General features: G+C 66.5%; 104 protein-coding genes, 2 tRNA genes and 3 pseudogenes (2 of these 109 only partly in view). 69 read left to right on the forward strand and 40 right to left on the reverse strand.

The window, feature by feature from the left end; genetic code table 11:
- The 5 genes from ACNTAO_RS05575 to ndk form a co-directional block, all read left to right on the forward strand.
- Window positions 1-607, forward strand: partial view of an aminotransferase family protein gene (locus ACNTAO_RS05575; RefSeq protein ID WP_435160985.1) — the final stretch only. The gene continues 734 nt to the left of window position 1, outside the view; the window shows 607 of its 1,341 coding nt (coding positions 735-1,341); its start codon lies beyond the left edge, outside the window; the stop codon is at window positions 605-607.
- A gap of 339 nt (window positions 608-946) precedes the next feature.
- Entirely contained in the window at window positions 947-1,309 is a 363-nt protein-coding gene (gene rpl7ae / locus ACNTAO_RS05580; protein ID WP_435160986.1) for a 50S ribosomal protein L7Ae, read from the forward strand.
- A 6-nt stretch (window positions 1,310-1,315) separates the two neighbouring features.
- Window positions 1,316-1,540 carry a 30S ribosomal protein S28e gene (locus tag ACNTAO_RS05585; RefSeq protein ID WP_435160987.1) on the forward strand — a complete coding sequence of 75 codons (225 nt, stop codon included), beginning with the start codon at window positions 1,316-1,318 and terminating at the stop codon, window positions 1,538-1,540.
- A gap of 1 nt (window position 1,541) precedes the next feature.
- Window positions 1,542-1,733 carry a 50S ribosomal protein L24e gene (locus ACNTAO_RS05590; protein ID WP_435160988.1) on the forward strand — a complete coding sequence of 64 codons (192 nt, stop codon included), beginning with the start codon at window positions 1,542-1,544 and terminating at the stop codon, window positions 1,731-1,733.
- The gene (gene ndk / locus ACNTAO_RS05595; RefSeq protein WP_435160989.1) at window positions 1,730-2,209 is read left to right on the forward strand and encodes a nucleoside-diphosphate kinase; all 480 of its coding nucleotides are present in this window, start codon (window positions 1,730-1,732) and stop codon (window positions 2,207-2,209) included. The genes ACNTAO_RS05590 and ndk overlap by 4 nt, the downstream gene beginning before the upstream one ends.
- An 83-nt stretch (window positions 2,210-2,292) precedes the next feature.
- On the opposite strand, the gene ACNTAO_RS05600 is transcribed toward ndk, so the two are convergent.
- Window positions 2,293-3,540 (reverse strand): outer membrane protein assembly factor BamB family protein, encoded by a 1,248-nt coding sequence (locus ACNTAO_RS05600; protein WP_435160990.1) that lies wholly within the window; start codon window positions 3,538-3,540, stop codon window positions 2,293-2,295.
- A 63-nt stretch (window positions 3,541-3,603) separates the two neighbouring features.
- A complete protein-coding gene (locus tag ACNTAO_RS05605; protein ID WP_435160991.1) occupies window positions 3,604-3,729 on the reverse strand; it encodes a hypothetical protein in 126 nt (41 codons plus the stop codon).
- Window positions 3,730-3,813: 84 nt separating this feature from the next.
- Here ACNTAO_RS05605 and ACNTAO_RS05610 point away from each other — a divergent pair, with 84 nt between their 5' ends.
- From ACNTAO_RS05610 to ACNTAO_RS05640, 7 genes are all read left to right on the forward strand, one after another.
- Window positions 3,814-4,320 carry a P-loop nucleotide/nucleoside kinase family protein gene (locus tag ACNTAO_RS05610; protein ID WP_435160992.1) on the forward strand — a complete coding sequence of 169 codons (507 nt, stop codon included), beginning with the start codon at window positions 3,814-3,816 and terminating at the stop codon, window positions 4,318-4,320.
- A gap of 95 nt (window positions 4,321-4,415) precedes the next feature.
- On the forward strand, window positions 4,416-4,700 hold the full coding sequence (eif1A, locus tag ACNTAO_RS05615; RefSeq protein WP_435160993.1) for a translation initiation factor eIF-1A: 285 nt from the start codon (window positions 4,416-4,418) through the stop codon (window positions 4,698-4,700).
- Window positions 4,701-4,782: 82 nt separating this feature from the next.
- Complete coding sequence (locus tag ACNTAO_RS05620; RefSeq protein WP_435160994.1) at window positions 4,783-5,238, forward strand: DUF5814 domain-containing protein; 456 nt, start codon at window positions 4,783-4,785, stop codon at window positions 5,236-5,238.
- Window positions 5,239-5,397: 159 nt separating this feature from the next.
- Entirely contained in the window at window positions 5,398-6,237 is an 840-nt protein-coding gene (locus ACNTAO_RS05625; RefSeq protein ID WP_435161360.1) for a COX15/CtaA family protein, read from the forward strand.
- 116 nt (window positions 6,238-6,353) lie between these two features.
- On the forward strand, window positions 6,354-7,259 hold the full coding sequence (locus tag ACNTAO_RS05630; RefSeq protein WP_435160995.1) for a basic amino acid ABC transporter substrate-binding protein: 906 nt from the start codon (window positions 6,354-6,356) through the stop codon (window positions 7,257-7,259).
- Window positions 7,260-7,331: 72 nt separating this feature from the next.
- The gene (locus ACNTAO_RS05635) at window positions 7,332-8,168 is read left to right on the forward strand and encodes an amino acid ABC transporter permease (protein ID WP_435161361.1); all 837 of its coding nucleotides are present in this window, start codon (window positions 7,332-7,334) and stop codon (window positions 8,166-8,168) included.
- Window positions 8,165-8,893, forward strand: a complete 729-nt coding sequence (locus tag ACNTAO_RS05640) for an amino acid ABC transporter ATP-binding protein (protein ID WP_435160996.1) — start codon at window positions 8,165-8,167, stop codon at window positions 8,891-8,893. The genes ACNTAO_RS05635 and ACNTAO_RS05640 overlap by 4 nt, the downstream gene beginning before the upstream one ends.
- Window positions 8,894-8,929: 36 nt before the next feature.
- Here the strand turns inward: ACNTAO_RS05640 and ACNTAO_RS05645 are convergent, their stop codons facing one another.
- Window positions 8,930-9,994, reverse strand: coding sequence for an alcohol dehydrogenase catalytic domain-containing protein (locus tag ACNTAO_RS05645; RefSeq protein WP_435160997.1), 1,065 nt, complete (start codon window positions 9,992-9,994; stop codon window positions 8,930-8,932).
- A gap of 485 nt (window positions 9,995-10,479) precedes the next feature.
- Here ACNTAO_RS05645 and ACNTAO_RS05650 point away from each other — a divergent pair, with 485 nt between their 5' ends.
- The 5 genes from ACNTAO_RS05650 to ACNTAO_RS05670 are packed head-to-tail and all read left to right on the forward strand — an operon-like array spanning window position 10,480 to window position 16,308.
- Complete coding sequence (locus ACNTAO_RS05650; RefSeq protein ID WP_435160998.1) at window positions 10,480-12,189, forward strand: ABC transporter substrate-binding protein; 1,710 nt, start codon at window positions 10,480-10,482, stop codon at window positions 12,187-12,189.
- Window positions 12,190-12,195: 6 nt separating this feature from the next.
- On the forward strand, window positions 12,196-13,155 hold the full coding sequence (locus ACNTAO_RS05655; RefSeq protein ID WP_435160999.1) for an ABC transporter permease: 960 nt from the start codon (window positions 12,196-12,198) through the stop codon (window positions 13,153-13,155).
- Complete coding sequence (locus ACNTAO_RS05660; RefSeq protein ID WP_435161000.1) at window positions 13,155-14,054, forward strand: ABC transporter permease; 900 nt, start codon at window positions 13,155-13,157, stop codon at window positions 14,052-14,054. The genes ACNTAO_RS05655 and ACNTAO_RS05660 overlap by 1 nt, the downstream gene beginning before the upstream one ends.
- Window positions 14,051-15,193, forward strand: coding sequence for an ABC transporter ATP-binding protein (locus tag ACNTAO_RS05665; protein WP_435161001.1), 1,143 nt, complete (start codon window positions 14,051-14,053; stop codon window positions 15,191-15,193). Before ACNTAO_RS05660 ends, ACNTAO_RS05665 begins: the two co-directional genes overlap by 4 nt.
- Entirely contained in the window at window positions 15,190-16,308 is a 1,119-nt protein-coding gene (locus ACNTAO_RS05670) for an ABC transporter ATP-binding protein (protein WP_435161002.1), read from the forward strand. The genes ACNTAO_RS05665 and ACNTAO_RS05670 overlap by 4 nt, the downstream gene beginning before the upstream one ends.
- A gap of 64 nt (window positions 16,309-16,372) precedes the next feature.
- On the opposite strand, the gene ACNTAO_RS05675 is transcribed toward ACNTAO_RS05670, so the two are convergent.
- Window positions 16,373-17,854: a replication factor C large subunit gene (locus ACNTAO_RS05675; RefSeq protein ID WP_435161003.1), complete on the reverse strand. Its 1,482-nt coding sequence runs from the start codon at window positions 17,852-17,854 to the stop codon at window positions 16,373-16,375.
- A gap of 44 nt (window positions 17,855-17,898) precedes the next feature.
- Complete coding sequence (gene prs, locus ACNTAO_RS05680) at window positions 17,899-18,774, reverse strand: ribose-phosphate diphosphokinase (protein WP_435161004.1); 876 nt, start codon at window positions 18,772-18,774, stop codon at window positions 17,899-17,901.
- A 147-nt stretch (window positions 18,775-18,921) separates the two neighbouring features.
- On the opposite strand from prs, the gene ACNTAO_RS05685 reads away from it, so the two are divergent.
- Window positions 18,922-19,572 carry an HVO_0476 family zinc finger protein gene (locus tag ACNTAO_RS05685; RefSeq protein ID WP_435161005.1) on the forward strand — a complete coding sequence of 217 codons (651 nt, stop codon included), beginning with the start codon at window positions 18,922-18,924 and terminating at the stop codon, window positions 19,570-19,572.
- Between the two features lie 74 nt (window positions 19,573-19,646).
- Here ACNTAO_RS05685 and fer read toward each other — a convergent pair whose 3' ends face one another.
- Entirely contained in the window at window positions 19,647-20,036 is a 390-nt protein-coding gene (gene fer / locus ACNTAO_RS05690; protein WP_435161006.1) for a ferredoxin Fer, read from the reverse strand.
- Between the two features lie 186 nt (window positions 20,037-20,222).
- On the opposite strand from fer, the gene ACNTAO_RS05695 reads away from it, so the two are divergent.
- Together ACNTAO_RS05695 and ACNTAO_RS05700 are read left to right on the forward strand one after the other, a co-directional pair.
- On the forward strand, window positions 20,223-21,092 hold the full coding sequence (locus ACNTAO_RS05695) for a CheF family chemotaxis protein (RefSeq protein WP_435161007.1): 870 nt from the start codon (window positions 20,223-20,225) through the stop codon (window positions 21,090-21,092).
- A gap of 48 nt (window positions 21,093-21,140) precedes the next feature.
- Complete coding sequence (locus tag ACNTAO_RS05700) at window positions 21,141-21,686, forward strand: HIT family protein (RefSeq protein ID WP_435161008.1); 546 nt, start codon at window positions 21,141-21,143, stop codon at window positions 21,684-21,686.
- Between the two features lie 71 nt (window positions 21,687-21,757).
- Here the strand turns inward: ACNTAO_RS05700 and serS are convergent, their stop codons facing one another.
- Complete coding sequence (gene serS, locus ACNTAO_RS05705; protein WP_435161009.1) at window positions 21,758-23,128, reverse strand: serine--tRNA ligase; 1,371 nt, start codon at window positions 23,126-23,128, stop codon at window positions 21,758-21,760.
- A 99-nt stretch (window positions 23,129-23,227) separates the two neighbouring features.
- Here serS and ACNTAO_RS05710 point away from each other — a divergent pair, with 99 nt between their 5' ends.
- The 5 genes from ACNTAO_RS05710 to yciH all read left to right on the forward strand — a co-directional run bounded on the left by ACNTAO_RS05710 (window position 23,228) and on the right by yciH (window position 29,561).
- Entirely contained in the window at window positions 23,228-24,556 is a 1,329-nt protein-coding gene (locus tag ACNTAO_RS05710) for a dihydroorotase (RefSeq protein WP_435161010.1), read from the forward strand.
- A gap of 162 nt (window positions 24,557-24,718) precedes the next feature.
- The gene (locus ACNTAO_RS05715) at window positions 24,719-25,702 is read left to right on the forward strand and encodes an AAA family ATPase (protein WP_435161011.1); all 984 of its coding nucleotides are present in this window, start codon (window positions 24,719-24,721) and stop codon (window positions 25,700-25,702) included.
- A 4-nt stretch (window positions 25,703-25,706) separates the two neighbouring features.
- Window positions 25,707-26,822 carry a DUF58 domain-containing protein gene (locus ACNTAO_RS05720; protein WP_435161012.1) on the forward strand — a complete coding sequence of 372 codons (1,116 nt, stop codon included), beginning with the start codon at window positions 25,707-25,709 and terminating at the stop codon, window positions 26,820-26,822.
- Window positions 26,819-29,125, forward strand: coding sequence for a transglutaminase TgpA family protein (locus tag ACNTAO_RS05725; protein WP_435161013.1), 2,307 nt, complete (start codon window positions 26,819-26,821; stop codon window positions 29,123-29,125). Before ACNTAO_RS05720 ends, ACNTAO_RS05725 begins: the two co-directional genes overlap by 4 nt.
- 142 nt (window positions 29,126-29,267) lie before the next feature.
- Complete coding sequence (gene yciH / locus ACNTAO_RS05730) at window positions 29,268-29,561, forward strand: stress response translation initiation inhibitor YciH (RefSeq protein WP_435161014.1); 294 nt, start codon at window positions 29,268-29,270, stop codon at window positions 29,559-29,561.
- 90 nt (window positions 29,562-29,651) lie between these two features.
- Here the strand turns inward: yciH and ACNTAO_RS05735 are convergent, their stop codons facing one another.
- On the reverse strand, window positions 29,652-30,485 hold the full coding sequence (locus ACNTAO_RS05735) for a geranylgeranylglycerol-phosphate geranylgeranyltransferase (RefSeq protein ID WP_435161015.1): 834 nt from the start codon (window positions 30,483-30,485) through the stop codon (window positions 29,652-29,654).
- A 120-nt stretch (window positions 30,486-30,605) separates the two neighbouring features.
- Between ACNTAO_RS05735 and ACNTAO_RS05740 the strand changes: the two genes are divergently transcribed.
- Complete coding sequence (locus ACNTAO_RS05740) at window positions 30,606-31,640, forward strand: disk-shape morphogenesis protein volactin (RefSeq protein ID WP_435161016.1); 1,035 nt, start codon at window positions 30,606-30,608, stop codon at window positions 31,638-31,640.
- A gap of 74 nt (window positions 31,641-31,714) precedes the next feature.
- Here the strand turns inward: ACNTAO_RS05740 and ACNTAO_RS05745 are convergent, their stop codons facing one another.
- From ACNTAO_RS05745 to ACNTAO_RS05755, 3 genes are all read right to left on the reverse strand, one after another.
- A complete protein-coding gene (locus tag ACNTAO_RS05745; protein ID WP_435161017.1) occupies window positions 31,715-32,938 on the reverse strand; it encodes a TIGR04347 family pseudo-SAM/SPASM protein in 1,224 nt (407 codons plus the stop codon).
- Window positions 32,935-33,264 (reverse strand): Htur_1727 family rSAM-partnered candidate RiPP, encoded by a 330-nt coding sequence (locus tag ACNTAO_RS05750; RefSeq protein WP_435161018.1) that lies wholly within the window; start codon window positions 33,262-33,264, stop codon window positions 32,935-32,937. Before ACNTAO_RS05750 ends, ACNTAO_RS05745 begins: the two co-directional genes overlap by 4 nt.
- 559 nt (window positions 33,265-33,823) lie before the next feature.
- A complete protein-coding gene (locus ACNTAO_RS05755; RefSeq protein WP_435161019.1) occupies window positions 33,824-35,020 on the reverse strand; it encodes a M20 family metallopeptidase in 1,197 nt (398 codons plus the stop codon).
- 176 nt (window positions 35,021-35,196) lie between these two features.
- On the opposite strand from ACNTAO_RS05755, the gene ACNTAO_RS05760 reads away from it, so the two are divergent.
- Window positions 35,197-35,269, forward strand: a tRNA-His gene (locus ACNTAO_RS05760).
- Window positions 35,270-35,428: 159 nt separating this feature from the next.
- On the opposite strand, the gene ACNTAO_RS05765 is transcribed toward ACNTAO_RS05760, so the two are convergent.
- Window positions 35,429-36,052, reverse strand: a complete 624-nt coding sequence (locus ACNTAO_RS05765) for a peptide-methionine (S)-S-oxide reductase MsrA (protein WP_435161020.1) — start codon at window positions 36,050-36,052, stop codon at window positions 35,429-35,431.
- 381 nt (window positions 36,053-36,433) lie between these two features.
- On the opposite strand from ACNTAO_RS05765, the gene ACNTAO_RS05770 reads away from it, so the two are divergent.
- From ACNTAO_RS05770 to uvsE, 3 genes are all read left to right on the forward strand, one after another.
- Window positions 36,434-36,556: a hypothetical protein gene (locus ACNTAO_RS05770; protein WP_435161021.1), complete on the forward strand. Its 123-nt coding sequence runs from the start codon at window positions 36,434-36,436 to the stop codon at window positions 36,554-36,556.
- Between the two features lie 37 nt (window positions 36,557-36,593).
- The gene (locus ACNTAO_RS05775; RefSeq protein ID WP_435161022.1) at window positions 36,594-36,833 is read left to right on the forward strand and encodes a hypothetical protein; all 240 of its coding nucleotides are present in this window, start codon (window positions 36,594-36,596) and stop codon (window positions 36,831-36,833) included.
- Between the two features lie 166 nt (window positions 36,834-36,999).
- Window positions 37,000-37,899: a UV DNA damage repair endonuclease UvsE gene (gene uvsE / locus ACNTAO_RS05780; protein ID WP_435161023.1), complete on the forward strand. Its 900-nt coding sequence runs from the start codon at window positions 37,000-37,002 to the stop codon at window positions 37,897-37,899.
- A 189-nt stretch (window positions 37,900-38,088) separates the two neighbouring features.
- On the opposite strand, the gene ACNTAO_RS05785 is transcribed toward uvsE, so the two are convergent.
- Entirely contained in the window at window positions 38,089-39,585 is a 1,497-nt protein-coding gene (locus tag ACNTAO_RS05785) for a DUF4864 domain-containing protein (RefSeq protein ID WP_435161024.1), read from the reverse strand.
- A gap of 626 nt (window positions 39,586-40,211) precedes the next feature.
- Between ACNTAO_RS05785 and ACNTAO_RS05790 the strand changes: the two genes are divergently transcribed.
- Window positions 40,212-40,796: a peptidylprolyl isomerase gene (locus ACNTAO_RS05790; protein ID WP_435161362.1), complete on the forward strand. Its 585-nt coding sequence runs from the start codon at window positions 40,212-40,214 to the stop codon at window positions 40,794-40,796.
- Between the two features lie 22 nt (window positions 40,797-40,818).
- Here ACNTAO_RS05790 and ACNTAO_RS05795 read toward each other — a convergent pair whose 3' ends face one another.
- The 9 genes from ACNTAO_RS05795 to ACNTAO_RS05835 all read right to left on the reverse strand — a co-directional run bounded on the left by ACNTAO_RS05795 (window position 40,819) and on the right by ACNTAO_RS05835 (window position 49,728).
- Window positions 40,819-41,517 (reverse strand): deoxyribodipyrimidine photo-lyase, encoded by a 699-nt coding sequence (locus tag ACNTAO_RS05795; RefSeq protein WP_435161025.1) that lies wholly within the window; start codon window positions 41,515-41,517, stop codon window positions 40,819-40,821.
- A 649-nt stretch (window positions 41,518-42,166) separates the two neighbouring features.
- Window positions 42,167-42,871, reverse strand: a complete 705-nt coding sequence (locus ACNTAO_RS05800) for a type 1 glutamine amidotransferase (protein ID WP_435161026.1) — start codon at window positions 42,869-42,871, stop codon at window positions 42,167-42,169.
- 120 nt (window positions 42,872-42,991) lie between these two features.
- Window positions 42,992-43,192, reverse strand: a complete 201-nt coding sequence (locus tag ACNTAO_RS05805; protein ID WP_435161027.1) for a hypothetical protein — start codon at window positions 43,190-43,192, stop codon at window positions 42,992-42,994.
- A gap of 267 nt (window positions 43,193-43,459) precedes the next feature.
- Window positions 43,460-43,532 (reverse strand) — tRNA-Pro (locus tag ACNTAO_RS05810).
- Window positions 43,533-43,586: 54 nt separating this feature from the next.
- Window positions 43,587-44,186 carry a tRNA (pseudouridine(54)-N(1))-methyltransferase TrmY gene (gene trmY / locus ACNTAO_RS05815; protein WP_435161028.1) on the reverse strand — a complete coding sequence of 200 codons (600 nt, stop codon included), beginning with the start codon at window positions 44,184-44,186 and terminating at the stop codon, window positions 43,587-43,589.
- Between the two features lie 235 nt (window positions 44,187-44,421).
- On the reverse strand, window positions 44,422-45,252 hold the full coding sequence (pyrF, locus tag ACNTAO_RS05820; RefSeq protein WP_435161029.1) for an orotidine-5'-phosphate decarboxylase: 831 nt from the start codon (window positions 45,250-45,252) through the stop codon (window positions 44,422-44,424).
- A gap of 247 nt (window positions 45,253-45,499) precedes the next feature.
- The gene (carB, locus tag ACNTAO_RS05825) at window positions 45,500-48,745 is read right to left on the reverse strand and encodes a carbamoyl-phosphate synthase large subunit (protein ID WP_435161030.1); all 3,246 of its coding nucleotides are present in this window, start codon (window positions 48,743-48,745) and stop codon (window positions 45,500-45,502) included.
- A 150-nt stretch (window positions 48,746-48,895) separates the two neighbouring features.
- On the reverse strand, window positions 48,896-49,102 hold the full coding sequence (locus ACNTAO_RS05830; RefSeq protein WP_435161031.1) for a hypothetical protein: 207 nt from the start codon (window positions 49,100-49,102) through the stop codon (window positions 48,896-48,898).
- A 92-nt stretch (window positions 49,103-49,194) separates the two neighbouring features.
- On the reverse strand, window positions 49,195-49,728 hold the full coding sequence (locus tag ACNTAO_RS05835; protein ID WP_435161032.1) for a DUF5815 family protein: 534 nt from the start codon (window positions 49,726-49,728) through the stop codon (window positions 49,195-49,197).
- 631 nt (window positions 49,729-50,359) lie between these two features.
- On the opposite strand from ACNTAO_RS05835, the gene ACNTAO_RS05840 reads away from it, so the two are divergent.
- The gene (locus ACNTAO_RS05840; protein ID WP_435161033.1) at window positions 50,360-51,931 is read left to right on the forward strand and encodes an HPP family protein; all 1,572 of its coding nucleotides are present in this window, start codon (window positions 50,360-50,362) and stop codon (window positions 51,929-51,931) included.
- A 54-nt stretch (window positions 51,932-51,985) separates the two neighbouring features.
- On the opposite strand, the gene ACNTAO_RS05845 is transcribed toward ACNTAO_RS05840, so the two are convergent.
- Entirely contained in the window at window positions 51,986-54,208 is a 2,223-nt protein-coding gene (locus ACNTAO_RS05845) for a CDC48 family AAA ATPase (RefSeq protein ID WP_435161034.1), read from the reverse strand.
- A gap of 208 nt (window positions 54,209-54,416) precedes the next feature.
- Window positions 54,417-56,405 carry an alpha-amylase MalA gene (gene malA / locus ACNTAO_RS05850; RefSeq protein WP_435161035.1) on the reverse strand — a complete coding sequence of 663 codons (1,989 nt, stop codon included), beginning with the start codon at window positions 56,403-56,405 and terminating at the stop codon, window positions 54,417-54,419.
- A gap of 145 nt (window positions 56,406-56,550) precedes the next feature.
- Here malA and larC point away from each other — a divergent pair, with 145 nt between their 5' ends.
- Window positions 56,551-58,089, forward strand: a complete 1,539-nt coding sequence (larC, locus tag ACNTAO_RS05855; RefSeq protein ID WP_435161036.1) for a nickel pincer cofactor biosynthesis protein LarC — start codon at window positions 56,551-56,553, stop codon at window positions 58,087-58,089.
- A 127-nt stretch (window positions 58,090-58,216) separates the two neighbouring features.
- On the forward strand, window positions 58,217-59,521 hold the full coding sequence (gene aspS / locus ACNTAO_RS05860; RefSeq protein ID WP_435161037.1) for an aspartate--tRNA(Asn) ligase: 1,305 nt from the start codon (window positions 58,217-58,219) through the stop codon (window positions 59,519-59,521).
- 11 nt (window positions 59,522-59,532) lie between these two features.
- Here aspS and ACNTAO_RS05865 read toward each other — a convergent pair whose 3' ends face one another.
- Window positions 59,533-60,375, reverse strand: a complete 843-nt coding sequence (locus ACNTAO_RS05865) for an NAD(+)/NADH kinase (protein WP_435161038.1) — start codon at window positions 60,373-60,375, stop codon at window positions 59,533-59,535.
- Between the two features lie 798 nt (window positions 60,376-61,173).
- Here ACNTAO_RS05865 and thsB point away from each other — a divergent pair.
- From thsB to ACNTAO_RS05885, 4 genes are all read left to right on the forward strand, one after another.
- The gene (gene thsB, locus ACNTAO_RS05870) at window positions 61,174-62,805 is read left to right on the forward strand and encodes a thermosome subunit beta (protein ID WP_435161363.1); all 1,632 of its coding nucleotides are present in this window, start codon (window positions 61,174-61,176) and stop codon (window positions 62,803-62,805) included.
- Window positions 62,806-62,946: 141 nt separating this feature from the next.
- Window positions 62,947-63,948 carry an ornithine cyclodeaminase family protein gene (locus tag ACNTAO_RS05875; RefSeq protein WP_435161039.1) on the forward strand — a complete coding sequence of 334 codons (1,002 nt, stop codon included), beginning with the start codon at window positions 62,947-62,949 and terminating at the stop codon, window positions 63,946-63,948.
- Window positions 63,949-63,998: 50 nt separating this feature from the next.
- Window positions 63,999-64,499 (forward strand): dihydrofolate reductase, encoded by a 501-nt coding sequence (locus tag ACNTAO_RS05880; RefSeq protein ID WP_435161040.1) that lies wholly within the window; start codon window positions 63,999-64,001, stop codon window positions 64,497-64,499.
- A gap of 85 nt (window positions 64,500-64,584) precedes the next feature.
- A complete protein-coding gene (locus tag ACNTAO_RS05885; RefSeq protein WP_435161041.1) occupies window positions 64,585-66,336 on the forward strand; it encodes a histidine kinase N-terminal 7TM domain-containing protein in 1,752 nt (583 codons plus the stop codon).
- Window positions 66,337-66,384: 48 nt separating this feature from the next.
- Here the strand turns inward: ACNTAO_RS05885 and ACNTAO_RS05890 are convergent, their stop codons facing one another.
- The gene (locus ACNTAO_RS05890) at window positions 66,385-67,167 is read right to left on the reverse strand and encodes an RlmE family RNA methyltransferase (RefSeq protein ID WP_435161042.1); all 783 of its coding nucleotides are present in this window, start codon (window positions 67,165-67,167) and stop codon (window positions 66,385-66,387) included.
- A 161-nt stretch (window positions 67,168-67,328) separates the two neighbouring features.
- On the opposite strand from ACNTAO_RS05890, the gene ACNTAO_RS05895 reads away from it, so the two are divergent.
- The 6 genes from ACNTAO_RS05895 (at window position 67,329) to ACNTAO_RS05920 (ending at window position 73,804) form a co-directional block, all read left to right on the forward strand.
- On the forward strand, window positions 67,329-67,748 hold the full coding sequence (locus tag ACNTAO_RS05895) for a cobalamin B12-binding domain-containing protein (protein WP_435161043.1): 420 nt from the start codon (window positions 67,329-67,331) through the stop codon (window positions 67,746-67,748).
- On the forward strand, window positions 67,749-68,975 hold the full coding sequence (gene meaB / locus ACNTAO_RS05900) for a methylmalonyl Co-A mutase-associated GTPase MeaB (protein WP_435161044.1): 1,227 nt from the start codon (window positions 67,749-67,751) through the stop codon (window positions 68,973-68,975).
- Between the two features lie 24 nt (window positions 68,976-68,999).
- Entirely contained in the window at window positions 69,000-69,743 is a 744-nt protein-coding gene (locus tag ACNTAO_RS05905; protein ID WP_435161045.1) for an SDR family NAD(P)-dependent oxidoreductase, read from the forward strand.
- Window positions 69,744-69,844: 101 nt separating this feature from the next.
- On the forward strand, window positions 69,845-70,807 hold the full coding sequence (locus ACNTAO_RS05910; protein ID WP_435161046.1) for an alpha/beta fold hydrolase: 963 nt from the start codon (window positions 69,845-69,847) through the stop codon (window positions 70,805-70,807).
- Window positions 70,808-70,852: 45 nt separating this feature from the next.
- The gene (gene ncsA, locus ACNTAO_RS05915; RefSeq protein ID WP_435161047.1) at window positions 70,853-71,893 is read left to right on the forward strand and encodes a tRNA 2-thiolation protein NcsA; all 1,041 of its coding nucleotides are present in this window, start codon (window positions 70,853-70,855) and stop codon (window positions 71,891-71,893) included.
- A 78-nt stretch (window positions 71,894-71,971) separates the two neighbouring features.
- Window positions 71,972-73,804: a site-2 protease family protein gene (locus tag ACNTAO_RS05920; RefSeq protein WP_435161048.1), complete on the forward strand. Its 1,833-nt coding sequence runs from the start codon at window positions 71,972-71,974 to the stop codon at window positions 73,802-73,804.
- A gap of 132 nt (window positions 73,805-73,936) precedes the next feature.
- On the opposite strand, the gene ACNTAO_RS05925 is transcribed toward ACNTAO_RS05920, so the two are convergent.
- The gene (locus ACNTAO_RS05925; RefSeq protein ID WP_435161049.1) at window positions 73,937-75,184 is read right to left on the reverse strand and encodes an RNA-guided endonuclease InsQ/TnpB family protein; all 1,248 of its coding nucleotides are present in this window, start codon (window positions 75,182-75,184) and stop codon (window positions 73,937-73,939) included.
- Window positions 75,185-75,477: 293 nt separating this feature from the next.
- Between ACNTAO_RS05925 and ACNTAO_RS05930 the strand changes: the two genes are divergently transcribed.
- The 4 genes from ACNTAO_RS05930 (at window position 75,478) to ACNTAO_RS05945 (ending at window position 78,895) form a co-directional block, all read left to right on the forward strand.
- Window positions 75,478-75,975, forward strand: coding sequence for a GNAT family N-acetyltransferase (locus ACNTAO_RS05930; protein WP_435161050.1), 498 nt, complete (start codon window positions 75,478-75,480; stop codon window positions 75,973-75,975).
- 162 nt (window positions 75,976-76,137) lie between these two features.
- Window positions 76,138-77,820 (forward strand): sensor histidine kinase, encoded by a 1,683-nt coding sequence (locus ACNTAO_RS05935; RefSeq protein ID WP_435161051.1) that lies wholly within the window; start codon window positions 76,138-76,140, stop codon window positions 77,818-77,820.
- Window positions 77,821-78,043: 223 nt separating this feature from the next.
- Window positions 78,044-78,487 carry a universal stress protein gene (locus ACNTAO_RS05940; protein ID WP_435161052.1) on the forward strand — a complete coding sequence of 148 codons (444 nt, stop codon included), beginning with the start codon at window positions 78,044-78,046 and terminating at the stop codon, window positions 78,485-78,487.
- Window positions 78,488-78,661: 174 nt separating this feature from the next.
- The gene (locus ACNTAO_RS05945; RefSeq protein WP_435161053.1) at window positions 78,662-78,895 is read left to right on the forward strand and encodes a YgaP family membrane protein; all 234 of its coding nucleotides are present in this window, start codon (window positions 78,662-78,664) and stop codon (window positions 78,893-78,895) included.
- Between the two features lie 37 nt (window positions 78,896-78,932).
- Here ACNTAO_RS05945 and ACNTAO_RS05950 read toward each other — a convergent pair whose 3' ends face one another.
- Window positions 78,933-79,724 carry an aldo/keto reductase gene (locus ACNTAO_RS05950; RefSeq protein WP_435161364.1) on the reverse strand — a complete coding sequence of 264 codons (792 nt, stop codon included), beginning with the start codon at window positions 79,722-79,724 and terminating at the stop codon, window positions 78,933-78,935.
- Between the two features lie 143 nt (window positions 79,725-79,867).
- Here ACNTAO_RS05950 and ACNTAO_RS05955 point away from each other — a divergent pair, with 143 nt between their 5' ends.
- The 3 genes from ACNTAO_RS05955 (at window position 79,868) to ACNTAO_RS05965 (ending at window position 82,811) form a co-directional block, all read left to right on the forward strand.
- The gene (locus ACNTAO_RS05955) at window positions 79,868-80,836 is read left to right on the forward strand and encodes a phosphoadenosine phosphosulfate reductase family protein (RefSeq protein WP_435161054.1); all 969 of its coding nucleotides are present in this window, start codon (window positions 79,868-79,870) and stop codon (window positions 80,834-80,836) included.
- 103 nt (window positions 80,837-80,939) lie between these two features.
- A complete protein-coding gene (locus tag ACNTAO_RS05960; RefSeq protein WP_435161055.1) occupies window positions 80,940-82,286 on the forward strand; it encodes an alkaline phosphatase family protein in 1,347 nt (448 codons plus the stop codon).
- A gap of 129 nt (window positions 82,287-82,415) precedes the next feature.
- Entirely contained in the window at window positions 82,416-82,811 is a 396-nt protein-coding gene (locus ACNTAO_RS05965) for a DoxX family protein (RefSeq protein ID WP_435161056.1), read from the forward strand.
- 50 nt (window positions 82,812-82,861) lie between these two features.
- Here ACNTAO_RS05965 and tmcA read toward each other — a convergent pair whose 3' ends face one another.
- A complete protein-coding gene (gene tmcA, locus ACNTAO_RS05970; protein ID WP_435161057.1) occupies window positions 82,862-85,213 on the reverse strand; it encodes a tRNA(Met) cytidine acetyltransferase TmcA in 2,352 nt (783 codons plus the stop codon).
- Window positions 85,214-85,299: 86 nt separating this feature from the next.
- Between tmcA and ACNTAO_RS05975 the strand changes: the two genes are divergently transcribed.
- Window positions 85,300-85,749: a UPF0179 family protein gene (locus ACNTAO_RS05975; protein WP_435161058.1), complete on the forward strand. Its 450-nt coding sequence runs from the start codon at window positions 85,300-85,302 to the stop codon at window positions 85,747-85,749.
- Between the two features lie 21 nt (window positions 85,750-85,770).
- On the opposite strand, the gene ACNTAO_RS05980 is transcribed toward ACNTAO_RS05975, so the two are convergent.
- The 4 genes and pseudogenes from ACNTAO_RS05980 to ACNTAO_RS05990 all read right to left on the reverse strand — a co-directional run bounded on the left by ACNTAO_RS05980 (window position 85,771) and on the right by ACNTAO_RS05990 (window position 88,102).
- Complete coding sequence (locus ACNTAO_RS05980) at window positions 85,771-86,496, reverse strand: guanosine phosphorylase (RefSeq protein WP_435161059.1); 726 nt, start codon at window positions 86,494-86,496, stop codon at window positions 85,771-85,773.
- Between the two features lie 304 nt (window positions 86,497-86,800).
- Window positions 86,801-87,145, reverse strand: a complete 345-nt coding sequence (locus ACNTAO_RS05985; RefSeq protein ID WP_435161060.1) for a DUF3784 domain-containing protein — start codon at window positions 87,143-87,145, stop codon at window positions 86,801-86,803.
- Window positions 87,146-87,215: 70 nt separating this feature from the next.
- Window positions 87,216-87,320 (reverse strand): annotated as a pseudogene (locus tag ACNTAO_RS12485) (DUF7983 family protein); the annotation flags it as partial.
- Window positions 87,321-87,682: 362 nt separating this feature from the next.
- Window positions 87,683-88,102 carry a TRAM domain-containing protein gene (locus tag ACNTAO_RS05990; RefSeq protein WP_435161061.1) on the reverse strand — a complete coding sequence of 140 codons (420 nt, stop codon included), beginning with the start codon at window positions 88,100-88,102 and terminating at the stop codon, window positions 87,683-87,685.
- Between the two features lie 825 nt (window positions 88,103-88,927).
- On the opposite strand from ACNTAO_RS05990, the gene ACNTAO_RS05995 reads away from it, so the two are divergent.
- From ACNTAO_RS05995 to ACNTAO_RS06035, 9 genes are all read left to right on the forward strand, one after another.
- On the forward strand, window positions 88,928-89,887 hold the full coding sequence (locus ACNTAO_RS05995) for an ABC transporter substrate-binding protein (protein WP_435161062.1): 960 nt from the start codon (window positions 88,928-88,930) through the stop codon (window positions 89,885-89,887).
- Window positions 89,884-90,606 carry an ABC transporter permease gene (locus ACNTAO_RS06000; protein WP_435161063.1) on the forward strand — a complete coding sequence of 241 codons (723 nt, stop codon included), beginning with the start codon at window positions 89,884-89,886 and terminating at the stop codon, window positions 90,604-90,606. The genes ACNTAO_RS05995 and ACNTAO_RS06000 overlap by 4 nt, the downstream gene beginning before the upstream one ends.
- Window positions 90,606-91,370 (forward strand): ATP-binding cassette domain-containing protein, encoded by a 765-nt coding sequence (locus ACNTAO_RS06005; RefSeq protein ID WP_435161064.1) that lies wholly within the window; start codon window positions 90,606-90,608, stop codon window positions 91,368-91,370. The genes ACNTAO_RS06000 and ACNTAO_RS06005 overlap by 1 nt, the downstream gene beginning before the upstream one ends.
- Window positions 91,371-91,486: 116 nt before the next feature.
- Window positions 91,487-94,099: an extracellular solute-binding protein gene (locus ACNTAO_RS06010; RefSeq protein WP_435161065.1), complete on the forward strand. Its 2,613-nt coding sequence runs from the start codon at window positions 91,487-91,489 to the stop codon at window positions 94,097-94,099.
- A 179-nt stretch (window positions 94,100-94,278) separates the two neighbouring features.
- Window positions 94,279-95,622 (forward strand): hydroxymethylglutaryl-CoA synthase, encoded by a 1,344-nt coding sequence (gene hmgB / locus ACNTAO_RS06015; RefSeq protein WP_435161066.1) that lies wholly within the window; start codon window positions 94,279-94,281, stop codon window positions 95,620-95,622.
- 92 nt (window positions 95,623-95,714) lie between these two features.
- Window positions 95,715-96,170: a 30S ribosomal protein S19e gene (locus tag ACNTAO_RS06020; protein WP_435161067.1), complete on the forward strand. Its 456-nt coding sequence runs from the start codon at window positions 95,715-95,717 to the stop codon at window positions 96,168-96,170.
- A gap of 102 nt (window positions 96,171-96,272) precedes the next feature.
- Window positions 96,273-96,509: a FeoA family protein gene (locus ACNTAO_RS06025; protein ID WP_435161068.1), complete on the forward strand. Its 237-nt coding sequence runs from the start codon at window positions 96,273-96,275 to the stop codon at window positions 96,507-96,509.
- A gap of 2 nt (window positions 96,510-96,511) precedes the next feature.
- Window positions 96,512-98,431: a ferrous iron transport protein B gene (gene feoB, locus ACNTAO_RS06030; RefSeq protein WP_435161069.1), complete on the forward strand. Its 1,920-nt coding sequence runs from the start codon at window positions 96,512-96,514 to the stop codon at window positions 98,429-98,431.
- Complete coding sequence (locus ACNTAO_RS06035) at window positions 98,428-98,595, forward strand: hypothetical protein (protein WP_435161070.1); 168 nt, start codon at window positions 98,428-98,430, stop codon at window positions 98,593-98,595. Before feoB ends, ACNTAO_RS06035 begins: the two co-directional genes overlap by 4 nt.
- 456 nt (window positions 98,596-99,051) lie before the next feature.
- Here ACNTAO_RS06035 and ACNTAO_RS06040 read toward each other — a convergent pair whose 3' ends face one another.
- Window positions 99,052-100,224 (reverse strand): Fic family protein, encoded by a 1,173-nt coding sequence (locus tag ACNTAO_RS06040; protein ID WP_435161071.1) that lies wholly within the window; start codon window positions 100,222-100,224, stop codon window positions 99,052-99,054.
- A gap of 105 nt (window positions 100,225-100,329) precedes the next feature.
- On the opposite strand from ACNTAO_RS06040, the pseudogene ACNTAO_RS06045 reads away from it, so the two are divergent.
- The 3 genes and pseudogenes from ACNTAO_RS06045 to ACNTAO_RS06055 all read left to right on the forward strand — a co-directional run.
- A pseudogene (locus ACNTAO_RS06045) lies at window positions 100,330-100,527 on the forward strand (hypothetical protein); the annotation flags it as partial.
- A 299-nt stretch (window positions 100,528-100,826) separates the two neighbouring features.
- Window positions 100,827-101,390 (forward strand): helix-turn-helix domain-containing protein, encoded by a 564-nt coding sequence (locus ACNTAO_RS06050; protein ID WP_435161072.1) that lies wholly within the window; start codon window positions 100,827-100,829, stop codon window positions 101,388-101,390.
- A 103-nt stretch (window positions 101,391-101,493) separates the two neighbouring features.
- Complete coding sequence (locus ACNTAO_RS06055) at window positions 101,494-101,847, forward strand: DsrE family protein (protein WP_435161073.1); 354 nt, start codon at window positions 101,494-101,496, stop codon at window positions 101,845-101,847.
- A 21-nt stretch (window positions 101,848-101,868) separates the two neighbouring features.
- Here ACNTAO_RS06055 and ppc read toward each other — a convergent pair whose 3' ends face one another.
- A complete protein-coding gene (gene ppc / locus ACNTAO_RS06060) occupies window positions 101,869-104,571 on the reverse strand; it encodes a phosphoenolpyruvate carboxylase (protein WP_435161074.1) in 2,703 nt (900 codons plus the stop codon).
- 155 nt (window positions 104,572-104,726) lie between these two features.
- Between ppc and ACNTAO_RS06065 the strand changes: the two genes are divergently transcribed.
- A complete protein-coding gene (locus tag ACNTAO_RS06065; protein ID WP_435161075.1) occupies window positions 104,727-105,563 on the forward strand; it encodes a Rieske (2Fe-2S) protein in 837 nt (278 codons plus the stop codon).
- A gap of 48 nt (window positions 105,564-105,611) precedes the next feature.
- Window positions 105,612-105,977, forward strand: a complete 366-nt coding sequence (locus tag ACNTAO_RS06070) for a DUF8113 family protein (RefSeq protein WP_435161076.1) — start codon at window positions 105,612-105,614, stop codon at window positions 105,975-105,977.
- 21 nt (window positions 105,978-105,998) lie between these two features.
- On the opposite strand, the gene ACNTAO_RS06075 is transcribed toward ACNTAO_RS06070, so the two are convergent.
- The 4 genes from ACNTAO_RS06075 to ACNTAO_RS06090 form a co-directional block, all read right to left on the reverse strand.
- Window positions 105,999-106,367, reverse strand: a complete 369-nt coding sequence (locus ACNTAO_RS06075; protein WP_435161077.1) for a DUF8060 family membrane protein — start codon at window positions 106,365-106,367, stop codon at window positions 105,999-106,001.
- Window positions 106,364-107,371 carry a DUF7490 domain-containing protein gene (locus tag ACNTAO_RS06080; RefSeq protein WP_435161078.1) on the reverse strand — a complete coding sequence of 336 codons (1,008 nt, stop codon included), beginning with the start codon at window positions 107,369-107,371 and terminating at the stop codon, window positions 106,364-106,366. Before ACNTAO_RS06080 ends, ACNTAO_RS06075 begins: the two co-directional genes overlap by 4 nt.
- 81 nt (window positions 107,372-107,452) lie before the next feature.
- Complete coding sequence (locus ACNTAO_RS06085) at window positions 107,453-107,986, reverse strand: DUF5817 domain-containing protein (RefSeq protein ID WP_435161079.1); 534 nt, start codon at window positions 107,984-107,986, stop codon at window positions 107,453-107,455.
- 38 nt (window positions 107,987-108,024) lie between these two features.
- Complete coding sequence (locus ACNTAO_RS06090; RefSeq protein ID WP_435161080.1) at window positions 108,025-109,266, reverse strand: helix-turn-helix transcriptional regulator; 1,242 nt, start codon at window positions 109,264-109,266, stop codon at window positions 108,025-108,027.
- 118 nt (window positions 109,267-109,384) lie between these two features.
- On the opposite strand from ACNTAO_RS06090, the pseudogene ACNTAO_RS06095 reads away from it, so the two are divergent.
- Window positions 109,385-110,644 (forward strand): annotated as a pseudogene (locus tag ACNTAO_RS06095) (DUF7094 domain-containing protein); the annotation flags it as partial.
- Between the two features lie 388 nt (window positions 110,645-111,032).
- Window positions 111,033-111,482, forward strand: coding sequence for a type IV pilin domain-containing protein (locus ACNTAO_RS06100; protein WP_435161365.1), 450 nt, complete (start codon window positions 111,033-111,035; stop codon window positions 111,480-111,482).
- Window positions 111,483-111,527: 45 nt separating this feature from the next.
- Here ACNTAO_RS06100 and ACNTAO_RS06105 read toward each other — a convergent pair whose 3' ends face one another.
- Window positions 111,528-112,151, reverse strand: a complete 624-nt coding sequence (locus ACNTAO_RS06105; protein ID WP_435161081.1) for a methyltransferase domain-containing protein — start codon at window positions 112,149-112,151, stop codon at window positions 111,528-111,530.
- A gap of 84 nt (window positions 112,152-112,235) precedes the next feature.
- On the opposite strand from ACNTAO_RS06105, the gene ACNTAO_RS06110 reads away from it, so the two are divergent.
- A protein-coding gene (locus tag ACNTAO_RS06110) for a DUF6663 family protein (RefSeq protein ID WP_435161082.1) crosses the window boundary here: on the forward strand, window positions 112,236-112,497 show its 5' portion. The gene runs 500 nt beyond the window's last position; the window shows 262 of its 762 coding nt (coding positions 1-262); it begins with the start codon at window positions 112,236-112,238; its stop codon lies beyond the right edge, outside the window.

The following is a 112,497-nucleotide window of genomic DNA, read 5'->3' on the forward strand; positions in this document are numbered from 1 at the left end:
CGAGGTGATGACCGGATTTGGGCGTACCGGTGAGTGGTTCGCCTCGGAGTTGTACGGCGCCGAACCCGACATTATCACGATGGCGAAGGGCCTGACGGGCTCGTATCAGCCGCTGGCGGCGACGACCGTCTCAGCGGAGATCGCAGCGTACTTCGAAGATACGCTGCTCAACCAGGGCCACACGTTCTCGGGGCATCCGACGGCCTGTGCTGCAGGTGTCGCGGCGATCGAGACCTACGAAGCGGAGGGGCTCGTCGAGAACGCCCGCTCGATCGGTGAGTACCTGACTACCGAACTCGATTCGCTCGCCGCACGCCACCCGAGTGTCGGCGAGCGTCGCGGTATCGGGCTTCACCAAGGGTTAGAGCTCACGAAGAGCACGGAGTCTCGCGAACCGTTCGAAGAGCGAAGCGACAAGGTGTCGGGACGGACGACCGTCCTCGACGAGGTCGGCGCACACGCGCTCGAAAACGAGGTGTACTTCTACACCTCGGTTAACACTATCGTGGTTACACCCCCACTAACGATCTCCGAGGCAGAGGTCGACGAGGCGATCGAGGCACTCGACGAGGCGCTCGCGATCTCCGACGCTGCGATGGACGAGTGAGGTGTGGCACCTCGGGGTCAAGACCCGAGGCACGCGCCTTGATTTCCTGTACCCTGAGTGTATAGTCCGACGCAGACGTATCGTCGAAGTCGATAGCGTCGATCTGTGAGTCGGCACGGTCGGTCCCACTTCGAACACCACGAAGCGGCGCAGTACGCCCCACGAGAGCACGCCCCTGCGGAGCCGTCACACACCCGTGGGGCGGTTTGAAAGCGCTTTTATGCTGCCCAGCAGTACCACGGTGTACACCCTCTGTGGGGTCGATGATGTGCCGTTCCGACAGGGACCGGCCACGGGACGGACACGCGAGCTCACACGGAGGACACAGGTGACACACGCATGCCAGTTTACGTAGACTACGACACCCCAGCCGACCTCGCCGAGCGATCGCTCGAGGCGTTCGAGGTCGCCCGAGACACCGGCACCGTCAAGAAAGGAACCAACGAGACCACGAAGGCCATCGAGCGCGGCAACGCGAAGCTCGTCCTCGTCGCCGAGGACGTCTCGCCCGAAGAGATCGTGATGCACCTCCCCGAACTCGCCGAGGAGAAAGGCATCCCGGTCGTCTTCGTCGACACCCAAGACGAGGTCGGCCACGCCGCGGGCCTCGAGGTCGGCTCCGCCGCCGCCGCGGTCGTCGACGCCGGTGACGCCGTCGACGATGTCGACGACATCGGCGAGAAGGTCGCGGAGCTCCGATAACCACCCATGAGCGCAGAAGAGGGCGCCAGCGACTCGACCACCGCCGAGGTGATCGAGGTTGTCGGCAAGACCGGGATGCACGGCGAGGCCATGCAGGTCAAATGCCGCATTCAGGAGGGATCGAACCAGGGACGGATCATCACGCGAAACGTCTTGGGTCCGGTGCGGCTGGGCGACGTGCTCCAGCTGCGTGAGACCCAGCGCGACGCCGACGCCATCGGCGGGAGATAACATGGTCGAGACACGCACCTGCGACTACACCGGCGAGGAAATCGAGCCCGGAACGGGCACGATGTACGTGAAGACGAACGGTCAGATCCTCCACTTCGTCGACTCGAAGGCGGAGAAGAACTACTTCCTCGGCCGTGAGGCACGCGACCTCGAGTGGACCGAGGAGGGGCGCGCCGAAGGAGGCGAGCAGTGAGCCACCACGACGAGCGCACGTTCGTCATGGTCAAACCCGACGGCGTCCAGCGCGGGCTCATCGGCGAGGTCGTCTCGCGGTTCGAAGCGCGCGGGCTGAAGCTCGTCGCCGGCAAGCTCACACAGATAGACGAGGAGCTGGCACACGAACACTACGGTGAACACGCCGACAAGCCGTTCTTCGACGGCCTCGTCGAGTTCATCACCAGCGGCCCCGTCTTCGCGATGGTGTGGGAGGGCGCGGACGCGACCCGCCAGGTTCGGTCGATGGTTGGTGAGACCGACCCCGCCGAGTCCGCACCCGGGACGATCCGCGGCGACTTCGGGCTCGACCTCGGCCACAACGTGATCCACGCCTCGGACCACGAAGACGAGGGCGCGAACGAGCGCGAGATCGACCTCTTTTTTGAGGCGGCCGAGCTCGTCGACTACGACCTCGACACCGCGACGTGGGTGTACGAGGACGAGTCGCATTAACGGCTCAACGATTTTAATTGTCGGATGAAGGCTGTCTAGCAACGCTGCAGTTCACACACCGCGTTTCCGGTGAAACACCGCGCTCACGACGAGAGGACACGAGCCCGACCCGTCTCGTCGACCACGACCACTTCGTCGGTGCCGTCCCCGTCGGTGTCAGCAACTAACGGCCCGGCGTAGACGACTGGCGTTCCGTCTGTCCCATCGAGGCCACCGCGGAGCACCGGCTCGCCGTTTCGGTTGAGCCCGAGCAACGCTCCCTGGCGGTTTACGGCGACGACCTCGGGCGTCCCGTCATTCGCGACGTCGCCGACTCCCGGCGCGTTCACACGGGTCTCTCCACCGTACTGTTGTTTCCACACCACCTCGCCGTCGAGGAGGTCGACGGCCCAGACGCTGCCGACGCCGCCGACGAGCACGCGCCCGGCGTCGAGCCCACCGACCGCGACCGGGCGGTCTTGCAGCCCGACCTCGTAGCGCGTCGACCCGTCGGCGACTTCGACCGCCTCGAGGTTGCCGTTTGCTCCTCCAAGCGCGATCACGGGGCCGCGCCGAGTCGACGCGGCGGTCCAGCTCACCGGCGTCACCGCGGGTGTCCGCTCCCACAGTGGCGTCCCCGTCGCATCGAACAGGGTGACCACACCGCGCTCACCTCGGGCGGTCGAGACCGCAATGCCTCCGGCGATACCCGTTTCGCGGCCGTCGGGGTCCGGGTTTGGCCCGACGACGAGCGGCCGTCGCTCGACGCTGCCGTCGACGGTCGCTTCGAACCGTCGGCTACCGTCTGCGTCGACGACGACGACCCGGCCGTCGGTCGTCGCGGCGGCGACGACGTTCGTGCCGTCACCAGTTGGATCACCGATCGCTGGCGTGACACCGCTCGATCCGCCCAACTCGACGGAGAATCGCTCGCGGCCGTCGGCGGCGTCAAGGACGACGAGCTGACCGTCTTCGGTGGTCGTCGCGACGACCGGGTCGCCGTCGAGCCGACCGGTCGTGACGCCGAGGCCAGACGATCGACTGGTGCCGCTCGTCTCGGGAGGCGTCTGTGCGGCGACCGTAGTCGTCCACCGCGTCCCGGCACCTGGTGCCACGGCACGAACGCTGCGGGTGTCGTTCACGACCGCTGGCTGCACGAGCAGCGTCGAGCCGTCGACGGTGACGCTCGCCGTCTCGGTGCCATCGTCGCCAGAGACGGCGTCTGACTCCCAAACGACCGCCGCCTCCGCGGTCGCGCCGTCGACCCCGACGAACGCGAAGACGGCGACGCCGACGCCGGTTGCGCCGCCGGCGAACAGTACGAGCGCCGCGAGCAACACGCGCCGGTCCATGCTGGTAGGTGTGGTGGGATAGTCATACCGCTGTCGGATGCGGGGTCGGTCGAAGCCGGTGGCTCAGATCACGAAGCCGATCGCCTGGATCACGAACCCGAGCACGAAGACGGCGATCAGTGCGATGGTCGCGATGACGACGATCGGCGAGAGGTGCTCCGGCTCCTGCTCGAACGAGAGCGAGTCCATACGTGGGCCACGTCGGGTCGACGGTTGAACGCTTCGCTCTCGGGTAGCAAGCTTGATGTGTGTCTCGGGCCACTCGCGTCACGAATGCGTGTGACCGACGCGGGCACTCTCGTCGTCGTCTGTGGGCTCCCCGGTGTGGGAAAGAGCACCGTTGCCAGACAGGTCGCCGACCGCATCGACGCCGCGGTGCTGCGGAGCGACGCGGTTCGAAAGGCCCTGCACCCGGACCCGACGTACTCGGCCGAGGAGACGGCGGCGGTGTACGACGCGCTCCTCTCGCGCGCCGAAGAGCGGCTCGACCGTGGGGAGTCCGTCGTGCTCGACGCGACATTCGCCGACGCACAGTTTCGGACGGCCGCGGTCGAGTTGGGTGCCGAGGCTGCGGCGGAGCACACCCTCGTGTGCGTCGAGTGCGACCGAGTGGTCGCAGAGCGTCGAATCCGAGAGCGCGATGGGATAAGCGACGCCGACGTTGACGTCTACCGGCAGTTCGCCGACGCGTTCGATCCGGTCGAGATGGAGGCGCTCGTCGTCGACAACTCCGGCGACGAGCGCGAGACGGCTGCCCAGGTCGACGCACACTTCGCCTGAGCACGGGCGTAGTGCGTCACCCACGGGCACCGCAATGGCACCCGGCCGCTCGGCGTCTCCAATCACTTATACCTGCGTGCCCTGTATCGTTCTGTGTGAGCGAAAACTCTGGGCGTCGGAACCTCCGAATGCCCTCCGACGACGAAGTGTTCGCCGTGGTGACAGAGCACCTGGGCGGGAACCACGTCCGCCTCCGCTGTGTCGACGGCGAAGAGCGACTGGGCCGGATTCCCGGTCGGATGAAGTACCGTACGTGGATAAACGAGGGAGACATCGTCATCGCGGAGCCGTGGGACTGGCAAGACGAGAAGGCGAACGTCGAGTGGCGATACACCGACGACCAGGCCGACCAGCTCCGCCGCGAAGGACACATCGAGTAGCGACCGTCACGAGCCGCCGCGTCGACGCCAGTGAGTAGTACCGCGTTCCTTTTGAGCGGTGCGACCGTACCGTCTCTCAGTCGTGGCGTTCACCGACAAGATATACGTGAAGAACCACCGCCAGCTCGCCGCACAGCTGGAGACGAGTCTCCCGAAGGGGGCGTTCGCCGGGGCGACGCTCGACCTGCTGTTCACCGGCGACGAGCTCGCGGGGCTCGATGCCGCCACGCGCGACCGAGTGTTAGACTTCGCTGAGGACTTTCTCGACTGTGACTGTCAGTCGAATCCGTACTGTGGCTGTCCAGAAGAAAAGTTCATCGGCTACGTACTCGAGTTGCGAGCGGAGGGTCTCGGCCCGCAGGCCATCGTCGACGTGATGACCGACGAGTACATGGTGTACGCCTACACCGGCGACGTACGGTCGTTCCTTGACGACGCCGTCCGCCAGTTGGAGGCCGTCGAGACGCTCGCAGCCGTCGAGGACCGGACGGAGATGGCGGAACGAGCACGCCGGGCACGCCGTGAGTTGACCGGGTGACCACAACCGATCCGGTGGGCCTACCGGCGTGCGTGCCGAGCGTGGTCCGTCGCTGCTGGCGCGTTCGAACGGTCTAAGTACGCGCGTACCGTGCTCCCGACAATGAGTCTTCGACCCTCGTGGCTGACGTTCCGTCGGTACGCGGCGGCGACGACGGGGATGACGCTGTCGCTGTTCGCACTCGGCGTGTACACCGCGGCGACGGGCTCCGGTCTCGCGTGTCAGGCCCAGTGGCCGCTGTGTTCCGACCAGCTCATCCCGACGCTCGCGATCAACCCCGATTTCATCGAGTGGTTCCACCGCGTTTGGGCGATGGTTACCGGCTTCCTGATCCTCGGTGTCGGCGCCTGGAGCTGGCTCGGGTCGTTCGACCGTCGAACCCGACTGGCCGCAACGCTCGCAGTTGCAATCCTCCCGATACAGATCACCGTCGGTGCCATCACCGTCACGGTCGGCGGGCTCGTCCCTGGCGGGTACACCGTGTCGACACACGCCGCACACCTGACCGTCGCGCTCTGCATCTTCACGCTCCTCGGACTCGCGACGATGTGGGGCGGTCGGCGTGGCGGCTCCGCTCGGCTGCTCCGTGCGGCGTTCGGCGTCGCACTCGCCGGCATCCTCGTGAGTACGCTCTTCTCGCGGGCAGTTCCGCTTCTCACGTACGCACCAGGCGCACAGGCGGCGTTTTACCTCGCTGGCTTGAGCGCACACCTCGGATTCGTCGCCGCGCTCGTTTCTACCACCGAGGGGATGAACGGGACCGCGGTCGGGATCCACGCGTCGACGGCGCGGGCCGTCCGGCGGCTCACCGCCGGTGCGACCGGCGCGTTCGTCGTGACGCTGTTGCTCGGACGCGACTGGGTGTTGTACACCGCGACGTGGCAGTGGGTGAACCTTCTCGCACTCGGCGTCGCCTTCGTGCTCGCTGCGACCGCGGCGTGGCTCGTCTGGGGGGCCGATACGGCCCGACGGCATCCGACGGCCACACAGAGCGACTGAGTCGCGTCCGTGCTCGTCCCGCGACCGCGCCTGTTTTCACCACGAGTACGCCGTTCTCACGCCGTGGTCGGCCGCTGCTTGATAAAACTTAAACCGCAATCGCTCCACCTGTGGGTATGCCTACCGATCGACGCGTGAATCGGCGACAGTACCTGAGTACGCTCGGTGCGGGCGGCGCCGTCGCGCTCGCCGGCTGTTCCGGCGGCGGCTCCGACGGCGGTGAGAGCAGCGCCGAGAGTGGCGACGAAGGCGGGTCGGCCGAAGAGGAGTCGGCGTCCGCCGAGGCGGAGTCGACGACGGCCCCAGAGACGGTGACCATCGGCTCGGACATCCCGTACGCTCCGTTCGAGTACCGCAACGAGGCGGGCGAGCTCGTCGGCTTCGACGTCGACATCGCGGAGGCGGTCTTCGCTGGCGAACTCGGCGTCGAGTACGAGTTCCAAGAGACGGCTTTCGACGGCATCATCGCCTCGCTGAACAACGCCAACTTCCGGATCATTATGAGCGCGATGACGATCAACGAGACCCGGGCCGAGGAGGTCGACTTCTCGGATCCGTACTTCACCGCGTACCAGACGGTGCTGGTTCTCGATAACGGCGAGATAACCGAGCGCGCGGACCTGCGCGGGGTCGACGTCGGCGTCCAGCGCGGCACGACCGGTGAGGCGGCGGCCGAGGACCTCCAGGCCGAGTTCGACGGCGAACTCGGCATCGAGAGCTACGACCAGATCACGGGCGCGTTCGACGCGCTGTTAAACAACCAGGTGTCGGCCGTCATCAACGACAACACGGTGAGCGCGGCGTTCGCCGCCGAGAACGACGGCGTGGTGTTCCTCGAGGGCGACGGTGTCGCCGCCGACCGCGAGAACGCCCCCGACTACCTCACACTCACGATCGAAGAGTACGGTATCGCCTTCCGGCAGGACGACGACGCGTTCCGCGAGGAAGTAAACGGTGCGCTCGCGGCGATCCGCGAGGACGGCACCTACGACGAGATATACGGCGAGTACTTCGAGGGCTGACCGCCCCACCCAGCCGTCGTACCATCCATGGCGACACAGACCGACTCCGAGACGCAATCCGGCGGCGTCCTGATGCGTGACCGGCTCGTCAGGCGCGTCGGCGAGTTCGCAGCCGGCGGCTTCGTCCTCGCTATCGGCGGCCTGCTCGTCTGGATCCTCACCACGCAGGTGAACGGCCGGCTGCTCGCCTCACCGCTCATCGCCGGGCGGTTCTTCGAGGCGTTCCTCCTCGTGGTGCGAATCGTCGTGATCTCGAGCGTGCTCTCGGTGACGGCCGGGGTGTTCGTCGGCCTGGGCCGCATCTCGACGTCACCGATCACCGGCCGCATCGCGACGGGGTACATCGAGTTCTTCCGTGGCACCCCGCTCTTGTTCCAGCTGTTCGTGATCTACTTCGGCGTCCCGCGACTGTGGGCGACCGGGGAGTTCCCGTTTCAAGACTGGGCGGTGCCGGCGGCGATCATCGGCCTGACGCTGAACCACGCCGCGTACGTCGGCGAGGCGATCCGCGGCGGCATCGACGCCGTCCCAGACGGACAGATGGAGGCCGCACGATCCCTCGGAATGTCTCGGGTGATGGCGCTGCGGACGGTCGTGATGCCGCAGGCGTGGCGAAACGCCTTAGCCGCCATCGGCAACGACCAGATCATCCTCGTGAAAGACACCTCGCTGCTCACCGTCATCGCGGTCCCAGAGATCATGAGCGTCTTCCGGAACATCAACAGCAATCAGCTCGACCCGTGGACCCCGCTCGTGTGGGTGTGTGTGTTGTACCTCGCGATCACGATGTCAATGAGTCAGGTCGTCGACGGCCTCGAACGACGGTCAGACTGGGGCTCGGACGGCGGCATGTTCGGCCGGCTCTCGCGCTTCTCGCCGGGGAGCACCGACGACGGAGGCGAGTCGTGAGCGATCCGCTCGTCGCGTTCGACGGCGTCGACAAGTACTTCGGCGAGACCCAGGTGCTCCGTGACGTCGATCTCGCGGTCGACGAACGAGAGGTCGTCGTCGTCATCGGACCCTCGGGGTCGGGAAAGTCGACGCTGCTCCGGTGTGTAAACCGGCTCGAGACGATCCAGGCGGGCGACATTCGGCTCGACGGCCGGTCGGTGCTCGACACCGACGTGAACGAGGTTCGCCAGCGCGTCGGCATGGTGTTTCAGTCGTTCAACCTCTTCCCGCACAAGACGGCCCTAGAGAACGTCGCACTCGCGCCAACGCGGGTGAAAGGACTCCCTGCAGAGACGGCCGAGGAACGAGCACGCGATCTGCTCGATCGCGTCGGGCTCGCCGACCAGACCAGCTCGTACCCGGGGGCGCTCTCCGGTGGCCAACAACAGCGGGTCGCGATCGCGCGGGCCCTCGCCATGGAGCCGACCGTGATGTTGTTCGACGAGGTGACGAGCGCACTCGACCCCGAGTTGGTCGGTGAGGTCCTCGACGTCATCGAGGGGCTCGCCACCGAAGGGATGACGATGCTGCTCGTGACCCACGAGATGGGATTCGCCCGTGAGGTCGGCGACCGCATCGTTCTCATGGCAGACGGCCGCATCGTCGAGCGCACGCCGACGGCCGACTTCTTCGAGGGGCCCGACACCGAGCGCGGCCGGGCGTTCCTCTCACGGCTGTTGTGAACGGGTGCGGGCGGCCACGGCCGGCCGCTCCTCGGCTCACGTCGTCGTGACGACTTCGACGCCTCGGACGGCGTACTCGTCCATGGCGGCGAGCCGCGCGGAGACGTCTTCGAGGGCGAGCTCACGCGTCACGAGCGAGCCGGGGTCGACGTCGGTCGACTCGAGAAACGCGAAGAGGTCGTCGTAACTCGTCGGTGGCATTCCGCGCGCGCCGAGAAACGACACCTCCCACCGGGTCATCCAGTCGGTCGGCAGCTCGACGGCCCCTCGCTCTGCAGCCGTCGTCAGTCCGATTTGGACGTGTGTCCCGCGCGACCGTACCGACCGAACCGAGTTCCGACACGTCTCGGCGCGCCCGAGCGCGTCGAGCGAGACGTCCGCCCCGCCGTCGGTCAACGAACGGACGCGTTCTGGGACCGGTCGCTGGTCCGTATCACCGCGAACGGTCGCGGTTGCACCCAGTGTGCGCGCTCGATCGAGCGCCTCGTCGTCGATGTCTACGGCGACGACGCGGGCCCCCGCGGCCGCGGCGAGTTGCGTCACGGAGAGGCCGACACCGCCACAGCCGTGGACGGCGACCCAGTCGCCGGCGTCGACGCCGGCTCGCTCGAACAGCGCGTGGTAAGCGGTCATGTATCGACAGCCCAGTGCGGCGGCGTCGCGAGCGGGGAGCCACGACGGCCGCGTGACGAGGTTGTAGTCGGCGTCGGGGACCGCGACGCGCTCGGCGAACGCACCGGGTGCGTCCGGCTCGAAGCCGAGGGCGCGACCGTCCGCACAGACGTTACCGTGGCCGCGCCGGCAGTGACGACACGTCCCGTCGCCGAGTGAGAACGGGACGACGACGTCGTCGCCGGGCGCGAATCGAGCCACGTCCTCGCCGACCGCGACGACCGTCCCGGCCGGTTCGTGGCCGAGCACCTGCCCACGCGGGACGCGGTCGGCTGCCCACTCGCCGTGGCCCTTCCACGCGTGCCAGTCGCTCCGACAGACGCCGCAGGCATCGACGCGCACCACAGCGCCGGTAGACGCCGGCTCCGGCGTCGGAAGCTCACGAACCGCCAGCGGCTCGCCGTACGATCGCAGTATCGCTGCGCGCATACGGGGAGAGCTGCAGGGAGTGTAATATGTCTTCGCGTGTACAATAAATAACAAATGAGATACATATATGGCGACAGCGAAGTGCATCCAGACATGAGGAGAGCTAGGTGAAAAGTATAAACATATGACACGATGCGGCAGCCATATGCTGATATGAGTAGAATTGTGCCTGATCGACCCGGTACTTTCGCTCTAGTGTACCAATCGGAGTGTAATATAGTAATATATGTGGAGTATTTCAGCTGATCTTCAACATACAGACCGTGCGTCTGTATATATGCTACTGTAGTGTGTGTAGTGTTAATTCAACATCTTACACTATACTTGTTAAGTAAGAAAGTCTTATAATAGAATATCGTCCAATGTTGAGCTGGAGAAATGACGAAGCAAGAAGACAGTGCGGATTCGATTGCTACCCACCAGAACGCGACAGTGGGAACGACTGTATCAACCTGTAACTGCCGTCTTATCGTCGGAACATACTAATGAAGTGGACTACTGAAGAGCTCGAGGGGCCGCGAATCGACCGCCGAACAGCTGGAAAACTGTTTGCTGCTGCAGGCATCAGCTCGCTCGCAGGATGTGCGGGGGGGTCTGGCGGCGAAGAGACAGAGGCCGCCACGTCAGAGGTGGAATCCGAGGGCGAGTCGAGCGGAAGCGAAGCGGTCATTGGATTCAACATCGACGAGATCGAATTCCTAGATCCACACTACGTCGACAAAGGACAAGAGATAACGCTTCATTCGAACATTTACAGTGGACTGACGAAGATTGGGCCGGACGGCTCGATCGTCGGCGACCTCGCGGTGGATTGGTCGATACCCGACAGCACGACGTACGAGTTTGACCTCGTCGAGGGGGCGACGTTCCACAACGGTGACCCAGTCGACGCCGATGCGATAAAAGCATCAATCGACCGATTGCGAAATCTCGACGACTCGCCTCACCTTGGAAAAGTGGAGTCGATCGACAGCGTCGAAGCCGTCGACGCGACGACGTTACGGATCAACCTCGCTTCGACAGTCGGTCCGTTCATCTCGTTTATGACTCGTGGACCAGGCCGTGCAGGAACGATCGTCCACGCTGAGGCGGCCGAAGAAGACCCAGATGGATACAATCGGATGCCTGTTGGGAGCGGACCGTTCGAACTCGTCGAGCGCGAACCAGGAGAGTACCTCCAATTCGAAGCACACGATGACTATCACGAGACCGACGCCGACGGAAATGCACTCCCGTACCTCGATTCGCTGCGCGTTGACCTCATTCCAGAGCCGTCTACGATGTGGACCGCGATGCAGGGTGGAGAAATAGACTATTCGAATCAGGTACCAGCACAGAATGCGGCTCAAGCGGAGTCGATGGATTCGTTGAACATCGTTGGAGCGAACCCGGGTGCGTGGTTCTGCATCGCCCCGCTCTGTAACGATCCTGCCGAGGTGGAGTGGCAACAGTACGCAAGTGGGAACGAACAGGCTACCGACAAGTGGGCCGACCAAGACCTTCCGACCAGCAATCCAGCGGTCAGGGAGGCCATCGCCAAGGCTATCGACCGAGAGGCACTCATCGAGCGTGCACACTTCGGGTACGCCGAGCCAGCACATTCACTGTGGAATCCGTCGATACCGAGTCTCCACGAAGAAGAGCCAGACCCTGGCCAGTACTACGCGCCCGACGAGGCACGATCGTTGCTCGACGAAGCTGGGTACACCGGGGAGCCACGGATGACGCTTTCGTTGCTTGGCGGGCCGACCGACGAGCGCCGGATGACTGTCGTTCAACAGATGCTCGCCGAGGTAGGGATCGAGGTCGAACTGAATATCCAACAGTCATCGTCGTTTTGGGACACACTGTACCGGTACGAGAACGAACTCGTGATGTACGACGGCTACGTGGACATTGATCCGTGGATGTCCGTTTGGAAACAGCTCAAGACGCCCGCAGAGGGATCTGCTGGTGACTGGCAGGCAAACCTGTACAACAACCCCGAGTTCAACAGTCTGCTAGAAGAGGACTACCAAACAGCAGACCCGGAGACCCGGGCGCAGGTGATGAAGGAAGCCGAAGAGATCTTCGTTGAGGATACAGCGTGGGTGATGACGACGTTCCCACTGATTCCGAAAGGCAGCGCAGCAAACTTCAATGGTATCGGTAATCAGGCGGGGCTGAGTAACTTCCACGCGGCACGCTTCGAGTAAGGACGAATGGGTGTCGCAGAGTATACTATTAAGCGGACGATCCAAGCGGTAGCTGTTGTGTACGTCGTCGCGACGGTCGTATTTATAGCCATTCGGTCGGTTCCAGGCGACCCAGCACGATTGATTCTCGGCGGTGATGCGGACGCAGACGCAATCGCAGCGATGCGACGAGAACTCGGCCTCGATCAGCCGATGTACGTCCAATACTTTAGATGGATGAGTGACCTACTTCGTGGGGACCTTGGTGAGTCCATCTACACGGGAGAACCGGTGATTGGGCGAATCGTCGGTGCAGCCGAGCCAAGCGTGAGCATCGCCGTTGTCGGCATCTGCATTGCCATGGCTGTTGCCATCCCAGCTGGGATTTTAAGCGCGACTCGACAGAACGGATGGGAGGATTACGTGGCGACGCTCGTGTCATTCCTCAGCATCAGTATGCCGGCGTTCTGGATCGGCATCGTGTTGATACTCGTCGTCGCGACACGGGTCGATGCCATTCCGTCGTACGGCTACACGCCGATCAGTGAGGGAATCAGGCCGTGGTTGCTCAATATTTTGCTACCATCGCTCGCCGTCGGCCTTCCGTACGCTGGCATCATCTCGCGAATGACTCGCTCGTCGATGCTCGACGTTCTCAGCCAGGACTACATGCAAACTGCCCGAGCGAAAGGCATCCCCCCACGAGCTGCGTTATTAAAACACGGGCTACAGAACGCACTGATGCCCGTCGTCACGGTTGCTGGGATCCTCTTTGCGTTGTTGCTGGGCGGCATCGTCGCCGTCGAGATCGTCTTTGGCATTCAGGGATTCGGTCGGCTGCTTATTCGATCGATAGAGCGCCAAGACTTTCCTATCGTTCAAGGATCGGTTATCATCGTCTCTATTATATTCGTATTCATGAATTTAGTAGTGGACCTTCTATACATGTCAATTAACCCTAAAGTACGATACGGAGGAGAGAGCTGATGGCGACCGACCACCGACCACGGGACGGATGGTTACACACCAGCATCAGCCGGCTAGCACAGTTGAAACAGGCGGTGAGTGGCGATCCGAAGGCCATCTTCGGACTCGGTGTCGTGACCGTCTTCCTCCTCGCAGCAATCCTTGCGCCAGAACTCGCTCCACACGACCCAATGGCGCAGGAATTCGGGATCATGGACCCGCCTCGTATTGTGGGCATCGACGCCCACCCACTTGGCACAGATTCGTACGGTCGTGACCTGCTCTCGCGGATCATGTTTGGTGCACGCATAAGTCTGGGAGTGAGCCTTGGAGCCGTCTCGCTGGGTGCACTCGTCGGGGTTTCACTGGGGCTTCTCGCCGGATACTCCGGCGGTTGGATAGACGACCTGCTAATGCGATTCGTCGACGTGACGTGGGCGTTTCCGTGGCTGTTGGTTGCGATAATGCTCGTTGCAATCTTCGGCCAGAGCGTGTGGAACGTCGTCTTCGCGATCGCATTCGCGTATATCGACGACTTCGCACGGATCACCCGCAGCGAGGTACTGTCGATTCGAGAAGAGGAGTACATCGCTGCGGCGAAAAATATCGGTGTCAGTGATCGAGATATCATGCTGAACGAGGTGCTGCCGAATGCCGTCGCGCCACTCATCGTTCAGTTCACCGTCCTCGTAGCCCGCGCGATGCTCGCAGAGAGCACGCTTTCGTTCCTGGGAGTTGGTGTCAAGCCAACGACACCGACTTGGGGGGCGCTTTTGGGTCAAGGCCGGGGTCTCATCGAACAGGCGTGGTGGATCTCGATAATTCCGGGAATCTTGATCGTGATCACCGTACTCGGGATTAACTTGTTCGGCGATTCACTCCGTGACGCGTTCGACGTCCAACAGGGTGAGTCAGTATGAGCACACCATTACTCGACATCCAAAACCTCCAAGTGACGTTTCCGAGTGCCAGCGGCGAGGACGTTCGAGCGGTCGATGGTGTCGATCTACGGGTGTATCCTGGAGAGATACATGGCCTCGTCGGCGAGTCCGGCTCAGGAAAGAGCGTCACAGCGAAATCAATCATGCGATTAACCGATGACGCACACACCACGGCCGACCGGTTCGAATACGACGGCCGCGACCTGCTCGCCCAGTCCGAAGCAGCGATGCGATCGATCCGTGGCGACGAGGTTGGAATCGTCTTTCAGGACGCACTATCGGCACTGAACCCGGTGATCTCAGTCGGCGAGCAGATCGCGGAGGTAGTGCGGTACCACGGCGATGCAGCCGAGTCGACGAGCCTCGTCAGTGAACTTCGCAGAAAGTACCTCACCGGAACCGATACCGAATCCACATCGTGGCGTCGAGCCGTCGAATTACTCGAGATGGTCGGGATACCTGATGCTGCACAGTGTGCACATAATTATCCGCATCAGCTGAGTGGGGGGCAGAGACAGCGGGTGATGATCGCACAGGCGCTCGCCGGTGATCCGTCGCTCATCATCGCCGACGAGCCGACGACAGCGCTCGATGTGACCGTCGAGTCGAACATTCTCCAGGAGCTGAAGCGGCTTGCAACCGAGTTCGACATCGCAGTGCTGTTGATTACTCACGACCTCGGTGTGGTCGCAGAGACGTGTGACTCGGTGACAGTGATGTACTCCGGATCGGTGATGGAGCGGGCACCGACGACTGCGCTGTTCGATACGCCCGAACACCCGTACACGAGGGGGCTCATCCGGAGTATTCCGAAGTACGACTCGTCGCCTGGTGAGGACCTATCGACGATCCCAGGATCTGCACCCGACCCAACACGGCGGCCGACGGGCTGCCCGTTTCGCGACCGTTGTGAGGACGCCTTCGACGCGTGTACCGATCCACTCCCCACACACCACGTTGGGGAGGATCACGTGAGCCACTGTCATCTCCACAACACTGAAACTCCCGGCACAACCGCATCGGCGGATCAGTCGCGACCGAACGAGCACGCACCGTCTCCGGCCGCCACCCCGGCCGCTGAACACACAGACACAGAGGCAAATCTAGAGCAACAATGAGCCGACCCGATAATTCACAGTCGACAGATGCCCGACCGGCTAGTGAACCCACGCCAGCTGAATTCGTGTCAGTCGCCAACCTCACGAAGTACTTCTCTGTCGACTCCGGCCTGCTTTCTCGTGCGCTTGGATCACAAGAGCGCGTGAAAGCCGTCGACGGAGTCGACTTGACCATCCGACGTGGTGAAACTGTCGGGATAATCGGCGAGTCTGGCTCAGGAAAGAGCACGCTCGCACGAACAATCGCTCGACTACAGGAACCAACGGATGGGAGCATCCGGTTCGACGGAGAGCATATCGAGACGCGATCAGAGTCGGCGCTAAAACCCCTTCGACGTCGGATACAATACGTCTTTCAGGACCCACTGTCGGCGTTAAATCCACGAAAAACGGTTGGAGAAAGCGTTCGGAAACCACTGGATGTACACGATATCGGTGATCCGGGTGAACGGTGGGACCGGGTCGTTTCTTTATTCGAAGAAGTTGGATTATCGAGCAGCGATCTCGACTCGTATCCGCACGAACTTTCCGGCGGACAACAACAACGAGTTGGCATCTGCCGGGCACTTATTATCGAGCCAGAGCTGGTGATCTTCGACGAGCCGGTATCTGCGCTTGACGTCACGCTCCAAGCACAGATCCTAAACCTGATAAATCGATTCCAACGAGAGCTCGAGTTGACGTGTCTGATAATTTCACACGATCTCGACGTCGTTCGACACGTGTGTGACAGACTCGTCGTCATGTATGCCGGCGAGATCGTAGAGAAAGGACCCACACGAGACCTATTTGCCGACCCACGTCACCCATACACCCGCGCGCTCGTTCACGCGATTCCTAGTATCGAGGAAGATTCGGCTCGGGACTACGAGCCGCTCTCCGAGGAGACGCCAAGTGCCATCGATCCGCCGTCGGGATGTAGATTTCACCCTCGTTGCCCCGAGTTTATCGATGGAAACTGTATCAACTCGAAGCCGTCTCTGAAGACTACCCAAGACGATAACGATCGGATGGTCGCGTGTCACTGGCGAGAACGCTCTCAAGAGAGACGAAAGAGTCATACGCCGCCGAGTGAGTCAGAGCGAGCGGTCATCAAACACGAGTTGGATACCTGAGATAACTTAACTGCGCCTATGCGTGGAGAGGATATCGACGTAATGCTGGTCAAACGTCAAGAAACTAGATGAAGTCCTCAAGTCCAGCTTGGTCGTCGTTCTCACCCGTCGACTCGGGATCTTCGGACGTGTTCTCTGGTACTGCACTGTCCTTGCGATCAGCGCCAGATCCATTGTCACTTTCATCGTCAGTATCCTGTAGAGGAACTGGCTCACTATCCACACGACCCGCGAACGCGTTCCCTGTGTTGGCTTCCAGCTGCTCTTCGCGACGTTCCCGTGCGTCCTCGACGATAGATTCGACCTTGTTCGTCGACTCACCCGAGCCGGTGACGAACGCCACGCCAGCCGCGTCGAGGTCGTACGCGGCCGCCATCGCGACCGTCAGCTCCCGTGGCTTACAGTGGTGTGTCACCGTCTGGAGGAAGGGTAACACTTCACGACGGGCGGTCGCCGTGTCACAGCCGCTCGTCTCGGCTATCTGTTCGACGACCGCGTCGGCGGTCGCGTCGCTCGACGGCCAGAACTGTGGTCGTCCATAGCGGGTCCAGCCACCCTTTTGTCCGTCGCGGGCGGCGGCCACGCCGGCGGCCGCGTTGTCGGTGGCGTATCGCCAGTAGCTGTAGTTCTGCGTCGCGCGAACCCGCCCGAGCCAGCCGTCGGCGTTCGCGAGGAAGTCGTACGCCCGCGTCGCCTCTTCGGGGTCGTACACGTCGAGGAGGTTGTCTTCGATCCACTTCGTGAGGTCGTCAGGCGTCTCGTCGACCGCGTACGCGGACCGCAGCGTCTCTTCGGCCGACGACTCCTTCAGCGCGGCGTCGAGAAACGGGAAGATCCCCATCGACTTGTCGCGGTCGGCAGTCACGACGTGCTCGACGGCGACCGACGACCGGCCCTCACACGCGGCCTGGAGGTCGTTCACCGCGCCACGGAGGTCGCCGCGGTTCTGCTCGGCGATGTGCTGGAGCGCGTCCGACTCGAACTCGATTTCCTCCTTGCGACAAATATCGCGGAGGACGGGAACGATAGAGCGGGCCGAGACGTCGCGGAACTCGATCTCCCGACACGCGTTTCTGAGCCCACGCGACATCTCGTAGAACTCGTTGGCGATGAGGACGATCGGTTGTCCGGCGGACTCGACGAGCCGCGTGATCGCCGAGGCGCCGCCGCGGTCGTGTGTCCCGTGGATGTTGTCGGCCTCGTCGACGATCACGAGCTGTCTGGCGTCGGCGTCGGTCCCGTCGGCGCCGGCCCCACCCGCGCTGCCGGCGAGCGTCGCGTTGCGGGCCGCGCGCCCGGCGAAGCGCTCGATGACGTCCGCGGTGCGCTGATCGGAGGCGTTCAACTCGACCGTCTCCCACCCCATGTCTGCTGCGAGCGCGTGCGCCGAGCTCGTCTTGCCGACTCCCGGGCTGCCGTGAACGATAGCGGCCTCGCGGTGGTCGTCCCACGTGTGGGCCCACTCGGCGAACGCGTCGCGGGCCTTGTCGTTGCCGCGGACCTCCGAGAGCGTGCTCGGTCGGTACCGCTCGGTCCAGTCAGCCATTGTCTGGGTAACGAGTGAGTGTCGTTTATGAATTGCGGAGCGGCTCACCCGTCCCCGGCGATCGGCTCGGCCTGCAGCGCGTCTGCGACGGCCGGCGCGGCGGTGACGACACTACACCCCCGCTCGACGGTGTCGGTACCGACGATCCGGTCGACGCCAGCAGCCCGAAGCCGCGTCGTCGCGTTCCCGACGAGGACGGGGTGGACGCACGCGGCGACGACCCGAGCCGCACCGCGTCGTCGCAACACCTCGACGGCCTCGCCCATCGTCGACCCGGTGGCGACGATGTCGTCGACGACGACGACGTCTCGGCCGTCGACGGCGGCATCTGACGGGGACACTTCGACTGCCCCGGTCTCCCGGTCGCGGTGCTTCTCGAAGTGGTCGGTCTCGCCGTCGCCGTAGGCGTCGCGCACCTGCACGGCGATGTCGACCGCTCCCGCGTCCGGTGCGAGAAAGAGCGGGTCGGTGAGCGAGCCGAGTGGCGACGCGAGGACGGACGCGGCGTCGACGGTTTCGACCGGAACCGTGTAGAAGTCGGCGACCGCCGGCTCGTGGGGCGTGACGAGGACCACGCGGTCACACCCGGTGGAGATAGCTCGCGCCATCGCCCGCGCGGAGATCGGCTGTCCCTCCCGGAACGACGCGTCCTGTCTGGCGTACCCCATGTACGGAACGACCGTGGTCACGTGCTCGGCACCCGCCTCACGGACCGCGTCCTGGAGCTGGAGGAGTTCGACCCACGCCGCATCTGAGTCGGTCGTCGCGACGACGGTCGCCCGCGGTCCCTCGAACGACGGGACCGCGGCGAGCCGCTCACCGTCGGGGAATCGGTCGTACGTCGCCGTCGCGAGCGGTCGGCTCGTCTCGTCGGCGAGGGCAGCCGCGAGCTGTTGGGAGCTCGACCCGGGTACGATCATGGGCGGTGGTTCCGGTGACGAGAATAAACCAGTTTCTGTACTCGGCCGTTCGCGAGCCGGCACGCGGACAGTCGTGACCCTCGACACCGCCACACACGCCCGCTGTGGGTGAGCGGATATTTACGCGCGCGGCGGGTACGCCCCGCTATGACTGACGCTGGAGACCGGATCGGGCTCGCCTGTCCGTCGTGCTCGCCGGAGGCAGAGACCGTCCACGAGGTGATACGCCCCGGTGGCCACGCGACCGTCCGGTGTACCGCGTGTGATCACACGCACAAAGCCGAGGTCGTCGAGCCGGAGACGACGGCCCTCACGATCGTCGTCTCACAGGACGGCGAGTCGTTCACCACGGAGATGGACGTCCCGACGGCGGGCGTCGTCGCGACGGGCGAGGAGTTCGTCGTCGACACGGCCGAGGCGCTCATGGAGGTGCGAATAACCGGGATCGAACTCGGGCCCGAACGACGGGTCGAGGAGGCACCGATCGACGACGTCGAGACGCTCTGGACCCGCGCGGTCGACAACGTCTCCGTCGACGTCACCCTCCACCCGAAGGACGGCGACGCCGACCAAACCCGATCGCTCCGGCTGACGGTTCCCGGCGACACCGAGTTCGAGGTGGGTGAGACCGTCGAGTTCGGCGACGAGGAGTTCTCGGTCGAAGGGTTACAGATCCGTGACGACGCCCCGGCGTACCGACACGAGAAGCTGGACCATCCGGGCGACCTCGCGTACGCGAAAGACCTCAAACGGCTGTACGCGCGCGACGAGACGCTGACCGCCTGGTCGGCGTGGTGACGGAGAGGTGAGACGCGTCGCTGTGGCGTCTCGTCACCGCCGTCGAAAAATCGGATCGGTCGGGGCGACCGCGCTCAGATAACGCGGTTCTGGAGGTAGTCGAGGTGTTTCGCGTTGTAGACGATCTTGACCTCGTCTGCGGCCGGGCTCCCGATGCAGGTGAGTCGAACGTTCTTGTCGTCGACCTCCTCGTCCGAGAGGATCTGCTGCATGTCCATTTCGATCTCGCCCTCCTTGACGATGGACGCACAGTTCGCACACGCGCCGGCGCGGCACGAGAACGGCCAGTCGTAGCCCTGTGCCTCTGCGGCTTCAAGGATGTACTCGCCCTGGTTGACCTCGAGGGTCCCGTAGTCCTCTGCGCTGAGGTCGGCTGCGGCTGCCTCCTCGAAGAGGTCGTCGTCGTCCATCGACCAGTCGTGGTCGTCGAGCACTTCGTAGTTGAGGTATTCTACCGTGGGCATCACTGGATCGTTCGTCCCCCACGTCATTAGGCTTTGCTGTTCGCCCCGTCAGTCGAAACGAATTTTCCTTCGTACGGGGGTGTGAGGAGGGGAAAATCTGGCGAATCCGGTCGACGTGCCCGCGCGTTATCAGCCCTGATACTTCGTGGCGAACACTCAAGCACCGGCGTCCCACATCGGCGGTCGATGAGCGAGGCGGTCGTGGCCGACTTCGTCGCCAGAGCGGTGACGCCAGAGACCGACGGCGAAGAGCCGGTGTCGGGGCGCGTCTTGTTGAGCCGCCGGCGACTCGTTATCGCCACCGGTGCGGCCAGGACGACGATCCCGCTCGGCTCGGTGTTCGACGTCGCGATCGGCACCGTCCCCGGTGACCTCCGAGCGTTCTTCAGCGACAGCGTGACCGTCGCGTACGAACGTGGCGACGCTCGCGCGACCGCCCTGATCGAGGGCGACCCCGAGGACCTCGACCGCTTCGTCACGCTCCTCTTCGCGACGCTCCTCGCCGAGGTAACGGTCACGGTCAGACACCCCGCCGCGATCGGCGGCCGCGTCGTCGACGGCACGGACCGCCCGGCGACGGTCTCGGTCGCGACCGGCTCGATCACGTTCGACGGTCGCGACCGATCGACGACGGTGGACCTCTCTGCGGTCGTCGACTACGACCGGACGACGCGGACCGTCGACGGCGTGCGCCGCCCAGCGATCGTGTTCCGGCACGTGCCCGAACGCCGAACCGTCACCTCGGTGGTCACCGTTCCGGAGCCTCGGCCGATGACGATCCTCGGTCGGTACCTCAGACGCGAGTACACGGCCGTCCTCGAGGACCTCGACGACGTTCGTCTCCCGCCGGAGGCGCTCGAGATCCTCGTTTCGATCCACGCGGCCGGTGGATCGGCACCGCTGTCTGCCATCGTCACCGGCGACGCGAGCCGGACGACGATGCTCCTCGACGAGCTCCGCGAGGACGGCCTCGTCGTCGACGGTGAGGCCGGGCCGACGCTCACCAGGTTGGGCACGATGGCCGTCACCAGCCGGCTTGAACGGGTCAACACGTAGCAGACGGCGACGCCAGACATTGAAACGCCCCCAGGGCGTCGGAGAGTCATGGACCAGATCTACGCACCCTGGCGCATCGAGTGGGTCGAACGCGACGCAGACCCGATCGACGGCTGCCCGTTCTGTGTGCTTCCCGAGCGCGCGGACGCCCGCAAGGCTCGCGTCGTCGCCCGCAGCGAGCACAACTACGTCCTGTTGAACAACGCGCCGTACAACCCCGGACACGCGATGGTGATCCCCGACGCGCACGTCGACGACTGGCCCGCACTCGACGACGCGACGATGCGGGACCACGCGCGGCTGAAGGCGGCGACGATCACGGCGACGCGACGCGAGATCGAACCGGAGGGGTTCAACACCGGGCTCAACCTGGGCGAGGGCGCCGGCGGCTCGATCGACCACCTCCACACCCACGTCGTCCCGCGGTGGCGCGGTGACACGAACTTCATGCCGGTGGTCGGTGACACGGCCGTGATCGTCGAGGCCGTCGACCGCACGTACGCGCACCTCCACGCGGGGTTCGCCGCCGGCGAGCACGTCGTCGACGCGGGCGACGTCGACGCCGGAGAGCCAGTTCGTCTCGCGTTCGAGTAGCCGGCGGACGCCCACGGCGGCATCCACGTCGGTCGGTTCCGACGTCGGTCGTCCCGGAGCCGAGCGCAGGGTTACTGGTCGCCGAGCTTCTCCTCGCCGACGGAGTCGTGTCCTTCGATGACCGCCGTGTCACCCATGTACGGCCGAAGCGGCTCGGGGACGGTGACGGTTCCGTCGGGGTTCTGGTAGTACTCGAGGATCGCGACGACGACCCGCGGCACCGCGAGCCCCGACCCGTTCAGCGTGTGGAGGTACTCGGCCGACTCGTGGTGTTCCTCACGGTACCGGATCCCGGCGCGCCGTGCCTGAAAGGCTCCGAAGTTCGACACCGAGGACACCTCCAGCCACCGGCCGCCGACGTCTGGGCCGTCGGCCATGTCGTCGGCGGGCGCCCACACCTCGAGGTCGTACTTTTTCGCCTGGGTGAACCCGAGGTCGCCCGTACACATCTCGAGGACGCGGTAGGGAAGACCGAGCCGTTGAAGCACCGCCTCGGCTTCCGAAACGAGCCCCTCGAAGCGCTCCTCGCTCGCGTCGGGACGCACGAAGTTCACCATCTCCACCTTGTTGAACTGGTGGACGCGCACGATCCCACGCGTCTCCGTGCCGTGTTCTCCCGCCTCCTGTCTGAAGTTCGGGGTGTACGCCTGGTACTTCAGCGGGAGGTCCTCGCCGAGGAGGATCTCGTCGCGGTGGAGGTTCGTGACGGGAACCTCGGCGGTCGGCAGCAGCCAGAGGTCGTCGTCGTCGTACGACGCCGCGTTGTCGCCGCCGATGCGGTAGGCGTCCTCGGTGAACTTGGGGAACTGGCCGGTGCCACGCATCGACGCGGAGTTGACCGGGATCGGCGGGAATACGTCCTCGTATCCCTGCTCACGGTGGACGTCGAGCATGAACTGGATCAGCGCGTGTTCGAGCCGGGCGCCGTCGCCTTTCGCGACGTAGAAGCCGCCGCCGGCGACTTTCGCCCCGCGGTCGAAGTCGAGTATCTCGAGCGCCTCGCCGAGGTCGTAGTGCGGGACGACAGACGCCGGCAGCTCACGACGGTCCGCGAACCCCTCGCGGCGTACCTCCCGGTTCTCCGACTCGTCGGCGCCGACCGGGACCGAGTCGTCTGGGATCTGCGGGAGCCGCAGGAGGGCCGACTCGAGCGTCGACTCGAGCTCCTCGGCGCGCGCCTCTATCGCCTGTAGCTCGGATTTGAGCTCGCTCGAGCGCTCGATCGCCTCCTGTGCGGCCGCCTCCTCGCCGGCCTGTTTGAGCTCGCCGATCGTCGAAGAGACCTCGTTGCGCTCGTGACGGAGGTCGTCGCCCCGTTGTTTGAGCTCGCGCCACTCCGCGTCGACGTCGAGAATTTGCTCGAGGTCCACGTCGACGCCCTTGTTCGCGAGCGCCTCACGGACGGTCTCGGGATTCTCCCGGACGAACTGTCGGGACAGCATCTATCGGCCGTTCCGGCGGCCGGGTCAAAACCGTATCGGAGCGACGCGGCACGCCGGGATCGGCACGGTTTATACGCGACGCGCCGCGACCTCCCGCCGATGCTCATCACTGGCGCGACGTTGGCCGACGGGCGGGTCCGTGACGTCCGCATCAAGGACGGACGAATCGCCGCCGTCGAGACGGACCTCGACCCGGCCGGAGCCGACCGGGTCGTCGACGCCGAGGGGGCCCACCTCCTACCGGGCGCGATAGACGTCCACGTCCACTTCCGTCAGCCCGGCGGCGCACACAAGGAGACGTGGGCGACCGGGTCGAAGAGCGCGGCTGCCGGCGGAGTGACGACCGTGGTCGACCAGCCGAACACCGACCCCCCCACCATCGACGCAGAGGCGGTCACCGCCAAAGAACAGCTCGCAGCTGACTCACTCGTCGACTACGGAATCAATGGCGGCGTCACCCCAGAGTGGGATCCTGACGGACTGCTCAACGCCCCGATTCTCGCGCTTGGAGAGGTCTTCCTCGCCGACTCCACTGGCGAGATGGGAATCGACGCCGACCGGTTCGCGGCCGCGACGGCGGCCGCCGCCGAGCGCGACGTGCCCGTGACGGTCCACGCCGAGGACGCGACGCGGTTCGACGCGTCGGCACTCGACGGCGACCTCGGCGGCGTCGGCACGGCGGCGCGCGCGGACGCGTGGTCTGCGTACCGGACGGCCGAGGCGGAGGCGACGGCCGTCGAACACGCGCTCTCGGTCGCCGAAACTACCGGATCGCGGCTGCACGTCGCACACACCTCGACGCCGGCCGGCGTCGACGCGGTCGCCGAGGCGGTCGAAAGAGGGGTCGCGGCGACCTGCGAGGTGACGCCTCACCACCTCTTTTTGTCCCGAGCGGACGCTGACCGCCTCGGCACGTTCGGACGAATGAACCCACCACTTCGGACCGAGTCACGGCGCGCTGCGCTCTTCGACCGACTCCGTGGGGGTGACGTGGCGGTCGTCGCGACCGACCACGCGCCACACACGGTCGCCGAGAAGACGGCCGCGCTCGCCGACGCGCCGAGCGGCGTGCCCGGCGTCGAGACGATGCTCCCGTTGTTGTTGGCGGCGGTCCGCGACGAGACGCTCTCGCTCGAGCGGGTCCGTGACGTGACCGCGAGTAATCCGGCGTCGATCTTCGGACTCGAACAGAAGGGTCGCATCGTCGAGGGGGCCGACGCGGACCTCGTGCTCGTCGACCTCTCGACGTCGCGCGAGATCGAAGCCGGGGCACTACACGCGAAGTGCGGCTGGACCCCGTTCGAGGGGCGTGCGGGCGTCTTCCCCGAGCTGACGCTCGTTCGCGGCTCCGTTGCCTACGAGCGCGATCCCGTCACCGGCGCGGAGTCGTTCGGCGAGCCCATCGGCCAGAACGTTTGCGGTCGCTGAGCCGGTCGTCCGACCGCTCCTCGCGCCCCGACCGTCTCCACCGGCGGAACGCCTATGACGCTCCTCGTCGTACGGAGGTCATACACTTATGCGTCGTGTTCACGTGGACCGAGACGAACGGCGAGCGACCGGTGCCTGGCGCGGACGGGTGACACGCAGCCGATGAGCGACCCGACGTCGGTCGACCCACCGTCCCCGCCCGTGGCACTCGACGAGCGTGACGCCCTCCCGATCGGCGAGGCGACGACGCTCGTCGATCGGCTCGTCGAGAGCGTCGAGTCGGTGATCGTCGGCAAGTCGCGTGCGGTCGAGCACGTCCTCGTTACGCTGTTCGCCCGTGGACACCTGCTCGTCGAAGACGTCCCTGGTGTCGGAAAGACGACGCTCGCGAAGACGGTCGCACGCTCTGTGGACGCCTCGTTCAAGCGGGTCCAGTTCACCCCGGACTTGCTGCCCGCAGACGTCACCGGGGTCAACGTGTTCGACCAGCAAACTGACGAGTTCGACTTCCGACCCGGGCCAGTGTTCGCGAACGTCGTGTTGGGCGACGAGATCAATCGTGCGCCGCCGAAGACGCAGTCGGCGCTGCTCGAGGCGATGGAAGAACGGCAGGTGACGACCGACGGCGACACGCGGCGACTGCCCGACCCCTTCTGTGTAATCGCGACCCAGAACGACGTCGAGCCGGGGCAAACCTACGAGCTCCCGGTGGCGGAGGTCGACCGGTTCACGAAGAAGATCCGACTCGGGTACCCCGACGTTGACGCGGAGGCGACGATCCTCGAACGGACCGTCGGCGACCACCCGGTCGACGCGGTCGAGCCGGTGGCGTCGCTCGAGGACGTACGGCGACTCACGGCGACCGCCGCCGCCGTCACGGTCCGAGAGCCGGTCCGGCGGTACGTGGCCAGACTCGCAGAGCACACCCGGGCCAACGCGGCGCTCGGGGTGAGCCCGCGCGGCAGTCTGGCGCTCGTCCGGACCGCACAGGTGCGCGCCGTCCTCGACGGTCGCGAGTACGTGATCCCCGACGACGTCCAGACCGAGGCGCCGACCGTGCTCGCCCATCGGATTCGGACGGAACGCGGCGCAGCGGACGGACGAGACGTCGTCGAGGACGCGCTCGACCGCGTCCCGGTGGAGTGAACCCGTGTTCGGCGTCTCGCTCACGCGGCGGGGACGGCTCGTCGCCGGGGTCTGCGTCGTCGCCTCGGTCGCAGCGGTCACCGCCGGCGGTCGGTCGCTCAACGCCGTCGTGGTTCCGGGGCTCGTCGCACTGGCGGCCGGGTTCGTCCAGCTCCGCGGGATCGACCCGCCGGGCGTGCGTCGAACCGGACTCACCGACGGCTTCGTTGGCGAAGCGCGGACGGTCATGGTCGAGTTCACGGGTGATCCCCCCGGCACCGACGTCGGCCGCCCGTACCTCGCGTCCGTGCGTGACCGACTCACGGAGGGACTCGTCGCGCTCGGCGGTGACGGCGAGCCCCGTGTCGGCCGCGAGGGCGGCAGCCAGGAGGCGACTCTCGACGCGAGGACACGGACGACCGTCGGCGAGTCTCCCGCCAGCTACCACGTCCGCTACGACGAGCGGGGGATCCACCGAGTCGGTCCGACCCGACTCGAGGCGACCGACGTGTTCGGGCTCTACTCCCGGCAGTTCCACCTCACTCGTCGCGACACCGTCACGGTGTACCCGCCGGTTCACTCGGTTCCGGTGTGGTTTCGTCGACGGCTGTCCGGCGGCGAGGGACTCGACGCGAGTCGACAGCGAGAGGCGTTCGACCGGCTTCGCGAGTACGCCCGTGGAGACGCCCTGCGCGACGTCCACTGGCCGACCACGGCGAAGCGGAGCGAGCTCGTCGTGAAGTCGTTCGCCGCCGAGACCGACCGGCGACGTGTGTCGATCGCCGGCGAGACGCGACTCGCGGCCGACGACGACGCGGCCGACGCGCTCGCGAGTGCGGTCGCCAGTCTCGGGCTCGCGCTCCTCCGCGACGGCGTCGGCGTCGACGTCACGCTACCGGGCGACGACGTCGCCGCAGACCCCGGACCACGGGGGAGACGGGCGCTGCTCGAGGCGGCGGCGCGGGCCGGTCCGGGTGCCGTCGAGGACACGGACGCGGCAGCCGTCCGCCTCGTCGCCACTGGCGAGGACGTGCAGGTCCAGACCCCCGAGCACGCGCTCTCGTTCTCCGAACTCGCTGACGCGACGCTCGACCCCGAGACGGCAGTGCGTTCGAACGACGGCCGGAGGGCCACACAATGAACGATCGGTCGGCCGCATCGGGCACGGTGCCCGCCCCGACGAGCGGAGCCGGTCCGGACGAGGTCGAAGGCGTCGTCCCGGCGGGCCTCGCGTCGCCCGCGTCGGTCGGGGTCGCCGTCGTCCTCCTCGCGGTGGTCCGGGTGTTCGCCTCGATCACCGACGTCGTCGGTGGGACCGGTCGGCTCCTCGCGGTCGTCGCGGTCGCCGTCGGGGTGGGAGTCGGTCTCGCGCGACTCGTCGCGCCACGGACCGCCGTCCGCTTGACGGCGGCTCTCGCGGGTGCTGGCCTCCTGGGCTACTACGCGGCGATCCCCGGCAGTCAGGTGGCGCTCGAGTCGGTCCCGGCGATCGCGTTCGACGTCGTCTCGCTCCTGACCGGCCTCTCGGTGCTGCGGCTCGTACTCGTCGACGTGTGGGTCCTCGTGTTCGCGCCGGCGCCGGCGTTTCTCACGGCGTACCTCGCCGGGCGCGGCCGCCACGTCTCGGGGGCCGCCGTCGCCGGGGGGACGCTCGGCTTCTTCGTGCTCACCGGCGACGCCGGCGTCGCCGTGACGCTCGCCGGGGTCGTCGGCGTGGCGGTCGCCGCGGGGACGTCGACGCTGACGACGGCCGGCGGCCTCCGGAGCCACGGGCGGACGCTCGCGACGGTGCTCGCGGTCATGGTGCTCGCGAGCGCCACCGTCACGCTCGTCCCTGCCGGCACGGCCCAGCCGTGGGCGGTCGAGCGGGGGACGCCAGCGATAGAGTCGACGCTGGTCGAAGGCGACGAACTCACCGTCGTCGGCACGACCCGACTCTCACCGGCGGTTCGATTCACGATATCGAGTCCCGTAGAGCGGAACTGGCACACCGGGTCGTACGACACCTACACCGGCGACGGCTGGGTGCGGTCTGGAGAGACGGTCCCGCTGAACGGCTCGCTGGCCGGCCCGCCGGGAGCGTCGACGCGCGTCGAGTCGTCGGTCACGATAGAGACCGAGCGGGAGACGGTCCCTGCTCCGTGGCAGGCGGTGTCGGTCGAGGGGGCGCTCACGCAGACCGCCCAGGTCGACGGGCGGGGGACGATCCGTCCCGGGGTCTCGCTGCGTCCCGGTGAGACGGTGACGGTCCAGAGTGCGGTGATCGACCCGTCGCCCGCATCCCTCCGCGAAGCCGGTACCGACTACCCGGCGGCCATCGAGGAGCGGTACACCCAGCTTCCCGAGAGCACGCCCGACCGGGTCGGGACGCGTACGGCCGCGATCCTCGAGGAGGCGGGCGCAGAGACCCCGTACGACCAGGCGGTCGCACTAGAGGAGTACTTCGCCACGGAGTACGCCTACTCGTTGTCGGTGGACCAGCCGACCGGGGACGTCGCCGACGCGTTCCTCTTCGAGATGGACGCGGGGTACTGTACGTATTTCGCGACGACGATGGCCGTGATGTTGCGCTCACAGGGCGTGCCAGCGCGGCTCGCGACGGGGTATGACAGCGGCCAGGCGGTGAGCGACACCGAGTACGTCGTGCGCGGACAGGACGCCCACGCGTGGGTGATGGTGTACGTTCCCGAGCACGGCTGGGTCGAGTTCGACCCGACGCCGGCGGCCGGGCGCGACCGGGCCGAGCGCGTGCGTCTCGCCGAGGCTCGGGCAGACGGCGTCGACGACGTCGACACCGCTCGCACCGAAGGCGGCATCGTCACGACCCGTGAGGAGGAGCCGGCCGATCGTCCAACGGCGGACGCGACCGCGCCGAACGAGACCGACGGGGCCACACCGAACGCCTCGACCGGCTCGACGGCCGAGTCGAGTGGGACGAGTGGGCCGGCACCCGGCGAACAGAATCCCTTCCCGTCGGCGTTCGGGTCGAGCGCGACGCCGACCGACGGGTCGACCGGGTCGGCGGGGGGACCGTCGCTTCCTGCCCCCGAGACGGTCGGCTACTGGCTCGTGGTCGTCGTCGTGGTCGGGGCGAGCGCACGTCGCTTCGGAGTTACCGGCCGGGCGTACCACGCGATCCGGCTTCGGACGCTGGGGCGGTCGGGGACGCCACACGCCGACGCAGTCCGGGCGTTCGACGACCTCGAACGGCTCCTCGCTCGCCGGTATCGGGCACGACGTCCGGGTGAAACGCCGCGCGACTACCTCGACGCGCTTCGGTCCGTCGGCGTCGACGAGCGGGTACACGCGGTGGGTGAGGCGTACGAGCGCGCCGCGTACGCGGGGACGGTGAGCCGTCGAGAGGCGGCCGACGCCAGGCGAACCGTCCGACGGCTCGCACTCGAGTCGACGCCGGTCCTCGGTCGGCTCCTCGCACGCTCGTGAGCCGGTGACGGGGTCACGAGTCGGTCAGAGCCGGCGTCGTCTGGAAGCTCACACAGACGAGCCCGGATCAGACCGTCGAAATCGGGCGTCTCGCGGGGTCCCGACACTATTTAATACGGTCACCCTGTACTCTCGGACTGTAATGTCGGAAGTCTGCTCGACGTGCGGGCTGCCCGAGGAACTCTGCGTCTGTGAAGACGTCGCGAAAGAGTCCCAGCAGATCAGCATCCGCATCGACGAGCGCAGGTACGGAAAGGAGGTAACGATAATCGAAGGGTTCGATCCGAAGGACGTGGACATGAGTTCACTCTCGTCGGACCTGAAGTCGAAGTTCGCCTGTGGTGGCACCGTCGAGGACGGCTCGATAGAACTCCAGGGGAACCACTCGGGTCGTGTGGAGGAGTTCCTCCGCGAGAAGGGATTCAACGTCGCGTGACCGTCACCTGAGCCCGCCGTCGAGCGATCTTCTGCAGTCTCGTACCGCGAGCGGCCGCACCACGTCGTCGGCGAGTCGCCGCCGTCGTGTTCACACCAGCAGCGCCGCCCGTCCGACGACGAAGGCGATCGTCGCGAGGAACGTCCCGTACTTGAAGTGGGCGCGGCCGGCCGCGGGGTCGCCGAAGCTCTCGTACCACGCGTAGAGCATCGTCGCGTCGGCGATCGCGACTACGACGAGGTAGGCGGCGCCGAAGGTGCCGAGGAGGTACGGCAGCGGGCTGACGACGACGGCCGCGCCAAGCGACGCGGCGCCCATCCACAACGCTCGACGCGAACCGATCGCGATCGGGAGCGTGGTGAGCCCCTCCTCGCGGTCCCCGGCGACGTCTTCGACGTCTTTGATTATCTCGCGGGTGAGCGTCGAGAGTGTTGCGAGCACGGCGAGGACGAGTGGGGCGTCGAGACGGCCGACGGCGGCCCCACCGAAGAGGAACGTCGATCCGACGAGCGCCGAGACGAGCACGTTACCGAGCCCCGGCGTTCCCTTGAACACCGTCGTGTACGTGAGCAGGGCGACGAGGTTGACCGCGGCCAGTCCGAGCGCAGCCGGCGGCAGCGACGCCGCGAGTCCGACCGCGCTCACGAAGAGGGCCACAGAGAACGCGAGGGCACCACGGGGTGAGACCGCTCCGCGCGGGATCGGTCGGTCCGGGCGATTGATCGCGTCGATCTCGCGGTCGAAGTAGTCGTTCACTGCGTTGCCGGCGGCGACGGCGACGGCGGTCGTCGCGACCGCGAGTCCGGCGGCCACGAGTGCACCTCCCACGCCGGCGACGAACGCGCCGGTCGCGGTCAACACGCCGGCGGCGACGCAGTTCGCCGGACGGGTGAGTTCGAGTACCCCGCGGAGTGTGTCACCCACGCTGGTCCGGTCAACTAACGGGCGCGGCATAAACTGCGCGGGATCGCGGCGTCTCCGTCGCACGCCTGACGGCGGTTCGTCGTACGAACGTTTATGCCGTGAGCCGCGGTACGGCCCGCCATGGCCAAAGGCCTGGACGTCGGGACGATGAACATCATCTCGGGGCGACAAGAGGGGTCCGAGACCGTGTTCGTACAGCAACGCAACTCGTTCGTCGAGATCGAGTACAGCGACATGGCAGAACAGATGCTCGCGCGGAGCGACGTGCTCCACATTCGGAAAGACGACAAGGTGTACGTCGTCGGCGACGACGCGCTCAACTTCGCGAACATCTTCAACAAGGAGACGCGACGGCCGATGCAGCGCGGGATCCTCTCGAGTGACGAGTCTTCGGCGATCCCCATGATCAAACTCATCACGGAGCAGGTCGTCGGTCAGCCGAACCGGCCGAACGAGCGGCTGTTCTACTCGAGTCCGGCAGACCCGATCGACTCGCCGCTCACGACGCTGTATCACGAAAAGACGCTGGAGTCGATGCTCGGCGACATCGGCTACGACCCCGAGCCGATCAACGAGGGGATGGCAGTCATCTACTCCGAACTCGCCGACAACAACTTCACCGGCCTTGGAGTCAGCTTCGGTGCCGGGATGACGAACGTCTGTCTCGCGTACTACGCCGTGCCCGTGATGAAGTTCTCGATCGCCCGCGGTGGCGACTGGATCGACGAGCAGACCGCTCAGGCGACGGGAACGCCGGTCGACAAGGTGACGAGCATCAAAGAGGACGACTTCGAGCTTGACTTCCGTACCGACGTCGGCGGCGTCGAAGGCGCGCTCGCGATCTACTACGAGAACATGCTCGATTACGTGATCGAGAACCTCACCCGCGAGGTCGACGAAGAGGACATCGAAGAGGGCCTCGACGTCCCCGTCGTCGTCACGGGCGGCACCTCAAGCCCGAACGGGTTCGAAGACCTCTTTGCAGACCACCTCGCGGACGCGAACATCCCGTTCTCGATTAGCGGGGTTCGCTCGCCGGAGGAGCCGCTGTACAGTGTCGCCAGTGGCGCGCTGGTCGCCGCTCGCTCCGAAGAGGGCATGGAGAACGACACGGGCGCAGCCGAGCCGGAGCCCGCGCCCGAATCCGAGGACTGAACCGCGGACCGCTGCCGACGCTGCACGCACCGTCCTGACCCATCACGGTCTCCGAGACGCCAGCGGCCCGCCGATCAGTCTGCCGCCGACTCGCCGGTCGAGCGCTCCGTCGTGAGTCCCGCCTCGCGTTCTCGCTCGCGAAGGTAACACTTCGGATCGGGAGCGAACGGGTCGTCGTGTTCGGCGAGCGCCCGGAGTCGTGAGCCCCCCCGGCAGATGTCCTGATACGCACACTCACGACACCGTCCTTGGAGGTGACGCTCACGCGCCCTGAGTGCGGACAGCAACGGGTTCGACTCGTCTTCCCAGATCGCCCCGAACGGACGATCACGGACGTTGCCGAGGGCGTACCCCTGCCAGAACTGCGTGAGGTGGACGTTTCCGACGGGGTCGACGTCGGCGACGCGCTCGCCGGTCGGGTCGCCGCCGTTGCGTTCGAGGTACTGTCGGACTGCGGCCGCCTGATCGGTGCCGATCTCTCGAGCGGCGTACTCGACGAGGTAGCCCGCGTCGGCGTAGTTCCCGACGAGCAGCGTCTCGATGGCCTCGCCTCGGTCGTGATACGCCCGGGTGAGGTCACACAGCTGCGTGACCGCTTCGCGGGTCGCCTCGGGCGAGAGGTCGGCGTCGGCGATGTCTGCGCCGCGGCCGCCGTAGTCGAGGTGATAAAAACAGAAGCGGTCGACGCCGACGTCGACGAGGAGGTCGACGACCCCCTGGAGGTCCTCGACGTTGTGCTCGGTGATGGTGTACCGGAGTCCGGTCTTGAGTCCGACGTCGAGACACGCCTCGATCCCACGGACCGCGGCGTCGAACGCCCCGGTCTGTCCGCGGATCCGGTCGTTTCGGTCGCGGAGCCCGTCGACGGAGACGCCGGCGTACTTGAGTCCGGCGTCGCGCAACGCACGGGCCCGTTCGCGGGTGAGTAGCGTCCCGTTCGTCGAGAGGACGGGGCGAATGCCGCGGTCTGCGGCGTACGCGACGAGCGTCGAGAGGTCCTCACGGACCAACGGCTCTCCGCCGGAGAACAACAGCACCGGCACGCCGTAGTCGGCGAGGTCGTCGATCAGCGCTCGTCCCTCGGCCGTCGAGAGCTCACCAGGGGCGCGTTCGCAGTCGGCCCCGGCGTAACAGTGCTCGCAGGCGAGGTTACACTGCTTGGTCGCGTTCCACACCACGACCGGTCGGCGCTGTCGGTCCTCGGTGATCTGTGGCTTCGAGGACTCGTCGGCCGCGTCGTACCGGAGCCCGTCGCCCTCGGCGTCGAGCCCGCACAGCAGCTTGCTCACGGAGATCATCGGCGTTCCTCACTCGACTCCGTCGCCGGCGCTGCTCGGGTCGACTCCGCGTGCGACTCCCTGGCGTCGCCCGCGGCGGAGCCCTTCGTATCGTCGGCAGCGAGTGGCTCGGTCGTGTACCGATGTGTCGACTCCGTCGGGCACACCCAGATGTCCCGGGCGGTCCACCCGAAGAGCGCGGCCGCCTCCTCGTGTGCCGTCTCCGGTGTCGGTGCCGCGACGGTACCTACGTGCCGGAGCGACTCCGCAGCGGTCTCCCGGACGAACACCTCGAACCGCCGGCCGTCTGCCGACCGCGACCCGGTGGACGCTCTCGTCTCGACCATGTACCGTTCTACACAGGGTATCGCAACCGCGTTTCGCGCGTTCTCAGAATGTCGAAACGCGGCGTACTATTACGAAAGATTATTATGAATAGGGGCGAATACATAGTCGTGGCATCCGTAGTACACGACTGACCCGCGGCCGACGCTCGAGACGACGGGCGCGACCGCCGTCGACGATCTGCCAGAGACGAATCGCACGGACGACGACCTGCCGACGGCGGCCGAGGCGGTCGCACACGCGCCCGCGACGTTCGATTCGACCGACACCCGGCGAATCCCGAACGGCACCGACCGGTGGAACGCCTACGCTGGATCACGTCACGGCACCGAGTGACCCACGGCCGGATCCGACGCACCGCCGAACCGCCACCCGCCGACCATCCCCCCACGGCTTTTATTCTCGACCCCGTACGACCCGTCGGCCGATGACGATCCACCGCTCCGAGCTGCCTCGGCACCAGCGACGACGAGCTCTATGAGTACCGAGGCCACTCCAAAGCGCACGGTCTCGTTCGCCCGCGATCGCTTGGCGTACGCGACAGCGACCCACACTCCGCCGTCACGCGATGAGCTCGCGGACGGTCGCTTCGAGCACGTCGCGTGCGACCGTCGCCTCCGCGAGGTCGATCGACTCGTCGACCGTGTGTGCCTGATCGAGGTCGCCGGGTCCCCAGGTGACTGCGGGCACGCCCGCGTCGACACAGAAGTTTCGGGCGTCGGTCGCCGCCTCGATCCCCCACGGTGCACCCACGTCGTCTGCACCGAGGTCGTCGTCGCCCACCGCCGCCACCGAGCGCTCTCGGAGCGCCTGCGCCAGCGGGTGGTCGACGGGTATCGAGGAGGCCGTATACGTCTGGATCCGCGTCCACTGCACGTCGACGTCGCGTCGTGCTCGCACTCTGTCGACCAACGCCTCGATCTCGGCGTCGACTGATTCGAGGCTGTCGCCGGGGAGCACTCGTCGGTCGAGGACCAACTCGGCGCGGTCGGGAATCACCGCGAGATTCGACCCGGTTCCGGCTTCGATCTCGGTCACCGTCGCGAACGCTCCGCCGCACAGCGATCCCTCGCGCTCGCGCAGGCTGGCGTCGTACGCGTCGATCGCCTCGAGGACTGGGCGAGCGGCATCGATGGCATTCGTGCCCGCGTCGGGCTGGCTCGCGTGCGTCGCGACGCCGGGTACGGTGAGTCGGTACACCGCGAGCCCCTTGGTGCTCGTGGCGACGCGGAGGCCGGTCGGCTCTAAGACGATCCCGTAGTCGCCGTCGAACCCCCGCTCGAGGAGCCGCTTCGTCCCCGGGTCGGCGGTCTCTTCGCCCATCGCCGCGTGCACGACCACCGACCCGGTGTACGTTCCGTCGCGGATCGCGGGCGCGAGATCGCGGGCGACGAGCATCGCGAGCGCCACCCCGGTCTTCATGTCGGCGCTGCCGCGGCCGTAGAGCCGACCGTCTTCGACGACCCCGGCGTACGGGTCGACGGACCAGGCGTCGGTGTCGCCGGCCGGCACCACGTCGAGGTGGCCGTTCAACACGACGGTCGGTCTGCCCTCGCCGATTCGGGCCCCGACCTGCCGCCGGTCGGGGTCCGGGTCGGAGATCAAAGTCGCGTCGATCCCCTCGCGTTCGAACCAGTCGAAGACGAACGACGCGGCCGCAGACTCCGCACCAGGGGGGTTCTCCGTCGGAATTTGGACCAGCGCCCGGGCGAGCGACTCGAGTTCGGCCGCTCGCGCGTCGGCCGACGCGTCGGTCACACCACACCCCCGAGGTCGGTCGTCCCGTCGAGGTGGGTCGACCGGGTCGGCGTCCACTCTGGTGAATGCATGTCACCCTGTGGCCCGCGCCGGTACATAAACTCGTCCCGCGGTCGCCCGGGTCGACGGCGAGTCGTAACGGTTATGAGTCGAAACGCGGTACCTCAGAGTGCGTGTCCGGGTTAGGGTAGTGGACTATCCTTCAGCCTTGTGGAGGCTGAGACGCGGGTTCGATTCTCGCACCCGGACCTTCTGAGGAACGGAGTCGGATTCCTCCCACGAGTAAACTCGTGGGCTTCCTCCTTGCATCTATGTGAAACCGCTGAGATCCCCTCAGGAGGGAGATCGTTCTATGCGATCCGAGACAGCGTAAGAACGTATCTGACGCGTGAGGGCCTCGTGCCGCTGTCACGATGTCTCACGGTCGAGTGTCGAAACGTCCTCAGCAACGGCGACGTCATGTCCGGCCGCATATCCATTCAGCTTAGCAGCGATTGGCGACTCACGCAACGCGTCATCACCGTACTCAGCTGCCTCGAACGCGCTCATGAACGACGAAACCGACCGGAGATGGTACTTCTGATGATACTCCTCAGCGGGATAGAAACGCGAGAGTTGCTCGATACGTGTTCCGATTCCATCGGCAGAGAGCCCGTGAACAGTGAGAAAATCATCGAGGACCGCCCGCTGGTCTTTCGTCGCAGCGAACACGATGTTCTGATACTGTGTTGTCCTGGTCTGGTTCTGTGGGGTGTGCGAGTTGAAAACGTGATTCAGGAGTTTTCGATATGTGATCGTGTCTGGGTTGAACTCAAGTTGGAACACCTCCGTGTGATCACCTAAGTCATGATAGGTCGGCTCACGGTTTGTTCCGCCGGCATAGCCGACGCGGGTTCGAACAACGCCGTCTATCGCACCGAATTGGGCGTCTGGCCCCCAGAAACAGCCAATCCCAAACGTCGCCGTTGCAGTCTCAGCACTATCCATCGCACGACGGTCATACTCGCGTATCTGTGTTTGTGTAAGAGTCATAGAGACTACCAGCCGAGAGAGTCGCCGGGGAGCGGGTCGCGGATCCCACCGCATCTACCAGTAATGAGGTTCACCGTATGCGTTCGTGCTGCTGGGTTCGCTTCCAAGTGACGTACAGTTCTCGAGCGGCGATAAGGCTGAGCACGACGCCAGCGAGGACCATTACGGTGTCTGCGTCGAATGTTCTCATACAGTACTGTAAGCGCGTACAGATGAAACTCTTTGGACGGCTCCGAACGGCTACAGACGAAGTATGTGAGCGCTTGGAAACTCGAGGCTGTGACGGTTCAACACCAGTCACCAGCCGTTCGACAGTGAGCGGCGCATACGGCCGACAGAATCAACTTCTATACGCGTGGGAAGCATACTCACGTGGTACTGATGGCAAAGATACCACCGAACATCGAGGTCCGAGACGAGACGTTGTTCGCGCTCTTCATGATCGCCGTGTCGATAGTACTATTCGTCGGTGTGTTGCGAAGTGAACGCTCATCGAGGGAGTGATGCCAAGTGATTTACTCACAGGGACAAACTATCGTATGTGACTGAAGCATCTGACGAGACGGCAGTCGACACAGTAGAAGGAATTGAAACAGACAGTTTGACCCCTGCGGTGCTGGCATCGGTCGGATCGGTCGCTCTCGCTCTGTACTTCTATTACGTGCGCGGCGACAAACAGCGTGGTCAGTTCGTTGGCTTCTGGCCCGTCACAATACTTGGTCTCGCGTCGTACTTCAAACTCGAAGAGATCAGACAACTGCTCGGCGAAAACGACAACTAAATCGGTCGACTTTCGGGTCGAGTCGTCACGTCGAATTCTAACACGTTCAGAGCCACAGAACGAATTATAATGAACCACACGGTCATTTTCGACTCTGTTGACTCTCCGTGTGAGGAGGCCCCGCGTCACCGAGCAAGGTAATGGGCTCCGACGATGACACGATTTAATGCTCGGATATCCGGGATTGAACCGCACGCTGCGCGACCGCGACACGCCGGTACGCTGTACGCGTGGAATGCAGAAACAGACGTTTGAGGAGCGTGGGCTGCCGTATGTCTCGACGCTTGCGCAGCAAAATCTCACGGACTTATACGAATTGCTACAGTGGAATCGCGATCACGGAATTACCTTGTATCGATGTACGTCATCGCTTATCCCATGGAACTCCCAGTTCGCTCTCAGTGAGCTTCCAGCATACAACGAAATCCAGCGTCTCGCACGACGATGCGGTGACCTTATTAGAGAACATAATATGAGGTTTACGTTTCACCCTGACTACTGGTGTAAGCCTGCGAGTGAGTCAGCCGAGACTCGAGCTCGGGCCCGGAGAGCGATCGAGTATCACGCAGAGTGGTTTGAACTGCTCGGACTCCCGGCTACTCCGTACTACGGTATCACCGTCCACATCGGCGCTACGTATGGCGACATTGGGGCAACCGCCGAGCGCTTTCAGGCGTTTGTCAATACCCTCTCAGACGACGCACGAGCACACTTGACGGTAGAAAATGATGACAAAGAAAGCCTGTGGAGTGTACCCCAGCTCGTTGAACGGATCAGTGACCCGACTGGCGTCCCCGTCGTTTTTGATTATCATCACCACTCGTTTACTGACCGCGGATACAGCTATCGGGAAGCCTTTGAGATGGCAGCAGACACGTGGCAAGACGTTCGGCCGATGACTCACTACTCGGAGCCAGCATGCCTCCGTGATCCGACGGTGCGTCCGCAAGCACACGCCGAGTTCGTGAGCGATCCGCCAGGGTGGCTCCAATCAGCAGCAGATGTGATGATCGAAGCTGACGGCAAAGAACGCGCCGTGCTCAAACTGCGTGACGCCAAAGCGTGACGAAACAGCGCATACGCGACGGCAGACGTGACAAGCCGATTCCGAACGGTGATACAGGGGCGTTGCGGAAGCCCCTGGATAGGCCTCACGTGCGTGGTCACTCTCGGGTAAGCGAGCGAACGCGAGCGAAACGACCGTAGTTCGGCTCTCTTGCACCCGGACCTCTTCGTTCAAGCACTCGTCGGCTCCTCACCCGACCCCCGCCGGCTCCGAGGCGACGACGCCGTCGGTCATCCAGCAGCCGTCGTAACCGGCTGACCCACCCGTGATCGACCCGTCTTCGGCACCGATCTGTCGGAGTCGGAACGTGTACCGGGCGGTGACGGTCCCGTTCTCACGCGTCACCACTCGGATCGTGGCGACGTCGCCGTCGACCCGCTCGGGGACGTACTCTGCGCTGTCGTACGAGAGCATCGGAGCGTACGTCGGCGTCTGAAAGAGGTCGACGAACCGCGCGAAACTCCCGACGGTTCGGCGATTGCCTGGAGACGCGAACCGGCGCGTGGTTCGAATGCCGTCGTTCGTCGTCGGGTCGTTCTGCCGGAGCGCGTTCATCTGGATCTGCACGACGAGTAGCGGTGGACGGTCACAGGTTGGCTCCAGCGTCGTGCTTCGAGCGGCGATCGCGCTGTCCGACAGCTCCGCGCCCCCGCCGTCGACGCGTTCGGCCGAGTCGTTCGAACCGACGCCGTCGGCGTAGTAGTGCGGCGGCGACTCTCCTTCGACCGTGGCGCCACCCTCGCCGGTCGCGACGTCGGGCGGGTCGATCGACGGGTCGCCGTTGCTCGCACCGTCAGCGTCGCGTTCGTCTGGCGTGTCACCGCCGTCGAAGCCGCCGAGGTCACCGATCCCGCCAACGTCACCGATGTCGTCGAACCCGCTGACGCCGTCGGTGACGAGCGTCGCGGCGCCACTGATCGCCGCGATCATCACCACGGCGACGGCGACGACCGCCACCGGTCGCCGAGTGATTCGACCGGCTCGACCACGTAGGGCGTCCCACCCGTCTTCGTCTCCGTTCGGTCGGATCGCTGTGGCGTCCGACTCACTCGTGTCTGGCCCGGGTGCGCTCTCCCGCCCTGGGTCAGACGACGGGGCGTCGGCTGTGTCCACGCGACGCGTTCGGCCGTCGGCCTCGTCTCGTACCGTCGTCGGTTCGCCGTCGCTGTCGGCCGACGCATCCACCGTACGCTCGCTTCGCGCAGTCGTGGCGGTCGGATACGCCGTCGACCGGAGCGACACGCCGAGGGCGTCGACACACAGTCGTTCACCCCTTGCCGGTGTGCGTTCGTAGAGGAGTCGGTTGCGGAGGTCATCAGCAGTGTAGACCGTGTGTCGGGGGCTCCGATCTCCGTCGGAGTCGTCGTCGGGAGCGTTCGCGGCGGCGGCCGTCCCGTCGACGAGGGCGTCTGCGGCGTTTCGAGACGCGAGCACGACCGCGTCGGCCGTGGTGCCGTCTGGCTCCTCACCCGTGAGAGCCTCTGGCTCCGGCGTGGCGGCGGCCACCGTCCTGAGACGGGTCACGCGACCGTCGGCGGCGTGGACGACGACGAGCGGCGGATCCACCGCGACCGACGCAGCCGTCTCGGCCCACAGGTCGCCGACGAACGCGGCGAACGCCTCCGCGCTGAGCGACGCGATCGCCTCGTGGAACTGCTCGCGCGGGATCGGGGCAGGCTCGCTCACGGTCGGGCCCTCATCTGTGATCGTGTGTACGGCACCCACACACTTGCCGCTTCCGACGGCTCCGCGTCGTGCAGGTAGTTGGCTGAAAGTAGGCGCTAAGCCCCCACCCTCAACGAGTACCGCAGTCCGCTGACGCGGACAAGGAACGCAGTAGGGTGGGGATACAGCGCCGTCACCACCTATTCTTACAGCGATACTATTATGCCGGGAACGCCCCACTGTGAATGTAAGATGGGCGTTCCGTGCCACCGCTCCCGGCTCACTCGCCGTCCCGGACGGGACGGCTCGCTCCTTGCGGGAGTAGGACAACTGGCCGACATTCAAACGCGACAAAAAGCGTGTGTCAGCCCGTGGAATTCTCCCGTCGAGCCAATAGGAGTGGGACACTCCGAATCTACGCCTGTGGAGACTGCGCTCCCTGTGGCGGACGAGACTTCGCAGTCAACCCCGCTAAAAAAGTGCGTCATAGAAGCAGGAAGCCCCACCCTCAGCGAGGCCGCCAGGCCGAGCAGGGTGGGGTAGTTCACTGTCCACGTACGCGCATGAACAGACGTCAATTCGTCACCGGTGCGGTGGCCGCAGGCACGACGACGATCGCCGGCTGTGGTGGCGCAGACGACACACAGATGGAGTCGTCGGGGAGTCCCAGCTCGGCTCCGACGGCTGGAGACCAGTCGACGGCCGACGAGCCGGCGTCGGGAGTGATTCGTGCGACGCTGCAGACGAGCATGGGCGACGTCGCCGTCGAACTCTACGGCGACCGCGCGCCACGAACCGTGGAGAACTTCGTCGGTCTCGCGACCGGGACGCGAACGTGGGTCGACCCCGAGACCGGTGACCGCATCAACGACGAGCCGCTGTACGAAGACGTGCTCGTACACCGCGTCGTCGACGACTTCGTGATCCAGACCGGCGATCCGACCGGCACCGGTCGCGGCGGCCCAGGCTACCAGTTCGCCGACGAGTTCCACGAGGACCTCCGCCACGATGGCCCTGGCGTGCTCTCGATGGCTAACTCCGGTCCGGACACCAACGGCTCACAGTTTTTCATCACGCTCGCGGCGACCCCGCATCTCGACGACCGCCACTCGGTCTTCGGCCGGGTCACCGACGGGATGCGCGTCGTGCGCGCTATCGGTGCGGTCGAGACGGACGCGAACGACCGGCCGGTCGACCCGGTCGTACTCGAATCGGTCGCCGTCGATCGGTGAGCCAGCGCGCGAGCGGGGTATGTCACCCGCCAGGCGGCGAGCGGTAACGCCGTATCGGAAGCCACTCGAGAGGCACAGTTCGTGGGTCGATCGTCGGTCCGCCACCGGTCTCTCTCGTGTCGTCGGCCCGGCGGTACGTCGTGCCGTTCGCCAGGGCACGGAGACGCTTTCGCGCGGTCTCGGTGCCGGCAACGAGCGGCGCCGCGTCGTACGCCCCGTCGCCGAGTTGCGTGAGTCGTGGCACCGGTTGCGTCTCAACGGGCAGCGTTTCCGTGTCGACCAGATGCGCCGCCGGGTCGGCGGGTAGTTCGGCGGCGTCTCGGACCGGCGGGTCGTCGTTTGGGACGGTCCTGTACGCGACGTCGGTGCGGGTGAGTGCACGTTTGACCGCGCGGTCGCGCCCGCGGGCGAGTCGCGAGTGATCGTGGTTCCACACGACGCGGTCGGCCGCCACGGCGTTCGCGATCCGGTGGACGACGTCGGTCGGGTCGCCGTGCTGTATCACGAGGTCGCTGCCGTGGTCCTCGTACCACGCGCGGAGCGTGCGGAGCGACCCGAGCATGAACGCCACCCCCAGTCCGTCGGCGTGTGCCAGTATCGCGTCGTCCAAGACGAACACCGGGACGACGCCACCACCGTCGCGTTTCGCGGCGGTGAGGGCGGTCGAGAGCGCCGGATTCGGGTGTGGCCGAAGGTTACGGCGGTGCCAGTACACCTGCATACGTTCCATAACGAGCGCGGCAGTGAGAAGGGTTGTGACGAGCGCGTCGACGACAGGCCAGACGAGTGAGCAGATCGGCACGACCCACGGGGTGGCCGCCCACCGGTCCGGCGGCCTCGGCGAGTGAGCCGTCGGACCACGTCTGTGCGTCACTCATACTCGTGCGGCGGCGCGCGCCTCGCAGGCCGCCGGAGGCGGCCTCGCGAGCGCGTGCGAGGGATGAGCGAGTCGCCATCGGCGACGAGCGAATCGGCTGGGGAGGGTGTGGCGGTAACTGGTGTCCGGCTGTCGCAGATCGTCTCGGCCACGCAGTCACCAGCAACGTACAGAATCGGCTGGGGAGGACGTGGCCCAACGGGTGTCCGGGTGTCGCGCGGTCGTCTCGGTCACACGGTCACTCCCGTATGCGAGCGAATCGGCCCGGGAGGGCGTGGCGAAGTGGTGCCCGTATATCACGGAGTCGTGTTGCTCGTACAGTCACAGACGTACAGAATCGGCTCAAGAGGGCGTAGCGGAAACTGCGTGCGTCGTGAAGCCCCAGTGATAGTACGGCGATGAGATCGTGGTATCGTGTCGTCCCCACACCTGCCGCGATCGAGACCGGAGAGATCCACGCAACTGTGGCGAGGTCTTCCGACCGTGACGCCACTCAGGGCTGCTGGACGGGCCGACGGGTCTCAACGAGACGCCGGAAGTTGTCGAAGAGCTGTGTGCTCTGTCGTGCGGCTTCGACGGATTCGTCGGTGATTCCATCGAGTACGGACCGTCGGCGGTCGTCCGGGAGGTCTTTGCTCTCAGTCACCCACACTGCCGTCTCGCGGTCGTACTCTGGGTGGAACTGGACACCGTAGGTGTGATCCAGGCGGAATGCCTGTATGCCGTACTCGTTGCGTGCGAGCGCCACCGCGTCCGAGGGGAGCTCTGCGACTCGGTCGGTATGTGTCTCGAAGCTGGTGAATGTGGCGGGAATTCCCTCGAACAACGGATCCGCACCCAGACGCACTATCTGCTCGTAGCCGAGCTCGTGGGTGCCCATGTCGACGACGCGCCCGCCTAGCGCCTGCGCGAGGAGCTGGTGTCCCCAACAGATGCCGAGGACGGGGATACCGGCTCGGTGGACGCGACGGACCCATTCGGTCGCCTCGTGGATCCAGTCGTAGTCGTCGTACACCGACGTCTGTGAGCCACTTATCACCACGCCGTCGAACTGCCACGCAGCGGCGGCCATCGGCGGTGGACGCTGTCCCTCGCTGATTTTGTAGACGGTGACGTCCGCGTCGAGTTCGCGACGGAGATTCGTCTCTGCAGGCGTCTCACCGACCGACGCGTCGATCACTGCGAGTGCGACGCTCATACGCTACGTGAGGGCTGCTATCGACAAATAACCGTATGTGTGAAATGTGAACTACATACAAGACTGCTACTTGGACGCTGGTATCGACCGCACTGGCTACTCAGGGGTCTCCCGCGTCGTTCACACGTCGAAGCCGTTTCGCCTGAGCGCCTCCGCTAAGTCGCCGTCGGGAGCGGCCGAGAACTCGACCACCGACGACTCCGGTCTCGTCGGCGTGTACAGTTCGGCGTCGATGTTGTCGGGGATCTCGTTCGTGTGTGAGTTGTCTGCGACCGCAACCGATATCTTTCGTCCCGTTGCCGCGTCGTCTGACTCACCCATTGGATGTGCCTACGAGTCGGTGACAATTGGTCTTTGGCATTCACGCGTCCCCGGTTGCGCGGTCAACAAAGGTCCACAAAACGGGCTGCCGAGGGATACTGTTAGAGTACAAAAGGATATGTATCCTATGGGCCGGCGCAGATTCGAACCGTGGCGAGACTCGCGGTGCTCGTCTCGCCGGCTCCCGCTCGCTTCGCTCACGGGAATGCGGGTACGGCCACCCGAAGGCCGAAGGATACCACTGGTTGAGGCGAAATGCGGGAGAAGTGGGCCGGCGCAGATTCGAACTGCGGTTACGGCCACCCGAAGGCCGAAGGATACCAGGCTACCCCACCGGCCCGCAATTGAGAGGAGGCCAGTCGGGAAGTTAACGCTTCCGAAGTGCCTGACCGGGTCAGTACGTCGTGTAGCCGTCCGTGTCGAGCCAGTTGTGGACGACGGCGATAGTGTCGTCCGCGTGGAGCACCGTCGGACCGACACGAACTCGGCGGGTGGCCGCTGTGGCGACCGTCGTCGCTTCCGCCTCGGTGAGGTCGCGGTGATCGGAGAGCACGAAGACGGGATCGGCCGGTGGGTCCACATCGACGAGCGGATCACCCGCCTCGTGAAGCCGCAGGCAGGTCACCCCGTCGACCACGATCCGATCGAGAGTGGCCTCGAGACCCATCCGCCGGAGCGTCACGCCGGGAGAGACGTCGGCGGGCATGTGTCCGATCGCGTCGGCCGTCGATTCGAGTGCTCCATGGACTCGTGCGGCGACGTTTCGCTCGTCGGGCCGAAGGTGACGAAGCGTGTCCGCGTCGAACGTGACGGTGAACGCGTCGTCGAGCACTAGGTGGACACGCACCGACTCGCGGATGTCGTGTGACAAGAAGACACTAGTCGCGACACACCGACACAGTAGGTCGAGTCGACCCGCCCCAGGGATGTCCGACAGCGAGATCGCATCCGGATCGGTCGGCACCTCGTGGCCGACGACGACGAACTGGCGCATACACGGGAATTTTCCCCGGCCCTGATAAGCCGTCCGACCCATCACCCCACATGAGCATCACCGGACTGTGTCAGATCTGTGAGGCGGCGCCGGCGCGACACACCTGTCCGCTGTGTGGTCGCGCCGTCTGTGATGCACACTGGGACGTCGAAGCTGGGGTGTGTACCGAGTGCGCGGCCGGTCGACGGTAGCTCGGCTGTCACCGCCGTCAACAGCTGTGTTCTCCCTGCGACGACTACCGGTACCGATTCAGGCGGCGTTTGAGTCGTTTCGCGGCGTCGCCGGCAGCACCGAAGTACGTCGTCTCGTCGTCCGGTCGAACCGACTCCTCACCGGCGAAGATGATCCCCCGCGAGGAGTTGACGAGCCCGACGTCGACGCCGGCAGCCGGATGCGACGCGAGCCCGTGTTCGACGGCCGCCTCAACGTCGCCACCCTGGGCACCGACCCCTGGGACGAGAAACGGAATCGTCGGCACGATTTCCCGGACGCGCTCGAGTTCTTCGGCCGTCGTCGCCCCGACGACGAGCCCGACGTTCTGGTTCGCGTTCCACACGTCCGCGAGCGCGGCCACCCGCTCATACAACGGCTCGCCGGACGCAAGCTCGAGCGACTGAAGATCTGACCCACCTGGATTCGACGTTCGACAGAGCACGAAGACGCCTGTCGACTCGTGCTCGAAGAACGGTTGGAGAGAGTCTCGTCCCATGTACGGGTTGACCGTGATCGCGTCCGCGAACTCCAGCACGTCTGCGTACTGTCGGGCCGTGTTGCCGATGTCACCACGCTTTGCATCGAGCAGTACAGGCACGTCTTTCCCGGCGGCGTACGCGACGGTCTCTCGAAGCGCGCGCCACCCGTCTGCGTCCTCGTAGAAGGCCGCGTTCGGCTTGTAACAGGCGGCGTGTTCGTGTGTGGCGTCGATGATCCGCCGCGTGAACGCCCACCGCGGCAGGTCGGCGTCCGACAGGAACGCCGGCAGTCGGCTCGGATCCGGGTCGAGCCCGACGGAGACGACGCTGTTCGTCGCCTCGATCCGGGCCCCCAGTCGTTCGAAGAATCCCATGGCTTCGCTCTGCGGGCGCGGGCGCTAAACGTTGTGTTCTGTGCTGCCCCGCGTCGGGTGGCCCGACCGATTATATACGATCACGACGCAGCCATCTCGTGCGTTGAGCCTCGCCCCGCGTCGGCCGAGACGGTCGTGCGGCACACCGTCGCGGGTGTCACGTCCGTGCCGCCTGTTCGCCACGTCTCACCGAACACCCGTAGCGGAACCGTCACGCGAGCGGACGGCCGTCCACTCGGCGAAGCGATCAGCTCGGGTCCGTAGCGCCCCACGTCTCCACGCGCTTCGGCCGGTCGGAGACGGCCATCACGTCGAGGTCGTCATCGGCGTGGTCGAGCGCCTCGAGTGCCGCCATCGCGCTGGCGTGTGTCGAGAAGTAGGTGATCTCCTCTTCGACGGCTACTTCGAGCAGCTCGCGCTGCCGCGAGACGATGAGGTCGATCTCGCCCGCTCGTGCGGCCGCAATAAGATCAGTTGCCGTCGAGAGCTCGAAGTGCGTCGAGAAGCCCTCGACCAGCGTCTCGCCCGCCGTCGTCCCCGGGTCGGGAAACTCGTCTGCAGAGAGGTCGACGACGGCCGTCCCCGACTCGGGGATGGCCTTTCCGGTCGCGTCCTGTGCTTTGTCGTACGCCTTGCCGAACGTGCGCGCCGTCCCCATCACCTCGCCCGTCGACTTCATCTCCGGCCCGAGACGCGGGTCCGAGCCCGGGAGCCGGTCGAACGGCAACACGACCTCCTTTACGCTCAGGTGTTCTGGGATCTGTTCGTCGACGTCGAGGGCGGCCAGCGACTGGTCCGTCATCACGGTGGCCGCGATCTTGGCGATCGGCACGCCGGTCGCCTTCGAGACGAACGGGACCGTCCGTGAGGAGCGGGGATTCGCCTCGAGGACGTACACCTCAGCGTCGGCGTCGGCGTCGTGTACGCCGGTCACGGCGAGCTGGACGTTGAGGAGTCCGACCGTCTCGAGCGCACGCGCGATGTCTTCGGTCACCGACCTGACCCGCGAGAGGGTCGCGTCATCGAGCGAGCGCGGCGGGATCATACACGCGGAGTCACCGGAGTGCACGCCGGCGCTCTCGACGTGCTCCATGACGCCGCCGATCAGCACGTCTTCGCCGTCGGCGACCGCGTCGACGTCGAGTTCGACTGCATCCGCGAGGAACTGGTCGACCAGGATCGGCTTGTCTGGTGAGACCCGTACCGCCTCCTCGATGTAGCGTTCGAGCGCCTCGTCGTCTTCGACGACGCGCATCGCCCGCCCACCCAGCACGTAGGAAGGACGGACCAACACGGGGTACCCGATCTCGTGTGCCAGCTCGAGTGCCTCCTCGCGGCTCGTCGCCGTGCCGCCGTTCGGCTGGGCGATGTCCAGTTCGTCCATCAGGACGTTGAAGCGGTCACGGTCTTCGGCGAGGTCCATCGCCTCGACGCTCGTCCCGAGTATCGTACAGTCCAAGCCGCGACGGTCGAGTTCTGCTTCGAGTGGTGCCCCGACGTTCACGGACGTCTGTCCGCCGAACTGGACCATGACGCCGTCCGCGTCGGTCGTCTCGATCACGTCTGCGACCTCTTCAGCGGAGATCGGCTCGAAAAAGAGCCCGTCGGAGGTGTCGTAGTCGGTAGACACCGTCTCCGGGTTGTTGTTCACGACGTGGGCGTCGACACCGAGTTCGCGGAGCGCCCGCACCGCGTGGACCGCACAGTAGTCGAACTCGACGCCCTGGCCGATCCGGATCGGACCGCCACCGACGACGACGACGCTCTCGACGTCTGGGTCGACGCGAACCTCGTCCGACGCTCCCGCCGTGTCGGCGCCCGCGAGGTACTCCGGTAGCCGCGCGGAGTAGTAGTACGGCGTCGACGCCTCGAACTCGCCCGCACACGTGTCTACCTGCTTGAACGTCCGCGCGGGAACGGCCGACTCGACAGCACCAATGTCTGCGTCGGTGTTGCCGCCAGCATCTGCACCCCCAGCGACCGATGCGATCGCCGCGTTCGTCCGTCCAACCATCGCGGCGTCGGTGAAGTCTCCCTCTGCAGCCGCGGCGGTCGCCTCCGCGACGTTCGCGAACCGCTCGACGTACCACCGATGGATGTCGGTGCGTTCGACGACGTCCTCGATCGTGTAGCCACGGTCGAACGCCTCGAAGATCGCGTACGGCCGGTCGGGACTCGGACGTACCAGATACTCATGTTCGAGCGTGTCGTCGTCGACGGCTCCGAGGTCGACCGCGGGGTCGTATTCCGAGGAGCGCAGCGCCTTCGTGAGGCTTTCTTCGAACGTCCGGCCGATCGCCATCGCTTCGCCCGTCGACTTCATCGCCGTCCCAAGTTCGAAATCCACGTCGTCGAACTTGTCGATCGGCCACCGCGGGACCTTCGTGACGACGTAGTCGATCGCGGGCTCGAACGCGGCCGTCGTCTCGCCGGTGATCTCGTTTTCGATCTCGTGGAGCCGCTTACCGAGCGCCACCTTCGCCGTCACGCGGGCGATGGGGTAGCCGGTCGCCTTCGAGGCAAGCGCAGACGAGCGTGAGACGCGTGGATTCACCTCGACGACGCGATACTCGCCGCCGGGCGTGCCGTCGTCGTGCCACGCGAACTGGATGTTACAGCCGCCCTGGATGCCCAGTTCACGGATCACACCGAGTGCGGCGTCACGCATCTCTTGATGGCCTGCGTCGGGGATCACCTGTGAGGGCGTGACGACGGTCGACTCGCCGGTGTGTATCCCCATCGGGTCGATGTTCTCCATGTTACAGATGATGATACAGGAGTCGTCGGCGTCCCGCATCACCTCGTACTCGAGTTCGACCCACCCCGCTATCGACTCGGTGACGAGCACCTCGCTGTTGCGCGAGAGCCGGAGCCCCTTCCGAACGCGCTCGACGAGCTCCTCGAAGTCGTCGACGACGCCGGAGCCGGAGCCACCGAGCGTGTACGTCGTCCGCGCGATGACTGGCAGTCCCCCGACGGCGTCGACGGCCGACTCGACGCGGTCGCGGAACGTCGACTCGTCGAAGTCGGTCACGGATTCGTCGTCGTCCAACGAGATGGTCGTCGACTGCGGAACCGGCTGTCCGATGGCCTCCATCCGCTGTCTGAAGAGGTCACGGTCCTCGGTCGCGTAGATCGTCTCGAGCGGCGTCCCCATGACCTCGACGTCGTGTTCTTCGAGAATCCCCTGCTCGGCCAGCTCGGCGGTGACGTTCAGCCCGGTCTGTCCGCCGAGCCCAGCGATGACGCCGTCGGGCGTCTCGATCCGGATCACCTCCGCGATCGCCTCTGGGGTGATCGGTTCGATGTACACCCGGTCTGCGGTCTCCGGGTCGGTCATGATCGTCGCTGGGTTCGAGTTCACGAGCACGACGCGTGCGCCCTCCTCCTGCAGTGCCCGACACGCCTGCGCTCCGGAGTAGTCGAACTCGGCCGCCTGTCCGATCTGGATCGGCCCGCTGCCGATGAGCAGTATGGTCCGGTCCTCACTCATTACCGCGACCGAGTGCGCTCATCGTAATAAGGCCGACGATAGAGTACGAATCTCGCAAGCTATCTGCGATTTTCGCAAGCGGGGAGCGAACACGCCACACGGTCGTGTCCGTCGACGCCACGAGGACACGACTCGAGGGCGCGGCGTACGTCAGCGTTCGAGGGCGTATCGATACGGTCGGCCGGCGATAACGTCGACCTCACCTCGTCTCGCCTGCCGGCCGAGCACGGTCGCCACTCGGTGTGCACTGTCGATCGTGTCGTTCGCCTCGAGCAGTGCGAGGATCTCACTGGCGGTCAACGGTTCCTCGGCGTCGGTGAGCACACCGCGGATCTGTTCGTACTCGTGGGTTCGCATGTGTCTTACACACGCACGCCACGCGTATAGCGTTCAGTGAGACGTCGGTCTGACGGCCGTCAGACACGCGGGGACACGGACTCCTGGTGCACTCACGCGTAGGGGTCTTCCGCCTCGAGGTCGCGCTCGGCGCGGTACTGGTCGACGAACTCGTCGACGTCGAACTCGGTCATCGTTCGTTCGAACGTCGTGAGCGCCTCGTCGTCGTCGGCGTGGCTCACGGCGTGCTCCATGAGCTCGACGACCAACTCGACGATGACCGCATGGAGCCGCCGGGAGTCGAACTCGGTCACCCACACCATCGCGTAGCCGACGTCGCCGTCGTCGCTGGCGTCGCGGGTCACCACCGCGTCGGGAAACTCCTCGAGGACCACACCGAGGAGGTGTGGCGTGTCGAACTCGGGCATCTCCTCGCTCGTCGTCTCTATCGCCTCGCGTAAGACGTCGACGAGAAACTCGGGGAGGAACCGCTCCGGGGGGTGAACGTCCATCACGACCGCGTGTGTCTCCCCGCAGTCACACGCGAACTCCCGCATCCCGAGGTCCAGCTCACCGAGCCCGACGCGCTCGCCACACGGGAGCTCCAACGCCTGGCCGCCGTCACCGGGAACGTGCGGTTGTGCCATAGCTACTGTTGGCCCGTATCGGGGTTAAAATGCGCGGAACGACCCACTCGACCGACCACGCGCACACACGCACACTCGCACACACTGGGGTACGGCGACCTCACGGAGCCCAGATCAACAGACGGATACCCGCGATGGGCGTCCGGCGTGCGGCCTTGACCGCGGCAACGGCGCGCGCCTCGCGAGGTCGCCGGAGGCGGGCTCGCGAGCGCGTGCGAGGGATGAGCGAGTCGCCTGCGGCGACGAGCGAATCGGCTGGGGAGGGCGTGGCCAGGTGGTGTCCGGGTGTCGCGCGGTCGTCTCGATCACACGGTCACTCCCGTATGCGAGCGAATCGGCCCGGGAGGGTGTGGATAACTGGTGTCCGGGTGTCACGCGGTCGTGTTCGTCACACCATCACCGTCACACATGTATTGAGAGGGTGTGGTCCAAGTGGTGTCCGGAGGCCGTACGGTCGTGTTCGTCTCAGCCGTACCCTCATGTACGTACAGAATCGTCCCAGGAAGGTGTGGCTACCGAGGGATGTCCCGGTATCACAGCGTCTCCCCCCACGGGCCAGTGTGTCGGTCGACTCCGTCTCGTCACCCGACAAAACGCCGTGTTTTTCGAGTTTGCGCTCCTACGACGGAACATGCTGGACGCGCTGTGGCGGCGATATCACGCGACCCGCCGACGGCTGCGTCGACTCAGTCGCCGGGAGGCACACGAGCTCCGACGATGGCTCGAGGACACGGAGAACTTTCTGCACCTCTCGACGCTGCTCGTCGTCCCCCTGGTCATCGGGGTCATCACGTGGATCTCGAACGCCTCGCCGGTGGTTTCGTTCCTGATCTATCCGCCGTTGGCTTCCGGCGCGTACGCGCTCTTTACCGACCCCAGTGGCCCCTACGCCGACCCCGTCACCTTCGTCGGGGGAATCACCGCCGGCGCGGTGAGCGGCCTGGTCGCGCTTCGCCTCACCGTCCCGTTCGTGTACCCCACACAGCCGGGGGTGTTCGAGGTGTATGCCGGGACGGCCGCGCTCGGCATCCTCCTCACGAGCGTCCTCACGTGGGGACTGGGCCTCGAGGTCCCGACCGCCTTCTCGACCGCACTACTCGTGCTCGTAACCGGCTCGAGCGACCTCACGTATGTGGTCGGGATCGTCGTCTCGAGTGCGATCGTGGCGGGGGCGTTCGTCGGGTGGCGACGCTACTTCTACCAGGAACGGTCGCGGTACCTCTTCCGGTCGACGAGCGGCGACGACCACGTGCTCGTCCCGACACGCGAGGAAACGCCCGACGCCATCGGGTTGTTCGCGGCGCGACTGGCAGTCGCACACACCTCTGGAAAGGTCATCCTGATGGAGGCGGTGAGTGAATCGGCGATAGCGGAGGCGGCAGCCGCGGCGGACGACGACGACGCGGCCGAGCGATCGACGGACGACGGCGACGCCCCCCGACTTCGAGAGGGCGCCCCGGACGCGGGGTCGAGAGCTGCAGGCGCGCGGTCTGGAGCCGAAGACGTGGCGGCGGCCGCGGACACGCCCGAGTCCACGGACGTCGACTCCACGGAGAGTACCGACGCCGAATCGGCAGTAACCGCGGCAGCCCTCGAACGGCTCGAGCGACGTCGCAACCAGATCACGGGTACGGTGTCGGTCCCGTGTGAGTACGTCGTCGCGGTGGCCGCAGGCGATCCTGGTGAGACGGTGGTACACACCGCACACGCCGAAAACTGTGACCTCATCTGTGCGCCGTACGAGACCGACGGCGACGCGCTGGCCCCACAGATCAAGACGCTGTTGACCGGCGACGTCGACACCATCGTCTTCCGTCCCGCCCACGACCGAACCGAGTGGCACCGCGTCCTCGTCATGGTTCGGACGCCGGGAGAGATCGCGAACGCGATGATGGAGTTCGCGAAACGACTGGTCTCGCCCGGCGGCGTCATCAGCGCGTGCTCGGTCATCTCGGACGAGCGCGAGCGGCGACACGCAGAGATCGTCTTAGAGGACGTCGTCGACTCGCTCTCGGTGCCGGTCGAGACCCGGATCGGGTACGGTACCGTCCCGGAGTTCCTCGAGCGAAACGCGGCCGCGTACGACGTCGTCTTCGTCGGCGCGAGCACCGACCGGCCCGCCGCTTCCCGACTCGTCTCGACCCCGACCTACGAGCGCATCCGCGAGCTAGACTGTGATCTGGCGATCGTCCATCGCGGATGAGCGGGCGTGGCCGCCCGGAAGGCGCGTGGAACCGCCGTCGGCGCGTTGGTGTTGCTACTGGAAGCCGACGCGCCCGCCAGTGTCCCGGAACGCCTCGCGGCTGCCCCCCTTGAACTCCTGTTCGACCTCCTCGTAGTAGGTCATGATGTCGTCGGTGATCGTCGGGCGCACCGACTCCATCGCTCGCCGGAAGTGTTTCATCTCGACCTCCTGGGCGTCGTCGTCGTCTCGAAGCGCCTCGATGGCGGCCTCACGGGCGATTCCCTCGAGGTCCGAGCCGACGTAGCCGTCGGTGATCTCGGCCACCTCGCGCAGGCTCACGTCGGGTGCGAGCGGCGTGTCACCCGTGTGGATCTCGAGGATCCGTTCGCGGCCCTCCTGGCCCGGCTGGCCGATCATCACGAGTCGGTCGAAGCGACCCGACCGGATCAACGCGGGATCGATCATGTCCGGACGGTTCGTCGCACCGATCACCATCACGTCGCCCATCTCCTCGAGGCCGTCGAGTTCGGTCAACAGCTGATTGACCACGCGCTCGGAGACGTTGTTCCCCATCTCCTGGCCGCGCGAGGGCGCCAGGCTGTCCAGCTCGTCGAAGAAGATGACGGTCGGGCTCACCTGTCTGGCCTTTCGGAACGTCTGCCGGATCGCCTTCTCGGACTCGCCGACCCACTTCGAGAGCAGCTGTGGCCCCCGAACCGAAATGAAGTTGGCGTTCGTCTCGTTGGCGACGGCCTTCGCCATCAGCGTCTTCCCGGTTCCGGGCGGGCCGTACAACAGTACGCCTTTCGGCGCCTCGACGCCCATTCGGTCGAACTTCTCGGGACTGGTGAGCGGCCACTCGACGGACTCTTGGACCTCTTGTTTCGCGCTCGCGAGACCGCCGACGTCCTCCCAGGACACCTTCGGCAGCTCGACGAGCACCTCGCGCATCGCGGAGGGCTCGACCTCGGTCAGCGCCCCCGCGAAGTCGTCACGTTTGACGATCATCCGGTCGATCAGACTCGGTGGCACCTCCTCTTCGTCGAGGTCGATCTCCGGGAGGTACCGACGGAGCGCCTTCATCGCGGCCTCTTTCGTGAGGCTCTCGACGTCGGCACCGACGAAGCCGTGCGTCTCGTCGGCGAGGTGGTCGAGTGAGACGTCGTCGGAGAGCGGCATCCCGCGGGTGTGGATCTGGAGGATCTCTTTTCGACCCACCTCGTCGGGGACGCCGATCTCGATTTCGCGGTCGAACCGTCCGGGACGCCGGAGTGCGGGGTCGACGCTGTCGACACGGTTCGTCGCGCCGATGACGACGACCTGCCCGCGGGTCTCTAAGCCGTCCATCATCGTCAGCAGTTGTGCAACGACCCGACGTTCGACCTCGCCGGTGACGTCCTCGCGTTTCGGTGCGATGGAGTCGAGCTCGTCGATGAAGACGATCGCGGGCGACTCTTCTTTGGCGTCCTCGAAGATCTCTCGCAGCTGCTGTTCGGACTCGCCGTAGTACTTCGAGATGATCTCCGGGCCGGCGATCGAGAAGAACGACGCCGACGTCTCGTTGGCGACCGCCTTCGCGAGGAGCGTCTTCCCGGTGCCCGGCGGTCCGTGTAACAGCACGCCCTGCGGGGGTTCGATCCCGAGCTTCGAGAAGATCTGCGGGTGCTTCATCGGCAGCTCGACCATCTCGCGGACGCGCTGGATCTCGTTTTTCAGCCCGCCGATGTCCTCGTATGTGATCCCGCCACCGGTCTTCTCGAACCCGGAGATCGGCTCTTCGCGCAGCTCGACGTCGGTGTCTTCGGTGATCAGACAGACGCCGTCGGGGTCGGTCTCGACGGCGATGAGGGGGATCGCCTGTCCGGGCGAGCGCATGAACGGGTGGTTCGTCGACGACATCACCGGGACGATGTCGCGCTCGACGACCGGCCGCTTCAAGATCTGTCGTTTCACCATGCCAGCGGCGTCCGACCCGAACTGGACGGACGCCTCCTCTGGCGGGGCCAACACCAGCGTGTCGGCGGTGTCCGCCTCGGCTTTGCGAATCGTGACCCGCTCGCCGATGCCGACGTCGGCGTTCTGTCTGGTGAAGCCGTCGACGCGAACCGTGTCGGTGTTCCAGTCCTGTCTGTCGGCACGCCACACCTTCGCGGCCGTCGTCTCTGCGCCCTCGATCTCGATGATGTCGCCGGGGGAGAGCTTGAGGTGCAACAGCGTGTCGGGGTCGAGTCGGGCGATGCCGCGCCCGGAGTCGTTCGGGTACGCCTTCGCCACTTCGAGTTGAACTTCGTTCATTGTGCCTCGCGGGGGATACCCGTACCTGCAGCCGGTTCGCGAATAAGCCTGTTGCTCCGTGCGATGGTCGCGGCGTGGGGCGACCGCGAACGCATGCCCGAACCCTGGCGTGTCATGATATCACACGGTACGGTGTCCGTGGTTAAAACGCCGTCGTCGGCGCGGGGTTTCGCCGCCGTCTGACACCACAACGCTGCGAGCGAAGAACTCAGCTCGTCGCCTCGAAGACGGCGACGTCGTCGACGGTGAGACCGCCGGCGACCGCCCGCGACTCGCCACTGACGAGGTCGGTCGCGTCCACCGACTCGTCGATGCCGACGGTCGCTGGTTCGGGCCCGAAGTTGAGCAGCACGACGTACCGCCGCTCGTCGGTCTCTCTGATGAAGGCGACGACGTCGTCCTCTGCGTGCGTCTCGTAGGCGAGTCGCTCGATACCGCCGTCGCCGTGCAGTCCTGGGTGGGCATCCTGGAGCGCGAGCAGGTCGTCGTAGTGGGCGCGGATCTCCTCGCGGGCGTGGTCCCACGCCAGCGGGTCTCGATTCCCGCGCTGGCCGAGCTCCTGGCCGCCGTAGAGCATCGGCAGCCCGGGGAGCGTAAAGAGCGCCCCTGCGGCGGCCTTCGCAGCCGCATCTCCACACTCGACGATGTACCGCGTCTCGTCGTGGTTCTCCGCGTAGAGCATGAACGCAGCGTGATCGGGGAAGCCAGATCGCGCCCGCCCTTCGACCGCGTCGAGGATCGCCGCTGCCGGCTCGTGGCCGTTGCCGACCTGCCGGAGCGTAAAGTACAGCGTGGTGTCGAAGTGGACGTCGAACATCCCCTCGTGGAAGTCGGCGATGTACGGAATCGTCTCGTCGAGCAACAGGAACTCCGGATCCCGGGATTTTAGCCGATCTCTGAGTTCACGCCAGAAGGACTCGGGAACCGCCCACGCCATGTCACATCTGAAGCCGTCGGCCAGGTCTGCCCACGTGTCGGCCGCATCGAGGAGGTGTCGACGGACGTCGAGACTCGAGAAGTCGAAGTTGGCGATGAGCTCCCAGTCGAAGTACGTCCCCGGCTCCCCGTTCGTCTGCCACTCGTATCGGTCACGATACGGTGAGTCGGGGTTCTGGTAGGCGTCCTCGAACCACGGGTGGTCACGCGCAGAGTGGTTCGCGACGAAGTCGAAGAGCACGCGCATCCCGCGGTCGTGGGCCGCTTCAACGAACCGCTCGTAGTCCTCGCGATCGCCGAGGTCGTCGGCGATCGAAAAGAAGTCCGTGATGTTGTACCCGTGCGGTGCCCCGTCGTGCTGGAGCACCGGGGTGAGCCAGAGCGTGTCGACGCCGAGCTCGTCGACGTACTCGAGGCGGTTCTCGAGCGCTTCGAACGTCGTCTCCGCCGTCTCGTCGTCCGCGGCGAATCCACGGACGTATATCTCGTACAGGGTGGAGTCGGTCGCCCACGCCGGGGGATCGTTGAGCCGCTCGACGGCGACGTTCCCGGCGTCACCGAGGCGTTCTACGCTCACGGCGTCGGCGACGCTGTAGCTCGCACCGACGGCGACGCCGTGGACTCGGAGGCGGTCGTCGATCGCAGCCAGTGGGACGCGAAGCTCGCGGCCGGTGACCGTCACGCTCCCGCGGTCGACGTCGTCGCGGTCGTCGAGGAGAAACTCGACGCCGAGGTCGTCTGCCGGTCGGTCAGAGTCCGGGTGCGGCGTCGGGGTCGCACGAACGACGACCTCGTCGCCCTCGACGGCCGCGTCGAGACGGACCCGCGGGCGACCGTCCGCGCCGCCAGCCGTCTGGTCACGGGCACCAGAGCCGGAGCCGGAGGCGAACCCGCTCCGCCCGCTTCCAGACGGCCGCGCCGACCCGCTGGCTCCGCTGTAGCCGCTGTATCCGCTCATCCCGCTGTAGCCGCTCGCCCCGCGGATGCCGGCCGCGGCGGCCCGGCCGGTCGGACGCCGTTCACCAGGGAAGACGCGGATCGACCGGTCGTACTCGTCGGTCGGCGTCTCGAGTGTCACCACGTACCGCCCGGGGACGTCGGGGACGAACTCGGGGACGGCGTCGTCGCCGAGCCGGGCGTCGCTCGCGATCGGCGCCTCCGTGATCGACCACCGGTAGGTCGCGTCGGGGTCGGGATCGCGCGGTGCCAGTTCGACGACGTCACCGACCGCCACGAACCGTGGCGGGCCAGGATGTTCCATGATTACGTCGTGAGTCGGCCAGGCGAGATTTATGTGTTCGGAAACCACAGGAGTCCGACATACGGCCGGTCTGGTGACCCGAGCGTGGCAGCCGTCACGGCTCGATTCGAGTGTGTCTTTATGTCCTGGAGTGCTTCGACCGCACATGCGTACCCTCGCGCTCGACGGCCGAACCGGCGCGGCCGGCGACATGATCTGCGCCGCACTCATCGACGCTGGGGCGGACCCCCACGTCCTCGACGCAGTCGAGGCGCACCTCCCCGTCCACTACGCGGTCGACGAGACGCTGAAGAACGGTGTTCGTGCGACGACCGTCGACGTACTCGTCGACGGGAACGGCGCCGACGCACGCGACGCTGCCGAGCACGGGTCCGACCGTGAGCACCACGACGACCACGACGACCACACGCACGACCACCACGACCACACCCACGACCACGACGACCACACGCACGGCCACCACGACCACACCCACGACCACGACGACCACACGCACGGCCACCACGACCACACCCACGACCACACCCACGACCACCACGACCACACGCACGGCCACCACGCCGAGGGACGGGGCGTCCACCGGAGCTACCCGGCGGTCGTCGAACTCGTCGAATCGATGGGGCTCGCGCCCGAGGTGGAGTCGACCGCCATCGACGCGTTCCGGCTCCTCGGACGCGCGGAGGCAGCAGTCCACGGGACGGATCTCTCCGAGACGGCCTTCCACGAGGTGGGCGCAGACGACGCGATCGCCGACGTCGTCGGCGCGGCGCTGTTACTCGCCGACCTCGAGGTCGACCGAGTGGTCACCACACCAGTTGCCGTGGGCGGGGGCACAGTCGAGATGAGCCACGGCGTCTACCCCGTTCCGGCCCCTGCCGTCGTCGAGATCGGTACTCGAACCGCACTCGCGTTCGTCGGCGGTCCCGTCGACCGAGAGTTGTTGACCCCGACGGGGGCGGCGATTCTGGGAGCCGTGGCCGACGCCGTCGACGCCGTGCCGTCGATGGACGTCGACGCCGTCGGCTACGGGGCTGGCGACGCGACGCTCGATCGGCGCCCGAACGCGTTGCGGGCACTCGTCGGCGAGTCGGTCGACCCGCGTGGCGACGCGAAGCACACGGCCGACGCAGACGAGACCGGCGAGACGCCGTGCGGAGCCCGAACGGCCGAAACGGCCGAAGCCGCGACGGAGCACGGAAGACTCGTCGACGACGACATCGCCGTCCTCAAGACGACGCTGGACGACGTGGCACCAGAAGTGCTCGGCGGCCTCCAGAAGTCGCTCGCGGCGGTCGGCGCCCGCGACGTGACGGTCGTGCCGACGACGATGAAGAAATCGCGGCCGGGACACGTGGTGACGGTCATTTGTAAGCCACCGGACGCGGCCGCGGTCGCAGAGCGCCTCGCCCGCGAGACCGGTACGCTCGGCGTTCGCCAGACTGGCGCGACCCACCGTTGGATCGCCGAACGCCGATTCGAGACCGCGACCGTCGTCGTCGACGGCGAGTCTCACGAGGTGTCGGTGAAGGTGGCGTCGACGACCGACGGCGACCCGTACGACGTGAGCGCCGAGTACGACGACGCGGCCGCGGTCGCGGCGGCGACCGACCTCCCGACTCGTGAGGTCTGTCGACGCGCAGAGGGGGCGGTTCACGACCGTCTCGCCGGCGACGACACGGAGTAGGCAGGCGGCTCCACCGACCACGACGACGTCGGGTGAGCCCGCGCGTGGGTGGGTCACAGCGGGCCACCCTGCGGTGAAGCCGACAGGCCTATGCCACACGCCCGGCCACTCTGAGCCACCCACACACATGATCGACCGAATACACACGTCGGCGGTCGACCCGGAGATGGACGAGGTCGCCGTCGCCGGTCACGTCCACGAGATCCGTGACCTCGGCGGGCTGGTGTTCGTGATCGTCCGCGACCGCGAGGGGCTCGTCCAAGTCGTGTTCAAACAAGAGCGCGAACCGGAGCTGTTCGAGGCGGTCGAATCCGCCGGCTCCGAGGACGTCGTCCGCGTCGTCGGTGAGCCGGTCGCGAGCGACCAGGCCCCCGGCGGCGTCGAGATCGCGCCGACCGACTACGAGGTGCTCGACACGGCCGACTCGCCGCTCCCGCTCGAAATTTCGAAGGACGTCACCGTCGACCTCTCGACGCGGCTCGACAACCGGGCGCTCGACCTGCGAAAGCCCGAGACGCTCGCGGTGTTCTCGCTGCGCTCGACGCTCATGACCGCGATGGAATCGTGGTTCGACGAGGAGGGGTTCGTCGACATCAAGACCCCGCTCATCTCGAAGGGCGGCGCCGAGGGCGGCGCCGAACTCTTCCCGATACTCTACTACGACCGCGACGCGTTCCTCTCTCAGAGCCCGCAGCTGTACAAACAGATCCTGATGGCCGCCGGTTACGAGGCCGTGTACGAGACCGGGACCGCCTTCCGCGCGGAGGACTTCGCCACCTCGCGACACGTCTCCGAGATCGCGATGTTCGACGTCGAGTTAGCGTACATCGACGACCACCACGACGTGATGGACGTCCAGGAGGAGTCGCTGCGTCACGCGCTCCGCGTCGCCGCCGACACCGCGAGCCGCGAGCTCGAGCTGCTCGACGTCGACCTGACCGTCCCCGAAGCCGACTTCCCGCGGATCACCTTCGACGAGGCGCTCTCGATCCTCGAGACCGAGTTCGGGCACTTCCCGGAGGACCCGACCGACCTCGACACCGAGGGCGAGAAGCTGCTCGGCGAGCACTTCGCCGAGCAGGGCCACCCCGCCTTCTTCGTCGTCGGCTACCCCGACGAGAAGTTCTACTACATGCAAGACGTCGACGGCGACGAGATCGCCTCGCGCAAGTTCGACCTGATCTACGAGGGCCAAGAGCTCTCGTCGGGTGGGCAGCGCGAACACGACGTCGACCGGATGGTCGCGGCCATGGAGGCGGAGGGCGTCGAACAGGCGAACTTCGAGTTCTACATCGAGGCGCTGAGCTACGGCACGCCACCACACGGCGGGTACGGCCTCGGCATCGACCGACTGGTCCAGCAGGCTGCCGGACTCGACAACATCAAAGAAGCGATCATGTTCCCGCGCGATCCGACCCGGCTCGAGCCCTGAGCGCGGCCGCCTCAGGACAGTTTACGCAACGCCTCGTAGAAGTCACCCTCCGGTCCCGCGATCCGCATCGGCGGATACGCCCGCTCGACTCGCACCGTGACGGGCCCCGAAACCTGCGTGGCGTTCCGCCCGTCGGCGACGACCGTGACGCCGTCCGGGTCGTGAACAGTCACGCCGACCGTCGCGTCGGCGTCGACCACGATCGGCGGCATCCCCGTTCTCGCCGCCATCTCGTTGACCACGAGGCCGTCCACGTCCGGGGCGACGAGCGGCCCGCGCTCCGAGAGGTTGTACGCCGTGGAGCCCGTCGGCGTCGCCACGAGCACGCCGTCGGCTCGCCCCGTCGAGTACGGCGAGTCGTCGACGGCGAGTTCGTACTCGATGCCACTCCCGGGGCCGCGCCGGTCGCCGTGCACGACGATCTCGTTGGCGGCCTGGACCGACTCCCACTCGTCGGTTCGGGCGACGAGCCGCGGGGCTTCCCGGACGCTGAGGTCTCCGTCGGCCAGTCCGTCGAGCGCCGAGCGGACGGCGGCGGTCGCCGACGCCGGCGGGACGGCGTTGAGAAAGCCCACCTCCCCGAGGTTGACCCCGAGCACCGGCGTCTCGCCGGCGTTCCGCGCGACGAAGAGGAAGGTCCCATCGCCGCCGATCGCGACGGCGAGATCGCACGCGTCGAGCGCCTCCACGGGTCGTCCCGTCACCGTCGGTGCGTCGACCGCAGACGTGAGACTCGATGCGGTCTCCTCGTCCACCCAGACCGTCTCGCCGCGGTCGCGTGCGACCTCGTACACGTCGAGTGCGGTCGCGACCGCCTCGTCGTTCCCCTTTCGCGCCACGATGCCGACGTTCATGTATCAGGCTCGAACGTCGGAGGAATAAAGCGTGGCGACTACCTCGGCCCACACACTCCACACGACCAGTCACCCAGATATGGTCAGGCGATCGACTCTCAGGTGACGAGCTTCGACCGACTCTCACTCACCACGCGGTGGCGCGCGCCTCGTGAGCGCGCCGGAGGCGGGCTCGCGAGCGCGTGCGAGGGATGAGCGAGGGAGCGAAGCGACCGAGCGAATCGGCTGGGGAGGGTGTGGCGGTAACTGGTGCCCGGCAGTCGCACGGTCGTCTCGGTCACACGACCATCATACACGTACGAGAGCGAATCGATTGGGGAGGGCGTGGCTGTAACTGGTGTCCGGCTGTTGCAGGTCGTCTCGTTCACGCAGCCACTCTCACAAGCGTATAGAATCGATTGGGGAGGGCGTGGCGGTACGTAGTGCCCGTGTGTCGCGGAGTCGTGTTCGTCACAGAACCACCACCATACACGTATCGAATTGGTTGGAGAGGAGGTGGCGGTACGTAGTGCCCGTGTGTCGCGGAATCGCCTGGGTCACACGGACTCCGTCTCGCTGGGTTCAGTCGACGTCGCACCAAACTGCACTTAAAACCACCGCGAACCGCCGACGTGTAGGCTCACTCGAGCGTGTGACAAGTCAACACGAATCTCGACTCGAACGCGCTCTGTCCCGTGGTTTTCTCGCTCCTCTCGCCACCACACGCGCCCGGCCTGCGACGCGTGCTTACGATGGATTTATATAGAATCACAATCAATCAAGCGCTGTATGAGCCAGCGAATGCAGCAGGGCCAGCCGATGATCATCATGGGCGAGGACGCCCAGCGCGTCAAGGATCGTGACGCACAGGAGTACAACATCTCTGCGGCGCGCGGCGTCGCCGAGGCGGTACGCTCGACGCTCGGGCCGAAGGGGATGGACAAGATGCTCGTCGACTCGACGGGCGACGTCACCATCACGAACGACGGTGTCACCATCCTCCAGACGATGGACATCGACAACCCGACCGCCGAGATGATCGTCGAGGTCGCCGAGACGCAAGAAGACGAGGCCGGCGACGGCACGACGAGCGCGGTCGCCGTCGCGGGCGAGCTGTTGAAGAACGCCGAGGACCTCCTCGAACAGGACATCCACCCCACCGCGGTGATCAAGGGCTTCAACCTCGCGAGCGAGTTCGCCCGCGAGGAGGTCGACGACGTCGCCACGACTGTCGACCCCGAGGACACGGAGACGCTGAAAAACGTCGCCGAGACGTCGATGACGGGCAAGGGCGCGGAACTCGAAAAGGAGGTGCTCGCCGACCTCGTCGTCCGCTCCGTCCAGGGCGTCACCGTCGAGGCCGACGACGGCTCACACGTCGTCGACCTCCAGAACCTGAACATCGAGACGCGCACCGGCCGCTCGGCCGGTGAGTCACGACTCCTCTCCGGTGCCGTCGTCGACAAGGACCCCGTCCACGACGACATGCCGACCGACTTCGAGGAGGCGAACGTCGTGTTGCTCAACGATCCGATCGAGGTCGAAGAGGCCGACGTCGACACCTCGGTCAACGTCGACTCCCCCGAGCAGCTCCAGCAGTTCCTCGACCAGGAGGAGGCTCAGCTCCGCGAGAAGGTCGACCAGATCGTCGACGCGGGCGCCGACGTCGTCTTCTGTCAGAAGGGCATCGACGACCTCGCACAGCACTACCTCGCGAAGGAGGGCGTCCTCGCCGTGCGCCGGACCAAGAAGTCCGACATGAAGTTCCTGAAGAACGTCCTCGACACGACGATCGTCACCGACCTGGACTCGCTGTCCGCCGCCGACGTCGCGATCGGCTCCGTAGAGCGCGACGCGGACGAGGAGCTGTTCTACGTCGAAGGCGAGAACCCCCACGGCGCGACGCTGCTCGTTTACGGCTCGACCGACCACGTCGTCGACGAGCTAGAGCGCGGGATCAACGACGCCATCGACGTCGTCGCGACCACCGTCTCCGACGGCCGGATCCTCCCCGGCGGCGGCGCGATCGAAGTCGAGCTCGCGAGTCGTCTCCGCGACTACGCCGACTCCGTCTCCGGCCGCGAGCAGCTCGCCGTCGAGGCGTTCGCCGACGCGCTCGAACTCATCCCCCGCGTCCTCGCCGAGAACGCCGGACTCGACTCCATCGACCTGCTCGTCGACCTCCGGGCGGCCCACGAGAGCGGCGACGCGAACGCCGGGCTGAACGTCTTCACCGGCGACGTAGAGGACACCTTCGAGGCGGGCGTCGTCGAGACGGCCCACGCCAAAGAACAGGCGGTCGCTTCTGCGGCCGAGGCGGCAAACCTGGTGCTCAAGATCGACGACATCATCTCGGCGGGCGACCTCTCGACCGCGAGCGACGACGACGAGGGCGCCGGTGCCCCCGGCGGTGGCATGGGCGGCATGGGTGGCATGGGCGGCGCGATGTAACCGCGTCGGGCACGCCTCGTACACGCACGCCGACGGTCCACTCGCCCGAATCGACGCCGAGACGCACCGGTTTCTCACGAATATTGGCCGTGAAACGGCCGCTCCAGCAGTCCTAAGTACCGACCACCGCGAGAAGCGAGTATGCAGACGTTGCTTCTCACCGACGACGACGTCGACGAGAACGCCAGGATGGACCGCGTGATCGAGGCGGTCGAAGGCGCGTTCACGGCCTACCAGCGCGGCGACGCCCAGATGCCGCCGAAGTCGTACATCGACTTGCCCCAACACAACGGCGACTTCCGGTCGATGCCCGCCTACCTCGACACCGGCTCGTTCGAGGCGGCCGGTATCAAGTGGGTGAACGTCCACACCGACAATCCGACCGACCACGACCTGCCGACGGTGATGGGAACGATGATCTACTCCGATCCGACGACCGCGTTCCCGCTCGCGATCATGGACGGAACGACGCTCACGATGAAACGCACCGGAGCGGCCGCCGCGGTCGCCACGGACCACCTGGCGATCGACGGCGCGCGCTCGCTCGGGATCGTCGGCGCCGGCGTCCAGTCGTACACGCAACTCGAGGCGATCGCGACGGTTCGTGACATCGAGGAGGTCGTCGTCAGCGACCTCGACGAGGAGCGCACCGCGGCGTTCGTGGACGCCTTCGACGACCGGTTCGACGTCCGAGCGGGCTCCATCTCGGCGGCCGGCCACTGCGACGTGCTCTCGACGGTGACCCCGAGCACGGAGCCGATCGTCGGCCCGAACGACGTCGGTGACCACACCCACGTCAACGCCATGGGTGCCGACGCCGCGGGCAAACACGAACTCGCCGACGACCTCCTCCTCGACGCGGCCGTGGTCATCGACGACCACGAGCAGTGCACCCACTCCGGTGAGATCAACGTCCCGTACGCCGAGGGCACGCTCGGCGACGACGACGTCTACGGCGAGATCGGCGAGATCGTCGTCGGTGCGCGGGCGGGTCGGTCGGATTCGGACGGCGTGACGGGCGTCAGTGTCTTCGACTCTACGGGGCTCGCGATCCAGGATGTCGCCACGGCACACGTCGTGTACGAGCAGGCGGCCGCAGCCGACAACGGCTCGCCGTTCGACCTCCTCGGGCTCGACGGGTAGTGCACGCAGTCGGCCGAGTCGCTTTAGCGCGTGCGGATCCTTCCTGTTGCATGCGACTGGTCAGCGTCGCCGCGGTGGCAGCAAACGGCGTGATCGGCGACGACGGCGCGGTCCCGTGGCCCCCGCTTCCCGCCGACGTCGAGCAGTACCGGGCCCGCGTCGCCGACGCCCCCGTCGTCCTTGGACGCCGGACGTTTGACTCGATGCGCGAGGACCTCCCGGGAACACACCAGATCGTCGTGAGCCGACGCCTCGAAACGCTCACGGAGCCGACCGCGGTCGTCGCCGCCGACGCCGAGGAGGCGCTCGCGCTCGCGAGCGAGCGAGCGAGCGACGACGTCGCGTACGTGCTCGGCGGGGCGACCATCTACGAGCTGTTCCAGCCGTTCGTCGACGAGATGGCGCTAAGCCACGTCGACGGGCAGTACGACGGCGACGCCCGGTACCCGTCGTGGGATCCGGACGAGTGGACGGTCGCGGCCGAGACCGCGTACGAGGGGTTCACGGTCCGTGAGTGGCACCGAACCACGCGGCCGGACCGACCGGGATGACGGGGCGGACGCTCCCGCCGGACCGACGCTGCATCCACCGGCGGTAATAAGTAGTTTCCCACATACTTTCGATACGTACCGTATCATGTCGGTATCGTGGCCACTCGTCGGCGTCTTCCTCGCGTCCGCGGCGGCGTGTTTCGCCGTCGCCGCCCGTGAGCCTCGGCTCGGCAACCCCGACTCGCGGCGGGGACTACGATGGCTGCTACTCGTCGTGGGCGTCTGGGGGGCACTCCAGACCGGTGGGCTGCTCGTCACGGAAGAGTCGACCGCCGCGGCGATCTACGCGCTCGCACTCGCCGTCGGCTTCGCCACCATCGGGCCGTGGCTGTACTTTTGTTCGGCGTACACGGGCCACGACTACCATCGACGGCGGCCGTACCGACTGGCGGCCGTCGGCGTCTACGTCGTCGTGGTCGCTGCCAAGCTCACCAACCCGATCCACGGCCAGTACTTCGCCGCGACGATCCGGCGAGAGCCGACGAGACTCCTCCTGATAGACCAAGGGCCGCTCTACTGGGGCTCGTTCGCTCTCGCGTACCTGCTGACCGGTATCGGCTTCGTGTTCCTCTACCGGCTCTACCGACAGTCAGCGCGCCCCCCGTGGACGCTCGCCGGGCTCTTCACCGCCACCGGCGTCGCGTCCGTGCCGAAGCTCGTCGACCTACTCGCCCCGGACCTCATCCCGGCGCTCACGTACGAGCCCGTCGGCGTCGCCGTCTTCGCGGTCGGCACGACGCTGTTCGCCGAAGAGCGGTTCGTCGCCGAAGAGCGCGCGACCCGTCGGTCGATCGTCGAGCGCGCGGCGGGCGGTATCCTCGTCGTCGACGCCGACGGGTTCGTAACCGAGTGGAACGAAGCAGCGACGGCGGTCTTTCCGGCGCTCGACACCGACGACCCACCGGTCGCCATCGAGACGCTCTCGTCGTCGCTCGCGGCCGACTACGACGCCGGTCGACCGACGCTCGTCGAGACGCCGGTGGACGAGGAGACCCGCACGTATCTGGCCACGAGCCACCCGCTCGAGGTCGGGATCGAGACGTTCGGCTACACGCTGCTCCTCCAGGACGTCACGACCTTCGAGCGCCAGCGTGAGCGGCGCAAACGGCACGAACAACAGCTGGCAGACATGTCTGGTGCGATCGCCCACGAGCTTCGGAACTCGGTGACGGTGGCGAACGGCTACCTCGACGTCGCTGTCGAGCAACTCGACGCCGACGACCCGGCCGCCGCCCGCGACTCCGTCGCGACCGCGCAAGCACGCGTCAGGCGCATCGAACGGAGCGTCGAAGACCTACACACGTTGGTCCGGTACACGCACGACGCCGGCGAGGAGACGTTCGTCGACCTCGAGCGAACGCTGCGCGCCGCCGCCAAGGCGGTTCCCGAGGCGCCGTTGATCGTCGTGCGTGGGGAGGGCGCGGTGTTGGCCGCCCCGACGCGACTCAAACACCTGCTGCGAAACGTTGTTCGGTTCGCCGCCTACAACGGGGCGTCAACGCTGACGGTCACAGTCCAGCCCGACGGCTTCGACGTGGCGGACGACGGCCGTCACGACACCGAGGGGCGTGACGACCACCTCTTCGCGTACGAGAGCGCCGAGCCGACCGCCGACGCGGGAATGGCGCTGCCGAACGTGCGTGCCCTCGCGGAGACCGAGGGGTGGACCGTCTCGCCCGACCCGAGCTACACCGATGGGGTCAAGTACGCCATCCGCGGGGTCCGCGTCCAGCCCGCGGAGGACGACCAGGACGCCGGCACCGACGTCACGGACGTGGACGCGACGCGCTCGACGCGCTCGTCGGTCGTCGACCGGCACACGGACCCCTCGCCGTGAGACCGTCGACGGGTGCTGTTTCTCGCCCGCAGACGCGTGCCGAGTGGACTACTCGCCCGTCGACTCTGCGCGACTCGCGAAGCCGAACCGCGGCTTCACGTCTTCGACAACGACCGAGACGGTCTCACCGGGCGTCGCTCCGGGCACGAAGAGGGTGTAGCCGTCGACGTACGCGATCCCGTCGCCCTCGTCGCCCCGCTCGTCGACGGTCACCGTGAGCCGGTCCCCGACGGCCACGGTGGCGGTCAGTCGGCCCTTCGCGACGAGGTACACCTCCGAAGAGGCGTCCCGCGAGGCCGGTGGTGAGACCGTCTGCACGTACTCGAAGCCGTCCGCGACCGACTCGCGAAGCCCCTCGAGGTCGCGGCCCTGAAACACCTTCACGACGAAGTCGCCGCCGGGTGCGAGCAGCTCCTCGGCCACTGCGAGCGCCTGGCGTGCCAGGTGCACCGAGCGCGCGTGGTCGAGGTCGTACTCGCCGGTCATGTTCGGTGCCATGTCGCTCACCACGACGTCTGCGCCGGCCTCGCCGACCGCCTCGCGGAGGTAGTGCCGGGTGCGCTCGTCGGTCATGTCGCCGCGGATCGTCTCGACGTCGTGTGCGTCGAAGTCGTCGATCCGCTGCAGATCGACACCGACGACGGTCCCCGTCTCACCAACCGCCTCGGCGGCCACCTGCAGCCATCCCCCAGGGGCGGCCCCGAGATCGACGACCGTATCGCCGGTCTCGAACAGGGTCGCCTCCGAATCGAGCTGTTTGAGCTTGTAGGAGGCGCGGCTGCGGTACCCCTGTTGTTTCGAGCGGTTGTAGTAGTCGTCTTTGCCCGACACGACTACGACACCCCGCGTGAGACGTCTCGAACCGAACCGACCGTCGAATTCACGTCCATGCACGACGGAACGTCGCCGGAGCGGAAAGGTACGTCGGAGTGTGGGTGCGGCCGCGCGCCACGGCCGGTAGAGTCAAATCGTCGCCGGGTGCAACTGGAGGCATGAGCGTCGACGCCGACGAGCGCCCCGTTCGGTGTCTGGTCGCGAAGGTCGGCCTCGACGGCCACGACCGGGGTGCACACGTGATCGCACGGGCGTTCCGTGACGCGGGCTTCGAGGTCGTGTACTCGGGGCTCCACCGGGCGCCGGAGGAGGTCGTACAGGCGGCCGTACAAGAGGACGTCGACGTCCTCGGCATCTCGATCCTCTCTGGGGCACACAACACCCTCGTCCCGAAGGTGATGGACGGACTCGAGGCGTACGGCGCGCTCGAAGACACCCTCGTGATCGTCGGCGGGATCGTGCCCGACGACGACGAGGAGCGCCTGAAAGCCGCCGGAGTCGCGGAGGTGTTCGGCCCCGGCACCCCGATGGCCGAGACCGTCGACTTCGTCAGGGCGAACCTCCCGGAGCGCGCGTAGATGGTCGGACGCGACGCAGACGCCGACGCGACCGACGCGGCCGGCACGGCGCTGTCCGACCGCGACGCGACGCTCGTCGAATCGCTCCTCGCTGGGAGCCACCGGGCGCTGGCGCGGGTCATCTCGCGGATCGAAGACCGCGCGCCGGGGTACCGGGCGATCGTCTCGGCGCTTCACGACCACACCGGCTCCGCCGACGTGATCGGCGTCACCGGGTCGCCGGGTGCGGGCAAGTCGACGCTCGTCGACAAGCTGGCGCTCGCGCTCCGCGACCGCGGCGACACGGTCGGGGTCGTCGCCGTCGACCCCGCCTCGCCGTACACCGGCGGGGCGGTCCTCGGCGACCGGATCCGGATGGCCTCGACCGTCGGCGACATGGACGTCTTCGTCCGCTCGATGAGCGCCCGCGGGCAGCTCGGCGGGCTCTCGATGGCGACGACCGACGCGGTGACCGCGCTCGACGCCTTCGGCAAGGACGTGATCCTGATCGAGACGGTCGGGGCGGGCCAGAGCGAGATCGACGTGGTGCGCACGGCCGACACCGTCGCCGTGTTGGTCCAACCCGGCGCAGGCGACGACGTGCAGACGCTGAAGGCGGGAATCCTCGAGATCGGCGACGTCTTCGTGGTGAACAAGTTCGACCGGGAGGGAGCCGAACGCACCCGCGCCGAACTCGAAGCGATGGTCCACCGCCGGGACGAGCGCACGGAGTCGAGCCATCTCACTGGTCATCACGGCCCCGGAGCCGGCCGTGCTGCGGGAGCGGCCGACGACGGTTACGGTGCGACCGATCCGACCGACGACGGTCACCGGGCGGACGACGGCGACGAGGCGGGGTCGTCGACGTGGACGCCGCCGGTCGTCGGGACCGTCGCGGAAACTGGTGAGGGTGTCGACGCGCTCCTCGAAGCGTTCGACGCACACGCGACGGCCCTCCGCGACTCGGGCGAGCTGGCGGCGACGCGTCGCCGCCGGCACGCGGCGGCGATCCGAACCCTGATACGGGCCGACGTCGGTGCACTCGCGAACGACGCGATCGCCGGGCATGGTGGGGTTGACGCGCTCGCAGCGCGGGTTCGTCGCGGCGAGACCGACCCCTACACCGTCGCGGCCGAGGTCGTCGATCCGATCGAGCGGTGCGTCGAGCGAGCCATCGACGGCGAACCGAGCGGGTCGCCGGGACCCGACGCCGACCCGGGAGCGGACCGGCCGAGCGAGAAGGATTAACCGTTACACCCACGACGGATCGCCATGGCGATCACACCGGATCTGACCGGCCGAACCGTACTCGTCACCGGGAGTGCCCGACGCGTCGGACGCGAACTACTCCTCTCGCTCGCCGACTGCGGCGCGGACGTCGTCGTGCACTATCGCGACAGCGAGGCCGCGGCGACGGCGACCGCAGCGGAGGCCCGCGAGCGCGGCGTCGAGGCGACGACCGTGCAGGGAGACGTCACCGACCCGGCCGCCGTCGACGACCTGTTCACTGCCGCAGCGGAGACGCTCGACACGGTCGACGTCCTCGTGAACAACGTCGGCGACTTCGACTCGCGTCACTGGAGCGAGATCGAGTGGGAGTCGTGGCGCAACGTGGTCGAGTCGACGTTCTACGGCACCGTCCTCTGTTCGCGGCGCGCGCTGCCGGCGATGCGCGAGCGAGGGTGGGGACGCATCGTCAACATCGGCTTTGCCGACAGCGACCGCCGGCACGCACACCCGGTGAACTTCCCGTACTTCGTCGCGAAGACCGGCGTGCTCATGTTCACCCGGATGCTCGCGGCCGACACCCGCGACGACGGGATCACGGTGAACGCCGTCTCGCCGTTCGCCGTCGAGAACACCGAAGCCGGCGTCGAGTCGTTCCCGCGCGGCCGCCCCGCGAGCTTCGCCGACGTCGCCGCACCGCTCCGATTCTTCCTCAGCGACGCGGCCGCGTACGTGAGCGGCCAGAACGTGGCCGTCGACGGCGGCCGACTCCCGGAGCTCGACGGCTGACCCCCGCCGAGACCGCACCACCTTGGCGCGGCCGGCGACGGACGCGGGACGACGATGCCGTCGCCCCACGAGTATAAATCGCGGGAGACACACGTTCTGGTATGCGACTCAGGAACTTCGTCGGGGCGGCCCTCCTCGGCGCTGGCGCGGTCGCGACGGCGAACGTTGGGCTCCGCCACCGGGAGCCGCTCGAGCCGCCGCTCGACGGCGACGAGGGAACCTACCACTGGCGCGGGATGGACGTCGCGTACACCGAAGCCGGCGACCCGGACGACCCAGACCTGGTGTTGCTTCACGGGATCAACGCGGCGGGCTCGTCGGGCGAGTGGCGGGCGGTGTTCGACGACCTCGCGACCGACCACCACGTCGTCGCGCCGGACCTCCCGGGGTACGGCCGGTCCGATCGCCCCCCGCTGCGGTACTCCGCGGCGCTGTACGAGGACTTCGTCGCCGACTTTCTCACCACGTTCGAGACCCCCGCGGTCGTAGCCTCCTCGCTGTCGGCGGCGTACACGGCGGCGGCCGCCGAGACGACTGGCACGGGCGACGAGGGCGTCGCACTCGGCGGGTTCGTGGGCGTGTGTCCGACCGCGGTCGCGGGCCCGAGTCCCCCGAAGTCGTGGGTGCGTGAGCTGCTCAGGGCCCCGTTCGTCGGCGAGGCCGCGTTCAACCTCCTCACGTCGAAGCCGTCGATCCGCTACTTCAACGCCGACCACGGCTACTACGGCGACGACGCGCTCGATCCGACGTGGATCGACTACGAGTGGCGGACGACGCACGTCGAGAACGCACGCTTCGCGCCCGCGTCGTTCGTCGCCGGCTTCCTCAACAGCGACCTCGACCTCGCCGGTGCGCTCGGCGCCCTCTCCGTCCCGCCGGTGATCGTGTGGGGACGCGAGGCCGACGTGAGCCCGCTCGCCGAGGGGCGTGAGTTGGCCGACGCGGCCGACGCGCGGCTCGTCGTCTTCGACCGCGCGCGCCTGCTCCCTCACGTCGAACACCCAGATCGGTTCGTCGAGACGGTCCGTGAGAGCCTCGCCGCGGGGCGTGTGAGTACCGCGTGAGACGCCCCGAAATGGGTATGCCTACTGCCTCGTAACCGACGCTGCATGGAGTGTGACAGGTGCGGGGCCGACGCGATACACCACGCCGCCTACTCGGGCGCACACCTCTGTGGTGTGCACCTTCGTCGGTCGGTGGAGACGCGGGTGAAACGCCGGGTGCGCGAGGACGGACTGCTCGACCCGGAGGCGACCCCAGACGACCCCGACCGGTGGGTCGTCGGCCTCTCCGGCGGCAAAGACAGCGTCGTCCTCACGCACATCCTCGACGAGGTCTTCGGCCGAGACCCACGCGTCGAACTGCTCGCGGTGACGGTTCACGAGGGCATCGAGGGCTACCGTGACGAGAGCCTCGACGCCTGTCTCGCACTCACCGCCGACCGGTCGATCCGCCACGAGGTGGTCTCGTACGAGGACGAGTTCGGCGTCCGCATGGACGACGTCGCCGAGACGGACCCGGCGAACATGGCGCCGTGTGCGTACTGCGGCGTCTTCCGTCGGGACGTCCTCGAGCGGTACGCCGAGTCGTTCGACGCCGACAAGCTCCTCACCGGCCACAACCTCGACGACGAGGCACAGACCGCCCTGATGAACGTCCTCGAAGGCGACGTCGCCCAGGTCGCGAAGCACTTCGACGCCTCGCTTGGCCCGTTCGACGAGCGCGAGCGAACGGACGCGTTCGTCCCTCGGGCGAAGCCGCTCCGTGACGTCCCGGAAAAAGAGGTCGCGCTGTACTGTCACGTCGCCGACCTCCCCGCCCACACCGCGGAGTGTCCGCACGCCGCCGAGGCGTACCGCGGCGAGATCCGGTCGCTGCTTCACGACCTCGAGACGAACCACCCGGGCACCCGCCACTCGATCATGGCCGGCTACGAGGAGCTCTCTGCGCTGGCCGCCGACCGATACCGCGGGCCCGTCGAATGCGGTGACACGTCGACCGCAACGGAGGCGGCGACTGCGGTCGACGCGGCCCCCGACGACCGGTCCACAGGAGAGCGGTCGCTCCGCGAGTGCGAGCGCTGTGGGTCCACGACGAGCCGTCCGGTGTGCCGGACGTGCCGACTGCTCGAATCGATCCAGGCGGTCTGAGCCGACACGACCCGCTCGTCGTCGGCGGCGGGTGGTCGAACCGAACGGCTTACACCCGGTCGTCTCCCACGAATCGGTATGAACACGGTGCTGTGGGTGCTGACGGGCGTCCTCGCGTACACGGCGGCCATGGCCTGGCTGCAGACCCGCGGGATCCTCCCCGACGCGGTTCGGGTGTCGGGTCCGCTGACGACGCTGCACACCCGCCGCGGACGCGACGTCCTCGACCGCCTCGCCCGGCCGACTCGGTTCTGGCGGGCGCTCGCCAACCTCGGACTCGGTGGCGCGCTCGTCGCGATGGTCGGCTCGTTCGTCCTGATCCTCTCGTCTGGACTCTCCGCGCTCACCGCGGCACAGCCCGCCGCGATCCGCCAGCCGCAGAACTTCCTCATCATCCCGGGCGTCAACGACTTCCTCCCGCTGTCGGTCGCCCCCGAGATCGTCGCCGGACTGGCGATCGCGATGGTGATCCACGAGGGTGCCCACGGACTGTTGTGTCGCGTCGAGGGGATCGACATCGACTCCATGGGGCTCGTGTTCCTCGCCGTGCTCCCCGTCGGCGCCTTCGTCGAACCGGACGAGGAGGCGACGCAGACCGTCTCCCGTGGCGCTCGTGCACGGATGTTCGCCGCCGGCGTCACCGCGAACGTCCTCCTCACGGTCCTCGCGTTCGCGTTGCTCTTCGGTCCCGTCACGGGAGCGATGGCCGTCGCTCCCGGCTACGCGGTCGGTGAGGTGACGCCCGGCTCGCCCGCGGCCGCGGCCGACCTCGAACGGGGCGACCGAATCGTCGAGGTCGCCGGACAGCCGGTCGACGACCCGGCGGCGTTCGACGCCGCGCTCGCCGACGCCGCCGCCGACGTCTCGATCGTCGTCGACGACGGCGACACGACTCGTGCGGTCGCGCTCCAGCGGGAGCTCCAGGCGATCGGGTCTGCCGGCGGGAACCCGTTCGGCGTCACGGTCGCGGACGCGCCGCCGGTCGTCACCGCGGTGAACGGTGAGTCGGTGCGGACCGAGGCGGAGTTCCTCGCGGCGGTCGGCACGGACGAGCGCGCGAGCGTGACGGTGGTCTCGGCTGACGGCGAGACGCTCGCCGACGCCCGCGTGCCGGTCGGCGCGTACGTCGTTGCCGTACAAGAGGACGGCCCGATACGCGAGGCGGGTGCCGCCGTCGGCGAGCCGCTCACCATCGTCTCGGTCGACGGCGACCGGATCCGCACCGACGAGGCGCTCGCGACGACGCTCCAACGGTTGGATCCTGGGGCGACCGTTCCGGTCGCCGCCTACACCGCGTCCGGCGAGCGCGTCACGTACGACGTCACGCTCGACCCACACCCGAGTCGGCCCGGCGGGCTCGTCGGCGTCAGCCTCTTCCCAGGGTCGAGCGGCCTCGCGCTCGACGACGTCGGTGCCTCGCCGTACCCGGCAGACACCTACCTCGCGCTGCTCGGTGGCGACGGTGGACCGGACGCGCTCACCGGCGTCGCGGTCGGCGGACTGGCGAACTCCGTCGTCGGACTCGTCTTCGTCACCCTCATTCTCCCGCTCGGGAGTCTCTTCGGCCTGCCGTTCAACTTCGCGGGGTTCGCGGGCGGCGTCGCGAACTTCTACGTCCTCGAGGGCGGACTCGCGGTGCTCGGCGGCGGGGTGTTCGTCCTCGCGAACCTGCTGTTCTGGGCCGGCTGGATCAACGTCCAGCTCGCGCTGTTCAACTGTCTCCCGGCGTTTCCACTCGACGGCGGACGGATCCTCCGGATGGCCGCCGAGGCGATCGTAAGCCGCGTCCCGATCGACAACCGCCACGCGGCCGTCAGGACGATCACGGTCTCGTCGGGCCTCGTCATGCTCTTCGGACTGATCGCGATGGTGTTCGGCAACCAGATCCTCACGGCGCTCGGGCTAGCGTAAACTACCCTACCCTACTTCGCTCACCCCATACGGGGTTCGCTCGTTGAGGGTCTCGTCAGAAGCTTCGCTTCTGACTGCTAACCAGAAATCGGAGATTTCTGGTGATAGGGCTTTGATGTGGACTCCCGGTAATCAGTCGCCAACAATAGGCTGGTGACCCTCACCGTTCAACGTCCCACCAGTTATACGCAGGTCTACTTCTGCGTCTCCGCTCCCCGACGTGGGCGAGGAACGGAGTTTGTGCGTCCTCTTTCGAGCGTACCGTAGCCCGATGTTCTTCGCACCGTTGTAATCCGCGTTCACCTCGTAGCCACACTTCTGGCAACAGAACTGTTCTCCGTGGCGATTGTCTTCGTGTGTGAACCCACAGTCCGTCCGAGAACAGCGTTGAGACGTGTGGTTCGGTTCGACTTGTTCCACGGAGAGGCCCTGTTCGGGCGCTTTATACGAAACGTACTCGTAGAGGCGTCGGAACGCCCACACGTGGTGCCATTTTGCCTGCGGAAGCCGCTCTCGAATGTCGGTCAACTCCTCGAAGACAATAACGTCGCAGTCGTGTTCGACAGCTTCCGCGACAAGTTTGTTAGCGACCGTGTGGATGTACTGTTTGCGCCACGCTTTTTCGCGCTTCCCGAGGCGAAGCAAGGCGTTATGCGCGGCTTGCGTGCCGCGCTGTTGCATCTCACCACGCCGCTTCTCGAACTCACGGCACCAGTGGTCGTAGTCGTCTCCCTGCCAGAACGTACCGGTCGAGGAGACTGCCAACGAGTTGACACCGAGGTCGATACCGAGGACCGTTTGGTCGGAGTGCCCGGCATCTGCCGAAACCTCATCGTCACTGTGTATCCGCCGCGTCGAAATGTTGAGGTAGAACTCGTCAGTGGTCGCGTCGTACCGAAGCGTACTCTCACGGAACTCGTAGTCCTCCGAGAGTACGTACCGCTCGTAGGGCGTCGGACTGTCTGCCGGAAGAACGAACGATGGTTCTACCCGCCCCTCGACGGTTGCCAGTGACACCTTGTTGCGGTAGAAGGTCGCGCTCCGTGCGTCGTAGTCCATCGTTTCGGCGGTAAGCGTCGGGCAAGAGACACGCTGCCCCTTTTTCCAGCGTTCGACACACGCTTTGACGGCTTCGACAGCGCGTTTGATGGCGGCTTGGACGAGTTGTGCCTGTAGGTCCGTCTCCTCTCGGAGTTCGGCGTAGAGCGCGTCACGAACCTGCCGTTTGTTGATCTTGCACTCTGTGTAGGTGGTGTCGGACCAACAGTAGTCGGCAGTTCGGTTCGCGCAGTACAGGTATTGCTCGGCAGTTCGGTGGAGTGCATCACGTTGCTCGTCGGAAAGGTTGAGTTTCACGACGGCAGTTCGACGCACATCCATAACTTCGGGGAGTACCTAACAGTAGTTATACATTCGGGAGTCAATCGGTCGCAGTATGCCGGTTGTGTCGCACCATGTCGGCTTCCTCCCCGACCTACTCGCTCACTCCGGTCGCTCCTTGAGGTCGGGGGCTCCACCTCGAAAATGCTGAGCCGACGGAGCCGCGTCGCCGGAAGAGAAAGCGTATTGCGCCCACCGCTCACACCGGGTGACGTGTCCGTACTCGATCCGCCGCGTCGTCGTCTCGTCCCGCTCCCGTCACGCACCCCGATCCGGTACCGGAGGGACGTGTCGTGAGCGTCGCGTACCGACCGTACGACCGCGTGCGCGACGCCGACGGGCTGTACGCGTGCAAGCGCGCCTTCGAGCGTGGACTCGGCGAGAACACCGGCGGGGCGGCGAAGGCGGCGGCCTACGACGAGAAGCTCACCGACGACTACCGCCGCCGCTGGCTCGACTGGGTCGACCGCTGTGTCGCCGACGACCCCGACTGCGTGACGGTCGCCGTCGACGCGGCGGACGTCGTCGGCTACGTCTTCTGTCTGCCGGAGCGGCTGGCGTTCGTCTGGGACGCCGCGGTGCTCAACGAGCTCTACGTCGCGCCGGCACACCGCGGGACGGGAGTGGCAGACGCGCTCGTGGAGGCCGCCATCGCGGTCGCCGAATCCCAGGACCTCCCGATAGACCGGATCGTACTCGACGTCGACCCGGCGAACGAGCGTGCGCGTGCGTTCTACGACAGACACGGCTTCGAACCGTGGGGCGAGATGGTCTCACGGCCGGTGCCCTGAGCCACGCCACATATACGTGACGCACGGGTCAAACGGGGACCGTGATGAGCCGGCCTGTGTTCCCGCCGCCGATCCGTCCGCTCACCCCGCGTGGCCCTCGTCACGGGCTCGCCCCCAGTGGCGACGACCGCCCGACCCACACCCACGCTCGCTCCACGTACCATGCGTCCACAGCTCGGTAGCGTGTTCGTCTGGCACGTGGTCGCCTTCGGCTCCGCGTGTCTCCTCGGGATCGCGAGTGCCGTCTGGACGTACCACAGACGGGACCAGTACGCTGCACCGGCGTTTCTCTCGTTCCTCACCGTCACCGTCGCGTGGAACGTTACCGTGCTCCTCAGGATCGTCGGACCGCTTTCGCTCGCGTGGGAGCTACACCTCCTCGAACAGTTCTTTCAGGTCCTGATGACGCTCGTCTGGTTCTACTTCACAGCGGTGTACGCCGGCTACCGCGGCGTGATAACCCGACCGGCCGTCGCCTATCCGTTGGGCGTGATCTCGGCTGCTATGCTCGCCGTCGAGTCGTTCCCACCCGTCGCGGCCGCCACGAACACGGATCCGCGAACGAGGACGGACCCCTTCACGTTCGTGACGTGGACCGACACCGCCCTCTCTGGGCTGGTCGAGGTGCTCGCCGTGGCGGCGTTCGCCGCCGGCTCCGGGCTCATCCTGTACAAGCTGTTGACGGCGAACTACGTACGGGTGTGGCAGATCGGGCTCGTCTTCGTCGCGACGTCCGGCGCGATACTGGTGGAAGTGGTCGAATCGTCGATCCCATACGCCGTCTCCGGTGTCGACTACCCCGCCCTGGCCGTGACCGGTGTGGGCGTCTCGTACGTCGTCGGGCTATACCGGTATTCGCTCTTCGGGTACACGCCCGTCGACATGTCCGACGTGATAGACGGGATCACCGCGCCGGTGGTCGTGATGAACCCCGAACAACGGATCGTGGACTTCAACGCGCCGGCGGCCGCGACCTTCGACGGGCTCGAGACCGGCCGCGGCGCAGACGCGGCGCTCCCCGACGTCGTCGTCGACGCCGTGCCGGTGGCAGACCCCGCGACGACCCAGACCGAAGTGACGGTCGCCGGCGACGACGGAGACCGTATCTACCGGCTGTACACCGCCTCGCTCGACTCGTTCGGTGACAGTCGGGGACTCGCGGTGACCGTCCGTGACCTGACGACCCGCCGGCGACAGCGGGAGAATCTCGACCTGCTCACGCAGATCCTCTCGCGTGCGCTCAGACACAACATCCGCAACCAGGTGGACGTCGTGAAAGCACACAGCCAGGAGTTGGCCGACCGACTCGACGGGGACGCCCGAGACCGCGCGGTCGACGCGGCCGCGGCAGCCGACGAGTTGCGCTCGGTCAGTGCGAAGACGCGCGTGATGAAAGAGATCGTAGCCCATCGCGGCCAGACCGCGACGGTCGACCTGGCCGCGGTCGTCGACGACGTCGTCGCCGCACACGAGACCGCGTACCCGGAGACGTCGTTCCAGACGACGTGTCCATCCTCGTGCGTGACTACCGTCACCCCCGACATCAAGCACGCACTCGACAACCTCGTCGAGAACGCCGCCGAGCACACCCCTGGTGACGACGCAACGGTCGAGGTCTCGCTCGCACGGAGCGCCGACGGCGTGGAGATCACCGTCGAAGACGACGGTCCCGGTATCCCAGAGAACGAGCTGACGGTTCTCGAACGCGGCTCCGAGGAAGTTCTCGACCACGGCAGTGGCATCGGCCTCTGGATCGTCACCATGGTCGTCGAGGAGATCGACGGGACGATCCAGTACGACACCGACGGTTCGGGGACCACGATCACGCTGTCCATCGAGGCGTGACACCGTCGCCGGGTCGGCCGACTCGCTCGATCCCCCTGACCCTTTTGTACGAAGGGGCCACCAGAGCGTGCCACGACACCTCGATGGCCCACGACCGGCCGAGACGGCTGCGCGGTCGACCGGCGTGGGAACGCGGAGACCGCCTGTTCGCCACGACACTCGCTGCGACCACGCACTGGGAACGCCAGACAGCAGTTATGTGCGTCCGGCCGAAACCACCGGTATGCGCTATCTCGCTGCCACCGACGGATCGACGGTCGGCGACGACGCCGTCAGGTACGCGGCCCGAAACGCGCTCGCGTTCGACGCGACGCTCGTGATCGTCCACGTGTTGACTCCCGAGTCGGAGCTGGTCGACGGCACCCTCGTCATGCCCGGCGAGGAGGCTGCACTCGACGATGGCGAGCGGGTCCTCACGGGCGCAGAGGCCGTCGCAGAGAGGACCGTCGCGGAGGAGACCGGTGACGAGGACGACGCCATCGACGTCGAGACCGAGCTCCTCACCGGCCGCCCGGCGGACGCCATCACCCAGTTCGCCACGGAGACCGACGCCGACGCCATCTTCGTCGGACACCGCGGGCTCTCTGCAGAACGCGAGGAGGTGGTCGGAAGCGTCGCAAAGAGCGTCGTCGACAAGGCGCGTATACCGGTGACGATCACGCGGTGACCGACCGCACGGCCTCCCAAGGCACTCCGTCACTCCGTGCTGTCGGTCCGAGCCGCCGACCCGTGCTGCCGACTGGGGCTGTCTACCGGCTGGTATACCCCATCCGCGGGGACGTGACTCGTGTGACACCGTTCGCAACAGCGTTTATGTCTACAGAGCCCGTGCGGATAACACATGCAAACCAACGTCGGAGCGACGGACAAACGCGTCAGAACGGCACTCGGTGCGGTCGCGGGTAGCCTCTCGCTCGCCACGCTCGTAGGGGCAGCTCCGCTACCAGCGACCGCTGGTCCCGTCCTCGGGATCGTCGCGCTCGCGATGCTCGGAACGGCCCTGACCGGTACGTGTGGCCTCTACTCGGTGCTCGGTGTCGACACGTGCTCGGTCAGCCCGGGCGACCGACGATAGCGTCTTCGCCGGGACGACGTCGACGCACCGGCCCGGCTCACTCCCAGGCGTCGGGACCGAAGTCCGGGTTGACCTCCCGGCGGTGTCGCTCGATGGCGTCGATACGCGCGACCGCCTCGGCCGATAGCTCCAGCGATCGGCTCTCCCAGTTGTCGCGAATGTGCGCCTCGCTCGTCGCCTTCGGAATCGCCGTCACGCCCTTCTCGGCGAGCCACGCGAGACTGACCTGCGCCGGGCTGACGTCGCGTGCGGCGGCGACGTCCCGTACGACGTCGTGGTCGAACACCGACCCGCGAGCCAACGGCGAGTAGGCGACGAGCTCGTAGCCGTGCTCGTCGGCGTGTGCACGCAGCGTCGACTGCTGACAGAACGGATGGGTCTCGACCTGGTTCGCGAACACCGGCGCGTCAAGCACGTCCATCGCTCGCTCGACGTGGTGCGGCTCGAAGTTCGAGACGCCCACGCGCTCCGTCAGCCCCCGGTCGACGAGTTCGTCGAACGCCGGAAGCGTCTCTTCGGGATCGTACTCCCCGGCCGGCCAGTGGACGTACAACAGGTCCACGGCGTCGACGCCGAGCTTCTCGAGGCTCGCTTCGGCCGTCGCGACGACGTCCTCGGGTGCGAGGTTCGATATCCACACCTTCGTCGCGAGGAAGACGTTCTCGCGGTCGACGGCTGCGGCGTCTATCCCCTCGCCGACGGCTGCCTCGTTGCCGTATATCTGTGCGGTGTCGACGTGACGATACCCCATCTCGAGGGCCGTGCGAACGCTCTCGGCACACTGTGCGGGGTCTTCGTTCTCCCAGGTGCCGAGTCCGAGCGTCGGCATCCCGTTCGCCCGTTCGACGTCGTCGGTAGATCGTGCTGGCGATGACACGACTTCCCGTGGAACCCTGAGCCACTAAGCCGTTCTGGAGCCGACCGGCTCGAAACACAAAGCCCTTCTTCACTCGCCGCCGACCCGACACTCGAATGAGTGACTTTCCCGAGAGGGTCGACGTCGACTACGAGGACGGTGCAGGCGAGACCCCGGGTGACTACCCGTCGCTCCAGCACAAACTCGAGAAGGCGGTGGCGGTCACTCGCCGTGGACTCGAGACGTACGAGAACCCGGCGGTGATGTGGACCGGCGGCAAAGACTCGACGCTCACGCTGTACTTCATCAACGAGGTCGCCGCCGAGTACGGCTACGAGAAGCCGACCGCGGTGTTCATCGACCACTACCAGCACTTCGAGGAGATCACGGACTTCGTCGAGCACTGGGCCGACGAGTGGGACGTCGAGCTGGTGTACGCTCGCAACGACGACGTCGGTGCGATCGTCGACGAGCAGGGGCTAGAACCCGGAGACGACGTCGCCGTCGCCGACCTCTCCGAGCACAACCGACACCACGTGCGGGAGATCCTCGAGTACGACGACGACACGTTCCCGTTCCTGCTCGACACGTACGTTGGGAACCACCTGCTGAAGACCGTGGCGCTCAACGACGCGTTGGAGGCGTACGACATCGACGGCGTGATCTCGGGCGTGCGCTGGGACGAACAGGAGGCGCGTGCGGACGAGACGTTCTTCTCGCCGCGACACGATCCCGACCTCTTTCCCCCACACGACCGCATCCAGCCCATCCTCCAGTTCGACGAGCGCGACGTGTGGGACGCGTTCTGGCAGGTGGTCGTCCCGGAGACGGTCGAGGCGTTCCCGGACGACGGCTACGTCCCGCAGGGCGCAGACGACCTCCCTGCGGGCGTCGAACGGGCCGACGTCCCAATCTCACCGAAGTACTTCGCCGGGTTCCGCTCGCTCGGCAGCGAGGTGTCCACGGAGAAGACCACCGCAGAGCCGGCGTGGCTCCAGGACCTCGAGGGGACGACCGAGCGCGCCGGCCGCGCACAGGACAAAGAGGACCTGATGGAGCGACTGCGCGACCTCGGCTACATGTAGCGGTCGCCGGCGGATCACACGCGCCACCGGCCGACCGTCACCGACGGCGGCCGAACGTGTCACAGTCGGCGCGTTTTTTGTCCGCCCGGCACGTTCGTCGCGTATGGGACTCTTCGACAGACTGCGCGGTGACGACGACCCACGCGTGGTCTTTCTCGGTATCGACGGCGTGCCGTACGACCTGATCGACGACCACCCGGACGTCTTCGAGCACCTCCATCGCATCGCCGACGCGGGGACTGCCGGCCGAATCGACAGCATCGTTCCGCCGGAGTCGAGCGCCTGCTGGCCGAGTCTGACAACCGGCGTCAACCCGGGCGAAACCGGCGTCTACGGCTTCCAAGACCGAGAGGTCGGCTCCGACGAGACGTACGTGCCGATGGGGAGTCACGTTCGCGCGACGCGCGTGTGGGATCGCGTGACGAGTGCCGGGCGCGACGCGACCGTCCTGAACGTCCCCGTGACGTTCCCGCCGGAAGAGTCCGTCCAGCGGATGGTCTCCGGGTTCCTCTCGCCGTCCGTCGAGGCGGCCTCGAGCGACGCGTCGGTTCAGGCGACGCTCGAGTCGCACGACTACCGGATCGACGCCGACGCGAAGCTCGGCCACGACGACGACAAGTCGGCGTTCCTCGAGAACGCCCACGAGACGCTCGATGCCCGATACGAGACGTTCAATCACTACCTCGCCGAGGACGACTGGGACCTCTTTTTCGGGGTGTTCATGACGACCGATCGGGTTAACCACTTCCTCTTTGGCGACTACGCGAACGACACCGACGACGCGGCGGGCTTTCTCGAGTTCTACCGGGCACTCGACGAGTACGTCGGCCGTCTCTACGACAGCCTCCCCGACGACGTCTCGCTCGTCATCGCCTCGGACCACGGGTTCACCGAACTGCGCCACGAGGTGCACTGTAACGCCTGGCTCGCCGAGGAGGGGTACCTCACGTACGACACCGACGAGCCCGAGTCGCTCGCCGACCTCGGTGCCGACACCGAGGCGTTCTCGCTCATTCCCGGTCGGTTCTTCGTCAATCTTGAAGGCCGGGAGGCGAACGGCTCGGTCTCCGAGGGTGAGTACAAGACGGTGCGGGATCGACTCGTCGACGACCTGACGGCGCTGACCGGTCCCGACGGCGACCCGGTGTGTGCGGACGTCTACCTCGGTGAGGACGTCTTCGACGGCCCGGCGGCCGACATCGCGCCCGACGTCGTCGCCGTGCCCGCGGACGGCTTCGACCTGAAGGCGGGGTTCTCGGGGTCGAAACCGGTGTTCGGGGAGGGGCCCCGAAACGGGATGCACAAGTTCTCGAACGCGACGCTCGTCACCGACGACGACCGCATCGCCGTCGACGACGTCGACCTCTACGATCTCACCCCGACGCTGCTCGACCTCCTCGAGATCGACGTCGACGCCGACTTCGACGGGCGTAGTCTCATGCGGGCGTAGGCTCGTGCAGGCGTAGGCTCGTGCAGGCGTAGGCTCGTGCAGCCGACGGCGGTGAGGTACTGTCGGCCGGACCGTCTCGGTCGTCCGCGGTCGTACACAGTTTAGTAGCTCGCGTGTTGATCTGCGGTCATGACAGACGACACAGACGACGGTGGATCGCTCTCGCGGCTCGGACGCGTTGCACTCGGCCTCGGACTCGCGCTTCAGGCGTCGGAGGACTTCCGCGACATGGACCACGCGGTCGAGTACGCCGACTCCTCTGGCGTCCCGATGCCGGACCTCGCGGCGCCGTTCGCCTCCGGGATGATGCTCGTCGCCGGACTCGGCCTCGCGCTCTGGCGTCTCCCTCGGCTCGCGACCGGGGCGGCCGCCACGTTCCTCGTCGTCGTCACGACGACGATGCACGACTTCTGGAACGCCGACGAGGACAGCGCCTCGGGCGAGCGGCTGGCGTTCTTCGGAAATCTCGCGATGCTCGGCGGCGTCCTCGTCTTCTTACGTCGGGCGTACGCCGGCGACGACTGAGGTCGCATCGTCGAAGCTCCGCTCACGGGACGTCCTAGACGCGCCACGGCTCACTCGCGAAGCCGCTCACGCTCGCGGTGAGCCACGTCGGTGCCGTATCGTTCGACGAGCGGCTCGAGGGCCGCCCCGAGCGCGCGCATGCACGTCTTCACCGAATCGTATCCGAGCTCGTCGGCGACGCGGTCACGGTCGTGGCCTTGTAGTGCGAGTCGAACGAGCAACCGCTCTCGTGCGGCGGTGCGGTCGGCCGCCGTGGCTGCGGCGTCGACGTCCGCCTCGCCGGCGGGGTCGCCGCCGAGCAGCGCGGCGTACGCGAGGTCACGAACCGCCCCCGGTGCGATCTCGTATCGTCCCGGGCCGACCGCCGCGGCGACGACCGCCCGCCACGCGTCGTCGGTGAGCTCGATCGGCCACTCGACGGGGCAGCCGGCGAGCACACCGCGAACGACATCCACGTCGACATCGCTGTGGGACCCAGAGAGCGCGTCGCGTTCACGGCGCGCCAGTGCCCTCGCGTGTCGCTCACAGAGCGTCTCGCCGGAGTCACCAGCCGGTCGAAGCATGACGGCCGAGTACTCGCCGGAGGCGTCGTTTCTCGTCGTCGAGAGGTGTACGCTCCGGTAGCCGGCCCGTCGCCAGAACCGGAGCAGCCGGGGCGTGGCACCGAATCCGACGGCGAAGTACGCGACCTCGTCGCGGAACGCGGCATGCACCCGCTCGAGCAGGTGGGTGCCGAGTCCGCGACCCCGGCACGCGTGGTGGACGGCGATGCGAACGATCCGGAGTCCAACCGGCTCGGCGGCCGTCTCGTCCCGGAGCTGACTCGTGAGCAGGTCCGGTACCATGTTCCCGCGGACGCGTTCGCCCTCGTACATCGCTGCTCGCGTCTCGTCGTCGAGCCCACCCTCACGTGCGAGCAGTGCGACCGCGACGACCTGGCCGCCAGCGACGAGTGCCCGCGCGGTCAGGTTCGGTGCGTCGAGCAGCCGCGCGACGTCGTTCGGCTCGGTGCGGTAGTGAGCGGCGACGAGCAGTCCGAACGCCTCCTGGAGGAGGGATTCGTCCGCCAGGAGGGCCTCTGGATCGAGCCGTCGGAACGAAACGTCGGCCGTGTCGGCGAGCGCGTCGTCCGAGCGTGGGTCCTCGTCGACGAGCGTCGCCGGGAGCGCCGCGGTGACCGCGGGCCGAGCGTCGAACAGTAGCGCCCGCGCCGCCCACGACTCCACCGGGTCACCGCGTGCGTACCGGATCGGCTCGTCGAGGTGGACGTCGCGGGTGGCGAACGGGCTCGCTGCCAGTCGGTCGCGGAACCGGACGGCGAACCCGCGGCCCGCTCCCTCGTAGCCGTGAATCGTCGTACAGAACGCGACTGCGGGGGCATCAAGGACCCCCTCGAGCAGCCGAACCGGGAGCGCGGCCGCCTCGTCGACTATCACGACGTCTGGCTCGGCCGAACCGTCGACGGCGACGGCCGGCCGAGCGAACCGCACTCGTCCGCCGGCCGCGGCCTCGATCGTGGTGGCCGCGCCGTCGACAGAATCGGGCCGGCCGTCGCTGGACCCGCGCTGCCCGTCGACGGCCGAGACGAGCGCACGCGCCCTCGTGAAGAGCGGCTCGACGTTGCTCGGCGACGGTGCAGTCACGAGGACGTCGCTACCATCGAGTGCGAGCGCACCGGCGGCGAGCCCGGCCGCGCTCGACTTTCCTCGGCCCCTATCGGACTCGACGACGACCGCGGTACCCGGTTCGGCGAGTCGCTCGAACGCGCGGACCGCGCGGACCTGATCGGCCGTGAGACACGCGTCGTAGGCGGCCGCCGGGAACGTCGGAGCTGGCGGCGGTGTCGGGTCGCTCTGTGGCTGTGCGTTCGACGGTGACGTCCGGCCGTCCCGTTCGACTACCGGTTCGTCCCCCGATTCGGCCGCGAGCGAGACGACGGCGACGCCAGGGTGCGTCCGGAGCGTCTCCACCAGCCGCCGCCGAAAGCGTCCCGTCACGTCCGCGACGGTGGCAGGCGGAACGGCCAGCGACGCGTCGAACCCGTCGCGACGCGTCGGCCACTCCTCGAGCGGGGGCGTCAGGAGGACGAAGAGGCCACCCCCGTCGACCGCGCCGACGGCTCGTCCCAGCGCGTTCGGCGGACACTGCTCGTGACAGTCTACGACAACGACCTGCTTCGTCTGGCCCAAGAGGGCGTCTGCGCCCCGCGGACCGACACGGTCGAAGCGAAATCCCTCGCGCGTCGAGACGAGTGCTACCGCGTCGTCGCTCACACCGACAGCCTCGACGACGTCGTACGCGGCGTCGATACCGCGGTCGCGGTCTCCGGCGAGTACCAGCAGCCGGCGCTCGTTCGCCCCCGCTGCCTCGTCTCGCAGCGCCCTCGCGACCTCCGCGATCATTAACTGGTCTTGTCGTTGCGGGGGGATGTGTGTTGTCTTCCGGCGGAGCCGGGAGGCTTACCACGGCTCGCGTCGTTATGTCAGCCATGCCTACCGTTACGCTCATCGGCTCCCGGCTCGCGGACACCGGCCGCGAGTTCGTCTACCAGGGTGAGTCACCCGACTGTGAGGGGTGTCCGTACCGGAGCCAGTGTCTCAATCTCTCCGTTGGCACCCGGTACCGCATCACAGACGTCAGAGAGGACGCCCAGACGCTCGACTGTGCCGTCCACGACACCGGGGTTCGTGCGGTCGAAGTCGAGCCAGCGCCGGTTCCAGCCACCGTCCCCTCGAAAGGGGCGTACGCGGGGAGCATCGGGTCGCTCGCCGGTCCCTGCCCGCACACCGAGTGTCCGAGCCACGAGTACTGCGTTCCCGACGGCGTCGACTTCGAGGAGGAACGACGGATCGAGACGGTACTCGGTGAGCCGCCACACGACCACTGCGCACTCGATCGGGACCTCACCCTCGTGGAGTTCGCCCCGGAGTCCGAGTGAACCGCGCCCTCGCTGTACCGTTCACACCTCGGTAGCCGCGTCGAGGGTGATCTGAATCGCCCGCTCGACGTTGTTCTTCGCTTTCGCCGGCAGCTCCTCGTCGGAGTCGGCTCCCTTCTGTGTGCCCGTGACGAGGTTGCCGTCGACGGTACAGATCGCGGCTGCCCGGAGGCCGCGCCGGCGCGCCAGCGAGAAGATCGTCGCGGCCTCCATCTCGATCGCGAGCAGGTTCGCCGCCTCCCACGACTCGACGTACTCGTCGGTTTCGTTGTAGAAGGCGTCGTCGGAGACGATCGGCCCGACGTGGACCGTCTCGTCGTTCGCCTCCGCCGCGTCGACGAGTGCCGAGAGCGCGTCGTAGTCCGCGACGGCCGGGTACGTCGCCGACTCGTATCGCTTGCTCGTCCCCTCTTCTTTGGCGGCACCGGTGGCGACCACCATGTCGCCGATCGCCACGTCCGCCTGGAGCGCTCCACACGTGCCACACCGGAGGAACGTCTCGACGCCGACGTTCGCGAGCTCTTCGACGGCGATGGCGGCCGACGGACAGCCGATGCCGGTCGAACACAGCGTGAGGTCGGTTCCGTCGTACGTCGCGTTGACGACCCGGTACTCGCGGTTCTCGGCGACGACCGTGTGCTCGTCACACTGGTCGGCGATCCGGTCGACGCGTCCGGGGTCTCCGGGGACGATCGCCGTGTCGTGTACGTCGCCCGCCTCCACCAGCAGGTGTGGCTGTTTCGCCATAGGTGCGTCTCTGCGGCCGCGCGCAAAAACGACCCGGTCGGGCACCACCGCCGTGGTGGTCACACACTACCGGGCGCGTGTCTCGACGTCGACCGCGCGGCAGTTCACGGAGAGGGAGTTATAGAATGGGTAACGAGCTGTTGCTTGCGATTGAACCAAGCGTGAATCAGCTCTACGAGTTGACATGCGAATTGCTTACCGTGAGTCCTACCATTTTACCATGATGTGTTGCACGGCGTGCGAGATACAGGGCGCGAGTCGGTCATAGGCAGAGAAGGATCAACTACTGGATCAATATCACCGATCAGGGCTTATCAGCATACTGTCGGCTAATCAAAGCAGCGTACCCGCTGAGAATAAGAACGACCGCGGCGTACCCGGACCAGTAAGTTACCTCAGCACTCGGACTGATGGCCAACGTCGGGTATATCAGACCAGCGAGTACACTCACGGCGGCGACGACAAGTACTACTCTGCCGACTACTCGTGAGAGTGCCTCCGCGTCGGCGGGTGTGCCACCCTGATACCCGGCAATCAGACGAACGTCGCCGCGATATCGGATCCGGTAGCCGAGCCACCCAGTGAAGACTCCTGTCAGTACCATCACTGCTGTCACGGCCACGGTGTTCGTGCTGATTTCAGCGATCATTTCGGGCTCTGGCAGTTCCTTCTAGACGCTAGCTACCCATCAGTTGAACGGCTATGGAATGACGTCCCGGAGTCCAATTTTGACGGACGGCCCGCTGAACAGACCCGTACTGCCCGCTCACGGGTCGATTGTGATGGAGATGGTCAAGCAGAACGCCACGGACGTCCTGCCGGAGATACAACCAGTATTTGACTGCTCGACGTAGGGGCTTTCTATTACGTTGCTACCTTTTACCGGTCAAACAATTGACCGAAGGTAGAATCGCAGTCGGCCAGATCACGTGATATCATGATTGTGACAAAACAGAGAGCATAGCGAGCTTCAGCAACAATGTGTTACTTATAGGTCGAATAAATATCTAACATACTTATAATTACAAGTTGCTGAGGCGAGCCAGCTGGCACTCGCTACTTCTGGCTGAGATTTACTTGATGCTAACCGTGAGTGGCTCTAGACAACATGCACGGCTCAACTCCAACGTACCAGCGAGTCTGGTAGCAGTGTGGCATTGTGCTGTCGCTATGCTCTTTCAGGTAGTTAACCCGACTCAGTGTGGTGGCTAATGACCGACGCAAACCCGACGTTGTCACGTGCCTGGTCCACTTCGACAGTAACACGTTCGCCGACATCGGTTTCTGGGACGATTAACACGTAGCCACGGTCAATCCGTGCGATACCGTCTCCTTTGTCTCCAATACCCTCAATAGTGACCGTGCGGCGCTCACCAGACGATACAGGTGGGCTATCGTCTCTCGTGCTCACAGACCCGTCTGTGCTTTTATCATCACCGTGGTCAGCTGAATGTCTCCCCGGAGTCAGCATGCAAAGTTTGTACGTTTCGTTGGCCGTGAGCGTGTCTGAGCTAATCTCGCGTGCTGGTACTGTGAGATAGTACCGTCCGTTTTCTTCCTTCAATCGGGCAGAGTACACCGCTCTAAGAGCATCAGGAATGTCCATGATAGCTATCCACAGAAGGATGGCCGAGCAACTTTGTTTTATTGGGAGTACCTCTCAAGCTAGAGGCACTGCTCGTATTTATCCATCTGTTTACACAAACCAGCTCTGTGAAGATTCAGAGATAGTGAGATTCTTCTGCGGCGTATTGTACCTTGAACGCGCATGCACGGAAGCAGAGCCATCTGATTCACTCAGTATATTCCGCCTCTGCGCTCGCACTCGCACCGGTGTTCCGAACTCTCCACCAGTAGACGCCAGTCACAATACCGGTACAAAATACACCGAGGGCAAGAATCACGATCCCGGTCCGGGGCAAGCGAGCAAACGCAGTCGATATTTGGAGCAGGCTGAAGCCAAGCCAGAGTGTGCCCACAGAGCACGTTGCATAAAATCGCTCGCGTGAACGGGTGCGGTGTGTGTATTGATAGGCGCTTCCCCCGAGAACAATGACCCATGCGACTGCCAGCGCTGCGCCAAGGGTCGCATCCGACACACCGAGGATGCTGGGGACAGCCATACCGGATACTCTTCGCCAGTAACAAAAGTGATTACGCCCGATTACTGAGCCGGAAAACCCGACGTCACTGGCTACTACGGTCTAGGCGCACACGGACATGCTGAGCGGCTGGTCCACTCAACAGCGTGTAGACCGAGGATGTACGGCATTCTGATTTCACCCTCTGTATCTTGCGTGCTTATCCTGCCAGTTAAGCGATGAATCGTGTTCTCCCGTGTTGAACAGTTCAAGGGGTCAAAAGAGAATACCAACTGTCCTATGACACCCTGCACGGAAGCTATATGTGTCGCCGCGTTTACGGTGTGTCCATGTCGATACAACGAAGGCGATTCGTCGCAGCGCTCGGCGCCGGTGCGACGGTCGCGGCGGCCGGGTGTACCGGCGACACGACGGATGGGGAGACGAACGAGAGCGGGTCCAACGGCGACACCACGGCGCAGGTCGGTGTCGCGGGCGAGACGCTCACGCTCACGACGACGACGAGTACGTACGACACCGGGCTCCTCGATGCGATCCACACGGACTTCGAGGACCTCTACGGCGTCTCCGTCGACGCCGTCGCACAGGGAACGGGCGCGGCACTGGAGTCCGCCCGCAACGGCGACGCGGACGTGGTGATGGTCCACGCCCGTAGTCTCGAAGACGAGTTCATGCGGAACGGCTACGGGATCAACCGCCGTGACCTCATGTTCAACGACTTCGTGATCGTCGGACCCGAAGGCGACCCGGCCGGCATCGAGGGGGCGTCGTCGGCGACGGACGCACTGACGACGATCGCGGACGCACAGGCCCCCTTCGTCTCGCGGGGCGACAACTCGGGAACACACACCAAAGAACTCGTCCTCTGGGAGGAGGCGGGCACCCAGCCCGGCGGCGACTGGTATCAAGAGACCGGTACCGGCATGGGCGAGGCGCTCAACATCGCGAACCAGCAGGGCGCGTACACGCTCTCTGACCGCGGGACGTTCATCGCACAGCGCGCGCAGATCGACCTGACCATCCTCGTCCAGGGCCCGATCGAGGGCGGCCCGGAGATCCTCGCGAATCCGTACGGGGTGATGGCGGTCAACCCCGGCGTCCACGAAAACGCGAACTACGACCTCGCGATGGCGTACATCGGGTGGATCACGAGCCCGGGCGCACAAGACGCCATCGCCGACTACCAAATGAACGGCGAGCAGCTGTTCTTCCCGGAGGCCATCTCCGAGGAGCCGGACTTCCAGCAGTACGTACCCGAAGGGTGGCAGTCCGACTCGGCGAGCGAGTGAGCGTGGCGCTCGAGGCGGTCGGCTCCGCGCTGGTGGGCCTCGTCGAGCTCCCGTTTCGCGACGGCTACGTGCCCAGCATCGTCGTCGTCTCGCTGTACGTGAGCCTCGTCGCCGTGAGTCTCAGCACGCTGGTCAGCGTTCCGGTGGCGGTGACGATGGGGTTCCTCGAGTTTCCGGGCAAGTCGCTCGTGAAGTCGGTTATCAACACCGGGATGGGGTTCCCCAGCGTCGTCGTCGGTCTCGTCGTCCTCTTTGCCGTCTCCAACCAGGGCCCGCTCGGGTCCTTCGAGCTCATCTTCACGCGAGAGGCGATGATCCTGTCGCAGTTCGTGCTCGCGACTCCACCGATCACGGCGATCAGTCTCGCGGCGATCACCGGCGTCGACGACGGGGTGCGAGAGGCTGCCAGCGCGCTCGGTGGCACCCGTATCGACGTGGCGCTCGTCGTACTCAAAGAGGCGCGGTACGGGATCGCAACGGCGATCTTGGCCGGCTTCGGCCGCGCGATAAGCGAGGTCGGATCGGTGCTCATCGTCGGTGGTAACATCACGAGCGCGGACGGCATCTCGAAGACCCGCACGCTGACGACTGCGATCCAGCTCGAGGCTCGTCAGGGACGGTACGAGACGGCGATGATCCTCGGTGCCGTCCTCGTCGTCTTGGTGTTGACGGTGAACACGATCGTCGTGCGCCTCAGCGACAATGGGGTGACGCGCTGATGCTCCGTGTCACCGACGTCACACATGCCTACGACGCGGAGCCGGTGCTCACCGACGTCTCGCTCGCGGTTGACCCCGGCGAGGTGCTCGCACTCATCGGCCCCTCCGGCGTCGGGAAGACGACGCTCCTCCGTATTCTCGGACTCTCCCTCGAGCCGACCGCCGGCACCGTCGCGTTCGACGAGACGGACGTCTGGGCGGCCGACACGGCCCGTCGCCGGGCCCTGCGCCGACGCACCGGGACGGTGTTTCAGGCGGCCAGCCTCTTCGACGCCTCCGTCGCCCGCAACGTCGAGTACGGACTGCGGGTGCGTCGACCGTGGCGAGAACGGATCCGGTCGGGGATTCGCGGACTCGTCGGCGGTGAGGACGCCCCGGCGTCTGTCCGCGACGCGCTCGACGTGGTGGGACTCCCCGACGCGGCGTCCCGATCTGCGGACTCGCTCTCCGGGGGCGAGGCCCAGCGCGTCTCGTTCGCGCGGGCGCTGGCGTACGACCCCGACCTGCTGCTCCTCGACGAGCCGACCTCCGATCTCGACCCGCGCAACACGGCCGTCGTGGAGGACGCCGTCGAGCGGGCGCGCGCTCGCGACATCGGCGTGGTCGTCGCGACACACGACATGAACCAGGCCGAACGAATCGCAGATCGGGTGGCGGTGCTGCTCGGCGACGGGGTCACCGAGGTCGGGCTCACCGAGGCGGTGTTCGACGATCCGCGCGACGACCGCACGCGGCAGTTCATCGCCGGTGAGCTGGTGTACTGACCCGGCACTCGCCCCGAGCGCCGCGGTCCCTCCGGCGTGCGGAGAACCAGTCGAAACGTTTCGGTAACTAAAAATTATGCTTATGCTCGCTGCGCGGTTCCTCACGAGTAGTGTCAATGATGGGGTCAGTACTCGCGTTCGTCTCGAGGATCGCTGGTGGCGACACAGAACGGTCGACCCTCTCCGAACGGACCGCCGTCGATGCGACGCCGACGGCGCCGTCGAGCGTGGAGACGGGCCCGACACCAGCCGAGACGCCGAGCCAGCGCGCAGCGTCGGCCGGCGGGCGGCCCGCCACCAGCGCCCGCGTCGACGAAGGTCACGCTGACCTTCGCGAGGAGCGAGACGCGCTCCGCGATGAGCTGTCACAGACGCGGGCGCGTATCGACGAGCTGGAAGCAGGGATCGAGGCGACGACGACGGACATGAGACGGGCCGTCGGCGGCGACCTGTCCGTCCGCGTCGACCTCCAGACGGCCGATCCGGCGCTCTGTGAGCTCCAATCGGCCACGACGGCACTGGTCGACGCGTGGGCAACGTCGGTCTCACGCGCCCGCGAGTTCAGCAACCAGGTCGGCGGCGCGACAGAACAGGTCGCCGCGACGACCGAGTCGGGCAGACGGGAGAGCCGTGCAGTGAGTGCGTCGATTCGAGACATCGCAGACGCCACCGACCGCCAGCACGACCGCGTCGACGCGGTCGTCGGCGAGATCGAGAACCTCTCTGCGACGGTCGAAGAGGTCGCGGCGTCTGCAGAGGGTGTGGCGACGATCGCCGAGACGTCCGCCGACCGGGCGTCCGCGGGGAGCGAGGCGGCGACGGACGCCATCGACGAACTCGAAGCGATCGACGAGACGACGACGACGACGCTCGAGAGCGTCCAGCGGCTGATGGCCTCGATAGACGACGTACAGGTCGTCGTCGAGTCGATAGCCGACGTCGCCGACCAGACCGACATCCTCGCGGTGAACGCCTCGATCGAGGCCGCCCACGCCGGCGACGACGGTGCGGGCTTCGCGGTCGTCGCAGACGAGGTGAAGGCGCTCGCAGCGGAGACGCAGTCTGCGCTCGCCGACGTCGAGACGGCGATAGACACGATCCGTACGGAAGCCGCTCGGGCGGTCGACGACGCACACACCACCCACGGCCGCGTCGAGGCGGGCAAAGAGACGATAGACGAGGCGCTCACGGCGCTGGACGACATCGCCGCCGACGTCGAGACCGTCTCGACGCAGGTCACCGAGATCAGCGACGCGACGGACTCACAGGCAGATTCGACACAGCAGGTCGCCGTCATGGCCGAGGACGTGGGGGCTATCACCGCGGAAACCGCCACGGCGGCGAGCGACGTCGCCGCCGCGGCCCGCGAGCAGACGAGCATCCTCACCCAGGCGCAGACGGCGACGACGACGCTGGCCGAACGGACCGAGCTGTTGACGCGGTCGTTCGACGGGTTCGAGACGACCCGGCTGTCCGGCGACGGCGACGGAACCACCGTTGAGGTGTGGCACGCGATGGGCGGCGAGAAGGGGGTGTTGTTGGAGTCGCTCGCGCGCGAGTTCGAGGCACACCACGACGGCGAGGTGTCGATCGAGCTCACCGCGAAGGGGAGTTATCGGGGAACGCTCGCTGCGACGCTCGACGCCGTCGCCGACGGCCGTCCCCCGGCGATCGCGCAACTGTTCGAGATCGGCACGAAGCGGGCGCTCGACAGCGGCGGGTTCATCGCCGCCGAGGACGCGATGCCGACCGAGTTCGACGCCACCGACGTCCTGGCTCCGATCCGCTCGTACTACACGACGGACCGACGGCTCACCTCGATTCCGTTCAACGCGTCAACGCCGGTCCTGTGTTACGACCGAACGGCGTTCGAACGGGCCGGGCTCGACCCCGACGCGTCACCGGCGACGTACGGCGCGGTGGTGCGGGCTGCTCGCCGGCTGGTCGAGCGCGGCGTCTCCCCGCACGGGATCACGTTCGCCAACTACGCCTGGTACGTGGAGCAGTGGTTCGCGCAGGCGGGACAGCCGCTCGTTGACGGCCACAACGGCCGCGACGGCGACGCTACGGAGGCGCTCTTCGACAGCGACGCCGGGGTGGCGCTCTTCGACTGGTGGGCGACGCTCGACGACGAGGGACTCTACTACGATCCCGGTATCGAGGCACGTGGCGAGGCTCGGTCCGCGTTCTTCGAGGGTACGGCCCCGATGCTCGTCGCGTCCAGTTCCTCGCTGGCTGCCATCGAAGCCGGCGCGGCAAAGGCCGGGTTCGAGCTGGGAACGGGACCGCTCCCGGTCGGCGACGAGCGACACGGTCACGTCGTCGGCGGTGGCTCGCTGTGGATCTCGAAGGCGGTTCCGCGCGCCCAACAGGAGGCGGCCGGTGCGTTCCTCGCGTGGCTGCTCGAACCCGAGCAACAGGCGCGGTGGCACCGCGAGACGGGGTACTTCCCGGTCACACACGGTGCGGTAGATGCCCTGCGCGACGACGGGTGGTTCCGCGAGAATCCTCACTACGAGACGGCACTCGACCAGCTGCTCGCGGGGTCGAACACGCCGGCGACGAGCGGTGCCCGGATCGGTCCGTTCGACACGGTCCGGACGCTCGTCGAGGAGGCGTCCGTCGACGCGCGAGACCACGGCGTCGAGGCGGCGCTGTCGGATCTGAACGCCCAAACCGAGCGACTCCTGCAGCGATACCACGAAGGACGGTCGCCGACCCACGGCTGAGGTCGTGAGCCTCCGCTCTGCGGCTCCGGTGTCACTCGAGGGTCACCGCCCGACCCACGTTTCATATCGCACGATAAGGTGTACGAGCGCCGGCGCCCGGCGTCGAACGTCCGGTTGTTCCACGATCGACGTAGTATCCTATCGACACACACATATGCCAGCCTCATGAACGACCGTCAATGACTCCCGTAGGGATCGACGCGGTCGAAATCTGGTCCGGCAAGCTCAAACTCGACCTCCCGAACACGTTCGCCCCCGAGAAGGGCGACGACCCGGCGAAGTACACGAAGGGGCTCGGGTTGACCGACTCTTCGTTCCCCGACGTCTACGAGGACATCGTGACGATGGCCGCGAACGCCGCCAAGCGTCTGATGGATCGCGAAGGGCTCACGCCGGCCGACGTCGGTCGTATCGACGTCGCCACCGAGTCGGCGTTCGACCACTCGAAGCCGGTGTCGACGTACGTTGCCGGCTGTCTCGAGTCCGTCTACGACGGCGACTTCACCCACGCGAACAAGGGCGAGCGCAAATTCGCCTGTGTCGCCGGTACCCAAGCGATAGACGACGCGTACAACTGGATTCGCGCGGGACGCAACCGCGGTCGGGCGGCACTCGTCATCACGACGGACACGGCGCTGTATGCCCGTGGCGACCCGGGTGAAGCGACACAGGGAGCCGGTGCGGTGGCGATGCTCGTCGACGAGGATCCCTCGATCGTCGAGCTGTCGACGGCCCAAGGGTACGGGTCGAAAGACGAGACGGACTTTCTGAAGCCCAACCAGCAGTTCCCGAGCGTCGACGGCAAGCGGTCGATGCAGGTGTACCTCTCGCGGATGCGCGAGGCACTCGAAGACTACGAGTCGGTCGCTGGCGACCTGGAGCTGACGGAGTTCAGGTACGCGCCGTTTCACACCCCGTTCCCCGGTATGGTGCGGAAGGCGGCGTTGCTCGCGTATCGGCACGTGATCCGCGACACCGACCACGAGACCGCCCTCGCCGAGGACATCGGCCGTCAACCCCGCGAGCCGGACTTCGAAGACCGGGAGGCGTACGAGGCCGCGATTCGCGACTACATGGACGAGCTGAAGACGACCGAGCCGTACCAGCACTGGTACGACGACACCGTAGAGCCGACGCTCGGGCTCTCGCGTTCCGTCGGCAACTGGTACACGTCGTCGGTGCACGTCGCACGGGTGAGCGCCTTGCGAGACGCCATCGCCCGCGACGACGCCCTCGTCGGCGACACGCTGCTCGTCGCCTCGTACGGCTCCGGTGCGCAGGCGGAGATACACGCCGAGACGGTGTGTGAGGGGTGGCGAACCGGGATCGAGGCGCTCGACATCGACGCACAACTCGACGCCAGATACGACCTCTCATGGAGCGAGTACGAGGACGTCCACGACGTCCACGAGTACGACAAAGACCTCGGTCGAGACGTCGAGGCGTTCACCGTTCCGGACGGCGAGTTCGTATTCACCGGCTGGGGGCGGATGAACGAACGCACCTACGAGTACGTCGAGTAGCGGTTCGACACCGACGCTTCCCGTGAAAACGGCTCACACGACGGCTCTCGAATACGATGGGTTTAAACGAGTTTGCGAAGAACTACGCGTCAATGGCGACCATCTACGACGTGCCCGCCGACGCCCTCATCGAGGCTGTCGCGGCGCGACTCGAGGACCGGATCGACGAGCCCGACTGGGTAGCGTTCACGAAGAGCGGTGCCGGAAACGAGCTCCCGCCCGAGCAGGACGACTTCTGGTACGTTCGCTCGGCGAGCCTCCTCCGTAAGGTCGCACAGAACGAGCCGATCGGCATCGAGCGGCTCGCGACCGAGTACGGCTCGAAAAAGCGCGGTTCGAACCGATACTCCGTTCGTCCCGGTGAGCACGCCGGCGGCTCTCGAAAGCTGATCCGGTCGTCGCTGCAGGCGCTCGAAGACGAGGGACTCGTCACCACCGCCGCCGGCGAGGGCCGACGGATATCCGACGAAGGCGAGTCGTTCCTCTCTGCGGTCGCCAGCGACGTTCTCGAGGACCTCGACCGACCGGAGCTCGAACGGTACGCCTGAGCCGACGGCGCTTCCTCCAGTATTTAACAGTTCGGCACAGTGCTACGCCGGTAGAATCCCGCCGCGGCTTTAGATGTCTCACCCATTTAGGTCCACCTAAAGATGTCCCTCACGACCGACCAGCGTCTCTCTGGCGTCTCAGGTGGCGAGCAGGTTCAGATCCAGGCGGTGCCCGACGAGCACGTCCGCGCACACCTGCTCCGGATCGGGATGCTCGACGGTCCGGTCCGGTGTCGAACGACACTCTCGCGAGGACCGGTCGTGCTCGAACGCAACGGGACGACGATCGCGCTCGGTGACGCCGTCGCAGACGACATCACCGTGGCGGAGTGTGAGTAGATATGGGTGCGTGCCCGCACGGCGACGACCCGCCGCCGACGGATACGCCTCGCGACGACGTCGTGCGTACCGATGCGAACATGGTCGCACTGCTCGGGGCTCCGAACGTCGGCAAGAGCGCGGTGTTCAACGAGCTGACCGAGGCCGACGCGGACGTTTCCAACTACCCTGGAACCACCGTCACGGCGACCGTCGGATCGGTCGACGGACGCCGACTGGTCGACGCACCCGGCACCTACAGCGTCTCTTCGTTCTCCGAAGAAGAGCGGGTCGCCAGAGAGGTCGTCCTCGGCGCCGACGCGGTGATCAACGTCGTCGACGCGACACAGCTCGACCGAGACCTGTTTTTGACCCACCAGCTCCTCGACATGGGAATCCCGACGGTCGTCGCGCTCAACGTCATGGACGAGGTGGAACGCGACGGCGACGAGATCGACATCGACGCGCTCGAGGCCGACCTCGGCGTCCCCGTCGTGCCGACGGTCGCCGTCGAAGGCGAGGGGATAGCCGACCTTCGCCAGGCGATCGACGAGGCGTGTGCGCCGGCGGCTACCCCTGTCGAGCAGTGGTTCGACGCGCTCCCCGACGTCGACGCGTCGCGCCGTGAGGCCGTCCTCGTGCTGGAAGGCGACCGACCGACGCTCGAGCGGCTCACGGCCGGTGATGCCCGAGCAGACGGCGGGCTCCCGGACATCGAACTGCCGTCGCTCCGCGATTCGATCTACGAGCACCGACGACGACGGGTCGACGCCACGGTCGAACGGGTCAGAGAACCGGCCGACGACCGACGGACAGTCACCGACGTCGTCGACGCGGCGCTACTGAACCCGCTCACGGGGACCCCGCTCGCACTCGTGGGGGTCGGACTCGTCTACCTCTTCATCGGTGACGTGGTCGCACAGCGGCTCGTGGACGTCCTCGAGACGGAGGTGTTCGGGGCCCACTACGTCCCCTGGGTGACCGGTCTCGTAGAGACGACGGTTCCGGCCAGCGGGTGGGTGGAGCCGGTGCGGTTCGTGTTGATAAACGACAACCTGGGGCTGCTCACCGTGACGGTGCAGTACCTGCTCGGGGTGTTGCTCCCGCTCGTTGCGGGCTTTTACCTCGTGATCGGTGCGCTTGAGGACTCCGGGCTGTTGCCACGCCTCGCGGTGTTGACCGACCGCGGCATGTCGCGGATCGGCTTGAACGGTCGGGCGGTGATCCCGATGATCGTCGGGCTCGGCTGTGTGACGATGGCGGTGGTGTCCACGCGGATCGCGGGGTCGCGACGTGAACGACTCATTTCGACCGCGTTGTTGGGACTCGCGGTCCCCTGTTCGGCACAGCTGGGGATCATCCTCGGACTCCTGGCGGCGCTCGGAGCGGGCTGGTGGTTCGCGTACCTCGGCGTGCTGTTGCTCGTGTTCGGTATCGCGGGCGTGTTCCTCGACCGGACGCTTCCCGGCGAGAGCCACGGGCTCGTCACCGAGCTTCCGCGGGTTCGCCGTCCCCGAGCGGGGAACGTGCTCCAGAAGACGGTCACTCGGACGAAGGGGTTTCTCACGGAAGCGATCCCGTTGTTCGCGGTCACGGCGGCGGCGATCTCCGTGCTCGAGTACGTCGGCGCGCTCGCGAGCATCGTGCGCGGGTTGCGCCCGCTCACGGCCGCGCTCGGTATGCCCGCGGGGTTCGGTCAGATCCTGGTGCTCGGGCTCGTCAGGCGCGACTTCGCGGCCGCCGGAATGACCGACCTCGCGCTCTCGGCGTCCCAGGCGTTCGTCGGACTCGTCGTGATCACGCTGTTCGTGCCCTGCGTGCTCGCGATGGCGATGATCGTCAAAGAACACGACCTGAAGACCGGGCTGGTGATGTGGACCGGCTCGTGGGCCGTGGCGTTCCTCGTCGGCGGCCTCCTCGCTGCGGTGGTGACCGTCCTATGAAGTGTCCAACCTGTCAGTACGACCTCGACCCGGCATCGAACGACAAGTGTCCGCGGTGTGGCTACACCCTCCGCTGTTCGACGCTCGACTGTGGGAGCTGTGGAGCCTGTGGCGGTGGATCGCTCGCGAGCCTGCGTGGGCTCTTCTCGCGCGACGACGAGTGATGCCGTCCACCACACGTCATCGCCCAACCTACCAGCGGTGGCGCGCGCCTCGTGGACCGCGACAGCGTGTCCACGAGCGCGTGCGAGGGATGAGCGAGGGAGCGAAGCGACCGAGCGAATCGGTTGGGGAGGGTGTGGCGGTAAGTGGTGCCCGGCGGTCGCACGGTCGTGCTGTTCACAGAACTGCTACCAACCACATAGAGAATCGGTTGGGGAGGGTGTGGCGGTAAGTGGTGCCCGGCGGTCGCACGGTCGTGTTGTTCACAGAACTGCTACCAACCACATAGAGAATCGGCTGGGGAGGGTGTGGCATAACGTGTGCCCGGCGGTCACGAGGGCTTGTCTCTCACACCGCCATCGTAAATCGCGTCTCGCTATACAAAATCACGGCCCCCAGTAGTTGAGGCCGGTCATCTCAATGCATATGCCTGCCTCAAGCCCTCTCTGCTCAGCCGTTCAGAGTTGGTCGATCGGCTTGTTGATGATTTGGAAGACTTCGCTCGCCCGGTAGAACCGATTCCGGTCTTTCCCGGTGAGTTCTTCGAGTATTCCGTCATCTTCGAGCTGTCCGATCAGTCGGTTGGCCGTGCTGTATTCGACATCTAACCACTCGGCCGCCGTATTCACGTCAAGGTACGGATCTTCGAAGAGCCGCATCACCAGTTCGAGGATGTTCTCAGACCGCTCGCTCTGATATCGCTGTTGATAGCCTTCTCGGAGGTCGACTAGCAGGTTGGCCCGCTGATGGGCCTCGTCCGCTTGCGACTGTACGCCACGCAGGAAAAACAGGAGCCACTCTTCCCATTCATCGTGCTGACTGACTGCCAAGAGATGATCAACGTAATCTGACCGCCGTGCGTTGAAATAGGAACTCAGGTAGAGATACGGCTCGGGCAGGAGACCGTCACGTTGTAGGAGGAGACTGATCAGTAGCCGCCCGAGTCGTCCGTTCCCATCGAGAAACGGGTGAATCGTCTCGAACTGGTAGTGGGTCAGCCCGATTCGGAGAAGTGGATGCAGATTTGTCTCTTGGTTCACATACTCAAGCAAGTCTTCGAGAAGGTCTGGGATCCCGTTCGGTGGCGGCGGCACGTACCTGGCGTCTTGGATGTATGGCGTACTACCGATGAAGTTCTGCGTCGTACGGAGTTCCCCTGGGTCGGCCTCATCCCCGCGGACACCCGAAAGCAACCGGTCGTGCATCTCGCATAACAATTCGACGGTGATTGGATCGCCAGCTGTGATCGCATCCAATCCGTGTGTCAGCGCGTACAGATAGTTCACGACTTCTTGGGTGCCCTGCTGCCTGTCTTCGCCGATGAGAGCCTCCTGTCCAGCCTCATAGGCGTAGATGTCTGAGAGGGTCGCATGCGTGCCTTCGATTTGCGAGGATTCCAGCGCTTCTTTTCGGATGAACGGCTCGATTAGGATCTCTCTTGAGCCGACACGTGGGCCGATACCGTGGAGTCGACCAAGTGCCTGTGTCGCCTCCGCAAGCGGTGTAATGAGTTCCTCAGTACTGATTGAGGGCGGAAGCGGTTCAGGCTTAAACGCCGAATACGTCCCCTTCGGTGTCGTCGTGGGGACGATTTCACCAGGAGCCGTCTCGTCGAAATCATCTCGCTCCATTAGTGGCATCCCGACAAATACGCTGACTACTATTGGCATTTTTGGTGCTAAATCAAAATAGTAGGGTGGGTGATTGCACTGTCACAACTACTCAGAATCTCTAAGGATAGAAAATGTCACGAGGATAATGTTATCGGGACAAAAGAGAAGACCGACGAATACGCCTATCAGTGGGCGACCGTCCAGCTCGTCGGTAAGCTCCACTTGGACAAGAATGAGTGGCACCAGACGACGCTCGTGTACCGTCGAAACGAGGACTCTGAGCACACTGACAACCGGCAGTATTCGGTGTTCACGTGCAACGGTAACGAGCGGCAGCGCTGTTCTATTCTCTTCAAATACGCAGTTCTAGTTGGGATACTAACTGGAAGTGGTGGCCCGACCCGAGTGTGAACCGTGTCAAGTTCGGTGGTTCGGCTGATATCGTGCATACCAGCGGTGCTATAACTGCCGTAGTCTCAACTTCCAACGACCCGCGCGACGCCCGACAGCACTCACGGCCGACCCGTAGCGATCCGACGTGGGTGGACTGGCGGGGTCACCAACCCAAACAGCTAGGCCCCCACGACAGCACGTACACCGTGTATGATCGGTGACTACCGATGAGTGAGCCCGCCGACGCACGCACGGACCCCGATGCGATCCACACCTCAGTCGTCGAGTGTTCCAGCTGCGACACGATGGCGCTGGTCGTCGGGGACGACGCCGTGTCGTGTCACGGAACTCCGATGGAACCGGTTGACGACGTCGACATCTCGGTGAGCACGCCCGAACTCGAAGCGGTGTTACTACAGGTGTTCGACCTTCCGAAAGCCGGGATCGACGTCTGTCTATGCGTCGTCGGAGAGGGACCGGTGTCCGCCCGCGACGTCGCAGCGACGCTCGACTACGACCGGAGCACCGTGAGCCGGTACCTCCACGCCCTCGTCGACCTCGAGCTGATCGACCGCGCCGAGCTGAACCGCGAGGGCGGTGGCGTCGTCAACGCCTACCACGCCGCCGATCTTGACCGGATGCGCCGTGAGACGCTCGTCGGATTCCTACGCTGGGCCGGCGAGGCCGCGGGTCGCATCGAAGAGGCGAACCGGCAGAAGCGGGTCGCACTCGCGGCCAATACGGACCGCGACCCCCCCGAGGTGTTCTGGGAGGCGCTCGAAGCGGAGTGACCGACATCGGCACGGAGCCACCGTCATTATAACTCTTCGCCGGCGTTGCACTCGGCTTGCACGGCCGCCAACGGCCTAGGTGGACGCGTCTCGTCGTCAACGTATGACCAACGTCGCAATCGTCGTACTCGCGGGTACGGACGGTCACGAGAACCTCGGCCGCGTCGTGAACGCACTCGAGACGACACGAGAGTTCGCCGAAGCAGACGAGGACCCGAAGCTCATCTTCGACGGTGCCGGGACGACGTGGGTCCCTGTGTTGGAGGACCCCGGCCACGACTACCACGAGCTGTATCAGTCGGTTCGGGACCACGCGGCCGTCTGTGACTACTGTTCAAGCGCGTTCGACGTCGCAGATGCAGTCGACGCGGCCGGACTCGCCACTCTCGACGACCACGACGGCCACCCGAGCATTCGGCGCCTCGTCGACGAGGGGTACGAAGTCATCACGTTCTGAGGTCGCGCGCGACGAGCCCGGCTACCCCGTATTCTTCATCCCGGCTGCGATGCCGTTGACGGTGAGCCGGAGGGTCCGCTCCTCCGCGTCGGTTCGGTGTGTGCGGCCGAGGAGGTCGACCTGCAGGAGGTTGAGCGGGTCGACGTACGGGTTTCGGCGGTCAAGACTCTCGCCGAGCCACTCGCGCCGAATGAGTTCGTCGCGACCGCTGATCGAGAGCACCAGTTCGCGCCCACGCTCGTACTCGTCGACGAGTTGCGGGAAGAAGCGCTCGCGGAGCTCGTCGTCGGCCAGTTCGGCGTACTCGGCGGCGATCTCCGGCTCGGTCCGCGCGAGCGCGAGCGCCGCGTTGTCGAGCGTCGTCCGGAAGAACGGCCACTCGTCGTACATCTCGCGCAGCGTCTCGATCCCGTCCGCCTCGCCGGCCTCTTCTAGGTACGCGTCGAGTCCAGCGCCGACGGCGTACCAGCCGGGGAGGATGAGCCGCGTCTGCGTCCAGGAGAACACCCACGGGATCGCTCGCAGGTCCTCGACCGTGCGTTCACCGCTCCGCGAGGCGGGTCGCGAGCCGAGGTTGAGGTCTTCGACGACCGAGATCGGCGTCGCCTGCCCGAAGTACGAGACGAACCCGTCGGCGTTCAACAGGCTCTGATAGGTGTCGCGGGCGGCCGACGCCATCGTCTCCATGGCGTCGATCCACGCCTCGGGAACCTCCTCGGTCGGCTCTCGGTTGGCCTCCTGACGGGCGCGTATCTGGGCGTCTAACATCTGTTCGAGTTCCCGCTCTGCGATCCGCGGATTGGCGTACTTCTCGGCTATCGCTTCACCCTGCTCCGTGAACTTCACTTGTCCGGTGACCGTCTCGTTCGGCAGGGCGAGAAGCGCCTCGTTCATCGGCCCGCCGCCACGGGAGATAGAGCCGCCGCGGCCGTGGAAGAGCCGGAGGGTGACATCCGCGTCACGGCAGAAGTCCGCGATCCGTCGCTGGTTCTTGTACAGGTCCCAGTTGGCAGCGAGGAAGCCGTTCTCCTTGTTGGAGTCGGAGTAGCCGAGCATCACCTCCTGTACCTCGTTGCGAGCCGAGAGCGCGGCGCTGTACGCGTCGTTTTCGAACAGCGTACCGAGGATGCGCTCGGCGCCGTTGAGCGCGGACTCGGTCTCTAACAACGGAACCACGTCGATGCCACAGTGGTCGGGAAGCGTGACGACGCCGACCTGGTCGGCCAAAAAGAGCACCTCGAGGACGTGACTCGGCTCCTCGGTCATCGAGATGCAGTAAGTGTCGATGGCCTGCGTGCCGTACTCGTCTTGCCACCCGGCGAGCGAGTCGAACCGGCGCAACACGCGGGTGGTCGTCTCGGAGACGTCTCCGGGATCGTCGGGGTCGAGTATCGGCTCTGGCTGGAGGATCGCTCCCGTGAGGAAGTCGACTCGCTCGTCTTCGTCCATCGACCGATAGTCGACGCCCTCGGTCGCGACGGCTTCTGCGACGGCCTCCGTGTGGTTCTCTCGGTGGTCGCGGAGGTCGAGCGACGCGAGGACGAACCCGAACGTGTCGACCTGCCGTCTGAGTGGGTCGATGTGTGCGGTTCGGACGACGTCGTTGTCGTCGAGCGTGAGCGACGCTGCGATGGTGTCGAGGTCCGCGAGGAACGCCTCGGCGTCCGGGTAGCCGCCGGGTCTGACGTCGTCGACGCGGTCGAGTCGCTCGCGCATCAGCTTCAGCTTCTGTCGATAGGGCTCGTCGGGGTACCGCGTCCTCGCCTCCTCGACAACCGTCGGGAAGCGCTCGGCGTCCTCGGCCAGCGAGTCTCGAAGCGGGCCGGTCGTCGCGTAGCGGTCCCCGTCGTGGCTCAACACCGCGGAGAGTCGTTTACACTCCTCTCGGTACTTCTCGACGGCGACCGCGCGCTGTCGCTCCAGCGTCTCGTCGGTGACCTCCGGGGTGACGAACGGATTGCCGTCGCGGTCGGAGCCCGCCCACGACCGGAACTCGAACAGCTTCGGACACTCGACGTCCTCGTACTCACTCGAGATGGTCTCTTCGAACTCCTCGTAGGCGCTGCCGACGACGTCGAAGAGGGTGTTCTCGAGGTACCACCCGACGTTTCGGGCCTCGTCTTCTGGCTCGGGGCGACGCTGTCGCACCTGGCGGGTCCCCCAGAGACTCGTCACCTCGGCGCTCACGTCGCGCCAGCGGGCCTGCCGCTCGCGGTCGGTGAGCCGCTGCTCGTCGAGCGCCTCCATGAGGTTCGCGATCGACCGAAGTTTCGCTTTGACCGTCGCCCGCCGCGCCTCGGTCGGGTGCGCGGTGAACGTCGGTTCGATGAGGACGTCCTCGAGCAGCGCCTCCAGCTCGTCTGCTTCGACCCCCTCCTCGGCGAAGGTGGCGATCGTCTCCGCGAAGGAGTCGTGGATCGCACCCGCAGACTCGGCGTTTCGGACCGCCCGAACCCGCTCGCGCTCTTCTGCGAGGTTGATCAGCTCGAAGTACGTGGTGAACGCCCGTGCGACGATCCCCTCACGCGACCCGGAGAGGTCGTCTATCGCGTCGTACAGCGCGTCCCGGCTCTCGGCGTCTCCCTGTCGGTACGCGATCGCCGCCGTACGGAGGTCTTCGACGGTCTCGTAGGCTGCCGTCGACGTCTGTGCGGCGAGGACGTCGCCGAGCAGGGCCCCGAGCTCGCGGACGTCCGTCCGCACGCTCCGGTTGTGTAACTCCATACCGCACACACACCGACTGGTTCCGGTTAAACCCGCCGCATTGCGGAAAGTTTGCCTCACGCCCGAGTGAACGATCGGTCCACTGTCGGATCAGCTGCCCCGGCTCGCCGACGGGTTCGTCATGCTTTTTATCGGTCCCCCACGAACGACGCTGTATGAGCAAGTCCGACAAGTATCCGGCCGAGTCCGGGCGTCGGCGGTTCGTCAAGGGCGTCGTCGGGGGCGCGGCGCTCGCCGGCGTCGGCGCGCTCGGCTCCGCGACGGTCAACACGCTCACCACCTCCTCCGGTGTGGGTGGCGGACAGACCACCGCGATGACGATCGCCAAGGTGACCGGTCCGGCTCCGCGTGGGCTGCCACAGATCCCGATCCGCGTCACCGACGACGGGTTCCTCGAGGGAATCTGGCCGGAGGTGCAGACCGTCGAGCAGAACGGGGTCGAGATCGAGGTGGCACAAGAGGAACTCGGCGGCGTCACCTACTCCGGCGCGTGGTTCCAGTACTGCGGCGTCGAGTCACAAGAGAACGTCGCTCCGAACTTCGAGTCGGACAACATCTTCCGGGCGAACACCGGCGCGTACGACTGGCAGGACGAGACGTACGAGCGCGGTGACCGCATCCGCGCCGCAGACTTCGACGACTACGACTCGTGGGGGAACGGCGTCGGTAACGACGGCGTCGGCAAGCCGGCCGCGGTGACGTGGCGCTCTGAGGACGCCGATTCGACGCTCAACGCGACCGTCATCCGTTCGAAGCGGATCGAAGAGGCGGCCTCCCAAGACGAGTGGCTCGAGGCCTCGACGGACCAGGGCTTCATGGCGTACCTCAACGTCTGTACGCACTTCTGTTGTGTTCCGGGGTACAAACAGCTCGCCGAGTCCGCGCGCTACGGCGTCGCAGACGGAACCTACTGTGTTTGTCACCAGTCCGGGTACGACCCCTTCACCATCGAGCAGGCGCTGTTCGTCGCCCGCCCCCGCCCGACAGAGTAATTTCCGTCCGAGCGTCGCCCTTTTGACCCGCTCACACCTGTGTGGCGTATGCGCGACGACCACGACGATCCCTCCACCAGTCGATCATCCACAGACGACGCCTCTCCCGACGAGGCGCCCGACGACGAGTTCGTAGCCGAAGTCGAGCGCGCTCGCGCCCTCCTCGACGACGACGTTGAGGCGATCCACGTCGGCGTCGTCCACGACGGCGAAGTCGACACCACGTTCGCCCAGCGCGCCGGCGACGACACACGAACAGAGGGCCTTCGGGCGCTCGCGCTGCTCGCCGCACACGTCCAACTCGTCGCCGCCGAAGCCGGCGTCGAGGCGTCGACGGTCGCCGCAGATGCGGCCACGCTCGCCGGCCGCGTCGACCAGGTCCCGGCTACCGCAGACGACATCCCGGACGAGTGAGGCGGCGGCCACGGCCCGCGGTCACTCGCCGCGGATGCGCACCAGCTGGTGGGCGATGCCGGCGAGCGCGACGAGGAGGATAGCGAGGTTGAACGCGGCGAGGACGACCGGCTGGAAGGCCGGATCGACCCACAGTCGGATCGCTTCTCCCGCCTGATCGTACACGCTCCATCCGGCGACGAGCGCTAACAGGACCAACGCGCCGAGGCCAACTCTATCGAGGAGCCCGCGGGCATCACCCGCCGAGAGCCGCCCGAGTGTCCCGTCACTGGAGGTTCCGCCACCAGCGATTTCGTCACCAGTGGGTCCGTCGTCGGCTGGCATCACATCATCTCGCGCGCTCGCGTCATCTACTGCGGTCGCGTCGTCGCGGTCGATCTCGTCTGTCATTGTCGCCTCCGCGCGAGTAGACTCCCGCCAAGCAGTGCCACAACCCCGACGACGATTCCGAAACCAGGCGTCGCGTCCTCGGTCTCCGACTCGCTGACCGGTCGCTGGCCGGACGCGTCCGCCTCGTCGTCGCGCTCGCTGAAGTCTTCGGTCTCGAACGAGACGTCGCGGACCGTCTCGTTCGCACTGATCGTCGTCTCGGGGTCGAGGTTGGCGACGCCCTGTGTCTCGTCTATCAGCACGTCGTCGTCGAACAACGCCGCGTCGACGTAGTAGTTGTAGCCGTCCGGCACCGTCACACGGCTGGTCACCGTGTCGGTGCGTCCCGCCCGGATCGACCCGACCGACGCCGTCGCCTCGTCGGCGATCACGTTCGAGTCGGCCTGACGGAGCAAGAGGCGAAGGTCGAGTCCACCGGCCGCCTCGTCGCCGCGGTTCGTGACCGTGACGGCGACCGAGAGCGTCGCGGTGGCGTCGGTCGTCTCGACGACGCGCACGGCTACGGTCGGCCAGCTCGTCTCTGTAGCGAACCCGACCGACGACTCGGCGTACGACGGCTCGAGCGCCGAGACGCCCGCGACGCGTGTCGTCCGACGGTCGCGGCGCTGTCCGTCCGCGTACACGACCGTCTCGAGGCGATACCCACCCGCCCGCTCGACGGTCAGGCTTCCGTTCACCCCGGTCTCGCGGTCGCCGTCGATCGAGCCGACGTCGACGGTCGTCTCGTCGGCGAGGAGCCCCGACTCCGCGTCCAGTGCCCGGTGTCGAACGGTGACGTTCTGCGTCGTCGGCCCTCGGTGTCTGAGTGCGGTCTGCAGCTCGAGCCGAACGGTCTCGCCCCGGATTTCACCCGGAGCGATGGCGACGTCGGCGAGGTCGACCGTCCCGGCACGATCGGGTGGGGCTCGTGGGTCGCTGACGGCGGCCGGTGTCGCGGCGACGCCGATCGCACTCACGACGACGATCGCGGCGGCGGCCGCGAGGAGGGTTCGTCGCGTGTCCATGCCGACACGCATCCGAGGCCGTACAGTTGTAGTCTTCGCTTTTCCACGCGCATCGATCGGCGGACTCCCCGCCCGCAGTGGTCACAGAAGCCGGTACCGTCCGCCGGACTTGGTGAGCGCACCTCGCCGGGTGAGCGCCGTGAGCAGCGATCGGGCTGCGTCCGCCGGCACGCCGTGCTCCGTCGCGTACGCGACGATACGCTCACGTGTCGGGTCGTCGGTCGCGGTGATCGCCTCACGAACGATCTCCTCGCGAGACCGACTCGACGCACCATCGCGCCGTATCGACCGGGCGGCCGCCTCGTCGACGGCGTCCGCGTCGAGCCCGGCCCCCTCGAGATACGTCTGGTCGTCGACGCCGGCGTCCTCGACGGCGCGCTCGAGCTCTGAGACGTGGTCGACCGCGGCGAACGCCTCGCCGTCGCCCTGCTTCTCGGCCAGGAGGGCCGACCGTGCCTCACGCGCCGCGTCGCGGTCGTCCGACTCGAAGAGGCGTTTCAGCTTCGCCGTCTGGTGGGTCTTTCCGCACCGTGAGCACCTCGCCGTCTCACTCGATCGGAGGTCCCGAACGAGCCACAGGTTGCTACACGCGTTACACCCGACGACCGCGTACATACCCCTACGTTCGGCGGGCTCGGATTTGAACCCTCGGCTCACCTCGATCCGCGGGCGTTCCCACCGTCGTCGGCGTCGTCACGGTCCGTCGGCGCATCGCCGGCGTCTCCGTCGTCGACACCGCTGCCGTGTGCGGCCTCCGGGAGCGAGATCAGGTTCTCTCGGCCGAGCCGGAGCTTCTCGACGCGGTCGTCCTCGGCCATCGCCGAGAGCAACTGTGACACCTTGGCGTCCGACCAACCGGTCTCGTCGACGATGGCGGCCTGCCGCATCCGGCCTCCGTTGGTCTCGAGGAGCCGTTCGACCCGCTCTTCATCAGAGAGCAACGAGAGGTCCGTCTCGTCGGTCGTCGACGGCTGGTCCGTCTCCTCGGTGGACGCCGACGCGTCCGCCGGCGACGCGGCCGCGTGCCCGTCGGTCTCACGGTCTCCGTCGTCGGAGGCCGGGTCGGTCGCGCTCGCACCCAGCCGCCGGTAGCCGAGCAGTCCACCGGCGATCACGACCGCTGAGACGACGAGGGCCCCGGCGAGCAGTGACCACGGTGTGGTGCCGCCCGCGGTCGGCGTGTACACGACCGCCACCTGGTCGGTGGCGTCGAACGCCCGTGGCCCGCCGATGACGACGGCGTTGTCCCGCAGCGTCACGCTCGCCCCCGGCGTGTCGGAGACCGTGTACCCGTCCGGCGTCACCACCTCGAGCGTCTGGTTCGCCCGCAACGTCCGGAGCCAGGTCTCGCCGTCGGCCGTCGAGAGGGCGTCTCCGAGCACGAGACTGTCGCCGTCGCGCTCGAGGAACGCCGTCCACACGAACGTCAGCCGGAGTTCGCCCGCCGCGACCACCGACTCGCGGTCGGTGGCGGGGTCCTCGAGCACGACCCAGGTTCTGTCGACGTCGACGACTCGCATCTCGCGGTCGACCGTCCGATTCGCCGCACGCGCGTACGACTCGAAGAGGCCAGGCGTCGGACCTACCGCTCCAGTGGCGAACCGCTCGCCGACCGTCTCGAACGCGCGCGTCTGGTTCGCGTCCGTGAACGCGTACCTGACGGTGACCGTCCACCGGGCGTCGCGGTTCGGCCGCAGCGCGATCTGGATGCGAGTCTCCCCAGCAGCCACGCCGCTATCGTCCAACTGCGCCGGCGTGGAGCCGACGGAGAGCGGCGTCTCGGCCGACGACGCGAACGGTGGGGCGGAGCCGGCTCCCGTGGCGGTCGCCGCGCCACTCACGAGCGTGAGGACGACGACCACCGCCAGGAGTGCGCGCGAAGCGGGGGTGCGCATGTGACCGAAACGAACTCCCGGACCGGGCAAAACCCTTTCCATGCCCGGTTTCGAGTCGTTCCTGGCCGTCGCCGCCGTGAGATGGGCTTTTTATCGTCCGGTGGTGAATCCTATCCCGATGAGAGCCCTCCCGGTCATCGCCGTCGTGCTCCTCCTCTGTGTCACACCGGTTACCGGCGGTGTAACTCCCACGGTCGCGATCGACGCCGCCGCCGCGCCGAACGCATTCGGCGCGGTGACGTCGGTCCCGACACCACAGACTGATGCCGACTCCGCCCCGGCCGACGCCACGTCACTTCGCGTGCTGTCGCTCCCCGCATCGGCGACGGTCCGGACCGATCGACACGCGACACGGCCGGACCTCGGTGCGTCGCTCGGGCTCGCCGTCGCCGACACCGACGGTGCGCTCAGAACGGAGACGACGGTCGAACGGGTGCAGTCGGCAGACGCCGCCGCGGCGCGCGAGCGGCGGATTCTCGCGGCGATCGACCGCGTCGCGCGCGCCGAGGCCGACCTCGGCGACCGACAGGCGGCGGCCGTCGACGCACACGCGACCGGCGCGTTGTCGACTCGGGCGTTGCTCGACGAGCTACTCGCCGTTGCGACCCTCGCACGGGAGTACGACCGGCGACTCGAGCGTCTCGACGGACTCGCGCGTGAGACCCCGGGGTTCAGCGCGCCGCCCCGACTCGACGAGCTTCAGCTCCGGCTCGAGACGTACCGCGGTCCGGTGCGTTCGGCCGCGCTCGCGACGGCTCGCGGCGAACGGCCGACGACGACGATCCGCGTTGCGTCGACCACCGACGGGGTCGTGCTCGCGACCATCGACGACGACCAGTACCTCCGCGAGTCGCTGCGGCGAGACCGCCTCGACCGCGACGGCGGGACCGTCTCGAGCGAGGCGGCCATCGCGCTCGCGACCGATCGGTACCCCGAGACGACGGCGCTTCGCCAGCCCGACGCGTTCGGCGCGGGTGCCGTCCAGCGCGTCACCGTTCCACACGACCGCGGACGACTACGAGCGTTCGTGAGTGGGGGGACGACGGCCGTGTTCGCCGAGCATCAACGGATCGACCTCGAGGCGTTTCGAGGCGACGCGACCGTCTCGACGACCGCCGACGGGTTCGCCGTCGACGTTCACCGGAGCTACCCCGGTGGACCGGTCGCGGTGACGGTCCGTGACGAGTCGACCGGAGAACCGCTCGAAGGCGTGACTGTCACGCGGAGCGTCGGCGACGGCGACAGTCGACCGATCGGCGAGACGGACGGCGACGGGGTCGTCCGGACGCTCTCTCCGGACGCGCCGTACCGTATCACCGTGGTCGACGAACCACGCGTCGCGGTCGTCGATCAGATCCAGCCGCTCGCCACGCCCCGGCTCGCCGCCGCCGGCGACACGTCCAGTGCACCGTCTGTGGCGGTCGCCGGCGCTTCGAGCCCGGTCGACACCGCGAGCCCGACCGTTAGCGGTCGTCCGGTGGACGCCCGCGTCACACGCGGGGTGACACGGCCGCGGTCGCCAGCGACCACCGACCGTCGCGCCGTCAGAGCGACCGGTACCACCGACAGGATATATACGGTGACGACCCAGCCACCCCGTGTCACGACAATCCGCGCCCCCATCGCGCGCAGAACGGTTACCGCCCGGTGACGCGCCGACGGGGCGAAGCCGTCTTTCCGACTCCGGTTCGGACCTGCCGGGGAGAACCCCCCCGGTGGAACCCGCCTCCGAGTCCGCGTCGGCTACGAGGGCCGACTCGCGAGCACTGACGCCGGTCGCGGTCGTCCTCCTCGTGGCCGTGACGGTCCTCCTCGCTGTCGGCGTGGGAACGGCGACGCTCGGGGTCGCTCAGCTCTCGTCTCCGGCCCCGACCGCGACGATCGCCCTCGATGCGACGGCCGACCGCGTCGTGTTGACCCACCGTGGCGGCGATCCCATAGATGTCGGTGAGCTCCGGGTCGTCGTCGCGGTGAACGGCGAGCCGTTGCGGAACCAGCCGCCGGTTCCGTTCTTTTCGGCTGCCGGTTTCCGGCCGGGACCGACCGGTCCGTTCAACGCCGCGACGCCGGACGAGTGGACGGCCGGCACGAGTGCCTCGTTTCGCATCGCGGGGACGAACGATCCGACGCCGGCGCCCGGTGATCGGATGACCGTCCGGCTCGTCGTCGACGACCAGCCGATCGCGACCCTCGAAGGGCGCGTGACGGCGGGCTGAGTCGGTGGCGACCGCCGATCTCCGGCTCACGCCACCGGCGTGCGGTCACTCCTCCGGCACGCGCGCGACGGTCGTGATCGCCCGCGGACTCCGTGGGGTCGCCTGCTGGATGTGGTGTTCGAACGCGTCGTAGCCGGCCGCCTCGAACATCCGGTCTGCCTCCGCCTCGTCGTAAAACAGCATGATCGCGTCGGCGAGCCGTTGGAGGACGGGGTTGTGCGGGTAGTCCGGTCCGACGACGAGCACCTGCCCACCCGGCTTCGCGACGCGACGGAGCTCTGTGAGACCGGCTACCGGGTTCGGCCAATACTCGATCGAACCGGACGACCAGACGACGTCGAACGTGTCGGCCGCGAAGGGGAGTCGCTCGGCGTCGCCGCGGTAGAACTGCACGCGGTCGTGTTTGCCGAACTTCTCGAACGCCTTCTGCATCTGGTGGATGCTCTGGTCGAGTCCGTGGACGGTCTCGACGTGTTCGAGCAGCCCCTCCGTGCCGAACCCGGTTCCACAGCCCACGTCGAGTACCCGGTCGTCCGGCTCGATCTCGAGCCACGAGAGCGCCTCGGTTCGCATCTCTGGGGTCCAGTTGAACCGATTGACCTGGTCGTACACCTTCGAGAGGTACTTGTAGAACAGCCGGGCGTTCGACTTGTCCTCGAGAATCCCCATTTGTCGTAGGTTGTGCGCCCACCCGCATAACGACACGGATCCGCTTCCGACCGGCTTATGCGTCGGGCCGACCGTTCTCCCGGCATGCACCCGACGACGACCGGTCGGTACCGCGTTCACGACCGCCGCGAGAACCCGGCGGACGTCGACGCTCCGACCCCGGTGTTCGTGCTCGTCGAGCGCCCGCCAGAGCCCGTCGATCCGACCGATCCGGACGCCACCGACGCGTACGATCCGGTGTACGTCGAGGCGACCGGGTACGAGGACGAACTCGCCGACCGCGTCGCGTCACTCGACCCGGGAGCCGTCGTCGACGCTACGCTCGCGTGGGACGACGGTACCGCGC

This window comes from Halorubrum zhoui (genome assembly GCF_051194155.1).
Lineage (GTDB): Archaea > Halobacteriota > Halobacteria > Halobacteriales > Haloferacaceae > Halorubrum.

Bases quoted from the DNA above. Each gene is read 5' to 3' on its own strand.
- rpl7ae (WP_435160986.1), top strand. From the start codon at position 947: ATGCCAGTTTACGTAGACTACGACACCCCAGCCGACCTCGCCGAGCGA.
- ACNTAO_RS05585 (WP_435160987.1), top strand. From the start codon at position 1,316: ATGAGCGCAGAAGAGGGCGCCAGCGACTCGACCACCGCCGAGGTGATC.
- ACNTAO_RS05590 (WP_435160988.1), top strand. From the start codon at position 1,542: ATGGTCGAGACACGCACCTGCGACTACACCGGCGAGGAAATCGAGCCC.
- ACNTAO_RS05600 (WP_435160990.1), bottom strand. From the start codon at position 3,540: ATGGACCGGCGCGTGTTGCTCGCGGCGCTCGTACTGTTCGCCGGCGGC.
- ACNTAO_RS05605 (WP_435160991.1), bottom strand. From the start codon at position 3,729: ATGGACTCGCTCTCGTTCGAGCAGGAGCCGGAGCACCTCTCGCCGATC.
- ACNTAO_RS05610 (WP_435160992.1), top strand. From the start codon at position 3,814: ATGCGTGTGACCGACGCGGGCACTCTCGTCGTCGTCTGTGGGCTCCCC.
- ACNTAO_RS05625 (WP_435161360.1), top strand. From the start codon at position 5,398: ATGACGCTGTCGCTGTTCGCACTCGGCGTGTACACCGCGGCGACGGGC.
- ACNTAO_RS05630 (WP_435160995.1), top strand. From the start codon at position 6,354: ATGCCTACCGATCGACGCGTGAATCGGCGACAGTACCTGAGTACGCTC.
- ACNTAO_RS05635 (WP_435161361.1), top strand. From the start codon at position 7,332: ATGCGTGACCGGCTCGTCAGGCGCGTCGGCGAGTTCGCAGCCGGCGGC.
- ACNTAO_RS05645 (WP_435160997.1), bottom strand. From the start codon at position 9,994: ATGCGCGCAGCGATACTGCGATCGTACGGCGAGCCGCTGGCGGTTCGT.
- ACNTAO_RS05650 (WP_435160998.1), top strand. From the start codon at position 10,480: ATGAAGTGGACTACTGAAGAGCTCGAGGGGCCGCGAATCGACCGCCGA.
- ACNTAO_RS05655 (WP_435160999.1), top strand. From the start codon at position 12,196: ATGGGTGTCGCAGAGTATACTATTAAGCGGACGATCCAAGCGGTAGCT.
- ACNTAO_RS05660 (WP_435161000.1), top strand. From the start codon at position 13,155: ATGGCGACCGACCACCGACCACGGGACGGATGGTTACACACCAGCATC.
- ACNTAO_RS05665 (WP_435161001.1), top strand. From the start codon at position 14,051: ATGAGCACACCATTACTCGACATCCAAAACCTCCAAGTGACGTTTCCG.
- ACNTAO_RS05670 (WP_435161002.1), top strand. From the start codon at position 15,190: ATGAGCCGACCCGATAATTCACAGTCGACAGATGCCCGACCGGCTAGT.
- ACNTAO_RS05675 (WP_435161003.1), bottom strand. From the start codon at position 17,854: ATGGCTGACTGGACCGAGCGGTACCGACCGAGCACGCTCTCGGAGGTC.
- prs (WP_435161004.1), bottom strand. From the start codon at position 18,774: ATGATCGTACCCGGGTCGAGCTCCCAACAGCTCGCGGCTGCCCTCGCC.
- ACNTAO_RS05685 (WP_435161005.1), top strand. From the start codon at position 18,922: ATGACTGACGCTGGAGACCGGATCGGGCTCGCCTGTCCGTCGTGCTCG.
- fer (WP_435161006.1), bottom strand. From the start codon at position 20,036: ATGCCCACGGTAGAATACCTCAACTACGAAGTGCTCGACGACCACGAC.
- ACNTAO_RS05695 (WP_435161007.1), top strand. From the start codon at position 20,223: ATGAGCGAGGCGGTCGTGGCCGACTTCGTCGCCAGAGCGGTGACGCCA.
- ACNTAO_RS05700 (WP_435161008.1), top strand. From the start codon at position 21,141: ATGGACCAGATCTACGCACCCTGGCGCATCGAGTGGGTCGAACGCGAC.
- serS (WP_435161009.1), bottom strand. From the start codon at position 23,128: ATGCTGTCCCGACAGTTCGTCCGGGAGAATCCCGAGACCGTCCGTGAG.
- ACNTAO_RS05710 (WP_435161010.1), top strand. From the start codon at position 23,228: ATGCTCATCACTGGCGCGACGTTGGCCGACGGGCGGGTCCGTGACGTC.
- ACNTAO_RS05715 (WP_435161011.1), top strand. From the start codon at position 24,719: ATGAGCGACCCGACGTCGGTCGACCCACCGTCCCCGCCCGTGGCACTC.
- ACNTAO_RS05725 (WP_435161013.1), top strand. From the start codon at position 26,819: ATGAACGATCGGTCGGCCGCATCGGGCACGGTGCCCGCCCCGACGAGC.
- yciH (WP_435161014.1), top strand. From the start codon at position 29,268: ATGTCGGAAGTCTGCTCGACGTGCGGGCTGCCCGAGGAACTCTGCGTC.
- ACNTAO_RS05740 (WP_435161016.1), top strand. From the start codon at position 30,606: ATGGCCAAAGGCCTGGACGTCGGGACGATGAACATCATCTCGGGGCGA.
- ACNTAO_RS05745 (WP_435161017.1), bottom strand. From the start codon at position 32,938: ATGATCTCCGTGAGCAAGCTGCTGTGCGGGCTCGACGCCGAGGGCGAC.
- ACNTAO_RS05750 (WP_435161018.1), bottom strand. From the start codon at position 33,264: ATGGTCGAGACGAGAGCGTCCACCGGGTCGCGGTCGGCAGACGGCCGG.
- ACNTAO_RS05765 (WP_435161020.1), bottom strand. From the start codon at position 36,052: ATGACTCTTACACAAACACAGATACGCGAGTATGACCGTCGTGCGATG.
- ACNTAO_RS05770 (WP_435161021.1), top strand. From the start codon at position 36,434: ATGGCAAAGATACCACCGAACATCGAGGTCCGAGACGAGACGTTGTTC.
- uvsE (WP_435161023.1), top strand. From the start codon at position 37,000: ATGCTCGGATATCCGGGATTGAACCGCACGCTGCGCGACCGCGACACG.
- ACNTAO_RS05790 (WP_435161362.1), top strand. From the start codon at position 40,212: ATGGAGTCGTCGGGGAGTCCCAGCTCGGCTCCGACGGCTGGAGACCAG.
- ACNTAO_RS05795 (WP_435161025.1), bottom strand. From the start codon at position 41,517: ATGCAGGTGTACTGGCACCGCCGTAACCTTCGGCCACACCCGAATCCG.
- ACNTAO_RS05800 (WP_435161026.1), bottom strand. From the start codon at position 42,871: ATGAGCGTCGCACTCGCAGTGATCGACGCGTCGGTCGGTGAGACGCCT.
- ACNTAO_RS05805 (WP_435161027.1), bottom strand. From the start codon at position 43,192: ATGGGTGAGTCAGACGACGCGGCAACGGGACGAAAGATATCGGTTGCG.
- trmY (WP_435161028.1), bottom strand. From the start codon at position 44,186: ATGCGCCAGTTCGTCGTCGTCGGCCACGAGGTGCCGACCGATCCGGAT.
- pyrF (WP_435161029.1), bottom strand. From the start codon at position 45,252: ATGGGATTCTTCGAACGACTGGGGGCCCGGATCGAGGCGACGAACAGC.
- carB (WP_435161030.1), bottom strand. From the start codon at position 48,745: ATGAGTGAGGACCGGACCATACTGCTCATCGGCAGCGGGCCGATCCAG.
- ACNTAO_RS05830 (WP_435161031.1), bottom strand. From the start codon at position 49,102: ATGCGAACCCACGAGTACGAACAGATCCGCGGTGTGCTCACCGACGCC.
- ACNTAO_RS05835 (WP_435161032.1), bottom strand. From the start codon at position 49,728: ATGGCACAACCGCACGTTCCCGGTGACGGCGGCCAGGCGTTGGAGCTC.
- ACNTAO_RS05840 (WP_435161033.1), top strand. From the start codon at position 50,360: ATGCTGGACGCGCTGTGGCGGCGATATCACGCGACCCGCCGACGGCTG.
- ACNTAO_RS05845 (WP_435161034.1), bottom strand. From the start codon at position 54,208: ATGAACGAAGTTCAACTCGAAGTGGCGAAGGCGTACCCGAACGACTCC.
- malA (WP_435161035.1), bottom strand. From the start codon at position 56,405: ATGGAACATCCTGGCCCGCCACGGTTCGTGGCGGTCGGTGACGTCGTC.
- larC (WP_435161036.1), top strand. From the start codon at position 56,551: ATGCGTACCCTCGCGCTCGACGGCCGAACCGGCGCGGCCGGCGACATG.
- aspS (WP_435161037.1), top strand. From the start codon at position 58,217: ATGATCGACCGAATACACACGTCGGCGGTCGACCCGGAGATGGACGAG.
- ACNTAO_RS05865 (WP_435161038.1), bottom strand. From the start codon at position 60,375: ATGAACGTCGGCATCGTGGCGCGAAAGGGGAACGACGAGGCGGTCGCG.
- thsB (WP_435161363.1), top strand. From the start codon at position 61,174: ATGATCATCATGGGCGAGGACGCCCAGCGCGTCAAGGATCGTGACGCA.
- ACNTAO_RS05875 (WP_435161039.1), top strand. From the start codon at position 62,947: ATGCAGACGTTGCTTCTCACCGACGACGACGTCGACGAGAACGCCAGG.
- ACNTAO_RS05880 (WP_435161040.1), top strand. From the start codon at position 63,999: ATGCGACTGGTCAGCGTCGCCGCGGTGGCAGCAAACGGCGTGATCGGC.
- ACNTAO_RS05885 (WP_435161041.1), top strand. From the start codon at position 64,585: ATGTCGGTATCGTGGCCACTCGTCGGCGTCTTCCTCGCGTCCGCGGCG.
- ACNTAO_RS05895 (WP_435161043.1), top strand. From the start codon at position 67,329: ATGAGCGTCGACGCCGACGAGCGCCCCGTTCGGTGTCTGGTCGCGAAG.
- meaB (WP_435161044.1), top strand. From the start codon at position 67,749: ATGGTCGGACGCGACGCAGACGCCGACGCGACCGACGCGGCCGGCACG.
- ACNTAO_RS05905 (WP_435161045.1), top strand. From the start codon at position 69,000: ATGGCGATCACACCGGATCTGACCGGCCGAACCGTACTCGTCACCGGG.
- ACNTAO_RS05910 (WP_435161046.1), top strand. From the start codon at position 69,845: ATGCGACTCAGGAACTTCGTCGGGGCGGCCCTCCTCGGCGCTGGCGCG.
- ncsA (WP_435161047.1), top strand. From the start codon at position 70,853: ATGGAGTGTGACAGGTGCGGGGCCGACGCGATACACCACGCCGCCTAC.
- ACNTAO_RS05920 (WP_435161048.1), top strand. From the start codon at position 71,972: ATGAACACGGTGCTGTGGGTGCTGACGGGCGTCCTCGCGTACACGGCG.
- ACNTAO_RS05925 (WP_435161049.1), bottom strand. From the start codon at position 75,184: ATGGATGTGCGTCGAACTGCCGTCGTGAAACTCAACCTTTCCGACGAG.
- ACNTAO_RS05935 (WP_435161051.1), top strand. From the start codon at position 76,138: ATGCGTCCACAGCTCGGTAGCGTGTTCGTCTGGCACGTGGTCGCCTTC.
- ACNTAO_RS05940 (WP_435161052.1), top strand. From the start codon at position 78,044: ATGCGCTATCTCGCTGCCACCGACGGATCGACGGTCGGCGACGACGCC.
- ACNTAO_RS05945 (WP_435161053.1), top strand. From the start codon at position 78,662: ATGCAAACCAACGTCGGAGCGACGGACAAACGCGTCAGAACGGCACTC.
- ACNTAO_RS05950 (WP_435161364.1), bottom strand. From the start codon at position 79,724: ATGCCGACGCTCGGACTCGGCACCTGGGAGAACGAAGACCCCGCACAG.
- ACNTAO_RS05955 (WP_435161054.1), top strand. From the start codon at position 79,868: ATGAGTGACTTTCCCGAGAGGGTCGACGTCGACTACGAGGACGGTGCA.
- ACNTAO_RS05960 (WP_435161055.1), top strand. From the start codon at position 80,940: ATGGGACTCTTCGACAGACTGCGCGGTGACGACGACCCACGCGTGGTC.
- ACNTAO_RS05965 (WP_435161056.1), top strand. From the start codon at position 82,416: ATGACAGACGACACAGACGACGGTGGATCGCTCTCGCGGCTCGGACGC.
- tmcA (WP_435161057.1), bottom strand. From the start codon at position 85,213: ATGATCGCGGAGGTCGCGAGGGCGCTGCGAGACGAGGCAGCGGGGGCG.
- ACNTAO_RS05975 (WP_435161058.1), top strand. From the start codon at position 85,300: ATGCCTACCGTTACGCTCATCGGCTCCCGGCTCGCGGACACCGGCCGC.
- ACNTAO_RS05980 (WP_435161059.1), bottom strand. From the start codon at position 86,496: ATGGCGAAACAGCCACACCTGCTGGTGGAGGCGGGCGACGTACACGAC.
- ACNTAO_RS05985 (WP_435161060.1), bottom strand. From the start codon at position 87,145: ATGATCGCTGAAATCAGCACGAACACCGTGGCCGTGACAGCAGTGATG.
- ACNTAO_RS05990 (WP_435161061.1), bottom strand. From the start codon at position 88,102: ATGGACATTCCTGATGCTCTTAGAGCGGTGTACTCTGCCCGATTGAAG.
- ACNTAO_RS05995 (WP_435161062.1), top strand. From the start codon at position 88,928: ATGTCGATACAACGAAGGCGATTCGTCGCAGCGCTCGGCGCCGGTGCG.
- ACNTAO_RS06005 (WP_435161064.1), top strand. From the start codon at position 90,606: ATGCTCCGTGTCACCGACGTCACACATGCCTACGACGCGGAGCCGGTG.
- ACNTAO_RS06010 (WP_435161065.1), top strand. From the start codon at position 91,487: ATGATGGGGTCAGTACTCGCGTTCGTCTCGAGGATCGCTGGTGGCGAC.
- hmgB (WP_435161066.1), top strand. From the start codon at position 94,279: ATGACTCCCGTAGGGATCGACGCGGTCGAAATCTGGTCCGGCAAGCTC.
- ACNTAO_RS06020 (WP_435161067.1), top strand. From the start codon at position 95,715: ATGGCGACCATCTACGACGTGCCCGCCGACGCCCTCATCGAGGCTGTC.
- ACNTAO_RS06025 (WP_435161068.1), top strand. From the start codon at position 96,273: ATGTCCCTCACGACCGACCAGCGTCTCTCTGGCGTCTCAGGTGGCGAG.
- feoB (WP_435161069.1), top strand. From the start codon at position 96,512: ATGGGTGCGTGCCCGCACGGCGACGACCCGCCGCCGACGGATACGCCT.
- ACNTAO_RS06035 (WP_435161070.1), top strand. From the start codon at position 98,428: ATGAAGTGTCCAACCTGTCAGTACGACCTCGACCCGGCATCGAACGAC.
- ACNTAO_RS06040 (WP_435161071.1), bottom strand. From the start codon at position 100,224: ATGGAGCGAGATGATTTCGACGAGACGGCTCCTGGTGAAATCGTCCCC.
- ACNTAO_RS06050 (WP_435161072.1), top strand. From the start codon at position 100,827: ATGAGTGAGCCCGCCGACGCACGCACGGACCCCGATGCGATCCACACC.
- ACNTAO_RS06055 (WP_435161073.1), top strand. From the start codon at position 101,494: ATGACCAACGTCGCAATCGTCGTACTCGCGGGTACGGACGGTCACGAG.
- ppc (WP_435161074.1), bottom strand. From the start codon at position 104,571: ATGGAGTTACACAACCGGAGCGTGCGGACGGACGTCCGCGAGCTCGGG.
- ACNTAO_RS06065 (WP_435161075.1), top strand. From the start codon at position 104,727: ATGAGCAAGTCCGACAAGTATCCGGCCGAGTCCGGGCGTCGGCGGTTC.
- ACNTAO_RS06070 (WP_435161076.1), top strand. From the start codon at position 105,612: ATGCGCGACGACCACGACGATCCCTCCACCAGTCGATCATCCACAGAC.
- ACNTAO_RS06075 (WP_435161077.1), bottom strand. From the start codon at position 106,367: ATGACAGACGAGATCGACCGCGACGACGCGACCGCAGTAGATGACGCG.
- ACNTAO_RS06080 (WP_435161078.1), bottom strand. From the start codon at position 107,371: ATGGACACGCGACGAACCCTCCTCGCGGCCGCCGCCGCGATCGTCGTC.
- ACNTAO_RS06085 (WP_435161079.1), bottom strand. From the start codon at position 107,986: ATGTACGCGGTCGTCGGGTGTAACGCGTGTAGCAACCTGTGGCTCGTT.
- ACNTAO_RS06090 (WP_435161080.1), bottom strand. From the start codon at position 109,266: ATGCGCACCCCCGCTTCGCGCGCACTCCTGGCGGTGGTCGTCGTCCTC.
- ACNTAO_RS06105 (WP_435161081.1), bottom strand. From the start codon at position 112,151: ATGGGGATTCTCGAGGACAAGTCGAACGCCCGGCTGTTCTACAAGTAC.